Consider the following 115,343-nt stretch of genomic DNA (forward strand, 5'->3'; position numbering starts at 1 on the left):
CTGATGCTCGGTACACTGCGCGCGACGGTGGCCGCTTGCGCCAGCGGCTGACGCAAGCGTTGCAGCAGGTGCAATTGACCGAGCACGAACGAGCCGAGCTGGCCGAGGGAATCAGCAAAGCCTTGCAGGTCGGTGCGACGACGGCTGGCGCACAGCAGCAGACCTTCGACAGCCTTGTTTCGATTGACCAGCGGCACGCACAGCAATGACTGCCACGGCGACGCCGCTGCCGGCAGGAAACTGGTTTCGTGCAAGCTGCCACTCAAGTCGTCGAGGCACACCACGCGGTTCTGGCACAGGGCGAATTGCAGCAGTTGTTCACCGTTGTAATCCGCCGGCAGGCTCGCCGCCTCGCGCGGTTGCAGGGCGCCGTCGAGGCATTCGGCGTTCATCCCCAGGCAGGTGTGGGTGGCGTCGAGCAGATACAGCTGCGTGAGTTCGCAACCGCTCAGCTCGGCCAGCCCGCGCACGAAGTCACCCAGCAACGCAGCACCGTCCGCCGCCCGCGACAGACTGGCGAACTGCGCCAGCAACGCTTCGGCATAGACCAGCGGCTGCGGCACCTGAGTGAACATCACGCCCACCTCAGGCGAACTCGCACGTCACGCTGGCTTCACCGTCGAGCGTGGCATGCACACGCTTGAGGCTTTCACCGGTGGCCATGGCATCGAGCAGACGATCCGCCACCAGCGGCAGCACGTGCTGGTCGAGCAGATGGTCGATCAGGCGCGCACCGCTTTCGCTTTGCGTGCAACGCTCGGACAGATGATCGACGAGGTTCTGGCACCAGCTGAAATCCAGCTGACGACGGTTGAGACGCTCGCCGAGACGACCGAGTTTGATCTCGATCAGCTCGCGCAGCACCGGGCCACCGACCGGGTAGTACGGCACCACTTTCATCCGCGCCAGCAGCGCTGGTTTGAAGTGTTTGCTGAGTACCGGGCGAATGGTTTCTTCGAGGACTTCAGCGGTCGGGCGTGCGCCGTTTTCGCAGAGGTCGCTGATCTTGTCGCTACCGAGGTTCGAGGTCATCAGGATCAACGTGTTGCGGAAGTCGATCTCGCGACCTTCGCCATCGTTGGCCACACCTTTGTCGAAGATTTGGTAGAACAGGTTGAGCACGTCCGGGTCGGCCTTCTCGACTTCATCGAGCAGCACCACCGAATACGGTTTCTGCCGCACGGCTTCGGTAAGCATGCCGCCCTCGCCGTAACCGACGTAGCCCGGTGGCGCGCCAATCAGACGGGAGACGGTGTGCTTCTCCTGAAATTCGGACATGTTGATGGTGGTGATGAAACGATCACCGCCGTACAGCAAGTCAGCCAAGGCCAATGCGGTTTCGGTTTTACCCACACCACTCGGGCCGACCAGCAGGAACACGCCAACCGGTGCGTCAGGCTTGTTCAGGCCAGCAGCGGTGGCGCGCATCGAGCGATCCAGGGCGTGCACAGCTTGTTCCTGACCACGGATCCGCGTGCGCAGGTCGGTGGCGAAGCTGGCGACTTTGGCGTTGTGTTCGCGGGCCAGTTGCGCCAATGGCACACCGGTCCAGGCGCTGATCACTTCGGCGACCAGACGCGGGCACACTTCGAAACTGACCAGACGTTCTTTGACTTGGGCCGCAGTCAGGGCGCTGTGGGTTTCGTTGAGTTGGGCTTCCAGCGCTTCGACGCTCTGGCCTTCTTCCACTTCGGCAGCGATGGTTTCGATCACCGTGCCTTCGGCGTCTTCTTCAACGCTGACGGTCGGCTCGACCGCTGCGGCTTCGCGAGCCTTGGCCAGTTGTTGACGCAATTCCAGCAGGCGCTCGGCCAGTTGCTTCTGTTCAGTCCACAGGGTTTCCAGCGCGACCATTTCGTCTTCGGCTTCGTCGAGACGGGCTTCCAATGCGCCCAGCGCTTCGTGGTCGATCAACAAACCCGCCTCGGCATCGCGACGCAGAGCCTGACGCTGACGGCCACCTTCAGCCAGTTCGCCACGCAGACGCTCAAGGCTTTCCGGGGCGGCGGCGAGGCTGATGCGCACGCGGGCGCACGCGGTGTCGAGAACGTCGACGGCTTTGTCCGGCAGTTGCCGACCGGCCAGGTAACGTGCGGACAATTCAGCTGCCGAGACCACCGCGTCATCACGCAGGTAGATGCCGTGGCTCTTCTCGTAAACCTGCGCCAGACCACGAAGGATGGTCACCGCTTCGCTGACGGTCGGTTCGTGCAGTTGCACCGGTTGGAAACGACGGGCCAGCGCCGGGTCTTTCTCGAAGTATTTCTTGTACTCGGCCCAGGTGGTCGCGGCGATGGTGCGTAGTTCGCCACGGGCCAGTGCCGGTTTCAGCAGGTTGGCCGCATCGGAGCCGCCAGCGTTGCCGCCCGCACCGATCAGGGTGTGGGCTTCGTCGATGAACAGAATGATCGGTTTCGGCGAGGCTTTGACTTCGTCGATCACGCCTTTGAGGCGACGCTCGAACTCACCTTTGACGCTGGCGCCGGCCTGCAACAAACCCATGTCCAGCGACAGCAGCTCAACACCTTTAAGCACTTGGGGCACTTCACCGGCAGCGATGCGCGAGGCCAGACCTTCGACGATGGCGGTCTTGCCGACACCGGCCTCACCGACGACGATCGGGTTGTTCTTGCGGCGACGGGCGAGGATGTCGACCATCTGGCGGATCGCGCCGTCACGGCACAGTACCGGATCGAGTTTGCCGTCGCGGGCCTGTTGGGTCAGGTTGTGGGTGAAGCGCTGCAACAGCGATTCGCCCTGCGCCGCTGGTTTGCCATTGGCCGCCGGTTGCTCCTGTTGCGACAGGGCGAACTCCTTCAGGCGATCGATATTTAGCTTGGCGAGCAGCGGCTGATAACGGCTGCCGGCGTAACGCATCGGGTTGCGCAGCAGCGCAAGGATCAGTGCGGCATCTTCAACCTGGGTCTGGCCCAGTTCGAGGTTGGCCACCAGCAGTGCGTCTTGCAGCCACTGCACCAGCTCCGGGGCGAACACCGGGTTGCGCGAGGCGCTGTGTTCAACCCGCGATTGCAGCGCGGCACTCAGTTCGCCGGCATCGACGTCGGCATCTTGCAGCGCGCGTGTGAGCAAACCGTTCGGGCGCTCCAGCAGGCCGAGCAGCAAGTCTTCGACGAGGATCTTGCTGCCGCCACGGGCCACGCAACGCTCGGCCGAACGTTCCAGATCACGACGGGTTTCGGCGTCCAGCGCCTGGATGAGTTGTTGCAGGTCTACGTTGATCATGGCTCACGTCCTTAATGAATTTTGCTGCCCAGGGTCACCACGCCGTCCGCTTTTTCGCGGCCCAGCCAACTGGTCCAACCGAGGCGACAGGCGTTCTGCTCACCGATGCGCAGTTCGCGGATTTCTTCCTGGCGCAAGACCAGGCGGATGTCGTAATCGAGCGGGTCACGCAAGGTGAACCGCACCAACGCGCAGAGCGGCTGGTAACCGAAACCGATCGGCAGGAATTCATGGAATCGCTGCCAGTCGAGTTCGGTGATGTGAATGCGGAATTTGCCGCTGCGGTCGCGCACGTGCTCGCCGAGCACCAGGTCTTCACCGAGCATGCTGTTGGCGCGGCCCAAACGATTGCGCTGCTCTTCGAGAATTTCCACGCGGCGCTCGATGCACTGCTCGATGACCAGGTCTTCGTGCTTGAAGTAGTAACGCAGCACGGCTTCGATCAACGCTGCCGAGTGCGCCCGCAAGCTGAGCAAACCGAGGTACGGCAGCAGGCGTTTCCAGTTGAGTTCCTTGGCCTTGCGAATCTCGTCGCCGCCCAGACCGATCAGGGCAAACAGTTGCGAGGAAAACGGGTCAATCGCGCCGCTCTGGAAGCTCGCGCGGTAACGATACTTGCGCCAGATCGGCAGCATCAGCCGTTGCAGGCGATGGTGGAACAGGTCGAGGAAGTTACGCGTCGGGTTGCCGTCTTCACTGTCGCCCAAGGCTTGTTCGCCATAGAACGCCGGCAACGGCGAGCCGGAACCGACCAGGCCGATCAGGTTGAAACGCATGCGCGCGCGCATCTGCCCGTGCTCTTCGAAGAACTCCACGCGATCGACGTCGCTGCGCGGAAAACCGAGGCTCGGGTTGGCCTGGAACTCGACCTGATCGTACAGATCGTCTTCGCTCAGATGCGGGTGTGCCTCGCGCAGCCGGTCGATCACCAGCAGCACGGCCTGAAACAGCGAGTACTCGCGTATTACCTTGGTCAGCCCGCTTAAAGCAGGGGCTGCAGGCCCATACGTGGTGTCCATTGGTACACCTCTCCCTGTGTGCTTTTTACCCGCAGCTCATGGAATGAATTGAGACTGGCGTAAAGCGCGAAAAACTCGTTAAGAACCGAGGCGAAAACGAACAGGTCGCCTTCGCCGATATACCCTTCCGGGTCGATGGTCAGTTCGGTGCGCAAACCGCGCACCGGCAAACCACGGTGCAAGCGGTCGACGTGGTGATGCTTGATGTGCTTGAGGCCGCCGAGCAGGCGTTTGCTGACCTTCTCCGCGTGCTGGTCGTAGTAGCGCGGCAAGTCGTAGGTTTCGAGAATCACCTTCAACGCATTGACGTCCGCCAGCGACAGATAGTTAAGCGACATGTTGCTGATCAGCTTCCACAGGAAGTCACGGTTCAGCGGCGGCGCGAAACTGGAAGTCGCTGGGGTGATGTTGCGGAAACTGAGGAACTCCGGCGTCTCTTCGCAGGCCATGCAGATGTCGCCGAGCTTGAGCTTGCGCGGCAGGTTCTGGTTGGTGCACATCAACTCAATCGACAGGGTTTCGTGGGCTTCGGTGTGGCGGATGCCAAAGCTCAGGTAGGTGTCGAGGCCGTCGTGCAACAGCGAAGAGCGCTGGCGAATGCTGTAGTGCGGACGGCTGTTGGGCACGTCGAAACTCGGGTCGTGCTCGAAGGATTCGAACGGCACGTATTCCTGATAACCGAGACCGCCGGGCTTCCAGCCAGTGACGGTTTCCACCGAGAACACGCCGCAGTTTTCCAGATCGAATTCCGCCGGCAGCAGCAGGTATTCGTCCTGCTTGCCATCGAGGCGAATCGGCAGTGCATCGTGGGCGAACAGGTTGGCAATCGGCGTGCAAAACAGCTTCACGTTATCCAGCGTCGGACGCATGCGCATGATGCCGCTCTTGCGAATATCGAAGCGCAATTCGAGGCCGCGCATCTGCTTGAGCGTGTCTTCCGGCAGCGCATTGATGATGTCCAGACCGTTGACGTCGACGAACAGGAATTTGTCCTGGAAGGCGAAGTATTCCTGCAGGTAGCGATAGCCACGGAAGGTGTTCAGCGGATACGGGATCAACGCTTCTTCTTCGGCAAAGCCCACCGGTTTGACCCGATCACCGGGAATCTTGAACGCCATCGGCTTGCCGCTAACGCCATCAATCGGTTTGCCGGCACCGTCGAGCGGGATCAGCTCGATACCTTCGAGGTTGCGCAGCAGGCTCAGGTAAAGCATCTGGCTGATGTAGCGCTCGCCGGCAAAGTGCAGGCGCAGCTTGCTCAGTTCCAGCTCACCGAGGTGGCCGTCGGCGCTCATTTCCAGACGCAGGCTGAGCAGCGAACCGTCGCCCTTCACCGAGTAATTCAGCGCGGCCAGATCCAGCGGCAGCACTTCAGTTGGATAGCAGGTGCGGAAGCGGCAACGAACGTCTTCGATCGGCTTGCTTTCAATCGGCGTATCACGCTCGACGCGCAGCGCCGGCCCGGAACGCTTGAGCGGATCGAACTGCAAGATGCTGAACGCCGGCAGCGGGCGCATGTAGTTCGGCCACAGCAATTGCATCAACGAATGGCTGAGTTCCGGCAGCTCGTCATCGAGCTTCTGGCGCAGACGCCCGGTCAGAAACGCAAAGCCTTCGAGCAACCGCTCCACATCCGGATCCCGCCCGGCCTGCCCCAGATACGGTGCCAGCGCCGGACTACGCTCGGCGAAACGGCGACCGAGTTGGCGCAGTGCGGTGAGTTCGCTTTGGTAGTAGTGGTTAAAGGACACGGGTTACCTGCCTGGTAGTGGAGCTCATTTAAAAAAACAGCAGAACGGTTCATGCGGGCTAGGAACTCCCCGCGGGCAACGTCGGCAATGACGCCCGACAGTCATGCTTCAACTTTTCTTTTTGAAAAAAAAAGGCGATCCATTAACTGGCCAGCGAATATCGCCGCAAAAGTCAGAACGCCACCCATCAATGTGTAAGCCATCGCGCGGACGGGGTAGTGAGGCAAAAAATAGTACAAAATAAGCGCAAGCATAAATGAGACAAAGAGGACTTTTAATTTCAGCTTGGGGATAAAAAAAGTTATAGCGTTCATCACCACGAAATACTGAACCATTAGATCTGGCGTCATACCGATGCCGATACCTCTCGATGTCAATCCCCCATAAATTTCGATATATACGTCGACACCGTAGTTATGCAGCGGAATATACAGAGCACACACTATCAGATGCGGAATACAGCCAATTAAGCGACGAGCTTTCATTTATTCCAAGTCCCGTACTGATCCATATCGCCTTGCGAAATGGGATTTATCAACTTCGCATTTGATACAGGCACATAAGGTGCGTCAGTAAGTTCAATTGTGTGCGGGATACCTTTATCGTATACCGTGTCTTTTTTCACAACTAACTTGCAGTTTTCTTTTGCCCACAATATCCCTCGTAAAATGATGAAGTTATCGTAAACGTCTTTCGGTCCTCGCTCTGCTCCGGTATAGGCTTTGCCGTCGCCCCAGGTCACACCCGTTTCACCAGCCAGCTTTATTGCGAGTTCTACCTGCTTTGTTTCTCGCAGATACTTTCTATAGGTGTTAACCGCAAACGGCACTTGGCCAATGCCATCAGTCCAATAGGGTTTATCCTCCATGAACACCATCAAAAACTCAGCGCCGCCCACTGCGCGGAATTTCCAGTCACCCGGCATTCCGGAGTGAAAAGTGAAGGAAAACCGGTCAACGATTGCAAAGTCGATCAACTCCTGCCAAGTAACATGTTTATAAGCCGCATTCGACTCTGTTCCGGCCTGCGTTGTCTCTGGGTTGATCCAGACAAGCTCTCTGTAATATCGGGCCAACGGTTCGAACCACTGGCCCTTTTCTGCGTACAGTTTCTCCGCGGTGATGATTCTGAATGGAGAGTCATCCTTACCCGGTTTCAAGGCGAAGAGAGGCACACCACTTTTTCGCGTAATAATCCAGGCCACCGGAAGATCAACTGCCTTAGGCTTTGTATCCTTGCTCTCAGTTGTTTCGGCAAGAACTTTTAGTGTAGTCACCTGATCCTGAGTCACAAAGGTGTAAGCGACACCATCAATGTTGATTATGGTCTCCATACTTACTAGTCCGCCGAAATGTATATAGTTACAGGTTCTGCCGTCTTTCCAGTTGAAAAACCACCTGACATGCCTGTTGACGTTGAGCCTGTTTTCTCAATCCCGCTATCAGATCGCATGGTGTAGTTTAAATTTTCAACCGTTCTTCCATCTGCGGTTTTGAATTCAAAGACACGATTGAATATTCCAGGAATGATGATCGGCTCCGGCGGCACAAATGGCGCCGGCGAATGCGAATTGCCAATAATCACCGTCCCTGATCCAGCCGTAACCTTGTTGCCATGCGTACCCACCGAATCAACCGTCGCAGCAGGTTTGCCGTTGATCAACACAGTGGTCGCCAAGCCGCCGGACATCGCACCACCACACGCCGAGGCATCGCCTTGGCGGGCGGCCGCGAGGCCGTCGAAGAACACGTCGCCGGAACCGGCGGCGATCGGGTTGGTGCCGTGGCCTGGTAGTGGGCAAGCGGTGGGGTCGGATACACGTGCCGCGGGTTTGCCAGACATCGGGGTTCTCCTTAGTTGACCTTGGCTTGATGACTGTTCATTTCTTGAGCACACACCGGAATATTCCAGCCCTCGTAACCCGTCGCTGTCGGGTAGATCGCGTGACCGTATACCCACTGCGAGCGTTCATCGGTGGTGAACTCGTTCTGCCAGAGCAGCCATTCGGATGACTTCAGCAATGTGCCGTCTTTTGCATAAACGCGGAAAAATGCTTCGCTGGCAAACAGCTTGAAAATCATTCCCGGTATGCCGACGGCCGAATACTGCGGAATGTAGGAGCGGATGAAGCACGTACCCGCATCGTTCCAGTCAGTGGAATACTCGTGAGCCAGCCGTGCCGCCGTCGTTTTCACGTAACAGGCAGCTGAAACCAGGGCAGCAGCCGTCAGGGCGAGAAATAGCAACACGCCACGCCCCCACTTCGCCAACGCACCCGGATTCACGGCGCTCCCTCGCATGGTCCTAATTCACCTTCACTTGTCCGCTGCCATCCAGGCGCGCGGAAAAACTGACCTGACGCTTGAACCCTTCAACTTCCAGCAAGCCTTCAATGCTGAAGGCCAGGCGAAGCTGATCGTGGTCACGCGGCAGGGAAATGACACGCACGTTGCTCAGGCGCGGTTCGTAGGCTTCGATGAAGCTTTCGATGGCCAGGCGGGCCTGACTCAGGGAATCGTGCAGGCTCAGGCGCATGTCATTGAGATCGGGCAACCCGTAGTCGGACAGCGTTTGCACGCTGCCGGCCCGGGTGCTGAGCATTTTGGCCAGATGGGCAGCCACAGACGCCATGGCTGAAGCCTCGAGGCTCCTGCCTTTGCGCTGTTCCGCATCGCCGTTGAGGCGTTCGAAAAGACTGCCGTATCCGTCCATGAGTCGCTCTTACTCTTTGTCCAGCTTGCCAACCAGCGACAGGGTGAAATCGGCACCCATGTACTTGAAGTGCGGACGCACGTTCAAGCTCACGCGGTACCAGCCCGGCTCGCCTTCAACGTCGCTGACGATCACTTGCGCAGCGCGCAGCGGACGACGGCCACGCACTTCGGCGCTCGGGTTTTCCTGGTCGGCAACGTACTGGCGGATCCACTTGTTCAGTTCCAGCTCGAGGTCGGTACGTTCTTTCCACGAACCGAGTTGCTCGCGCTGCAGCACTTTCAAGTAGTGAGCCAAGCGGTTGACGATCATCATGTACGGCAGTTGGGTGCCGAGCTTGTAGTTCAGCTCTGCAGCCTTGCCTTCAGCGCTGATGCCGAAGAACTTCGGCTTCTGCACCGAGCTGGCGGAGAAGAACGCCGCGTTGTCGGAGCCTTTACGCATGGTCAGGGAGATGAAGCCTTCCTCGGCCAGTTCGTATTCACGACGGTCGGAAACCAGAACTTCAGTAGGAATCTTGGTTTCGATTTCGCCCATGCTTTCGAAATGGTGCAGAGGCAGATCTTCAACCGCGCCACCGCTCTGTGGGCCGATGATGTTCGGGCACCAGCGGAATTTGGCGAAGCTGTCGGTCAGCTTGGTGCCGAACGCGTAAGCGGTATTGCCCCACAGGTAGTGCTCGTGGCTGTTGGCAACGGTTTCCTTGTACACGAACGATTTGACCGGGTTTTCTTCCGGATCGTACGGGTTACGCAGCAGGAAACGCGGCACGGTCAGGCCAACGTAGCGGGAGTCTTCCGAAGTACGGAAGCTCTGCCATTTGGCGAATTGCGGGCCTTCGAAGTGGTCTTTCAGATCTTTCAGATCCGGCAGGCCGGTGAAGCTTTCCAGACCGAAGAACTTCGGACCGGCAGCAGCGATGAACGGCGCGTGGGACATGCACGAAACGCTGGCCACGTACTGCATCAGCTTGACGTCTGGCGAGCTTGGAGACATGTAGTAGTTAGCGATGATCGCGCCCACAGGCTGACCACCAAACTGGCCGTATTCAGCGGTGTAAATGTGCTTGTAAAGGCCCGACTGCATGACTTCCGGCGAATCTTCGAAATCGTCCAGCAGGTCTTCTTTCGAGACGTTGAGGATTTCGATCTTGATGTTTTCGCGGAAGTTGGTGCGGTCGACCAGCAACTGCAGACCACGCCACGACGATTCCAGGGCCTGGAAATCCGGGTGGTGCAGGATCTCGTCCATCTGACGGCTGAGCTTGGCATCGATCTCGGCGATCATGCGGTCAACCATGGCTTTCTTGACCGGCTCACCGTTGTTCTGCGGTTTGAGCAGTTCTTCGATGAACGCCGACACACCGCGCTTGGCGATGTCGTAGGCTTCGTCGTCCGGAGTCAGACGGGTTTCGGCGATGATGCTGTCGAGAATGCTGTATTCGCCGCCGGCGGCGCTCTTCTCTTGTGCTGCGCTAGTGCTCATTGTGTTGGCTTCCTTGGCTGGAGTCTCAGGCGTCCGGGGCTGCGGCGTTCAGGCCCAGCTCACCGAGTACGCGACCGCGGGATTCGTCGTCGGCGAGCACGCCTTCGATCGCTTTACGGAACGCAGGTGCGTTACCCAGCGGGCCTTTGAGGGCCACCAGCGCATCGCGCAGTTCCATCAGTTTTTTCAGCTCAGGCACTTGCTCGACCAGGCTGGCCGGGTTGAAGTCCTTCATCGAATTGACGCGCAGTTGCACAGCCAGCTCGTCGGCCTCGCCATCTTCCTGCAGACGGTTCGGCACGCTCAGCGTCAGACCCAGTTCTTGCTTGGCCAACACTTCGTCGAAGGTCATCTTGTCGATGCTGATCGGCTTGCGATCTTCGATTTTGCGATCGTCCTTGCGGTGGGTGTAGTCACCGATTGCCAGCAGCTTCAGCGGCAGTTCAATCTCTTCCTGAGCACCGCCGGTGGCGGGTTTGAAGGTGACGTTGATGCGTTCCTTGGGGGCTACCGAGCCTTCTTTGGCCATGGCTTTTCTCCTTGCGGTTGTGGCCCTGGGGCCTATTCGAGTACCACTTCGAGATCGAGGTGGCACAGCCTGCGATAAATCTCTTCCTTGCGTTCACGTACGGCATGGTTCTGCGGCAACAACTCGCAGCAGCTATGCAGTAAATGCAGCACTTCCAATGCAAGATCGGGCTCCCAGGCGTGCAGGCCTGAGTCCTGTAATGTCTGATCGAGGGTTTCCAGTTGGTTCTTGGCCAGTTCGTATTTCTTGGCCATGAAGCACAGGCGCGCGAGGGCGAACTGCCAAAAGAAGCGTTCGCGACCGCCGTGGGCCGACTGCAAGCCTTGCTTGAGCGTCTGCACGGCAGGCTTCAGGCCTTCCTTGCGCAGCAGCGGCAGGACTTCTTCGAGGGCCTTTTCCCAGGCCGGCTGGGTTTCGACGTTTTCGCTTTCGACCTTGCGCGGCGCGCTGGCGCTTTGCAGATGCGGCATGACGTTGGCGGCGATCCACGCCCGGGTGGACGGATCGGCAAACGGCGCGCCGTCATGGAAGCGCAACTCGACGATGCCGGGCAGCCGTTGAACCAAAAGCGCGAAGTGGATTTCCACTTCGCGCATTGCCAACTCGGCGTTGAGGTTCTGGAGACATTCCCAGACCATCCTCTGGCCATCGAACCAGAACGGCGCCTTCGCCAGGCTCGCCTCCAGTTCCACCAGCAGGTCGGCGTATTTGCCCTGATCGAAACGGTCCTGATAAAGCTTGAGTTTTTCCAGCGGCAAGCCGCGCAGCACGGTGATCTGCTCGGCGTTGCGCTCGGGTACGGCGTCGATGGTCATCCACAGCAGCGTGCGGTTCAGGCGCAGGGCACGCAGGTCGGTGGCTTTCTGTTTGAGCCACCACGCACAAAGTGGACGAGCGCTTTCCTGTTGGGCGCGCAGGGCCTTATGCGCTTCTCGTTCGTTGTCGATCGGCGCGCCAGGAGTGAGCAACTGGCTCGCGGCCTGTTTGACTTGCGCCACCGCCGCACCGACCACACCGGGAGCCGGCTGATTGTCGGCAGCGCGCTGGATCATGGTCTTCAGGCGACGGGAGATCGGCAGCAGCAGCGGCGAGTCATCGCCCAAATGCTCAGCACACGCCGCTTCGAGACCGGACAGGTGCTCGGACAGCTGCCGGAACATCGGCAACTGCTCTTTGATCGCAATATTTTCGGTAATGACCTGCTCGAGACGTGGCACCAGCCAGCCAATGGCGGCGGCTCGGGTGCGGGATTTGAGCGGGTGAACGTCGGCCCAGTTGTGTTCCGACAGGTGGTGTAGCAACCCGAGGCCGGCAAGGAGGCCGGGGAAGGATTCGCGCTGGTACAGCGACCACGTCAGCCAGGCGCCGACACGCAGATCCTTGGATTGGGTACGCAGAAGATTTTCGCTGTTTTCGCGAATTTTCAGCCAGTCGATCTGCCCGCTTTCGTGCATCGACGAGGCTTTGGCCAGCTCGCTTTCCAGCGCCTCGAATTCGCTCGAGAAACGAACGTCTTCGCCCGCGAAATTCTCTTTGGAAACAGAGACTTTAGCGAGTTCGAGGTAATGGGCGGAAAGTTTGCTTGAGTAGGACATCCATGGCCTTTATTAAGGATTACAGTCAGGCGCCTATTGGAGTTGCGGCGGCGCGGGACAGTATCAAAGAGCGGTGCAACGGACTCATCCAATTGAGTTGTGCTCTTTCAAGTGGGCGCATCGTAATCACTATGATGGCCACTAGCAAGCATCTGATTAAACAACAAGACGAAGTGTTCATTGGGGTCTGTAGGAGATTGCCCTATATGCCGCAAGGGAATCCCTGAGAGTCATTTATATTCACCGCATTTCCCTGCCTCCTGCCAAAACCCTGAGCTAGAGCGCTCCGACCCACCTATTGGGCATCCTGCCTTACGCCCGTCTCTATACACGGCGGCAAGCATGACAACTCTTGAAAAAAATAGAAGTAGGAATGTTCCGAAAACTCACGGGCTTATTTGAACAATTCCGCGAAGACAATGGCGAAGCAAAAAAGTGCCATCAATTTGATGGCAAAGAATTGTATGAAACTATCAAATTACCGGAAATACTGCACATTGGTGCTAACTCAATAGTTATCGAATCAGCCACCAGCGGGCATTTCCGCCCGTTTACACAACACCTTACAATGCGGATCTTTCTGACACCTGTCGCAAACACTTCTTACATCAGCCGCAAGAAAGCTTTTATACATCTGCCGCTGGAGCCAAAGCCCACATCGAAAATACCGCGCCCTTTCTGGAGCCGGAAGGAGACTCAACACATGGAATTGAAAACGCTTTTTCTTGCCACGCTGATTTGGCTTCCCGCCACCCAAGCATCCGCGGACACCCCCTCACTGGACGGCCATTACTACCTGGTCGGCGCCATGGAAATGGGCGCTGAATTGCTGCTGCGCAAGGACGGCACCTTTGACGCGGGCGTGGCGTATGGGAGTGCCGACGGTTTTGCCAAAGGCACCTGGCAGGTGGACAAGGAAATACTGACGCTGAAAAGCGCAACGAAGCCTGCTTCCGATAACGATCTGTCTGTCCTGTTTCAGGATCTGCAATTAGCCATCGAACCCAACTGCCTGGCCGTAGACTTCGGCAATGGCAAAGCCTGCTTCCGCCGCCAATAACCAGGCTTGCAGCCACAAAAAATGGGCACCCGACCGCAATCGGTGTGCCCATTTTTTATGACGGTGTTCCCCCCGCTATCCAGGGGATCCGCCGCACTTATGGATTGACGCTGTCTTTCAACGATTTGCCTGGCTTGAACGCAACGGTGTTGCTGGCCTTGATTTTCACCGGCTCGCCGGTTTGCGGGTTTTTGCCGGTGCGAGCGCCGCGGTGGCGTTGCAGGAAGGTGCCGAAGCCTACCAGCGTCACGCTGTCCTTGCGGTGCAGAGCGCCGGTGATTTCTTCGAGAACGGCGTTGAGTACGCGGTTGGCCTGTTCTTTGGTCAGGTCTGCTTTTTCAGCGATTGCAGCGGCGAGTTCTGGTTTACGCATTAGTGAAGCCCCTTTGACGGTTTTTTGTTGTTATGTCCGTGCTGTTCTCGTTGGAACAGCGCCCAAGGCGCCGCAGGCTCTACTCTGCGGCAGACGGGAGTGAGAATGGCACGCGGACAAGGCCTGCGCCAGTCTCACTACGACCTTTGTGGGGGCAAACGCGGGGTGATTCCGACAGAACGACCGGTATTTACGCCAGCAGGGCCGGAAGCTGTTTGTTCAGCGCGAGTTTTTCCATGACGGCGGCACCGGTCAGCGCATAGCCGAGCAACTGACCGTCGGCGCTGTGGCACAGGGCCTTGATGTTGGCGCCTTGCCCTTCAACGCTCCAAACGCCTTCGCTACCGCGTGGCGGCGGCGAAACCACCAACGGGCAAACCGGGGTTTTCACGGTGATCGGCATCGGGCCGTAGCTAACGGCAGTAGGGTTTCCGGCGAGGGTTTGTGCCAGCGCTCGCGCACAGCTCATGAGGGGCATCACGTACAGCAGATTCAGCCCATCGACTTCGGCGCAGTCACCCAAGGCATAGATATTGGCGTGGGAAGTCTTCAGATGGCGATCCACCACGACGCCGCGATTGACCTGCACGCCCGCAGCGGCCGCCAGATCGATGCGTGGGCGCAGGCCAATCGCCGACACCACCACGTCGCACGGGATGACCTGACCGTCGGACAGGTGCGCTTCCAGACCGTCAGCGACTTTCTGCAGGCGGGTCAGCACCGGACCGAGGTGGAATTTCGCACCGAGACTCTCCAGCCCGGCCTGCACGGCTGCGGCAGCCGCCGGGTGCAGCAGGGTCGGCATGACTTGTTCGCACGGCGCCACCAGTTGCACTTCGTAGCCACCGAGGATGAGGTCGTTGGCGAATTCGCAGCCGATCAGGCCGGCGCCCAGCAACAGCACGCGGCGTTTGCCGGCCGCTGCCGCACGGAAACGCGCGTAGTCTTCGAGATCGTTGATCGGGAACACCAGATCGGCGCCATCGCCTTCGATCGGCACGCGTACGGTTTCCGCGCCCCAGGCGAGAATCAGGTCGCGATAGCTCACAGCTTCTTCACCGATCCACAGACGCTTGTGGCCCGCGTCGATGCCGCTGATGCGTGTGTGCGTGCGCACTTCGGCCTTCAATTGCTCGGCCATGGCGCCGGGTTCGGCCATGCTCAGGCCGTCGGCGTCCTTGTTCTTGCCGAATCCGGTGGAGAGCATCGGCTTGGAGTAAGAGCGCCCGTCATCGGCGGTGATCAACAGCAGCGGGGTTTCGCTGTCGAGTTTGCGAAACTCACGGGCCAGGTTATAGCCCGCCAGGCCAGTGCCTACGATGACGACAGGTGCGCTCATGCTTACTCCCAGAATTTGCTTAGTTGATTTCGATCATTTCGAAGTCCATCTTGCCGACGCCGCAGTCCGGGCACAGCCAGTCTTCCGGCACGTCCTGCCACAGGGTGCCCGGCGCAATGCCGTCATCCGGCCAGCCGTCGGCTTCGTTGTAGATCAGGCCGCAGACCACACATTGCCACTTTTTCATTCAGGTACTTCCTCAGGGTTCAGGCTTATTGCCGGCGCGGATGGTCGATGGGTGTTGCGCTGCCATCCGGCTCAGGGCGTTTTGTACTGATGGAGCCGGGCAGATGCAAGCCTGTTCGGCGCAATGGCGACCCGGAGCAATCAATACCGGCGCCCGCCATGTTAAGCTCGCCGCCTCATTTGCGGCCAATAATGACTCATTGTGCAACAGACAAATTCCTCCCCGGCCCCGCTCTGGCTGCCCCAAAGCCAACTGACGCCCCTCCCCGATTCGTTGACGCTGGACTGGCTGTTCGACGAAGGCTCCCTGACCCGCCGACTCACCCGTTTATCCAACGATGGCTTCAGCGTGACACCGTTGTTCGAAGGTTGGGACACCTTGCGCGCCGACGAATGCGCCGCGCTGGATCTGGCCGAAGGCAGCGAAGGCTGGGTGCGCGAAGTGTATTTGCACGGCCACGGTGAAGCTTGGGTCTTCGCCCGCAGCGTGGCCTCGCGCGCCGCCCTGCAGGGCGACGGTTTGCACATGGACGAATTGGGCAGTCGCTCGCTGGGGGAATTGCTGTTTTGCGATCAGGCGTTCCAGCGCCGCGCCATCGAAGTCTGCCACTACCCTGAAGCATGGCTGCCGCAAGCCGCCAAAGCGTCGAAACTGTGGGGACGTCGCTCCCGTTTCGACCGTGGTGCGTTGAGCGTACTGGTCGCGGAAATCTTCCTGCCGAGCCTGTGGAGCGCCGCCCGCGCCCATCCGGAGAATTGCTGATGTATCAGAGCCTGCTCAAGTCCCTGAACCGATTGAACCCGCGCGCGTGGGACTTCATTCAGTTGACCCGGATGGACAAGCCCATCGGCATCTATCTGCTGCTGTGGCCGACGCTGTGGGCGTTGTGGATTGCCGGCAAGGGCTCGCCGTCGCTGGCCAACGTGGTGATTTTCGTCCTCGGCGTGATCCTCACCCGTGCTGGTGGTTGCGTGATCAACGACTGGGCGGATCGCAAAGTTGATGGCCACGTCAAACGCACCGCGCAACGGCCATTGGCTGCCGGCAGAATCAGTTCGAAAGAAGCGCTGGTGTTCTTCGCGCTGTTGATGGGCGTGAGTTTTGTGCTGGTGCTGTGCACCAACGCGCCGACCATTTGGCTGTCGTTGGGCGGTCTGGCGCTGGCGTTCACGTATCCGTTCATGAAGCGCTACACCTATTACCCGCAAGTGGTGCTGGGTGCGGCGTTCTCGTGGGGCATGCCGATGGCGTTCACCGCCGAGACTGGCGAGCTGCCGGCGGCGGCGTGGTTGCTGTGGATCGCCAACCTGTTGTGGACGGTGGGTTACGACACGTACTACGCGATGACCGATCGCGATGACGATCTGAAGATTGGCGTGAAGTCGACGGCGATTCTGTTTGGCGAGGCAGACCGGGTGATCATCCTGAGTTTGCAGGCGCTGTCATTGGGCTGTCTGTTGCTGGCGGGGTCGAAGTTCGAGTTGGGGACGTGGTTCCATCTTGGCTTGCTGGTGGCTGCCGGGTGTTATGCGTGGCAGTTCTGGTACACGCGAGATCGCGACCGGATGCGCTGCTTCAAGGCGTTTTTGCACAATCACTGGGCCGGATTGGCGATTTTCGCCGGGATCGTGCTGGATTACGCATTGCGCTGACTGAAAAGATCGCAGCCTGCGGCAGCTCCTACAGGGCGTACACATTCCAATGTAGGAGCTGCCGCAGGCTGCGATCTTTTGCGGTTACTTGGCTTTGGCGACTTTCCAGGCGCCGTCCATTTTGCCTTCACCAGTCATGTCACCAGCCTTCTTGTCCATCACGAAGGTGTACAGCGGCATGCCTTGGTAGGCCCACTGCATCTTGCCATCGTCGCGTTTGATAACAGTCCAGTCACCCATCGACTTGTCACCCGCCGTCGCCATCAACGGCGGCCAGTTGGTAGCGCATTTGTCGTTGCACATCGACTTGCCACCTGAGTCCTTGGCGAAGGTGTACAGGGTCATGCCGTGGTGGTCAGTAAACATCCCGTCTTTTTCCATCGCAGGATCAGCAGCCAGTGCAAATCCAGGCAGAGTCAGGGCGGCAGCCATCAGCAGTGCTTTAAAGGAAACAGTCATTTGAGTCATGGAAACCTTCTTTTGTGGTTGTCAGGATTCGGACTTAGAGCTTAGTTCAGGATTTGCACAATCGCTGCCGGACGAAAATACTGTCACACGACTGCAATAATTCCGTTATCTAATGCGGCGCAAGACAGTTAAATGACAAGAGGATTAAGGCATGGTTGGCAGGAGCATTCTGATCGTCGACGACGAAGCGCCCATTCGCGAAATGATCGCCGTTGCGTTGGAAATGGCCGGCTATGACTGCCTCGAGGCAGAGAACTCGCAGCAGGCACACGCCATCATCGTCGACCGCAAGCCGGACCTGATCTTGCTCGACTGGATGCTGCCCGGCACCTCCGGTATCGAACTGGCGCGGCGTCTCAAGCGTGACGAGCTGACCGGAGACATCCCGATCATCATGCTCACCGCCAAGGGCGAAGAGGACAACAAGATCCAGGGTCTTGAAGTCGGCGCCGACGACTACATCACCAAACCGTTTTCCCCACGCGAACTGGTCGCCCGCCTCAAAGCCGTGCTGCGCCGCGCCGGTCCGACCGATGGCGAAGCGCCAATCGAAGTCGGTGGCCTGCTGCTCGACCCGATCAGCCACCGCGTGACCATCGACGGCAAACCTGCCGAGATGGGCCCGACCGAATACCGTCTGCTGCAATTCTTCATGACCCACCAGGAACGCGCCTACACCCGTGGCCAGTTGCTGGATCAGGTCTGGGGCGGCAACGTCTACGTTGAAGAGCGCACCGTCGACGTGCACATCCGCCGCCTGCGCAAGGCCCTCGGCGACGCCTACGAAAATCTGGTACAAACCGTGCGCGGCACCGGCTATCGGTTTTCCACCAAGGCATAAAACAGCAGCTGCAAGCGTCTAGCTACAGGCGGCAAGTTGAAGCCGATCCGCTTTAACTTGAAGCTTGTGGCTTGAAACTCGAAGCTGCGTTAAGGACGCCCCCGTGAATCAAAACTGGCATGGCACCCTGATTCGCCACATGCTGTTGCTGGTCACCGCTTGCCTGGTGATCGGCCTGATCACCGGCTATTACGGCTGGAGCCTTGCGGCGGGTCTGGGGATTTATCTGGCCTGGACACTGAAGCAATTGCTGCGCCTGCACGAATGGTTGCGCCAGCACCAACCCGACGAAGCGCCGCCCGATGGCTATGGCTTGTGGGGCGAAGTGTTCGACAGCATCTACCACCTGCAACGCCGCGACCAACGCGTGCGCGGACGCCTGCAAGCGGTGATTGACCGGGTGCAGGAGTCCACCGCTGCGCTGAAAGACGCGGTGATCATGCTCGACAGCGACGGCAACCTGGAATGGTGGAACCGCGCCGCTGAAACCCTGCTCGGCCTCAAGACCCCGCAGGACAGCGGCCAACCGGTGACCAACCTGGTGCGGCATCCGCGCTTCAAGGAATACTTCGAGCAGGACAGCTACGCCGAGCCGCTGGAAATCCCTTCGCCAACCAACGATCGCGTGCGCATTCAGCTGTACCTGACCCGCTACGGCAACAATGAACACTTGATGCTGGTGCGCGACGTCACACGCATCCATCAGCTGGAACAGATGCGCAAAGACTTCATCGCCAACGTCTCCCACGAATTGCGCACGCCGCTGACGGTGATCTGCGGCTATCTGGAAACCCTGCTCGACAACGTCGAAGAGGTTAATCCGCGCTGGAGCCGTGCCCTGCAACAGATGCAACAACAGGGCGGGCGCATGCAGACGCTGCTCAACGACTTGTTGTTGCTGGCCAAGCTGGAAGCCACCGATTACCCGTCGGACAACCAGCCCGTGCAGGTCGACACGCTGCTGCAATCGATCAAAAGCGATGCGCAGCAATTGTCCGGCACGAAGAACCAACGCATCACCCTCGAAGCCGACGCCGGTCTGCTGCTCAAGGGCAGCGAGGCGGAATTGCGCAGCGCGTTTTCCAATCTGGTGTTCAACGCGGTGAAGTACACCCCGGCCGAGGGCAACATCCGCATTCGCTGGTGGGGCGACGATCAGGGCGCGCACCTGAGCGTGCAGGATTCCGGGATCGGCATCGACAGCAAACACCTGCCGCGCCTGACCGAACGCTTCTACCGCGTCGACTCCAGCCGCAACTCCAACACCGGCGGCACCGGCCTTGGCCTGGCCATCGTCAAACACGTATTGCTGCGCCATCGCGCACGCATGGAGATCAGCAGTGTGCCCGGCCATGGCAGCACCTTCACCTGCCATTTCGCTCCGGCACAAGTGGCCAGCGCACGGACGATCAGCACCGCTGAGTAATCTCGCACTAGGCAATCGTCAGGTCAGCCGCTACATTGGCTGACTTGTGCCTGCCTTTCAGGCGCGACTTTTACCTCTCTTGAATCACACGGAACCCGCAAAACTCCATCATGGACCCTTCCCCTGGCTTGTCCCTCGCAACAATATTCGCCGATTTCGGCATGATCCTTTTTGCTCTGATCCTGGTTTTGCTCAACGGCTTTTTCGTTGCGGCAGAGTTCGCCATGGTCAAACTGCGCTCGACCCGGGTCGAGGCCATCGCTGAACAGAACGGCTGGCGCGGACACATCCTGCGCACCGTACACAGTCAGCTCGATGCGTACCTCTCGGCGTGTCAGCTCGGTATCACCCTCGCCTCTCTTGGCCTCGGCTGGGTCGGTGAGCCGGCCTTCGCGCACATTCTCGAGCCGCTGCTGAGCGCGGTCGGCGTGCAGTCGCCTGAGATCGTCAAAGGCGTGTCGTTCTTCACCGCGTTCTTCATCATTTCCTACCTGCACATCGTGGTCGGCGAACTGGCCCCGAAATCCTGGGCGATCCGCAAACCCGAGCTGCTGTCGCTGTGGACGGCGGTGCCGCTGTACCTGTTCTACTGGGCGATGTACCCGGCGATCTACCTGCTCAACGCCAGCGCCAACGCGATTCTGCGGATCGCCGGCCAGGGCGAACCCGGCCCGCACCACGAACACCATTACAGCCGCGAAGAACTGAAACTGATCCTGCACTCCAGCCGTGGCCAGGATCCGAGCGATCAGGGCATGCGTGTGCTGGCCTCGGCGGTGGAAATGGGCGAGCTGGAAGTGGTCGACTGGGCCAACTCCCGCGAAGACCTGATCACCTTGGAATTCAATGCGCCGCTGAAAGAAATCCTGGCGATGTTCCGTCGCCACAAGTTCAGCCGCTATCCGGTGTACGACAGCGAGCGCCAGGAGTTCGTCGGCCTGCTGCACATCAAGGATCTGCTGCTGGAACTGGCGGCGCTGGACCACATTCCCGAGTCGTTCAACCTGGCTGAACTGACCCGTCCGCTGGAGCGCGTGTCGCGCCATATGCCGCTGTCGCAGCTGCTGGAGCAGTTCCGCAAGGGCGGCTCGCACTTCGCGGTGGTCGAGGAGGCTGACGGCAACATCATCGGCTACCTGACCATGGAAGACGTACTGGAAGTGCTGGTCGGCGATATTCAGGACGAACACCGCAAGGCTGAGCGCGGGATCCTCGCTTATCAGCCGGGCAAACTGCTGGTGCGTGGTGACACGCCGCTGTTCAAGGTTGAACGCCTGCTGGGCATCGACCTCGACCACATCGAAGCGGAAACCCTCGCCGGGCTGATCTACGAAACCCTGAAACGGGTGCCGGAAGAGGAAGAAGTGCTGGAAGTCGAAGGTCTGCGCATCATCATCAAGAAGATGAAAGGGCCGAAGATTGTGCTGGCCAAGGTGTTGATGCTGGATTGAGTGTAATGCGGGAAACCGTGTTGCCTGCTAAGAGATCGTCCGATCGCGGCCCGAACCTTCGGCAGCTCCTACAGGGGATCGCATTCCAAATGTAGGAGCTGCCGAAGGTTCGGGCCGCGATCGGACGATCTTTTGCTTTTTACTGTTTGCCCAACGCAAAGTTGGGCAATGCCCCCAGCGGCTGCACGAACTGATACGGGATCGACACCAGCCCCTCCCCCGTATTGCGCTGCACCACAAAGTGCAGGTGCGGACCGCTGCTGTTGCCGGTATTACCGGACAGCGCCAACGGACTGCCCACCGCTACCCTTTGCCCTTCGCGCACGCTCACCGAGCCTTGCTTAAGGTGCAGATATACGCCCATGGTGCCGTCGTCATGCAGCACCCGCACAAAATTGCCGGACGCATCCGAACCGCGCCCGCTCTGTGAATTCTCGGTTTTCACCACCACTCCCGCCCGCGCGGCAATGATCGGCGTGCCTACCGGCATGGCGATGTCCATCGCATAACGATTCTTCGGCCCATAGTGGCTGTATTGGCCGTTGGCGCCCTGACTCAGACGGAACGGCCCGCCACGCCACGGCAGCGGATAGCGATAGCCCTGCGCGATGCCAGCGGGATCGCCGAGGGAATAGTGAAATTGCGGCGTGTAAACCAGCGGCTGCTTGCCAGACACCGCAGTCAGTAGCGCCAACCGTGTATTGCTGCGCGCGGGCAACACGCGATGGATGGTTTGCGCCGGCGCGCCGCGTACGTTGCTCAGGCCGGTGAATGCCAGAGCAATTTTGACCGGCGCATACAGATCGTTGCGCACGAACACCACGTCGGTGCCCTTCTGCTTTTTGATATCAAGGTACACCTGGCGCTCGAGGCGTTCGACCATGCGGTCCTGAAAGACGAACACCTGCGCGCCTTTGCTCGGACGGTCGCTGTAGGAAACCACTCCGTTGGCATCGGTGGATTTGTAGATGGTCATGGCCACAGCCGAGGTGCAGGCCATGAACAGACCACAGAAAAACAGCAGGCGCGCGAGCATGGGCAAGAGTCTGTCGAAAGGGAGGCCTGGAAAAGAGCCTAGCAGGTGAAGCAGACCAGGCTAGTCGACAGATGTTTCAAATTGGCAGGTGCAGGAGATGGGTGGTGCTTTTGATGGCCCCTTCGCCAGCAGGGCTGGCTCCCACATTGGAATGCATTTCAAATGTGGGAGCCAGCCCTGCTGGCGATAGCGGTCTGTCAGGCGACGAAGATCAAGCGCCCGGAACGAAGTGCTTCTGCGCCGTGCCGCGAGCGATCAGGCGGGAGATGTAGTCGAGCTTCTGCGCGTCCTGGTCGACAAAGCGGAAGGTCAGTTGCAGCCAGTCGCTGTCGGCTTTCTGCTCATGCGCGACGATGGCGTGCAGGTAGCCGTTGAGACGGGCGATTTCGGCGTTGTCGCCCTGCTCCAGATCGAGCACGGCGCTGTCGAGGATCTGCGGCAGGGTCTCGGTGCGTTTGATCACCAGCAGCGCTTCCTTGATGCTCAGGGCCTTGATCACGCATTGCTGGGTACCGCTCGGCAGACGCAATTGACCCTGACCACGACCACCGGCCGGCGCTTTCGACGCGGCTGGGGCCTGAACCGGTGGGCTGTTGAGCAAACCACGGGACGGCGCAGCGGCTGGCGCAGGTGCGGCAGCGGCGGGTTTGGCAAACGGGTTCACCGCCGCAGCAGGGGCGCCACCCACGACGGCGGGCTTGCCACCCGTCAACGCGCTGAGGGAATCGTTGCCGAACGCCGAGTTCATTTTGGTCGGCGCGCTGTTCATCAGGGTGTCGAGCTTGCCGACCTTGTTCAGCGCCTGCTTGACCTTGGTCAGCAGTTGCTCGTTGGTGAACGGCTTGCTGACGTAGCCGGAAACGCCGGCCTGAATCGCCTGTACGACGTTTTCCTTGTCGCCACGGCTGGTCACCATGACGAATGGCATGGTCTTGAGATTGTCTTGCTCGCGGCACCAGGTCAGCAGTTCAAGACCGGACATTTCCGGCATTTCCCAATCGCACAGGACCAGGTCGAACGCCTCTCTGGCCAGCATGGCCTGGGCCTTTTTGCCGTTGATGGCATCCTCGGTGCGGATCCCCGGGAAGTAATTACGCAGGCACTTTTTAACCAGGTCACGAATGAACGAAGCATCGTCCACGACCAACACACTGATCTTGCTCATCCAACACCCCTATTAAAATCCCGGCAAGCATAACGCTGGCTGATGGCACATTGCCAAAACTCTTCAGTCACGCCGGGACTTTTCGTTCGCGGGTGCTGCTTTTTAATTCGATCTGCCTTGTGAAAAGCAGAAACAAAAACGCCCGGCCAAAGGGCCGGGCGCTTTTCTCAGGCAATCTTACTTATCGTCAGCATCGCCCGGAACATTAGCGGTTTCGCCGCTTGTGCCTTCAACTTCTTCTTTCATGCGCTTGAGGCCCATGTGGCGCACGTCGGTGCCGCGCACCAGATAGATGACCAATTCGGAAATGTTGCGCGCGTGGTCACCAATCCGCTCCAGCGAACGCAGCACCCAGATGATGCTCAAGACGCGCGAGATAGAGCGCGGATCTTCCATCATGTAGGTCGCCAGTTCACGCAGCGCGGTCTTGTACTCGCGGTCGATGATCTTGTCGTACTGCGCCACCGACAACGCCAGGTCGGCGTCGAAACGGGCAAACGCGTCCAGCGCATCGCGAACCATGTTGCGCACCTGGTCGCCAATGTGACGAACCTCGACGTAACCGCGCGGAGCCTCGCCTTCTTCGCACAGCTGAATGGCGCGGCGGGCGATCTTGGTCGCTTCGTCGCCAATACGCTCCAGGTCGATCACCGACTTGGAGATGCTGATGATCAGGCGCAGGTCGGACGCTGCGGGCTGACGACGGGCGAGAATGCGCAGGCATTCTTCGTCGATGTTGCGTTCCATCTGGTTGATCTGGTCGTCGATCTCACGCACCTGCTGAGCCAGGCCGGAGTCGGCCTCGATCAGCGCGGTCACCGCGTCGTTGACCTGCTTCTCCACCAGTCCGCCCATGGCCAGGAGGTGGCTGCGCACTTCCTCAAGCTCGGCGTTGAACTGCGCAGAGATGTGATGAGTGAGGCCTTCTTTGGAAATCATGCATTCGCTCCGAAAAAGCGTTTAACCAAGAGCTGCAAGCTACACGCTGCAAGCTGAAATTTGTCTTTACGCTGAACCGCTTTGACTTGCCGCTCATAGCTTGAAGCTCGCGGCTGCTTCAATCAGCCATAACGACCGGTGATGTAGTCTTCGGTCTGCTTCTTCGCCGGATTGGTGAACAGGGTATCGGTGTCGCCGAATTCCACCAGTTTGCCCATGTACATGAACGCCGTGTAGTCGGACACCCGCGCGGCCTGCTGCATGTTGTGCGTAACGATGACGATGGTGAACTTGGACTTCAACTCGTAGATCAGCTCTTCGACTTTCAGCGTCGAGATCGGGTCGAGGGCCGAGCACGGTTCGTCGAGCAGCAGCACTTCCGGCTCAACCGCGATGGTGCGAGCGATGACCAGACGCTGTTGCTGACCACCGGACAGGCCGAGAGCCGACTCATGCAGGCGATCTTTGACTTCGTCCCACAGCGCCGCACCTTTCAACGCCCACTCGACCGCTTCGTCGAGGATGCGCTTCTTGTTGATGCCCTGGATGCGCAGGCCGTAAACGACGTTTTCGTAGATGGTCTTCGGGAACGGGTTGGGCTTCTGGAACACCATGCCGACACGACGACGCAGTTCGGCGACGTCTTCGCCCTTGCGATAGATGTTGTTGCCGTACAGGTTGATCGCGCCTTCGACGCGGCAGCCGTCAACCAGGTCGTTCATGCGGTTGAAAGTGCGCAGCAGCGTGGACTTACCGCAACCGGACGGGCCGATGAAGGCGGTCACGCGCTGTTTCGGGATGTTCATGCTGACGTCGAACAGCGCTTGTTTCTCGCCGTAGTACAGGCTCAGGCCCGGTACTTCGATGGCCACGGTTTCCTGCTCGAGATTCAGGCTCTGCTTGTCGCGGCCCAGGGCGGACATGTTGATGCCGTGGGTATGTGTTTCGTGCTGCATGGGAGGCTCCCTGTGCTAACAAAATTCGGTTTGTTGAACCGCTGGCCAAACCAACGGGTAACGCAAATTCAGTTTTCGTCGCGGTCCCTGTGGGAGCTGGCTTGCCAGCGATGGCATCACTGCGGTGTAACTGAAACACCGCGTCGTCTGCATCGCTGGCAAGCCAGCTCCCACTGGATTTGTGTTAACTGTCCAAAGCTTTGTATTTTTCACGCAGGTGGTTGCGGATATACACCGCCGACAGGTTCAACGTGGCGATCACCAGCACCAGCAACAGCGCCGTGGCGTACACCAGCGGGCGGGCCGCTTCGACGTTCGGGCTCTGGAAGCCGACGTCATAAATGTGGAAGCCCAAGTGCATGATCTTCTGGTCCAGGTGCAGGTACGGGTAGTTGCCGTCCACCGGCAGCGACGGCGCCAGTTTCACCACACCCACCAGCATCAGCGGCGCTACTTCACCGGCGGCGCGAGCCACGGCGAGGATCATGCCGGTCATCATCGCCGGGCTGGCCATCGGGATGACAATCTTCCACAAGGTTTCAGCCTTGGTCGCGCCGAGGGCCAACGAGCCTTCACGCACCGTACGCGGGATACGCGCCAGACCTTCCTCGGTCGCCACAATCACCACCGGCACCGCCAGCAGCGCCAGGGTCAGCGACGCCCAGAGCAGACCCGGTGTACCGAAAGTTGGTGCCGGCAGCGCTTCCGGGAAGAACAGACGATCGACCGAACCACCGAGCACGTAAACGAAGAAACCCAGACCGAACACGCCGTAAACGATCGCCGGCACGCCAGCGAGGTTGTTCACCGCGATACGGATGATCCGCGTCAGGGTGTTCTGTTTGGCGTATTCACGCAGGTACACCGCCGCCAGCACGCCGAACGGGGTGACGATCATCGCCATGATCAACGTCATCATCACGGTGCCGAAGATCGCCGGGAAAATCCCGCCTTCGGTGTTCGCTTCACGCGGGTCATCCGAAAGGAATTCCCAGATCTTGCCGAAGTAGAAACCAACTTTGGTGAAGGTGCTCATCGCGTTCGGCTGGTAGGCGTGAACGACTTTGCCCAGACCGATTTCGATCTCTTTGCCGTTGGCATCGCGAGCGGTCAGCGCGTCGCGGTTGAACTGCGCATGCAGATCGGCCAGACGTGCTTCGATGTCCTGATAACGCGCGTTCAGCTCGGCGCGCTCGGATTCCATGTCCGCTTGCGCAGTGGCGTCGAGCTTGCCTTCCAGTTCCAGCTTGCGACTGTGCAGACGGATGCGCTCCAGGCCTGCGTTGATCGCACCGATGTCAGTCTTTTCCAGCGACTTCAGTTGTGCCGCCAAACCGTTCACACGGTTGATCCGCGCCTGCAGCTCAGGCCAGGCAGCTTCGCCCTCGGCGATGACTTTGCCGTCCTGTTTGACGTTGACCAGGTAGCCGTAGAAGTTGCCCCACTCGCGACGCTCGATCGCCATCAATTCTGGCGGCGTGGTCTGGTTGGTCAGCCACTCGCCGACGATCCAGGTGAAGTCGTTGCCGTTCAAATCGCGGTTGCCGACCTTGATCAGCTCGCGGGTCATGAATTCCGGGCCGACGTCAGGCACCGGCAAACCGGCGCTCTTCAGACGGGCACGGGGCACTTCTTCCTTCTGTACCACTTCACCGATGACCAGGTGATTGGCCTGACCCGGTACGTCGTAGTTGGCGTGGACCAGGTCCGCCGGCCAGAAGTGACCCAGACCGCGCACGGCAATCACGGCCAGCAGGCCAATGGTCATGATGACCGCGATGGACACCGCGCCACCGCTGATCCAGACGCCCGGGGCGCCGCTCTTGAACCATCCTTTCAGGGAGTTCTGTTTCACAGACTTCTACCTTTGCTTAAAGCGACGAGTATTTCTTGCGCAGACGCTGACGAATCAGTTCTGCCAGGGTGTTCATGACGAAGGTGAACAACAGCAGCACCAGCGCCGAGAGGAACAGCACGCGGTAGTGGCTGCCGCCGACTTCCGACTCGGGCATCTCCACCGCGACGTTGGCGGCCAGGGTGCGCAGGCCTTCGAACAGGTTCATTTCCATGACCGGGGTGTTACCGGTGGCCATCAGCACGATCATGGTTTCGCCGACCGCACGGCCCATGCCGATCATCAGCGCCGAGAAGATCCCCGGGCTGGCAGTCAGGATGACCACCCGAGTCATGGTCTGCCACGGTGTGGCACCGAGCGCCAGCGAGCCGAGGGTCAGGCCACGCGGCACGCTGAACACTGCGTCTTCAGCGATCGAGTAGATGTTCGGGATGACCGCGAAGCCCATAGCCAGACCGACCACCAGTGCGTTGCGCTGGTCGTAGGTGATGCCCAGGTCGTGGGAGATCCACATGCGCATGTCGCCGCCGAAGAACCAGTTCTCCATGAACGGGCTCATGTACAGCGACAGCCAGCCCACGAACAGAATCACCGGAATCAGCAGCGCACTTTCCCAACCGTCCGGGACTTTCAGGCGGATCGATTCAGGCAGACGGCTGAAGGTGAAACCGGCGACCAGAATGCCGATCGGCAATAACATCAGCAGGCTGAAAATGCCCGGCAAATGCCCTTCTACATAAGGTGCGAGGAACAGGCCGGCGAAGAAACCGAGGATCACCGTCGGCATCGCTTCCATCAGCTCGATCACCGGTTTGACCTTGCGGCGCATGCCCGGGGCCATGAAATACGCGGTGTAGATCGCAGCGGCGACAGCCAGTGGCGCGGCCAGCAGCATCGCGTAGAAGGCGGCTTTCAGGGTGCCGAAGGTCAGCGGCGAGAGGCTCAGTTTCGGTTCGAAATCGGTGTTGGCCGCAGTCGATTGCCAGACGTATTTAGGCTCGTCGTAGTTCTCGTACCAGACCTTGCTCCACAGCGCGCTCCAGGAAACTTCCGGGTGCGGGTTGTCGAGCAGCAGCGGTTGCAGCTTGCCGCCGGCTTCGACGATCACACGGTTGGCGCGTGGCGACAGACCGAACAGGCCCTGGCCTTCAACAACCTGATCGACCAGCAAGGTGCGGTGCGCGGTGCTGTGGAACACGCCGAGCTTGCCGCTGGCATCCAGCGCGAGGAAGCCTTTGCGACGTTCTTCAGCGGTGATTTCAACGATTGGCGCGGTGCCCATCTGGAAGGTGCGGATCTGCTTCAGACGCTGCTCGCCATCGGTGTCGCGGGCCATGAACCACTGGGCCAGACCACCCTTGGAGTCACCGACGATCAGCGAGATACCGCCGACCAGTTGCGTGGTGGCAGTGACTTCGGCGTCAGCGTTTTCCAGCAGTTTGTAGCGACCATTGAGGCTCTTGTCGCGCAGGCTGAACACATCGGCCTGGGCACGACCGTTGACCACGTACAGCCACTGCTGACGCGGGTCGACGAAGATGTTTTTTACCGACTCGGTCATCTGCGGCAGATCGATACGCTTCTGCTCGTTGGTGACTTCGCCGGTCATCATGTTTTCTTCGCTGGTCAGCGACAGCACATTGAGTTGCGAACCGGTCGAACCCACCAGCATCAACGTGGTGTCGGTGGCGTTCAGGCTGACGTGTTCCAGCGCACCGCCGGCTTCGTTAAGCGCGATCGGCGCCTCGCCATACGGATACTCAATGGCCGGGCTGATGGTTTTCTTGCCATCGGGGTAGCTGACTTTATAGGTGTGACGGAACACCAGCGCCTGACCGTTGGACAGGCCCACGGCCACCAGTGGTTGGCCCGGCTGGTCTTCACCAATCGAGGTCACGGTTGTACCGGCAGGCACCGGCAGATCGACGCGCTTCAGTTCAGCGCCACTGTCGATGTCAAAGAACAATGCCTGGCCCTTGTCGGAAACGCGCATCGCCACCTGATTCTGCTCTTCGAGCGAAATCATCAGCGGCTTGCCGGCGTCCTGCATCCAGGCTGGGGTGATCGAGTCTTTCGCGGTCAGGTCGGCGCCCTGGAACAGCGGCGCAACCACGTAGGCGAGGAAGAAGAAGATCAAGGTGATGGCTGCCAGCACCGCGAGACCGCCAACGAGGACGTACCAGCGGGTGAAGCGATCCTTGAGCGCGCGAATACGGCGCTTGCGTTGCAACTCAGGCGTATTGAAATCAATGCGCTTGGGAGGATTAGTAGTCATGTGGGAATTGGCCAGATCATTCATGCGCTCACCCTAGCGATCCTGTATGACAGAAAGATGACAATGCAGTGACGCAGCAAATCCACCGCCAGCAGGGCTGGCAGAGGATCAAAAATTTGAGGTGTGGAAAAGGCCGGCCTGCAAGCAGATCCGGCCTTTTACCTGAGTCCGGCGGGGTTCACCCCGGACTCAATTTGTTACTTCTTTGCGACTTCAGCGCCGCCTTCTTGCAGACCCAGGTCAGCCAGTGCTTTTGCAGCAACCTTGGCTGGCAGTGGGATGTAGCCGTCTTTCACCACAACTTCCTGGCCCTGTTTCGACAGCACCAGTTTCACGAACTCAGCTTCCAGCGGAGCCAGAGGCTTGTTCGGAGCTTTGTTGACGTAAACGTAGAGGAAGCGCGACAGCGGGTACTTGCCGTTCAGGGCGTTTTCTTCGGTGTCTTCGATGAAGTCAGTGCCGCCCTTCTTGGCCAGAGCCACGGTTTTCACGCTAGCGGTCTTGTAACCGATGCCCGAGTAACCGATGCCGTTCAGCGAGGAGCTGATCGACTGCACAACCGACGCCGAACCTGGTTGTTCGTTGACGTTTGGCTTGTAGTCGCCTTTGCACAGGGCTTCTTCTTTGAAGTAGCCGTAGGTGCCGGATACCGAGTTACGACCAAACAGCTGAACCGGCTTGTTGGCCAGGTCACCGGTCACGCCCAGGTCGCCCCAGGTTTTAACGTCGGCTTTGGCGCCGCACAGACGGGTCGACGAGAAGATCGCATCAACCTGTTCCATGGTCAGGTGCTGGATCGGGTTGTCCTTGTGCACGAACACCGCCAGGGCGTCCACGGCAACCGGGATAGCGGTTGGCTTGTAGCCGTACTTCTGCTCGAAAGCAGCCAGTTCGGTGTCCTTCATCTTGCGGCTCATCGGGCCCAGGTTGGAGGTGCCTTCAGTCAGCGCAGGTGGCGCAGTGGCGGAGCCAGCGGCCTGAATCTGGATGTTTACGTTCGGGTATTCTTTTTTGTAGTTCTCAGCCCAGAGGGTCATGAGGTTGGCCAGGGTATCGGAGCCGACGCTGGACAGGTTGCCCGACACACCAGTGGTCTTGGTGTAGCTCGGGATAGCAGGGTCAACAGCGGCAACCGCGTTGGCAGTCGCAACGCCAGCAGCGACAAAAGTCATTGCCGCCATCAAACGCTTCAGTTTCATGCCTTACTCCTAGCAGATAGGGTGTGTTAAGTCGGGGCCAAGTATCAGCAGGCCGTGTGAACACTCTATGGCTGAAATATGACAATTGGATGAAAGGCCAGCATGTCGCGACAGATCGTTCCCACGCTCTGCGTGGGAACGCCGCCATGGACGCTCTGCGTCCGCATTTGAGAGGTGACGCGGAGCGTCACAGGATGCATTCCCACGCGGAGCGTGGGAACGATCAGGCGAAAGAGAAAATCAGCGCCCCTTCTTCCAAAGCCACGCCCCCACCAGAATTCCCATCGCGCACAGCACCGCCACATAGTAGGCAGGCCCCATCGCGCTTTCTTTCAGCAACAGGCTGACCACCATCGGCGTCAGGCCACCGAAGATCGCGTACGCCACGTTGTACGAGAACGACAGCCCGCTAAACCGCACCACCGGCGGGAACGCCTTAACCATCACATACGGCACCGCACCGATGGTGCCGACCAGAAAACCGGTTAACGCGTACAGCGGGAACAGCCAGTTCGGGTGATCGGCGAGGCTGTGATAGAAGGTCCAAGAGCTGATGAGCAAGCCCAGGCAACCGAACACAAACACGCGCCCGGCGCCAAAGCGATCCGCCAGTGCGCCGGAGATGATGCAGCCGATGCTCAGGAACACGATCGCCAGACTGTTCGACTGCAGCGACTCCGTCGGCGTGAAGTGATAGACCGTTTGCAGCACGGTCGGCGTCATCAGGATGACCACGACGATGCCAGCGGAAAGCAGCCAGGTCAGCAGCATCGAGATCGCAATCGCCCCGCGATGATCACGCAGCACGGCGCGCAGCGGGACTTCTTCAGCCAAGGCTTTACGCAGTTGCAGCTCGGCGAACACCGGGGTCTCGTGCAGCCAGCGGCGCAGGTAGACCGAGAACAGACCGAACACACCACCGAGCAGGAACGGGATCCGCCAGGCGTAATCGGAAACTTCGGCAGGCGTATAAATGCTGTTGATCGCGGTGGCGACCAGCGAACCGAGCAGAATGCCGGCGGTCAGGCCACTGGTGAGGGTGCCGCAGGCGTAACCCATATGCTTTTGCGGGACGTGTTCGGAAACGAAGACCCACGCACCCGGCACTTCCCCGCCAATCGCTGCGCCCTGGATGACGCGCATCAGTAGCAGCAGGATCGGCGCCCACATGCCGATCTGCGCGTACGTTGGTAGCAGGCCCATGATCAGGGTCGGCACGGCCATCATGAAAATGCTCAGGGTGAACATCTTCTTGCGCCCCAGCAGATCGCCGAAGTGCGCCATGACGATGCCGCCCAACGGCCGCGCAAGATAGCCGGCGGCAAAGATGCCGAAGGTCTGCATCAGGCGCAGCCACTCGGGCATGTCGGCCGGGAAGAACAACTTGCCGACCACGGTAGCGAAGAAGACGAAGATGATGAAATCGTAGAATTCCAGCGCGCCGCCAAGGGCGGACAGCGACAGAGTCTTGTAGTCATTGCGGGTCAACGGTCGTGCGGGTTGCTCGGGCTGCGCGAGGCTCGAAGGCGCTGTGGTCATGGCAAGGGCTTCTCTTATAGTCGGATCTGCCGCCACAACAACGCTGGCGGTGGCTTGGGCAGGTTCGGCACCATAGCAAATTGTTCGAAAAAGCACATAGAGGCGCGTATTTGACGGTCGAAATGAGAACCGGATGGTCGTCGCGGAGTCTACCGACCGATATACTCGCAACCTGCTCCGGTTTGTAGGGGGTTGCTGTGCGAAAACGTCGTTGGCCCGGCCTTTGCTCGGGATTAGCCGGTTTCGCAGAGTTTCTCCTTTAGTTGCCTTATGGAAAACGTGACGAACGTAGTATGTTCGGTGCTGAATCGTTTTTCCTGAAGACGGCTACCACCAGCAATACCAACAAGAGTCACGGGTCAGAGGCACCCCCGGCATGATAGAGCTCGAACAAGAAGATCCGATCCCGCAAGGCGACCTGGCCCTGCAAATCACCGCACTCCCACGCGAAACCAACGGCTTTGGCGATATTTTCGGCGGCTGGCTGGTGGCGCAGATGGATTTGGCCGGCACCGCAATGGCCAGCCGCGTGGCCGGTGGCCGTGTCGCGACCGTGGCCATCGACCGCATGGCGTTCCTCGTCCCTGTCGCTGTCGGCGCGCAATTGTCCTTTTATACCCAGACCCTGGAAATCGGCCGCAGCTCGATCCAGATGATGGTCGAAGTGTGGAGCGACGATCCGCTGTCCAGCGAGTGGCGTAAAGTGACCGAAGCGGTTTTTGTCTTCGTCGCCATCGACGGCAGCGGCCGCACTCGCTCGGTTCCGCCACGCGCGCGTTAAACCTCGCGGCCGTTTTGCGGTCGATAATCGTCCCAAGTGTCTGATCGAGAGCTGTCCCATGAACACGCCCAACGTTGAAGCAGTGAAACTGGACGAACTGAACTGCTGGCGCATCCGCCACGGTCAGGCCGAAGTGCTGGTGGCCCAGCAAGGCGCGCACATCCTCAGTTATCAGATCGATGGCCAGCCGCCGATCATCTGGCTCAACGACAAGGCCGATTTCAAGACAGGCAAGAGCATCCGCGCCGGCGTGCCGGTGTGCTGGCCGTGGTTCGGCAAGTTCGAACGCAACCCGCAGAGCGTGCAGGCCATGTACACCGGTGAGCAACCGGCACCCGCGCACGGTCTGGTGCGGGCGATGGATTGGGAGCTGGGCGGCATCGAATCAGAGGCTGACGGCATCAAGGTCGAGTTCAAACTGCCCTACCCCGAAGGTGGCTTGCCGGGCTGGCCGCATCAGGTCGATCTGACCCTGACCCTTCATTTGTCCGAGCAACTGAGCTTCAGCCTGACCAGCCATAACCGTGGCAGTTACACCGTCAGCCTGAGCCAGGCACTGCACACCTATTTCGCGGTCAGTGATGTGCGTAATGTGCACGTCGATGGCGTGGATGGCTTGAATTACATCGAGACGCTCGATGACTGGAAAACCAACAGTCAGCAAGGTGATCTGCAGTTTGCCGGTGAGACTGACCGCATCTACCTCGACGCTCCGCCGCAGCTGAGCATTGTCGATCCGGCGTGGGAGCGGCGCATCGTGCTGACCGCCACCGGCTCGCGCACGGCGGTGATCTGGAATCCGTGGATTGACCGCGCCGCTGCATTGGCCGACATGGACAACGATGGCTGGCAACGCATGCTGTGCATCGAGACGGCGAACGTGATGGATGACGTGGTCAATCTCGCACCGGGTGCTAGCCACACCATGGGCGTCAGTGTCGCCAGCAAACCGCTCTAAGCAACACCGCAAAACCAATTGTAGGAGTGAGCCTGCTCGCGATAGCGGTTTGTCAGATCCATTAAATTGGCTGACACGACGCTATCGCGAGCAGGCTCACTCCTACAGTAGTTTTGTGGCGGCCATTAGAGATCAGATTCCTGCACCACCCGCACTTTGTCCGCTTCCAGCGCATACGCCGCATCAGCCAGATCATTGCTGACCTTCTCGACCTTCAGCGTGCCGGTCACCCACAGCGGCGTGTAAATATCATCCAGCTTCAAACCCTTCGGATAACGCACCAGCACCAGTTGATTCGGCGGCGGTGGCGGTACGTGGATGCACGCGCCCGGATACGGTACGAGGAAGAACAGCGTGCTGCGGCCCTTGGCGTCGGACTCCAGCGGCACTGGATAACCACCAATGCGAATGTGCTTGTCGTTCATCGATGCCACGGTTTTGGTCGAATACATCACCGCTGGCAGACCTTTGGCCTGCTTCATCCCGCCCTTCTCGGTGAAGGTGCCGGTGGCTTCCGGGGAGTTGTGGTCGATTTCAGGCATGGCCTCGAGGGCCTTTTGATCCGACTTGGGCATCAGTTCGAGCCAGTCGGTTTCCGGCAGTTCGCCGGCGTGGGCCAAACCGCTGCCCAGGAAAAGGAGAGTCAACAGAAGACGGCGCATGAAGGTGCTCGGTATAAAAAGGAAGGAACATTGAATCGCCGAGCATTCTAGCCCTCCCGACCACTTTGGCAGAGAGGGCTTTGTCGCTTTGGATCAGTTCTTTTTGATCAGGCCGTAGATCACCAGCAACACGATTGCGCCAACCAGTGCGCCGATGAAACCTGCGCCCTCGCCCGCGTGATAGATGCCCAGAGCTTGGCCGCCGTAAGTGGCCGCCAGCGAACCGCCGATACCGAGCAGGATGGTCATGATCCAGCCCATGCTGTCATCGCCCGGTTTCAGGAACCGAGCCAGCAGGCCGACGATCAAGCCGATAAAGATGGTTCCGATAATTCCCATGGCATTTCCCTCTGAATAGTAGATATGCGAAAGCCTAGTCAGACTTTGGCATCCTGCCATGAGAGAACGGCGGCCCCTGAATGGTTCCGCCGCTGCCACATGAAACTGTTTTACTCGGCGATCAGCGCTTCGACCTTGACGATCTGCGCCTGCAGCGTGGCCATGTCGGCGCAGCGCAGGTTGGCGTGGCCGACCTTGCGCCCGGCCTTGAAGGCTTTGCCGTAGTGATGCAGATGGCAATCTTCGATGGCGATGACCTTCTCAACCGGCGGCACAACGCCGATGAAGTTGAGCATCGCGCTCTCGCCGACCTTGGCCGTCGAACCCAGCGGCAGGCCGGCAACGGCGCGCAGATGGTTTTCGAACTGGCTGCACTCGGCGCCTTCGGTGGTCCAGTGCCCGGAGTTGTGTACGCGCGGGGCGATTTCGTTGGCTTTCAAGCCACCGTCGACTTCAAAGAACTCGAACGCCATCACGCCGACATAGTCGAGCTGCTTGAGCACACGGCTCGAGTAGTCTTCGGCCAACGCCTGCAACGGGTGATCGGTGCTGGCCACCGACAGCTTGAGAATGCCGCTGTCGTGGGTGTTGTGCACCAGCGGATAGAACTTGGTTTCACCATCGCGAGCACGCACGGCGATCAGCGAGACTTCACCGGTGAACGGCACAAAGCCTTCCAGCAGGCAGGACACGCTGCCCAGTTCGGCGAAGGTATCGACAACGTCTTCCGGTTTGCGCAGGACTTTCTGGCCCTTGCCGTCGTAACCCAAGGTGCGGGTTTTCAGCACGGCCGGCAGACCGATCGAAGCCACGGCAGCATCCAGATCGGCTTGCGATTGAATGTCGGCGAAGGCCGGAGTCGGGATGCCCAGATCCTTGAACATGCTCTTTTCGAACCAGCGGTCGCGAGCGATGCGCAGGGCTTCGGCGCTCGGATAGACCGGGACGAATTGCGACAGGAATGCCACGGTTTCGGCCGGGACGCTTTCGAATTCGAAGGTCACCAGATCGACTTCATCGGCGAGTTGGCGCAGATGATCCTGATCGCCGTAATCGGCCCGCAGGTGTTCGCCGAGCGCGGCCGCACAGGCGTCCGGCGCAGGGTCGAGGAAAGCGAAGTTCATGCCCAGCGGAGTGCCCGCCAAGGCCAACATGCGACCCAACTGGCCGCCACCGATTACACCGATCTTCATCTCAACAACCTCAGGCAATACGTGGATCTGGATTGTCCAGGACGCTGTCTGTCTGCTCGGCACGGAAGGTTTTCAGTACCGCATGGAACTGTGGATGCTTGGCGCCGAGGATGCTCGCCGAGAGCAGCGCGGCGTTGATCGCGCCGGTCTTGCCGATGGCCAGGGTGGCGACCGGAATGCCGGCGGGCATCTGCACGATCGACAGCAGCGAGTCGACGCCCGAGAGCATGGCCGACTGCACCGGCACGCCCAGCACCGGCAGGTGGGTCTTGGCCGCACACATGCCTGGCAAGTGGGCTGCGCCACCGGCACCGGCGATAATCACCTCGATGCCGCGGCTTTCAGCCTCTTCGGCGTACTGGAACAGCAGATCCGGGGTGCGGTGGGCAGAAACCACCTTGACCTCGTACGGGATGCCGAGCTTTTCCAGCATATCGGCGGTGTGGCTAAGGGTGGACCAATCGGACTTGGAGCCCATGATCACGCCAACCAGTGCACTCATCGTCGCGCCTCTTCTCTCTGGAGCGCCCGCAGGCGCGTCATAAAACAACAAGCCACGCAGGTTGCGTGGCTTGATTGTACGAAAAATGGCCGGACGTGCCGGCCGAAGGCCGCGCAGTATACCGCAAAGAAAGCAATAAACAGCCCCCCGCGCGACCATCTGTCATCTGCTGCAAATGCCCGGTTTTATTGACTTGAAGGTCAGCGCAGAGACACCCCCCGATCCCTGTGGGAGCTGGCTTGCCAGCGATGGCGTTGCATCAGTAAAAAGAGAGGGTGACTGACCCTCCGCAATCGCTGGCAAGCCAGCTCCCACAGGGTTTTTCATCAACCTCAGGTTCCGGTTGTACCTTGTGCAGCACCACCTTCGAGCTTGCGCCACAACAGACGCACGTTGGCCTTGCGCACCAGCGCGCAGCGGTAGAGGCGAATCTCCAGCGGCACATGCCATTGCGGGCCACCGCACACCACCAGCTCGCCGCGAGCCAGCTCGGCGCGCACACTCAACTGCGGCACCCAGGCAATGCCGAGGCCTTCCAGCGCCATGCTCTTCAGGCTGTCGGCCATCGCGGTTTCGTAAATAGTGGTGAAGCGCAACTGACGCTGGCGCAGCAAGCCATTCACCGAACGCCCAAGAAATGCGCCTGCGCTATACGCCAGCAACGGCACACTCGCCTCGCCTTCCAGATCGAACAGCGGCTTGCCCTCGGCATCCGCCGCGCACACCGGCAGCATCTCGGTCTGACCCAAATGCAACGACGGGAAAATCTCCGGGTCCATCTGCATCGCCGCGTCCGGGTCATAGAACGCCAGCATCAGGTCGCAGCCGCCTTCACGCAGTGCATGCACCGCATCGCCGACGTTGGTTGCGACCAAGCGGGTGGCGATGTTCAATCCTTCATTACGCAACTGCGCGATCCAGCGGGGGAAGAAACCCAGTGCCAGCGAGTGAGCGGCAGCGACTTGCATCACTTCGCCCTGCCCGCCTTCCAGATGATGCAAATGACGCAGCACTTCACCGAGCTGTTCGACCACGGTGCGCGCGGTGACCAGAAACAGTTGCCCCGCCGCGGTCAGTTCGATCGGCGTGCGTGAGCGATTGACCAAGGTCAGCCCCAATGCGGCTTCCAGACTGCGGATCCGCCGACTGAAGGCAGGCTGAGTCACGAAGCGCCGTTCGGCAGCCTGCGAGAAGCTGCGGGTGGCGGCCAGAGCACTGAAGTCCTCGAGCCATTTGCTTTCCAGATTCATCACGTCCTCCCGGACACGCACCAAAACAGGTCACACGTCTGCCGCACACGCGGCGTCACACGGGCATTATGCCGAATGTGCATAGGGCAGTGCTTAACAGCATTGGCCCAAAATTTCCCACAAGCCTAGCATTCGCAGCGTTCCGGCATAGACCGGGTCCATATCGAGATGATTTCTATCATGTCCTCCGCTGCATCTTTCCGCACAGAAAACGACCTGCTTGGCGCCCTCGAAGTACCGGCTCAAGCGTATTACGGCATCCAGACCCTGCGAGCGGTGAATAACTTCCGTCTCTCCGGCGTTCCGATTTCGCATTACCCGAAACTGGTTGTCGGCCTGGCAATGGTCAAACAGGCCGCTGCTGACGCCAACCGCGAGTTGGGTCACCTGAGCGAAGCCAAGCACGCTGCCATCAGCGAAGCCTGTGCCCGATTGATCCGCGGTGATTTCCACGAAGAGTTCGTGGTCGACATGATTCAAGGTGGCGCGGGTACTTCCACCAACATGAACGCCAACGAAGTGATCGCCAACATTGCGCTCGAAGCAATGGGTCACCAGAAAGGCGAGTACCAGTTCCTGCACCCGAACGACGACGTCAACATGGCGCAGTCGACCAACGACGCTTACCCAACGGCAATCCGCCTGGGTCTGCTGCTCGGCCACGACACCCTGCTGGCCAGCCTCGACAGCCTGATTCAGGCGTTCGCGGCCAAGGGCAAAGAATTCGATCACGTCCTGAAAATGGGCCGTACCCAGCTGCAAGACGCCGTGCCGATGACCCTCGGCCAGGAATTCCGTGCATTCGCCACCACCATGGGCGAAGACCTGGCCCGTCTGAAGACGCTGGCCCCGGAACTGCTGACTGAAGTGAACCTGGGCGGCACCGCGATCGGTACCGGCATCAACGCCGACCCGCGTTATCAAGCGCTGGCTGTTCAGCGTCTGGCCCTGATCAGCGGTCAACCGCTGGTTCCAGCCGCCGACCTGATCGAAGCGACTTCCGACATGGGCGCCTTCGTGCTGTTCTCCGGCATGCTCAAGCGCACTGCGGTCAAGCTGTCGAAGATCTGCAACGACCTGCGCCTGCTGTCCAGCGGCCCACGTACCGGCATCAACGAAATCAACCTGCCAGCGCGTCAGCCAGGCAGCTCGATCATGCCCGGCAAGGTCAACCCGGTAATCCCGGAAGCCGTTAACCAGGTGGCATTCCAGGTGATCGGTAACGACCTGGCGCTGACCATGGCAGCCGAAGGCGGCCAACTGCAGCTGAACGTGATGGAGCCGCTGATCGCCTTCAAGATCTTCGACTCGATCCGCCTGCTGCAACGCGCCATGGACATGCTGCGCGAGCACTGCATCGTCGGCATCACCGCCAACGAAGCGCGCTGCCGTGAGCTGGTCGAGCACTCGATCGGTCTGGTCACCGCACTGAACCCGTACATCGGCTACAAAAACGCCACCCGTATCGCCGGCCTCGCCCTTGAAAGCGGCCGCGGCGTACTGGAACTGGTGCGCGAAGAAGGTCTGCTCGACGAAGCCATGCTCGCCGACATCCTGCGCCCGGAAAACATGATTGCTCCGCGTCTGGTTCCGCTGAAAGCCTGAACTGACACGTTACTTGTAGCACCGCTCACCAGGTCGAGGGACTAGACACCTCTCACCTTTTGAGGGCTTGGGGATTTAGTCCCCAGGCCCTTTTTTTTAACTGTTTGAAAGGACAAACGTCTTCTGTAGGAGTGAGCCTGCTCGCGATGAACGATGACGCGGTAGACCTGTTAAACCGCAGCGCCTGCATCGCGAGCAGGCTCACTCCTACAAAAGCCCGGCGCCGGTAACGTCGGGTGTTTCAAAGCCTCGTTTCGTCGCTTGCACCACTACCGTGCAGACGGGCGCGCCACTGATCGGTATAGTGCCGCCCCTCTTCGCGTGAGCGGTCGTCGGTAACGAGGCCATAACCCATGCGAAACCCGAACTAATAACAAACCCGCGAAATGGACCGGGACGAAACCTTCGCCTCACCTGTCGTGCCGCGCGCACACCGGTGTAACACGATGTTTCTTCCATCCAGCATTTGCTTACACAATAAACAGCGAGGAAAAATCCATGCTCGAAGTCATTAACGACTTCCTCTCAGGGAAAGTACTGATCGTGCTCATTGTCGGGCTCGGTAGCTACTTCACGATTCGCTCGCGTTTCGTTCAACTGCGTCATTTCTTCCACATGTTCGCGGTGTTCCGCGACAGCCTCAAAGGCAGCGCCGGGCAACTCAGCTCGTTTCAGGCCCTGATGCTCAGCCTCGCCGGCCGTGTCGGTGCAGGCAACATCGCCGGTGTCGGCATCGCTGTAACCCTCGGTGGTCCGGGTGCAGTGTTCTGGATGTGGGTGACCGCACTGGTCGGCATGTCCAGCAGCTTCTTCGAATGTACTCTGGCCCAAGTCTATAAGCGCGCCGATGGCGACGGTCTGTACCGTGGTGGCCCGGCCTACTACATCCAGCATGGCCTTAAGAAGAAAGGCATGGCGGTGGTGTTCTCGGTTCTGTTGCTGGTCACCTACGGCTTCGCCTTCATTGGTCTGCAGTCCTACACCGTGACCCACTCGCTGCAGAACGCCTTTGCCTTCGACCCACAACACACCGGGATCATCCTGGCGGTGCTGCTGGCCATCACCTTCCTCGGCGGCATCAAGCGCATCGCTTCGGTGTCCGACCTGCTGGTACCGGTCAAGACCCTGGCCTATATCGGCGTGACCCTGTACGTGATCGGCACTCAGATCGAACACGTGCCAGCCATGCTGGAAACCATCTTCAAGAGCGCCTTCGGCCTCGATCCGGCCTTTGGCGGCCTGCTCGGCAGCGCCATCGTCATGGGCGTGAAGCGTGGCGTGTTCGCCAACGAAGCGGGCCTGGGCAGTGCGCCGAACGTTGCCGCCGTGGCTGCCGTGAAGCACCCGGGCGCGCAAGGCGTGGTTCAGGCCTTCAGCGTGTTCCTCGACACCTTCGTGATCTGCACCTGCACCGCGCTGCTGATCCTGCTGTCGGGTTTCTACACGCCGGGCTTCGAAGGTGACGGCATCGTCCTCACCCAGAACTCGCTGGCCGCTGTTGTGGGTGACTGGGGCCGCATGTTCGTCAGCGTCGCGCTGTCGCTGTTCGTCTTCACCTGCATCCTCTACAACTACTACCTGGGCGAAAACAGCCTGCAGTTCCTTACCCGTAACCGCGCTGCGCTGATGGTTTTCCGTGGTTTGGTACTGGCGCTGGTGGTCTGGGGTTCGATGCAGGATCTGTCGACGGTGTTCGCCTTCGCCGACATCACCATGACCTGCCTGGCCTTCGTTAACCTGGTGGCCCTGGCCATGCTGTTCAAGGTCGGCATGCGCGTAATGCGCGACTACGACGGGCAGCGCCGCGCCGGCGTCAAACAGCCTGTGTTCGATTCGAGCAAATTTGCTGATCTGGACCTCGACCTGAAGGCCTGGCCGACCAACCCGTCTGCTGCTGCCGGCAAGACCGAAGCCGAGCCGCAAGGCGTACCTGCAGCGCAACGCTGACAGGTGAATGACGGGCGCATCCCCTGCGCCCGTCAGTTATTGTGATGCAATAACCTGTAGGAGTGAGCCTGCTCGCGATGGCGGTTCATCATTCAACATTTATGTTGGCTGAAAGACCGCTATCGCGAGCAGGCTCACTCCTACAATGTCATCTCTTGTGGAGACCTCAGATGATTGCCAATTCCTACCCCGCCGCCCAACACGTCATGGTGCTCTACACCGGTGGCACCATCGGCATGCAGGCCAGCGCCAACGGTCTGGCCCCGGCGTCCGGTTTCGAAGCGCGGATGCGCGACTATCTGCACAGCCAGCCTGAACTCGTCGTGCCGCAGTGGCGCTTCCGTGAAATGTCGCCGCTGATCGACAGCGCCAACATGACCCCGGCCTATTGGCAGCAACTGCGTGAAGCGGTGGTCGATGCCGTGGATGTGCAAGGTTGCGACAGTGTGTTGATCCTGCACGGCACCGATACGCTGGCCTACAGCGCGGCCGCCATGAGCTTCCAGTTACTCGGCCTGCACGCTCGCGTGTGCTTCACCGGCTCGATGTTGCCGGCGGGCGTCACCGACAGCGATGCCTGGAAAAACCTCAGTGGCGCGCTGGTCGCCCTCGGCCAAGGCCTGGCGCCGGGCGTGCACCTGTATTTCCACGGCGAACTGCTGGCGCCGACCCGTTGCGCGAAAGTGCGCAGCTTCGGCCGTCATCCGTTCAAGCGTCTGGAGCGTCAGGGCGGCGGTGTGAAAGCGCCTTCGATTCCAGCGTCGCTGAACTACAACCAGTCGAAGCAACTGGCCAACGTTGCCGTGCTACCGCTGTTTCCCGGCATTAGCGCTGGAGTCCTTGATGGTCTGCTCGACAGCGGCATTCAGGGTCTGGTGCTGGAGTGCTACGGCAGTGGCACCGGGCCGAGCGACAACCCTGAGTTTCTCGCCAGCCTCGGTCGCGCGCGCGATAACGGCGTAGTCGTGGTTGCGGTCACGCAGTGCCATGAAGGTGGCGTTGAGCTGGATGTGTATGAAGCGGGCAGCCGTTTGCGCGGTGTCGGCGTGTTGTCCGGTGGCGGCATGACCCGTGAAGCGGCGTTCGGCAAGTTGCATGGGTTGCTGGGGGCAGGGTTGGAAACTGCTGAAGTGCGGGGGCTGATCGAACTCGACCTCTGCGGCGAATTGATCTGAAACAACGCAATACCCTGTAGGAGTGAGCCTGCTCGCGATAGCGTTCTGTCAGGCGCCATAGAGTTTACTGACAGTCCGCTATCGCGAGCAGGCTCACTCCTACATTTTGATCTTCATACGGCATGCAACTTGCTGCGTTCCAGCCATCTCAAGGCTGGAAGATCCCATGCTCCACTCCCACCTCACCACCCTCAACGCGGTCTCGCTGATCCTCAATACCTTCAAGGCCGAGGGCCTGTCGAGCGAGGCGCTGCTGGCCGGCAGCGGCATCAGTGCGGCGGATCTGAACCGCGCCGACACGCGCATCACCACCAATCAGGAGATGCAGGTCTGCGCCAATGCGGTCGCGCTCAAGCACGATATCGGCCTGGAACTGGGCCGACGCATGCACGTGTCCTGCTACGGCATCCTCGGTTACGCCCTGCTGACCTGTGCCACCTTCGGTGACGCTTTGCGCTTGGCGATCCGTTATCCGGCGCTGTTGGGAACACTTTTCGAACTGAATCTGGAAGACGATGGCGAGCGCGTCTGGTTCGTCGCGGCGGATTATCGCGAGAGCCCGGCGATGGCGGTGTTCAATGCCGAGTTCTGCCTGGTCTCGCTGAAAGTCATTTGCGATGACCTGCTCGGCCATGCGCTGCCGCTGCTTGCCACACGCTTCGAACACGCCGCGCCGGAGTATCGCGACAGCTATGCCGAACACTTCAGCTCACCGCTGCACTTCGTCGCCAAGGACAACGCGTTCGCCTTCGCCCGCCGCTGGCTCGATCAGCCGCTGCCGTTGGCGGATGCCATTACCCACCAAGCCATGGCCGAGCGCTGCCGCAAGCAGAATCTGGAGTTCACCGGGCGTCAGGCCTGGCTCGGGCGAATCCGCCAATTGCTCAGCGCTCAGCTCAACGCCGCTCCGGGGCTGGAGGGACTGGCACAGCAGATGAACTGCTCGCCGCGCACCTTGCGCCGACACCTGAAGGACATGGGCAGCAGCTATCAGGAACTGCTCGACGAACTGCGCTTTGATCGGGCCAAGCAGATGTTGTGTGAGGATCAGTTGCCGATCTACCGCATCGCGGAAACGCTGGGTTTTAGCGAGACCGCGAGTTTTCGTCATGCTTTCGTGCGCTGGAGCGGCGTCGCCCCCAGTCAATTCCGCCCACACTAAAAGATCCTTTGTGGGAGCTGGCTTGCCAGCGATGGCGTCGGCATAGCTGCTATTGATGTCTTCTGATACTCCGCTATCGCTGGCAAGCCAGCTCCCACAGGATTTGTATTCCACGCCAAGACCTGCGCCAGCAAGGGGCGATTTGCGGTCAGAGGTTTTGGCCATATCGATCCCCTTTTGGCCTCTCCTGCCGTTTTCCAATTTGCTGCGCGCCGCAACACTGGGGGCAACCGAATCAGCCCTGCGGAGAACAACAAATGCTGACGATCTACTCAGACGATCACCACCTGCACCATGGCCGTTGCGAACTTATCGATGGCCAGCTCAAGCCGTGCTTCGAGATGCCGTCGCGCGCCGACCACGTCTTGCAACGCGTGAAGAACCAGAACCTCGGCGCGGTCGAGGAGCCGAAAGATTTCGGCCTGGAGCCCATCGCCCGCATCCACAGCCGCGATTATCTCGACTTCTTCAAAGGCGCATGGGCGCGCTGGACTGAGTTCAACACCGACGGCGATCTGCTGCCCTACACCTGGCCGGCGCGCACCTTGCGCGCAATCAAACCGACCAGCCTGCATGGTCAGCTCGGCTATTACAGCTTCGACGGCGGCGCACCGATCACCGCCGGCACCTGGCAAGCGGCGTACAGCGCAGCGCAAGTGGCCCTCACCGCCCAGGCGGAAATCCAGCGCGGCGCCCGCAGCGCCTTCGCCCTGTGCCGTCCACCGGGACACCACGCCGCCAGCGACTTGATGGGCGGCTATTGCTACCTCAACAACGCTGCCATTGCCGCGCAAGCCTTCCTCGATCAGGGTCACAAGAAGGTCGCGATCCTCGACGTCGACTATCACCACGGCAACGGCACGCAGTCGATTTTCTACGAGCGCAGTGATGTGCTGTTCACTTCGATCCACGGCCACCCGGAAGCGGAATTCCCGTTCTTCCTCGGCTACGACGATGAGCACGGCGAAGGTGCCGGTGAAGGTTTCAACTTCAACTACCCGCTGCCGGCCGGTTCCGGTTGGGACGTGTGGAGCGCGGCGCTGGATCAGGCCTGCGACGAGATCGACCGCTATGGCGCCGACATCATTGTCGTGTCGCTCGGTGTCGACACCTTCAAGGACGATCCGATCTCGCAATTCAAGCTCGACAGCCCGGATTACCTGGCGATGGGCAAGCGTATTGCCGCCCTCGGCAAGCCGACCCTGTTCGTCATGGAAGGGGGTTACGCCGTGGAAGAAATCGGCATCAACGCGGTGAACGTGCTGGAAGGTTTCGAGCAATGAAAACCCTCACGCACGTCATCGCGCCAGCCTTGTGCGCTGCACTGCTGAGCACCGCCGCCCACGCGCAAGAACGCACCCTGCGCGTCTACAACTGGTTCGACTACATCACGCCCAAGGCCCTCGAAGACTTCAAGGCGCAGAACACCCAGACCAAACTGGTCTACGACATCTTCGACACCAACGAAGCGCTGGAGGCCAAGCTGCTCACCGGCAACTCGGGTTACGACGTGGTGGTGCCGTCCAACGTGTTCCTCGCCAAGCAGATCGAGGCCGGGGTATTCCAGCCGCTGGATCGCAGCAAGCTGCCGAACTGGAATCACCTCGATCCGAAACTGATGAAGCTGATCGAAGCCAACGACCCCGGTAACAAGTTCGCCGTGCCCTACATGTACGGCACCATCCTGGTCGGCTTCAACCCGGCCAAAGTCAAAGCGGCGCTGGGCGACAATGCGCCGGTCGATAGTTGGGATCTGATCTTCAAGGAAGAAAATATCAGCAAGCTCAAGCAGTGCGGCGTCGCCCTGCTCGACTCACCATCGGAGATTCTGCCGCTGGCCCTGCAGCACCTCGGTCTCGATCCGAACAGCAAGAACCCGGCGGATTACGCCAAGGCTGAAGCGCTGTTGATGAAGATCCGCCCCTACGTGACCTACTTCCATTCGTCCAAGTACATGGCCGACATCGCCAACGGCGACATTTGCGTGGCGGTCGGTTATTCCGGCAGTTTCTCGCAAGCCGCCAACCGGGCGAAAGAAGCCAAGAACGGCGTGGTGGTCGACATGCGTCTGCCAAAAGAAGGCGCGCCGATCTGGTTCGACATGCTGGCGATTCCGAAGGGCGCGAAAAACACCGAGGACGCCTACACCTTCATCAACTACCTGCTGCAACCGCAAGTGATCGCTCCGGTCAGCGATTTTGTCGGTTACCCGAACCCGAACAAGGACGCTACCGAACTGGTCGATCCGGCGATCCGCAACAACCCCAATCTATATCCGACCGATGCGGCAATGGGCACGCTCTACACCCTGCAACCGCTGCCCCGTGATGCCGAACGGGCGCGCACCCGCGCCTGGACCAAGATCAAGTCCGGCACCTGAAGCCTCGTCTGTCAGCCAAAGGCCCGTACGCGTACGGGCCTTTTTTCATGGCATAAATAGTTACCGCCAAGCGCGGTGCGCGTCTCGATAACGTCGGTGTGGCGACTTCTTCTCCTTCACACCGAGGTATCTATCATGAGCATCAAACCGTCTTCGAATGCCCCTCCGGTCTCGACTGCGCTGGTGGAAAAAAGCGATCTGGTCAGTCAGACCAGCCATGGCCCGACCCTCAACGGCGTGGCCGCGCTGTTGCTGCAGCAAGCGCTCGAAAAACATTATCCGCAGCTGCACATCGACCCGGACAAAGCCTTTGTCGGCACGCCGCAATGGCAGGTCGCCGAGGATGACGTACAGGCAGGACCGATCACCTACGAATCCTTGACGGTCGTCCTGCTGCGACAGAGTCTGGAGGGCGGTATCGCCGATTATTTTCCCGGCGAACACTTCCTGACCCTGGAGCCGGACGCCATCGAGCCCGTGCATCTGGCCGTTGATATCGAGCGGATCGCCGAAATGCTCAATGACGGCGCGGCGCGCCTGTTCATCGAAATGCAGAAATACCAGCTGCAGTTCTGGAATGAACAGGGCCAGACATTGCCGCGCTGGCAGGAGCTGTCCAGCGCCTTGCAGAAAGCTGTGAACATCACCGCCATGCAAGGTCTGGATGACGACGAATGCGCGATGGCCCGTGAAGTCTTCACCTACCCGGATAAAACCGACCGCGAGAACTCGACCAGTCATCTGACGGATATCCACGCCGGCCTGATCGATATCGACACCGTGGAAAATGAAGTCGCCACGCATCTCGTGCTCGGTGGCGCGCTGGTTCTCCAGGCCAAGGTCGAGAAACGCGAGCTGCTGGTGATGTACACCATCGAACGGGGTTTCGAGTCATTCAGCTCGCTGCAGCAACTCGGTGACTCGCTGCCGGCCAGCCTGGAAGAACTGCTGGTCGGGCGCGACATGACCTGGCGGCTGTATCAGCCCGAGGGCAATATTTTTGATCACATGGCCTGCGCGCTGGTGAACTCGCAACTGGATGTGATCGGTGCGATGCGATCATTGCAGGCGCCCCAATGGAGCGATGAACCGCCGCCGGACGAAATCGATACCACCGACGCCACCCAACAACTGGAAGCCGCCGTTCCGCAATGGCTGCGCCAAGCCTCGGGCGCGGAGCTGCAGGACTACAGCCGTTACATCACCGGACTGGGCAAGCTCTATCGCGACCCCGAACGCCACAAGACCCGCAACGCCATCCCGGCCATCAACGTCTACGCCCAGCGCCAGATGAGCGCCGCCATCATCGCCGACAGCAGCGCCGTTGCCGCAGCGGATCTGCCTCTGGATCAGCTGCGCATCAACATCACTAACAGCTTTACCGCCGGCAACTTCACCCTGCCCAACCCGCTCGATCATCGGGTCGTTAACCTGGCCGAATTCGCCTTGGAGAACGCGGTGCCCTATCAGGCGACGATTTCGTTCGTCACCGATACCAAGGTCCCGGCCTGGCTGACCCCGGCGTTTCTCAGCCGCATCGCCGCCGAGGTCGACATTGGTCAGGCGTATCCCGCGCTGATCAAAAAACAACTGATCGATGATGCCGTGCAGGCCCAGCGGCAGAAAATCTTCTACGGCGAACAGTTGCGCTGGCTGCTGCCGCTGCTCGCACTGGAGTGCAAGGTCCGCCACTCGGGCGGTGTCGATGAACGTGGCTACCGCTATGTCTGCGACCTGCTCAGCCAGGATGCCGCCAAGCGGCAGGCCATGGTCATCTGCCCGCTCACCCTGACGCCGCAGCACCGAGTGATCAGCAGCAGCGACACCGTCAGCAATATGTTCATCATCCACTCACGTCAGGCGCCCGACGGGGTCTGCGTGCTGTACCGACCGATGATGGATCAGGCCTTGATGCAATTTCCTTCGCCGCAAAACCTGCTGTACGCGATGCATCAACCCGGCGAACTGCGTGACTCGGTGCTCGCCTGGCTGCCCGACAAAACCCTGAGTTTCGAGTACGCCCAATACGTTTTCCCGGTGGGGATTCCGTCGCCGTGGCTGGTCGCCGAGCAACTGGTCAACCCGACGCTGCGCGCAGAAAACCTCGGCGAAGTGGTCATTGAGCAGGACGCTATCAGCGATGATCTTCTGGCCGCTCTGTTCAGCTACAACGCGCAGGCCATGGCCGAACTGGCCGACCGGGAGTCACAGTCCAATGCCGAGCGGCGCTGGACGTTGCTCAAGGACAGCGGCGAGGCATTGCTGGCCGTCGCATCAAACTTTCTCAGTGGCTCAGTGGGCGCCGCGGTGTGGGTCTGGCAGACCATCGATCAGCTTCAGCAGGCGCTCGATGCCCGTGAACGCAAAGACAGCTTCAGCGAATGGACGGCCGCGTCGGATATCCTGCTGACCCTTGGCATCCTCCTCAGTCATCGCGCGGTCCAGCGCAACCGCACCCTGTCGGCCAAGCCACCGCTGAAGCGATCGCTGCCCAAAAAACCAGCAGTCCATCGCGAAGTCATCACCACCTTCGATACCGGGGCAGTGACCTCTGCATTGTCCAGCGAACACCTGTCTTCGCTGGACTCCGTCGGTGTGCTGCCACGCCGAACGCCGAGCGCACTGGGCATGTATCTGGACACCTTCAAAGTGCCTGCGCTTGATCTGCAGGACAAAGACGTGACCCAGGTCGGGGTTCAGCCTCCCTATCTCTATCACGCCAACGAAAAGAGTTACGCCAAGGTCGGTGAACGCTGGTTTCGTGTCCTTGAAACCTATCAGGGCGATGTACGAATCGTTGCCGCCGACGACATCACCAAGACCGGTCCGATGCTGACGCATAACCAGAAAGGTCAATGGTTCGTCGACTTGCGCCTGCGTCTGCGCGGCGGCGGTGGCAATGCCTTGAGCAAGATTGCGCTGGATCCCAAGGAGCTGCGCTTCAATCGACTCGACGATGCCCTGCGCTATTTCAAAAGTCAGGAGACGACCAGACAGGCGCAACTGCGCACGCGCCAAATCGCCCTGAACGAACTGCCCCAGCAAGACTTTGCCAAGGAGTCGAACGTCTACGCGGATGAGCTGGCGGTTTCGATCAAGGAGTACCGGCAGGCGCTGGAGCAGTTGCGCGAATGGCGCACCTTGGGCGGCAAGGAAAACTACCGCGAGGATTTGCTGCGCATGACCACCACGCAAGCATTGAATGTGGCGCAGTGGCTGATCATCAAGCAATCGCAATACGCCGCAGCGATCACCCTGATTCTCAACGAACATGAGACCCAGCTGTCGCGAGAGGTTTTTGTCTCGAACATCCAGGAGGCCTGCGACCTGTCGCGGGACATGGCCGACAAGCTGACCCTGGCGAACACCACCCTGAATGACCTGCAGGCCACCGGCAAAGTGGGCGTGCAAAAGCTCCTCGACATTCGCGCGCGCCTGCCAACGTTCACCGTGCTGGAGCTCAAGGCTAACGAAATCGGGCTGTCCGCCGAGCTGTGTCTGCAAAATGTCGCCGAACCCTTGTTGAGCCAGTTGCATGATCGTCTCGGCCGGGTGGGCATACGGGCAGCCATCGCCGCGCGGGGGGCGCTGGAAATGATCCACGTCAGCGGGCCGCAAAGCCTGACGCCGGCGCACATTGAAGGCTTGAGCAATCTGCTGGACACCTTCGCCGATGCCAATCAGCGCCTGCGCGAGCTGGGGCAAACCTATTCCGAACAGCTGGAAGAGGAGCCGATGACCCACTTGCAGGACCTGATCGGCGAATTCATTCAACTGACCGAGGCGCGCACCCTGGAGCTGTTGGCAGAAGTCCAAGCAGACAATGCCCGGCAGGGAACCAGTCGCGAACGCAACCTCTCAGGTTCCAGCCGCGCCACGGTGAAGGTGCGCAAAAGTCGGCCGCGCGACGCCACGAGTGCCGAGCCGGCCGCTGCCAGAGAGCTGCCGCTGACCCCGTTCACGCCGGTAATTCCCTCCCCCGCACCGCCGGCGCCTCGGCTCAAGGATCTGGAAATCATCAATGAAGCGCTGGACCTGAACATCGATGCCGACGATTTCATTGAACGCACGCGCAAGGACGCGCTGCGCCCGCGGCGACTGGCCAGTGAAATGCAGGACGTGTTCGACCAACAAGCCCTCAAACTTGGGCAATGTGCCGACAACGTCGATCAGGCCCTGCAGCGCATCAAGGACGCCAAAGGCGATGTACCGCCCGTGTCCAAACTGAGCCAAGAGCTGCGCGCCGCCGCCGTAAAAACCCGCAATCAGGGTTTGAGCACTCGCACGGCGCTGTACAAATTGCGCAAGCCAACGCAAAGCGCCTTCAAGTGGTTGAGTGAAAACGCGCGCATCGATATCCGCCGCGATGAGCGTGGACGCATACAGACCAAAGGTTTGGGCGACTACTTTCAGGAGTACCGGATCTTCGACAAATTCAATAAGGACACGCCGATGTGGGTGGCTCACTTTCATTACGAGCGCGCCACGAGCCCGACTGACGAGCCGACCGCGGCGCATTTGAAAGTCGCCGATGACTATCTGACAACGCTCACCGCGCCGCAGAAACAGGCGCTCACTGCTTTCGAACCGATTGACGGCGTCCTGCGCAAAATCACTGATCCGGCCCTGCGCCAGCTATTTCTGACCCTGGAACCCAAGTCTCCCCGCTGATCAACAGCACCAGGCTTTTTTCAGCTTCCCGAGCGCGGCGTGGATCGCCGCCTCGGGCACTGCCGCAAAGCCCAGCACCAGGCCGGCACGCTGATCCATAGATGTGGTGGAGTCCGGCAGCCAGTAACTGCTCAGCGCGTTGATTTCCACGTCCACGCTGTGCGCCTGTTCAATCAATTGCTGCTCGCGGGCCACGCTGTCCACTTTCACCGTCAGGTGCAGACCGGCGGAGACGGCGGGCAAGCTACCGACGCCGGGCAATCCCGCAGGCCAACCCTCCATCAAGGTATTGCGCCGACTGAGTGCCGCGCGACGCATACGGCGGATATGCCGCTGAAAATGCCCAGCCGCCATGAACTCCGCCATCACCGCTTGCGTACTGACTTCGGAATGCCGGACGTCGACGGCACGCCGTTGCGCAAAGGCATCGACCAACCCCGGCGGCAACACCAGGTAGCCAAGGCGCAACGCCGGGAAGGCAATCTTGCCGAAGGTGCCGACGTACAGCACCCGCCCCTGCCGATCGAGCGCCGCCAATGGCGCCAAGGGTGCGCCGCTGTAGCGGTACTCGCCGTCGTAATCGTCTTCGACGATCCAGCCTTGGGTGCGCTCGGCCCAGGCGAGCAATTCCAGACGCCGGGCCAGGCTCATCACCACCCCGGTGGGGTATTGATGAGACGGCGTGACGTACGCCACTCGACAATCGCTGAGCGCGGCCATTTCGGCGCAATCGATCCCTTCGCTGTCGACCGCGACCCCGTGCAACCGCGCACCGGCCACGGCAAACGCATGACCGGCCGCGCGATACCCCGGATTCTCGATTGCCACCCCGTCACCCGGCGCCACCAGCAGCTGTGCACAAAGGCTGATGCCCTGCTGTGCGCCACTGGTGATCACAATTTGTTCAGCGGAGCACTGCATGCCACGCGAACTGCGCAAATACGCCGCGATCATGCCGCGCAATCGGGCATCGCCCGCCGGATCGCCGTAGCACAATTGCTGAAGATCCGGTTTGCGCCAGAAAGCCGCATTCAGCTTGGCCCAAACCTCAAAAGGAAACAGATCAAACGCCGGAACGCCCACCCGAAAAGCGCGCGGCGGACCACTCGGTGGCGTGGCCAAATGATTGTTTTTGATCCGCTCGAAAGTACCGCTGTGGATAACTTTACTGGATGGAATCACAGGTAAATCCAGCCAATTTGTGGATAAGGCTGTGGGTAAGCCTGTTGACAAGCCTGTGGATACTTTTGTGGATAATTTTTTCTTCGGTGTCAGCGCCTGAGCCAATTGCGCGACATAGGTGCCATCGCCGACTTTGCCTTCGATAAACCCTTCGGCATACAACTGATCGTAGGCGCGCACTACGCTGTTGCGGGAAATGCCCAGCGCCGTAGCCAGGTCGCGGCTGGCCGGCAAACGCGTGCCACTGGCCAGACGCCCGTCGAGCACGCGCAGGCGCAACGCCTGATAAAGCTGACGGCTCAAGCCCTGGCGGCGATCAAGTTCGATCCCGGCAGGGTTGAATGGCATGGACAGCGGCGATGAATCAGGCATGACAATGGACCTATGAAATTGGTCATCAATGGCTCTTACAACAGTCCAATAGCCTGCCTACGATGCAGGCATTCGCCAAGGAAAATCTGTCCATGTACACGCCCCGCGCCTTTGCCATCGAAGAACTGTCCCAACTGCACGAACTGATCCTCGCCACCCGCCTCGCCATTCTTGTGACCCACGGCGAAAACGGTCTGCAAGCCAGCCATGTGCCAGTGCTGCTGCATTGTGAACAAGGCGAATACGGCACGCTGTACGGACACCTGGCCCGGGCCAATCCACAGTGGAAAGACCTGCGCGACGGCGCCGAAGCCATGCTGATTTTTGCCGGCGCCGACGCCTACGTCAGTCCAGGCTTTTACCCGAGCAAAGCCGAACACGGCAAAGTCGTGCCGACCTGGAACTACATCGCCGTGCACGCCTATGGCCACGCCGAAACCTTCAGCGATGGCGGGCGCCTGCTCGACATCGTCAGCACCCTCACTGACCGTCATGAAACCGGGCGCCCCCAGCCGTGGGCAGTCGCCGACGCACCCGCCGATTACATCGACGGCATGCTCAAAGCCATCGTCGGATTCGCCATTCCCATCGACCGTCTCGAAGGCAAGCGCAAACTCAGCCAGAACCGCAGCGCCGAAGACATTGCCGGCGTGCGCGAGGGCTTGGCGGCCAGCCCCGAGATCAACGACCAGACCCTCGCCCAATTGATGCGCTAAGGAAATCACCATGAGTCAGATCGACATTCGCCAGGTCAGCCCCGACGACCGCGCCGCGTGGCTGCCGCTGTGGCAGGCCTACCTGCGGTTCTACAACACCGAACTGCCGGACGCCGTGACCGACAGCACCTGGCAGCGTTTTCTCGACCCGAGCGAACCGACTCACGCCGCACTGGCGTGGGCCGACGGTAAAGCGGTGGGCATGGTGCATTACATCTATCACCGCTCGAACTGGAGCATCGAAAACTCCTGCTACCTGCAAGATTTGCTGGTCGCTCCAGAGACTCGCGGCACCGGCGTCGGCCGCCTGCTGATCGAACACGTTTACGCCACGGCCAAGGCTGACGGTTGCTGCAAAGTGCACTGGCTGACCCACGAAACCAACGCCACCGCGATCCAGCTCTACGAGCGCATCGCCGAACGCCCGGGCTTCATCCAGTTTCGCAAAGCCATTTAAGGAGACGCGTACATGACCGCTTCACTCGCTGACTGGAAAGGCGTCCCCGCCCCTACCGCTACCCTGATCGAAGGCCGCTTCATTCGCCTGGAACGTCTCGATCCGGCGCGTCACGGCGACCAGCTGTTTGCCGCCCTCGAAGGCCCCGGCGCCGACCCGAAACTCTGGGATTATTTGCCCTACGGTCCGTTCCCGGAACGCAACGTTTTCGACGCTTGGCTGAGCAACCACGCGGCCGCCAGCGACCCGTATTTCTTCAGCGTCATCGATCGCGCGACCAATCAGGTGCAAGGCATCCTCAGCCTGATGTCTATCGTCCCGGCCCAGGGCCGCATCGAAATCGGCCACGTCACCTTCGGCGCGCCGATGCAACGCTCGCCGAGAAGCACTGAAGCGGTGTACCTGCTGGCCAAGCATTCCTTCGACCTCGGCTATCGCCGCCTCGAATGGAAATGCAACAACGGCAACGCCCGCTCCAAATACGCTGCCGAACGTCTGGGCTTCAGCTTTGAAGGCGTGTTCCGCCAGCACATGGTGGTCAAAGGGCAAAATCGTGATACCGCGTGGTACTCGATTCTGGACTCGGAATGGCCAGCGATTGGTGCCGGGTTCGAGCAATGGTTGTCCGATGAGAATCAGACGCCCGACGGGCAGGTGAAAGGGTTGGTTGAGTGCCGTTCCTGATTATCTGAAAAGCAAAAGACAGTCCGAAGGCTCGGGCTGCGTTCGGACGATCTTTTGCTCTGTTTTTCACCCCAGCTTCTGCGCCAGCACCGCAATGTGTTCCGGCCCGATCCCGCAGCAACCACCCAAATGGCTGGCGCCGCGCTGCCGCCAATCAATCGCCCAGTGCAAGTAACCCGGTGGATCAAGATCCTCGCGCAAAGGATCGAGGCCATCATTGGCGGTAGCCTCTTTTGGCTGAGGCGGAAACGCATTGGCGTAAGCGCCAATATGAATCTTCGTCCCCAGACGCTCGAAGGTTTCACGTGCAGCGTCAATCGCCGCACCGATCACTTCCGGCTGACTGCAATTGAACAGCAAGGTCTCGACGCCCAACTCAGCCGCAACGGCAGCCGCTTCGGCGACTGGCTCACCGGAACGCAAACGCGGCACTTCATCGGTGTCTTCGTCCTTCAAGGTGAACGACAACCAGAACGGTTTGCCATCCTTCGGCAAACCGGCGTGGATGGCTCGCGCTTCGATGGTCGAACTCTGGGTTTCCGCCAGCCACAGATCGACGTGGGGCGCCAGACCGGTGACCAGAGGTGTCAGCAACTCGGTGACCCGTGCGGCCTCGAACAGATCCGGACGGTACGAGCCAAACAGCGGCGGCAATGACCCGGCGACACGCACTGATTTCCCCGAAGCCTGCACCGCGCGCCGCGCCAGCTCGCCGGCCAACGCCGCCAACGCCTGCCCTTCAGCGGCGAAGCGTTCCTCGCCGATGTGAAAAGGTACGACCGCGTAACTGTTGCTGGTGATTACGTTTGCACCACTGTTGATGTACGCGGCGTGCACCGCCTCAACCGCTTGCGGCGCTTCGCTCAGCGCCAGTGCCGACCATTCAGGCTGGCGAAAAGGCGCCCCGGCACGTTGCAACTCACGGCCCATGCCGCCATCAAGAATTACCGTGTTTGCTGTGCCCATATGCGTTTCACTCATATGCTTATGAAAATAACTCACTATCAGAGTCGTTCTTATAACTATTTAATACGCACCAATCGGTTAATCACAACCTATTTTTTTCAGGAAACGACTGTGAAACTGCAACCGCTACTGGCCTTGGGCCTGACGATTCTGGCTGCCTCCACCCAAGCCTTCGGCGGCGCGACGCTGGATCGCGTCGAGCAGAAAAAGGAACTGGTCGGCGTGCTGATGGAAAGCTATCCACCGTTTTCGTTTCTCAACGATCAGAACCAGCTCGACGGCTTCGACGTCGATGTCGCCAAAGCCGTGGCCGACAAACTCGGCGTCAGATTGCGCCTCGAAACGCCGTCCTGGGATGTCATCGCTGCCGGTCGCTGGAGCGGTCGCTACGACATCTGCATCTGCTCGATGACGCCGAGCAAGGCGCGCGCCGAAGTGTTCGATTTCCCGGTGGAGTATTACGCCTCGCCAGCCGTGATCGTGGTCAACGCCAAGGATGACCGGATCCACGACGCCAAGGACCTGAGCGGCAAGAAAGTCGGCCTCACCAGCGCCTCCAGTTACGAAAGTTATCTGAACAAGAACCTAGTGATCGAAGGCGCTGAAGACACGCAGTTGCACTACCCGTTCGAAGATGTGCAGATCGCGCCGTACGATACCGACAACGTCGCCTTTCAGGATTTAGGTCTGGGAGCCGGTGTGCGCCTGGATGCAATCCTCACCAACCTCGTCACCGCGCAGCCACGCCTGAATCAGGACAAACGCTTCAAGCTTGCCGGCGAGCCGTTGTATTCAGAACCGAACTCGGTGGCCATCGAAAAGGGTGACGCGCAATGGGACGCCAAGGTGCGTGAAGTATTTGCGCAACTGAAGCAGGACGGCACCCTCAGCAAGCTGTCGCAAAAATGGATCGGCGCCGATATCAGCCAATGACTTCTTTCCCGACACCTCCACAGCCACCGCAACCAGTGGCTGAATCACGCCTGCAACGGATGTTCGGTTTTCGTACGCGGCTGTACCTGACCTGGGCAGCACTGTTCTGTCTGTTCGCCGGGTTCTTTCTGAGCTTCGACCTGAAGTTCTCGATCATCCTCGACAAACTGCCCAATCTGGTCGGCCTGCACCTGGCGCCCAACGGTTTTCTGCAAGGTGCGGCGCTGACACTTTTTCTCTGTGTGTGCTCGATTGTCGCCTCGTCGCTGCTGGGCTTCATCACGGCATTGGCTCGCCTGTCGAAAAGCGCCGTGGCGTTCGGCATCGCCAGTTTTTACACCTCGTTTTTTCGCGGTACGCCACTGCTTATCCAGATCCTGCTGATCTACCTGGGCTTACCGCAACTGGGCATCGTGCCGGGTGCCATCGTCGCAGGCATCATCGCCTTGTCGTTGAACTACGGCGCCTATCTTAGCGAGATTTTTCGCGCCGGCATTCTCGGGGTCGACTATGGCCAACGCGAAGCATCGCTGGCATTGGGCATGCGCGAGACCGTGATTTTCTGGCGCATCACCCTGCCGCAAGCCATGCGCACGATCATCCCGCCGACGACCAACCAATTCATCTCGATGCTCAAGGACTCGTCACTGATTTCGGTGATGGGTGTCTGGGAAGTGATGTTTCTCGCGCAGTCATATGGGCGATCGAGCTATCGCTACATCGAAATGCTGACGACGGCTGCGATCATTTACTGGCTGATGTCGATCGGGCTGGAGTTGATTCAGGCGCGGATGGAGCGGCATTACGGCAAGGCTTATGTGCGGCGTAGCTAGGGTCATCGGTACGTTAAACGAGACATTGGGTTTTAAGTGACCTCTCGACGGACCCGCACCACGCCCATTTTCAGTCCAAACGGACGAAACACCGCATTCAACGATTTGAGCGTCTGATTGCCTTCGCCATGTTCGATATGCACCAGTGTGCGCACCGAGATTTTGCACATCTTCGCAAACTGCGTCTGGTGCAAACCGGTCACCTCCACGCGTAGGCGGCGTACGGCTTCACCGATCTCCAGTGTCCCTTGGGCCAGTGCCTCTTGAATGTTCTCGATGAGCACCGTGCGCTCGGCTACCGTCATGCTCATTGCAGATCCCACTCTTTCAAGCGTTGCTCCAGATTTTTCAGATGAATGCCTGGGTGGTTCATTGTTCTGTCTGGCAAGCCACTCGCCGTCAATATGTCGGGCAGCGCTGCCAGATGCTGGGCATCTTCACGCATGCGTTCGAATGGATCTGATGCGTCAGCCAAGCCTGCCAAAGGGTCTTTCGGATCGGCGATATCAGCCAATGTGCGGCACACGCCCCGCCAATCGACTTCTCCCGCCCTTTCCAGATCTTTTGGCCATTTGGTTGTACGGGTGACACCCTCGTCATCCATGACCATCGGGGCCAGGTCATAGATCGGTGCCAGACGAAACGAGCTTTCCTGGCGAATGATCGCGATGTTCCGACCATGGTTATCCGAATTACCGAGGATCTTGTTGATCAGATCACGACGTAAGTAATCCCTCACAAGTTCGGGAATCTGACTGGCCTGTCCTGCTTTTCGCCAGAGCCCGGCGAGCATGCGGATGACATCCATATGGTCCATCGCACTTCCCGGCGCCGTTACTTCAGCCAGCGAGTAAATCGACTCGACTGCAAAACGATTCACTTCACCGTTCGCTACTTGTCGGTCAAAGCGCTGCATCCACAAGCTCGGTTTACTCGCTTCTTCAAGTGCCAAACCTTCTACCGCGATTGTTTCAATGCCGAGTTTTTGCAGCGCCTTGTAGTAATGGAACTCGCTGCGCAGGATATCTTGATCAACCAGACTTCCTTTGTTTCTGGCGAATTTTATAAACCAATGTTGCCTGACCTCTTCATCGGCCAATACCGCATCGGGGTACAAAAGACCGGCCTTGTTTTCAGCCAACAACAGCTTTGGTGCCTCACCGCCTGCCCCTGTCGCGCCACCAATCGCCGCGCCTTGCTCATAGGCATACTCCAGAAAACGACTGTCGCGGTGAACGACATCCTCACGCTTGAATCCGATTGGCTCACGCTCATCGACCGCCTCGGCAGACTCTTTTATACGCATATTGCCAATGGGAGCTGGACTGCTCCGGCCGAGCAAATACAGATCAGCACCGATGTGCGCCGGTTTCTCCTGCCCCAGACGCGCAAGCAGAAATCTTTTGGCCGCGCCTGCGGGAGCAATGTCATAGATAAATGCGGGCGTACTGGAGCGTCGCCCTTCCCAATCCAATGGATACAATGCACTGACGGCCTTGGAAAACGGAGAACCTGTGTCTTCAATATTTTCGACTAGGTAGGACGTCTCGTAACCGAAACTGCAGCGACTTGCGAACCCTTGCTCAGGATTGTCGAACCGCAGAATCATCGCGTCGTGCCATTTTCCAGCAGTGAATATCTGTAATGTCAGGTTGTACATGTCTTAAGACCTGCATTTAAATGCATTTAAACAGGGACTTTACTACCCATAGATGCAATATAGTGCATTTCTGCTAAGGATGGAGTGGTGCAATATGCAACAAAATGCAGATAAGCCTGCATTTGGGATCCTCTGAATGCAAAATAATGCAATTCATCTTCCGACATCATTCTGTAAAAACCCCCCGCTATACAGGACGGCCCGCTTATAACAAAAAGGCCGTCCACTCATGCCCTTCTCGCCCCAGCGTCTGTCCCTCACCATTGCTTTGCTGATCTCGGCAACCGCCGCCCATGGCAAAACCGTGCAGATCGACACCGCCACCACCGCCTCGCAAACCCTTGGCGGCAGTGACACGTTGACGATTTCGGCGCCGGGCAGCATTACCAACAGCGGCAAGACAGTGAGCCTGAAAGACAGCACCAGCGGCGCCGGTGTGGTGATCGACAACGCCGGGAAAATCATTTCCAGCGGTGGCCGGGCCATCGACAGCAGTGGCGACCTGACCCAGGCACGCAACTACAAGATCTACAACCGCAGTGGCGGGCAGATTCTTGGCTCCAACGATGCGCTGCGCATCGACAGCAATTTCGTCAGCGGCACTCTGCTGATCGACAACAGCGGCATCATTCGCTCGACCACCGGCCAAGGGCTGGATCTGGATGCCCTGCGCAGCGACGGGGTGAAAACCACGATCATCAACCGCACGGGCGGGCTGATTCGCGGCGACGCCAGCGACGGTATGAAGACCGGGGCCAACGCGAGCATTACCAACTACGGCGAGATCTCCACTGGCGACTCGCACAACGCCGACGAAAAATTCGACGGCATCGATATCGACTCGGCCACTGGCGTCAGCGTGACCAACTACGGGACGATTTCCGGCGGCCGCCACGGCATCACCACCGACCTCGGCGCGAAACTGGTCAACTACGGGCAAATCACCGGGCGCAACGGTTCGGGTTTCGGCTCTGATGGCGACGGCACGGTGATCAACCACGGCACCATCACCGGCGCCTATTCCGGCTTGCAAGCGAACGGTGACGGCGATGGCGTGGACATCGACAAAATCGCCCACATCGAAAACTACGGCACCATTCAAGGCGTCGGCGCCGGTGGCGTGGACAAGGGTGGTTTTGCCAACGGCAGTGAAGGCATCGCCCTCGGCGGTGGTTATATTCTCAACGCCAATGGCGCACTGATCAGCGGCGCCGACAGCGCGATTCTGGTCGACGATGGCAGCGGCGGCTCGGGACTGGCGGCGACCACCCTGGAGAACTTCGGCACCATTCAAGGCCTCAACGGTTTCGGCGTGAAACTCGTCGGCGAGTTCGCTGACAGCGTGATCAACGGCGGTACCATCAGCGGCAGCAACGGTCTGGCGCTGGACCTGGGCGGCGGCAACGACAGCCTGACCCTGCGCCATGGCAGCCGCTTCGTTGGCATGGTCGATGGCGGCAACGGTTACGATCGTGTGGTCATGGACGATGTGGCCGGCGGCAGCTTCGGCGCCAGTCGCAACTTCGAATGGCTGGAAGTCAAACAAGGCGCATGGACGCTGACCGGCAGCGGCGATTTCAGCGACGGCGGCGCGGTGCGCAACGGCGCGACACTGATCAACCAGGGTGGCATCGCCGGCAGCCTGACCGTCGACGCGGGCGGGGTGTATGCCGGTGGCGGTTCGGTGGGCAGCCTCAACGTCAACGGCACCTTGCGCACAGACACCGGCCTTGGCCGCGCGAGTATCGTTCACGACCTGAACATGAGCAGCGCATCCACCCTCGCCTACGGCGTCAATGCCGATGGCAGCAGCGCGCCGCTGCAGGTCGGCGGCATCGCCAATCTGAACGGCGCGACCCTCGCGGTGAATCCCGGCGCCGGTACTTATCCGTGGCAGAGCCAATACACCGTGTTGCAGGCCGCGCAGGTCAACGGCACGTTCGGCAAGGTCACCAGCGATTACGCGTTTCTCACGCCGACGCTTGCCTACACGCCGACCCAGGTCGATCTCACGTATACCCGCAACGACGTCGCCTTCAATCAATTCGCGGTTACCGGCAACGGCAGCAACGCCGCCAACAGCCTCGCCGCCATGGGCAAGAACAACGCGCTGTACAACGCGTTGCTCAACACCACGCAAAGCAGCGCCGGCGCAGCGATCGAGCAACTGGCCGGCGCCAGCAACGCCAACCTGACCAGCGCCACCCTCGGCGCCAGCAGCCAGGTCGGCAGCAGCATGCTTTCGGCCATGCAACAAATGGGCGGCAGCCCGGGCCTGATGGTCGGCCTCGATCAACGCGAGACCCCGGTGCTGGCAGCCAATGGCGTGCCCTCGCAAGCGCGCAACCTGAACGACCCGAATGCTCGCGGTCGCCTCTGGCTGCAAGGCATCGGCGGCTACGGCAAGCTGGATGGCGAACACGGCAGCAGCGGTCTCGAACAACGCACCAAAGGCAGCGTGCTCGGCGCTGACTGGTCGCTGGGTTCAGCATGGCGTCTGGGCGTGCTCGGCGGCTATTCGAAAACCGATCTGGACGCGACCGGCGTCGATGGCAATGTCGAGAGCTGGCACGCCGGCGTCTACGCACTGCATCAGAATGGCCCGATCTCTCTGCGCCTCGGCGCGGCGTATAGCGGTCATCAGGGCGAAAGCAAACGCACCATCGCCTTCAATGGTTTCAGCGACCGGCCCAAAGGCGACTACGACGCCGACAGCCAGCAAGCCTTCGCCGAACTCGGTTACGCCATGGGCAGCGGCCGCCTCAGCGCCGAGCCGTTTGCCAGCCTCGGTTACCAGCGCTACCACCGCGACAGCTATAAGGAAAAGGGAGGCGCCGCCGCCCTGCAAGTCGACAGCCAGACTCAGGACAACTTCAGCAGCACCTTCGGCCTGCGCCTCGCTCACCTGAGCAGCCTCGACAACGGCATGAGCCTGACCCCGCGCATGGCCGCCGGGTGGAAACACACCTATGGCGACGTCAGCAGTTCGACGCGACAGGCGTTTGTAGTGGGTGGCACGGCGTTCAGTGTCGATGGCAGCTCGCTGGATCGTGACAGTCTGGTGCTCGAGGCTGGACTGGACGTGGGCATTTCCGCACGGCATACGCTGGGGCTCGGGTACAGCGGCGAGATCGGCAGCAATAGCCGCAATCACGGGTTGATCGGGCAGTGGCAGATGAGTTTTTGAGGATTGAACAGCCGGTCGATTCCGGGTTAGTTGTAGGAAATCACGCCGCTTGCGACGACCAAAAGACTCCCTTGCGCGTCTGAGGCGAGATTTCTACCGTACGATCCGACATCGCCTGCAACAGTGCGGGAAGCAGCCGACATCGGTTTTTTCCGCGCATCAATAGAGTCAGGGCTTCTTCCAACAGAGGCCCTGCTAAATGTCTGATCAACACAAATACCCACCCAAAAAACTCGCGCTAGCGATTGCGCTGACATTCAGTTGCGCTCCGCTCGCTTTCGCCCAGCAAGCTTCTGATCCGGCGCCTTCCGCCGAAGGGGTGGTCGTGATGCTGAGTAATTTCGTCGACGATCCCGACACTATAAAGACTCCCGCAAAAACCAAAGACATGGCCCTTCAACTCGGTGATGGAAACGACCTGGTCATTGTGTCGGGCCGGGGAAGCCTCGCTGAAGGACTGGATGGCGCGGGCGGCACCAACGTTATTCAACTCGACGCGGCGAAGAAAGGAACACTGCGGGCAACGCAGAATTTTTCCGGGCTGGAGGTCAAGCAAGGCGAATGGACACGCAGCGGCGATCGCGATTTCGAATTAGGCGTGCTGGTTCGGGCGAAAGCGTCCCTGACCAATGAGGGACACATTCAGGGGCACGCGTTGACCCAAGGAATCTTGATCAACAAGAACGCAATCGGCGGTGATGCCATTGTGTTTGCCGGCGGCGACCTCACCAACATGGGATTGATCGGCGGCAACGTCACCGTGCACGAGAACGGACATTTCGCCGGTCAGGGCGCGGTGGGAGATTTGACGGTTCACGGAAGGCTTTCGGTCGATCAGGTCTACGGCGCACCTGTGGTGAACGGCGACCTCAGCCTGTCTCGAACGGCTGTGCTGGCCTACGCGCTCGATGCTGGCGGCAAGAGTCCGACAATTGTCGTCAAGGGAACTGCGCAACTGGGCGATTCGACGCTGACCCTGGTGACCGCTGGCGAATATCCGCAAAGCAGTCGACACACGCTACTGACCGCAGAAAAGGTCGTGGGGGAATTTGGCACTGTAGAAAACAAACTCGCCTTCATGACCCCCGAGTTGCATTACGAAGAACAACAGGTCGGACTGACCTATACGCGCAACGAGGTAGGACTGGAGGACGTCGCCACGAACGATAACGCGCGCGAGATTGCGCAAAGCATTATTGATCCACTTGCCAGCCCTTCAGCACCCGTATCAAAACCCACACCGGAAGCAACAATCGCGAAACCGGAAAAAGCGGTCGCCGCCAACGCCAGCAACGCCGCGAGAGCGCCCACTCCTCAACCGCAGAAACCCGCGAACGCCGCTGTCGCAGCACTGCTCGCCAGCGACAAGAGCACAGCCCCGATCGCCCTCGACCAACTCGCCGCCGGCAGCAACGCCAACCTCGCCAAAGCTACGTTGAGCAGCGTCACACCGGTAAGCGCGAGCATGTTGTCGGCCATGCGCCAACTGGATAATCGTTCGGGTGCAGGCCATGGCGCCGGCAACTCGCCTCGCCGCGCCGCTGGCGGTGCAGATTCCGGACGAGTGTGGGTTCAGGGACTCGGTCATGGCGGCAAGGTTGATCGTGATTTCGACAGCACGTTGAAACACGCCACCCAAGGTCTGGTCATGGGCGCCGACTGGCGCTTGAACGAGCAATGGCATGTCGGCTTGCTGGGCGGTAAATCCCAGACCAGCCTCGACGCTCGTCAATACGACGGCGATCTCGACAGCTGGCACCTCGGCGCCTACGCCGTACGTCAGGACGGGCCGCTCGCCTTGCGCCTCGGTGCCACTTACGCCAGTCACGACGGCAGCGGCAAACGTCGCGTCGCCTTCAACAGCTTCAGTGATCGCCTCAAAGGTAGCTACGACGCCAATACCCAGCAGGCCTTCGCCGAACTGGGCTTCAACCTCGGTCGCAACAATGTCACGCTCGAACCGTTCGCAAGCCTTGGCTATCAACGTTATCAGCGCGACAGCTACACGGAGAAAGGCGGCGATGCGGCGCTGAAAGTCTTCGGGCAAACCCGTGACAACCTCAGCACCACGCTGGGCTTTCGCGCGGCGAAAACCGGCCACTTGAACAACGGCATGAGCCTGACACCGCGATTCAGCGCTGGCTGGAAACACCTGTACGGCGAACTCGATGGCGACACCAGTCAGCAACTGGTCAAGGGTGGGAAACGCTTCGCGGTGACGGGTGCGGAACTGGATCGAAACAGTCTGGCCGTAGACGCTGGCCTGGATCTGGGCTTATCGGCCAACCACACCCTCGGCGTAGGCCTTACCGGCGAATTCGGCACCGAGAGCCGCACCCACGGCGTGATGGGTCAATGGCGCATGGCGTTCTAACTGACACAACGCTCACTGTAGGGGCTGCCGAAGGCTGCGATCTTTTGATGTTGTTCTGGATTAATAAAAACCCAGATCAAGAGATCGCAGCCTGTGGCAGCTCCCATAGGGCAAAAATCCAGGCAAAAAAAAGGGGAGCACATGCCCCCCCGAGGTTTAAAGCGTTGGATCGCGGCCGTTATCTCAGCCTTCGATCTCGATCAGAATTTCGCCCGGATTGACTCGATCACCCTTGGCCACATGAATCGCGGTGACCTTGCCGGCAATCGCAGCCTGGACTTCGGTTTCCATCTTCATCGCTTCGGTGATCAGCACAGCCTGACCGGCCTTGACGGTGTCGCCTTCCTTGACCAGCACATCAACGATGTTGCCCGGCATGGTGGTGCTGACGTGGCCCGGTGCCGACGCTTGCTTGCGCTTGCTGCTGCCACCGCCGACGAATTCGTTGAGTGGCTCGAACACCACTTCTTCCGGCATGCCGTCGATGGACAGGTAGAAGTGACGCTTGCCTTCAGCCTTGACGCCGACACCCGTGATGTCGACGCGGTAGGTTTCACCGTGGACGTCGATGACGAACTCGGTTGGCACGCCTTCGCCACCCGCCGACGCAACGCTGCCAGCCTCTGGGATCGGCAGCAGCACTTCCGGCGTCAGGGTGCCGGCGGCACGCTCTTCGAGGAACTTGCGGCCGATGTCCGGGAACATGGCGAAGGTCAGTACATCTTCTTCCGACTCGGCCAGTGCGCCGATGTCCGCGCGCAGCTTGGTCATTTCCGGCTTGAGCAGATCGGCCGGACGCACGTCGATGACTTCTTCGCTGCCGATGGCCTGACGACGCAGTTTTTCATTCACCACGCCCGGCGCCTTGCCGTAGCCGCCTTGCAGATACAGCTTCACTTCGTTGGTGATGGTCTTGTAACGCTCGCCGGCCAGCACGTTGAAGAACGCCTGGGTGCCGACGATCTGCGACGTCGGGGTCACCAGCGGCGGGAAGCCGAGGTCTTCACGCACACGAGGGATTTCCGCGAGCACTTCGGCCATGCGGTTCAAGGCGCCCTGCTCTTTCAGCTGGTTGGCGAGGTTGGAGATCATCCCGCCCGGCACCTGGTTGACTTGTACACGCGTATCGACGGCGGTGAATTCGCTTTCGAACTGGTGGTACTTCTTGCGCACGGCGTAGAAGTACAGGCCGATCTCTTGCAGCAGTTCGAGGTTCAGGCCGGTGTCGAACTCGGTGCCCTTGAGCGCCGCGACCATCGACTCTGTGCCTGGGTGACTGGTGCCCGACGCGAAGCTGGAGATCGCGGTGTCGATGTGGTCGGCGCCGTTCTCGATGGCCTTGAGCTGGCACATGGTCGCCAGACCAGCCGTGTCGTGGGAGTGGATGAACACCGGCAACGACTGCTCGGCTTTCAGTGCACGAACCAGTTCACCGGTCGCGTACGGAGTCAGCAGACCGGCCATGTCCTTGATCGCCACCGAGTCGCAACCCATGGCCTCCATCTGTTTGGCTTGCGCCACGAACGCATCGATGGTGTGCACCGGGCTGGTGGTGTAAGCGATGGTGCCTTGGGCATGTTTGCCGGCAGCCTTCACCGCTTCGATGGCCACACGCAGGTTACGCACGTCGTTCATCGCGTCGAAGATGCGGAACACGTCAATACCATTGACGGCAGCTTTGGCAACGAAGGCTTTGACCACGTCATCGCTGTAGTGGCGATAGCCGAGCAGGTTCTGCCCACGCAGAAGCATTTGCAGACGCGTGTTAGGCAGCGCTGCACGCAGTTGGCGCAGACGCTCCCACGGGTCTTCTTTCAGAAAGCGTACGCAGGCGTCGAACGTCGCGCCGCCCCAGCATTCCAGCGACCAGTAGCCGACTTTGTCGAGCTTGTCGCAGATCGGCAGCATGTCTTCGGTGCGCATGCGGGTGGCGAGCAGCGATTGGTGAGCGTCGCGCAGGATGGTGTCAGTTACGAAGATCTTCTTAGTCATTGGTATCTCCTCATAGCGGCAAGCTTCAAGCTACGAGCTGCAAGAAAAAGCCAATCTGCTTTTACTTGCCGCTTGCAGCTAAAAGCTCGCAGCTGTTTCATTCATAGGCCTGCGTGGGCGGCGATGGCGGCGGCGATGGCCAGGGCCAGCTCTTCGGGTTTGCGCTTGATCGAGTAGTTGGTCAGTTCAGGATGGCTTTCAACGAAGCTGGTATTGAACTGGCCGCTACGGAATTCCGGGTTGCGCAGGATTTCCTGGTAGTACGCGGCGGTGGTCTTCACACCCTGCAGACGCATGTCGTCCAACGCGCGCAGGCCACGGTCCATCGCCTCTTCCCAGGTCAGCGCCCAGACCACCAGTTTCAGGCACATCGAGTCGTAGAACGGCGGAATGGTGTAGCCGGTGTAGATCGCCGTGTCGGTGCGCACGCCCGGGCCACCGGGGGCGTAATAACGGGTGATCTTGCCGAAACTCGGCAGAAAGTTGTTCTTCGGGTCTTCGGCGTTGATGCGGAACTGCAACGCGAAACCACGGTGCTGAATGTCTTCCTGTTTCACCGACAGCGGCAGGCCGGAGGCGATGCGAATCTGTTCGCGGACGATGTCGATCCCGGTGATTTCTTCGGTGATGGTGTGTTCCACCTGCACCCGGGTGTTCATCTCCATGAAGTACACCTCGCCCTCGGCGAGCAGGAACTCCACGGTGCCGGCGTTCTCGTAACCGACAGCCTTCGCCGCACGCACCGACAGGTCGCCGATGTAGGCACGCTGTTCCGGGGTCAGTTGCGGGCTCGGGGCGATTTCGATGAGCTTCTGGTTGCGACGCTGGATCGAGCAGTCACGCTCGAACAGGTGCACGACGTTGCCGAAGCTGTCGCCGAGGATCTGCGCTTCGATGTGCTTGGGATTGACGATGCATTTTTCCAGGAACACTTCGGCAGAACCGAACGCCTTGGTGGCTTCGGAAATCACCCGAGGGAAATTCTGTTCGAGTTCTTCGCGGCTGTTGCAGCGACGGATGCCGCGCCCGCCACCACCGGAGGTGGCTTTGAGCATGACCGGGTAACCAATGCGGTCGCCCTCGGCCAAGGCTTCTTCGATATCGGCGACGTTGCCTTCGGTGCCCGGCGTGACCGGCACACCGGCCTTGATCATGCTGCGGCGCGCTTCGGTCTTGTCGCCCATGCGGCGAATGACTTCTGCCGACGGGCCGATGAATTTGATTCCGCGTTCGGCGCAGATGTCTGCCAGTTCGGCGTTTTCCGAGAGGAAACCGTAACCGGGGTGCAGTGCATCACAGCCGGTTTCAACCGCCAGGTTCACCAGCTTGCGCGGGTTCAGGTAACCGGCCAGTGGCTCGGCACCGATGCTGTGGGCCTCGTCCGCACGCTTCACATGCAAGGCATGACGGTCGGCGTCGGAAAAAATCGCAACCGAGCGAATGCCCATTTCGGCGCAGGCTCGCACGATTCGTACGGCAATCTCACCACGGTTGGCGATCAGGATCTTTGTTATCACTTGGAGGTTCCCTTGAGCCGGTGGCACCACGACCTGCTAGACCCAGGTCGACGCGTGACCAAATGTTTCAATTTAGTCGCAGGTCCACACTAGCGCTCATGAGGGATTAACAAAAATGAATAAAAATTGGGTCAGCCATAAGCAAACACTTATAGTTAAACGACAAGCCCGCCGTCAGAGCCGATAAAAATGCGTAAGTCCTTGATGCGTATGACATTGCGTCAATTGCAGATTTTCAACGAAGTGTGTGATTTACGCTCTTACAGCCGTGCAGCCGAAGAAATGTCGCTGACACAACCGGCCGTCAGCCTACAGATTCGTCAGCTCGAAGAGCTGATCGGCCAGCCATTATTCGATTACGTCGGCAAAAAACTCTACATGACCGAAGCCGCTGAAGCACTTCAGCGCGCCAGTCGGGACATTTTCGGACGCCTGGAAAACCTCGATATGCAGCTCTCGGACATGCAAGGTTCGCTGCAGGGTCAGCTGAAACTGGCGGTGGAATCCAGCGCCAAATATTTCGTCCCGCACCTGTTCGCCGCGTTCAAACGTCAGCATCCGGAAGTGAATCTGCAACTGACCGTGGTCAACCGTGGCCAAGTGATCCGCCGGCTTTCCGACAACCGCGATGATCTAGTGATCATGTCGATGGTGCCGCAGGACATGGGCCTGGAATTCCTGCCGTTCCTCAACAATCCGATTGTTGCCGTGGCACGCCCGGATCACCCTTTGGCGCACATGGGCCCGCTGCGCTTGCAGGATCTTGAACCCTACACGCTGCTGATCCGCGAACCCGGGTCGGGTACGCGACTGGCTTGCGAAGAGTATTTCAAAGAGAAACGCGTGCACTTCACTCAGACCCAGGAAGTCGCCTCGGCCGAAGCGCAGCGCGAATGCGTGCAAGCGGGTCTGGGCTTGGCGCTGTTGACACGCCATGCCCTGAACCTGGAGCTGGCGACCGGTGGGCTCGTCGAGCTTCCGGTCGAGGAGTTGCCGCTGTTCCGTAGCTGGTGCCTGGTGCAAGCCAAAGCCAAACGCCTGTCACCGGTGGCCCACGCCTTCCTGGCGTTTATCCGCAGTGAGCGCGTGCAGATCAGCGCGCTAGTTGAGCGTTTCGACGGGAAGCTGCGGGTGCTGCCTGCCAATGAGTGATGTCGGGAAAGTCGCCGATCTCGGCTTGAAGCTGGCGAAGTTCGAAGCGATCTTCGATAGCGCGGCGAAACTCCATGCGGCGCTGGTCTTCTTGCTGACGGCGGGTTTTCGCTGCGCTGTTGCGTTCTTCGTAGGGCTGAGCCATTTCGAGTCTCCCAAGGCGATGACGGGAGTTTCACGATAGGCGTGGGGGATGACGGTTTGGCTGCGCGAGGATGACAGTGTGATGAAACTTGCGGTGTTTGTGAGGACGCCATCGCGGGCAAGCCCGCTCCCACAGGGTTTTCTGTCGAACACAGAATTTGTGAACACTACCTACTACTGTGGGAGCGGGCTTGTCCGCGATTAAGGTCGGAACGACCTTGCTTCAATCATCCAGCGCTTTGGCAGCTTTCGGCGACAGGCGCAAGCTACGCAGACTGCGCTTCACGCTCTTGAGGTGATTGACCAGGCTCGGCCCACGCGCCATGGCCACGCCCATCGCCAACACATCAATCACCACCAGATGCGCGATACGCGAAGTCAGCGGCGTATAGATTTCGGTGTCTTCATGCACATCGATCGCCAGATTCACGGTCGACAATTCAGCCAACGGCGTCTGGCTCGGACACAGGGTGATCAGCGACGCACCGCTCTCTCGAACAAGGTTGGCGGTGATCAGCAAATCCTTGGAACGCCCGGATTGCGAAATACAAATCGCCACATCGGTCGGTTTCAACGTCACCGCCGACATCGCCTGCATGTGCGGATCGGAATACGCCGCTGCAGTCAGCAGCAAACGGAAGAATTTGTGTTGGGCATCGGCCGCGACCGCACCCGAGGCACCGAAGCCATAGAACTCGACCCGTTGTGCCTGCGACATCAACGTCACCGCGCGCTGCAACTCAATCGGATCGAGCTTCTCGCGAACCTCCATCAACGTGTGCAACGTGGTGTCGAAAATCTTCAGGCTGTAATCGGCAACCGAGTCGTCTTCATGGATCGCGAACTGACCGAAGCTGGCACCGGCGGCCAGGCTTTGCGCCAGTTTGAGTTTGAGATCCTGAAAACCGGAGCAACCGATGGCGCGACAGAAGCGCACGATGGTCGGCTCGCTGATGCCGACGCTGTGGGCCAGGTCGGCCATGGAACTGTGCATCACGGCCGCAGGGTCAAGCAGCACGTGGTCGGCGACCTTGAGCTCCGACTTGCGTAACAGGTGACGTGACTGGGCGATGTGTTGCAGCAGATTCAAGGGGCTGGACTCTTCTTATGGGCAAGGATGTAGCACGCTTGTAGTTATACTACATGAATTGGCTTTTTGCCTGCTCAATGCGTAACTCCATGTCCCCATATCAGGCGCGATGAGCTGCATGTAGCCCTTAAAACGGTTTTTCCTGTTCGCGCAAAAGCCCGGCCAGCGTGGCAGCCTCCACCGGACGGCTGATCAGATAGCCTTGCACTTCATCGCAACGCTCGACGCGTAAAAATTCCAGCTGATCCTCACGCTCAACCCCTTCAGCCACCACCTTCAGCGACAAGCCGTGAGCCATGGCGATGATCGCGCGGGTAATTGCTGCATCCTCGCTGCCCTCGCCCAATCCGCGAATGAACGCCTGATCGATCTTCACGTAATCCACCGGAATGCGCTTGAGATAACTCAGCGACGAATAGCCGGTGCCGAAATCGTCGATGGCCAGTTTCACCCCCAGATCACGCAACTGCTGGAATGTCGCGATGATGTGTTCGACGCTGTCGAGCAACTGGCTTTCGGTCAGTTCCAGCTCAAGGTAGTGCGGCGCCAGTCCGGTTTCCTCCAGCACTTGGCGCACCAGACTGACCAGTTTGCCCTGACGCAGCTGATGCACTGAGAGATTCACCGAAACGCGGATCGGCTCCAGCCCCTGACGCTGCCATTCGCACGCCTGCCAACACGCCTGACGCAGGACGAATTCGCCGATTGGCCCGATCAACCCGGTCTCTTCGGCCAGGCCGATAAAGTCGCCCGGCGGCACCCGGCCCATGGTCGGATGATCCCAGCGCACCAGGGCTTCCGCCGCATTCAAACGCCCCGATTCCAGGCACAGCTTGGGCTGATAGAACACCTTCAGCTGTTTTTCCTCGATGGCTTTGCGCAACTGGTTTTCCAGCTGCAAGCGCTCAAGGGTGCTGGCCTGCAGACTCTCGGTGTAGAACTGGAAGTTGTTGCCGCCGAGGTGCTTGGCATGTTGCATGGCCATGTTCGATTGACTGACCAATGCGGAAATTTCCCGGGCGTTATCCGGCAGCATGCTGATGCCCATAGAGGCGCTGACCACCAATTCATGCCCTTCCACGGTGAGCGGCAAACGCAGTTTGCTCGACAGCCGCGTGGCAACACGGGCCAAGCTCGACAAGTTGCCATAGGCATCGAACAGCACCGCAAACTCATCGCCGGACAACCGCGCAATGGTGTCGGCCTCCGGTAAAGCGTTAACCAACCGGCGCGCCATTTTCTGTAGCAATTGATCCGCGACTTCATGCCCGAGGCTGTCGTTGAGCAATTTGAACCGATCGAGATTGATGTGCAGCAGCGCCAGACTGCGTCGCCCGCCCTGCCGCACCCGTTGATGCGCTTCGTGCAGACGCTCGCGGAACAGCGAGCGGTTGGCCAGCCCGGTGAGCTCGTCGTAATGCGTCAGATAACGCATGCGCTCTTCGGACTCGCGCCGCGCCGAGAGATCAGCGAAGAAGCCGACGATATGACTGACATTTCCCCGACTATCGCGCACCGCATTCAATTGCAGCCACTGCGGATACAGCTCGCCATTCTTGCGCGTCTCTACCAGTTCGCCCTGCCAACTGCCGTGCTGCTCCAGCGCGTGGCGGATCGCCACGTAATGACGGCGGGCATCACGGCTGCAAGGCAGTTCAACGACGTTGCGCCCGAGCATGTCGTCGATGTCGTAACCGGTGACACGGCTGAACGCCTGATTGATCGCGATCAGCGCATAGTCCGGGTCGAGAATCACAATGCCTTCGCTGGCCGCTTCAAACACCGTCGCCGCCAGTCGTTGCTGTTCTTCGAGGCTTTTGCTGGCACTGATGTCACGGCGAGTACCGACCATGCGGATCACACGCCCGCTGTCGCTGCGCTCTACCGCGCGGCCCCGATCCTCGATCCAGACCCAATGGCCATCGCCGTGGCGCACGCGGTATTCGATCTGGTAGTCCTCGGTGCGCCCCTTCAAATGCTCGATCAACGCGTATTTCAGCGACGGCACGTCGTCGGGATGCAGCCGTGGTTTGAGGTCACGCAGGATCGCCGTGACGTATTCCGGGGCGAGGCCGAACAGTTCCTGAATCTGCGTGTGGTGGACTTCGTCGGTTTGCAGGTTCCAGTCCCACAACCCCAACTCACTGGCCTTCAATGCCAGCGCCAGCCGCGCTTCGCTTTTGCTCAGGGCCTGATTGGCCGCGTCCAGTTCTCGGCTGCGCTGGGCGACGCGGTCTTCGAGTTCGACCTGGGCTTGACGCAATTTGCCCTCGGCACAGCGCCGGTGTTCGATTTCCTTGGCCAGTTCCTGATTGAGCTGCTCGCTGCGTGACTGGGTCTGCCGCAAGTGTTCGATCAGGTGCTGATTCTGGAAACGTCGCAGCAAGCCGCGATCGATCAGCCGATTGACCTGCCACGCGACCACGCTCAGCGAGCCGAGCAGGATCAAGCCGAGCCAGCCCCAACCGCGCGCCTGCTCGTCACCGCCCCAGAACAGATAGCCGATCGCCGGCAACAGACACGGCAAGGTAAACGACAGAAATGCCGGCAAGCTCACCGCATAGGCGACGCTGGCCGACAGGGTCGCGGCGCCGATCAGGCCGAACACCCAGGCTTGCTGCATGAAATTATCGGCGGGCACTAGCGCGATGCCGGCGCCGGCCAGGGTCAGGCCGGTCATGGTCGAGCCGAGCAGAAACATGCGGAACCAGATGGGGTGGGCCTGCCGGTCTGGGATGGCGGAGTCGAATGCCGCCACCTGAATCACCCGTAACGCCACCAGCGACAATAGCCACACCAGCCAGATGCTGACCACGAAGTAACGCTGCGGGCTCCAGAGCAGACCGGCGCAGACCAGACCGTTGATCAACATGAACAGGGTGGGCAGTAAAGAACCCTGATACAGCAGGCGCGTGCGCTCGACCGCCATTTCGGTGGTGTAGTGCTTGCGGATAACCCGGGGTTCCACAGAGGGGCCCGACAGTTCGGCGCTGAGGGTCATGGGCAACGTTCTTGTTCTTATAAGGAGGGCGTGCGCCCGAAACGTGGACGGAGCATACACAAGCCGATCCCGTTGCCAAACTGCTCCTGATCATAATTTCAGCGAAACTTTTCCGCCCTTTGCCACCTGCGAAACCCTTGGAGCGCGGCGGGCCGATGCCTGTAGCCAGTGACCGACCGGTCGTCATCGGCAGCACTTTCATCGGCTAATGCAAAGCTCGGTTTGCCCGGGCCTGCGGCGCACCCTAGAATGCCCCGATGCGCGATGATCTCTCCCTTCTGCTGAACTCCCTCAACGATGCCCAACGCCAGGCCGTAGCAGCCCCCGTTGGCCGTCAGTTGGTCCTGGCCGGTGCTGGCTCCGGTAAAACCCGAGTGCTGGTGCACCGTATCGCCTGGTTGATCCAGGTCGAAAACGCCTCGCCCCACTCCATCCTGTCGGTGACCTTCACCAACAAGGCCGCTGCCGAGATGCGTCACCGCATCGAGCAGTTGCTGGGTATCAACCCGGCCGGCATGTGGGTCGGCACCTTCCACGGCCTGGCGCACCGCTTGCTGCGGGCGCACTGGCAGGAAGCGGGCCTGAGCCAGACCTTCCAGATTCTCGACAGCGACGACCAGCAACGGCTGGTCAAGCGGGTGATCCGCGAGCTGGGTCTCGATGAGCAGCGCTGGCCGGCGCGTCAGGCGCAGTGGTTTATCAACGGGCAGAAAGACGAAGGTCTGCGTCCGCAACATATTCAGGCCAGCGGCGATCTGTATCTGGCAACCATGCGCGGCATCTACGAAGCCTACGAGGCCGCGTGTCTGCGAGCCGGCGTGATCGATTTCTCCGAACTGCTGCTGCGCGCCCTCGACTTGTGGCGCGACCATCCGGGCCTGCTGGCGCATTATCAAAAGCGCTTCCGCCATATTCTGGTGGACGAGTTCCAGGACACCAACGCTGTGCAGTACGCCTGGTTGCGCCTGCTCGGCAAGGGCGGCGACAGCCTGATGGTGGTCGGCGACGACGACCAGTCGATTTACGGCTGGCGCGGCGCGAAGATCGAAAACATTCATCAGTACTCCTCCGACTTCGCCGACTCGGTGACCATTCGTCTGGAGCAGAACTACCGCTCCACCGCCGGCATCCTCAAGGCTGCCAACGCCCTGATCGCCAACAACACCGGGCGCCTCGGCAAAGAGCTGTGGACCGATGGCGGCGACGGCGAAGCGATTAATCTGTACGCCGCGTTCAACGAACACGACGAAGCACGCTACGTTGTCGAAACCATCGAAAGCGCGCTGAAAACCGGCTTGGCGCGCAGCGATATCGCGATTCTTTACCGCTCCAACGCCCAATCGCGGGTTTTGGAAGAAGCCCTGCTGCGTGAGCGCATTCCGTACCGCATCTATGGTGGCCAGCGCTTCTTCGAACGTGCGGAAATCAAGAACGCCATGGCCTACCTGCGCTTGCTCGAAGGTCGCGGCAATGACGCGGCGCTGGAGCGGGTGATCAACGTGCCAGCTCGTGGCATCGGTGAGAAAACCGTCGAGGCGATCCGCGAGCACGCACGCCACAGCGATGTGTCGATGTGGGAAGCGATGCGCCAACTGGTCGCCAACAAAGGCCTGACCGGTCGCGCTGCCGGTGCGCTGGGCGCGTTCATCGAGCTGATCGAGAACCTCGCCGCCAAGTGCATGGAAATGCCGTTGTACCTGATGACGCAAACCGTCATCGAGCAGTCCGGCCTCATTGCCTACCACGAAGCGGAAAAAGGCGAGAAAGGCCAGGCCCGGGTAGAAAACCTTGAGGAACTGGTCAGCGCCGCACGCAACTTCGAGAACACCGAAGAAGACGAAGAACTGACGCCACTGGCGGCGTTCCTCGGCCACGCTTCGCTGGAGGCTGGTGACACTCAGGCCGACGAGCACGAAGACAGCATTCAGCTGATGACCCTGCACAGCGCCAAAGGCCTGGAATTCCCCTACGTGTTCCTCGTGGGCATGGAAGAAGGCCTGTTCCCGCACAAGATGAGCCTGGAAGAACCGGGGCGTCTTGAGGAAGAACGGCGCCTGGCCTACGTCGGCATCACCCGGGCGATGCAGAATCTGGTGATGACCTATGCGGAAACCCGACGCCTGTACGGCAGCGAAACCTACAACAAGGTTTCGCGTTTCGTACGCGAGGTGCCGAAAGGTCTGATTCAGGAAGTGCGTTTGTCGAACAGCGTCAGCCGACCATTTGGCGGCAACCAGTCGATGAGCGGCAGCAACCTGTTCAGCGGCAGCGAAATTCCGGAAACGGGTTTCAGCCTCGGTCAGACGGTTCGCCATTCGATCTTTGGCGACGGCGTGATCCTCAACTTCGAGGGCGCCGGCGCGCAGGCACGGGTGCAGGTGAATTTCAGCGAAGGCAGCAAGTGGTTGATGCTGGGTTACGCCAAGCTGGAAGCTATTTAAAGCCTGTCTTGCTTTTCTGTAGGAGTGAGCCTGCTCGCGATATCGGTTGGTCATTCACTAGATTTGTTGACTGACACTCCGTCATCGCGAGCAGGCTCACTCCTACAGGGTTCGTGGCTCTGAGCTACGAATCTCTCTGAACCAATCCCCTTTTCCTACAGCCAAAAGTACATCCGCTGATTGCCTCGCGAAGCTGAACGCAACCTGTCAGGCAAAAGCCCGAAACACTCTCTCGCTAGCCAGTAACACTTCAGCTGTGCAACATGGCGCGCGTGTCTCCACAAAACGGGAATTCCCTTTATGAAACGTTTTCTTAGCATCGCCATGGCGTTGTGCATCGGCCTGACGATGAGCCTCGACGCCAATGCCAAGCGCTTTGGTGGCGGCAAAAGCGCCGGCGCTGCGCCGTCGCACCAGACCAGCCAGATGGCTCCTTCTTCTCCAGGCGTGGGCGGTGCTGCTGCAACCGCGGGTGCTGCCGGTGCCGCAGGCGCTGCGGCCAAGGCCGGCGGTGCTTCGAAATGGCTCGGCCCTCTGGCCGGTATCGCCGCCGGTGGCCTGCTCGCGTCCATGTTCATGGGCGGCGGCTTCCAGGGCATGCAGATCTTCGACATCCTGATCATGGCCGTGATCGCGTTCGTGATCTTCCGCTTCATCGCCGCACGTCGACGCAAGCAGCAGGAGCAGTTCGCTCCGGCCGGCGCGCCGATGCAGCGTGAAGTGTTCGAGCAGAAGCCTGCTGCCATGGGTTCGATCTTCGGTGGTTCGGCTGCACCTGCTGCCGCTCGTCCGGTGATCAACGCGCCAGCCTGGTTCAACGAGCAGAGCTTCCTTGAAGCTGCACGCAGTCACTTCCAGTCGCTGCAGCAGCACTGGGATGCCAACGAAATGGACAAGATCGCCGAGTTCGTGACCCCGCAAATGCTTGAGTTCCTCAAGCGTGAACGTGCGGATCTGGGCGACGCATTCCAGTCGACCTACATCGATAACCTCCAGGTTCAACTGGATGGCGTGGATGACCGTGCCGACAAGACCATCGCCACCCTGACCTTCAACGGTGTGTCGAAGTCTTCGCGTTTCGACCAGGGCGAAGTGTTCAGCGAAAGCTGGAACATGGAACGTCCGCAGGGCGAGAACCAGCCTTGGCTGGTCGCCGGTATCCGCCAGAACGGCTGATCCCTTCGCACGTTTCACTTGCTGTAATAAAAACCCCAGCCTCGGCTGGGGTTTTCTATTTCGCGGTTGCATCTATAGCGAGCTACTGTATAAACCGGCCCATATAAACCGCGCCATTCAAGCAAGAGGATCCCGGACGTGGAAGAAATCATCGAACAACTGCGTGAAGCCAACGAACCCGTACCGGTTCCTTTGGAATTGCCTGACGAAGACCAATTGGTGGAAGTCGAAGAAGAACTCTTCATCAACATCCCGTTCGTCTTCAAAGAATTTTTGCTGACCGTCAGCGACGTGGTGTACGGCAGCCTGGAGCCGGTGACCGTCACCGACCCGCAATCGCACACCTATCTGCCGGATGTTGCGGCCAATGCCTGGGACATCGGCGTGCCGCGTGACCTGATCCCGATCTGCCAGGACGGTGAAAACTACTACTGCGTCGAAGAAGACGGCACCGTGGTGCTGTGGTCCGGCGAAGAAGAGCTGATCACCGAAGAATCCTGGGAATCGGTGTGGCACTGGGCGCGGGACGTCTGGCTGGAAAGCTGATCGGCCACACGCCCCGGCAGGTCAATGCCCCGACGACTCCTTGTGGTTGTCGAGGGTTTCCAGCAGCGCCACCTGCATCCGCGTGTGCACGCGGATGAACCAGCGCCAAAGCAGCGCCGCTACGGCGGCAGCGACCACGGCGATCAGCACCAGCAACTTGTTGGTCGGAAGAATACTGGCCGACAAGGCTGCCAACAGCAGGAAAATCACCAGCAGCGAGAGAATCGGGATCACCTCGGAGATCACCCGGCGCACTCGCTGCGTGTGCCGCCCGGCCATTTCCGGCTTCACGCCCATCTCTGCCAGCAGCATCGACAGCGCCTTGAGCTTGCGATAGGCCGCGATCAAGAACGGCAACGACACCAGCAGCGCCCCGCCCCAGATCAACGCCTTCTGCCAACTCGGATCGCTGATCCAGTCCTGCAGCCACATCGAGATGCGCTCGGCGAAATACGCGCCAGCAAAGAAGATCGCAATCACCAACGCCAGATTGACGCCGACCTGCAACAGGATCTTGCGGATGATCGACGCCAGCATCGCACCCTCGCCTTGCGGCTGAATGCTGCGCAGCCATTCGCCATACATGCCCAGCACGCGACCGAGAGGCTTGGGCACCGCCGCAGACAATTTGATCGACAGCGGGTCTGCCGCACGAATCAGATAGGGCGTCAGCAGCGTGGTAATCACCGACACGGCCACGGCGACCGGATAAAGGAAGTTACTGGTGACCTGCAAGGTCATGCCCAGCGCGGCGATGATGAAGGAAAATTCGCCAATCTGTGACAGCCCCATCCCCACGCGCAGTGAGGTGCGTCCGTCATTACCGGCGATAAACGCCCCGAGGCCGCAGGACAACATCTTGCCGAGTACCACGGCGACGGTGATCACCGCGATCGGCCACGCGTATTCGAGAAGGATCAGCGGGTCGAGCATCAGGCCGATGGCGACGAAGAAAATCGCGCTGAACAGGTCGCGAACCGGCTCGATCAGCCGTTCGATCTTTAGCAGTTGCCGCGACTCGGCCATGATTGCGCCGATCAGGAACGCGCCGAGCACCATGCTGTATTCAAGCTTGACCACCAGCAGGCAGAAGCCGAAACACAGGCCCAGCACGGTGATCAACAGCATCTCGTTGCTTTCGAATTTGGCGACGTAAGCCAGTAGACGCGGCACCAGCAGAATGCCGATGACCAGCGCGACGATCATGAACAGCGAGAGTTTGCCGACCGTGGAAAACACTTCGCCTGAGCTGACAGTGCCGCTGACGGCGATGCTCGATAGCAGCGCGATGATGCCGATGCCGAGGATGTCTTCGACGATCAGCACGCCGAAGATCAACTGCGCAAAGCGCTCGTTCTTCATCTTCAGGTCATTGAGCGCCTTGACGATAATGGTGGTCGAGGAGATCGCCAGAATCGCGCCGAGGAACAGCGAGTCCATGGTGTTCCAGTCGAACCAGCGGCCGATTTCGTAACCGATCCAGATCATCAGGACGATCTCGAGGAACGCCGCGATAAACGCTGTCGCGCCGACCTTGAACAGCTTGCGCAGGCTGAACTCCAGCCCGAGGCAGAACATCAGGAAAATCACTCCAAGCTCGGCGAGGGTCTTGATGGTTTCTTCGTCGTGAATCAGGCCGAACGGTGGCGTGTGCGGGCCGATGATGAAGCCGGCAACAATGTATCCCAGCACCACCGGTTGCTTGAAACGGTGGAACAACACGGTCACCACACCTGCGACCAACATGATCACTGCCAGGTCCTGAATAAAACTGATGGCATGCATGGCGTGGGCTCCTTGAATGACGAGGCTCGCGAGCAGACGTCTGAAAAGTCTGAGCGAGCGAAGTAAAAATCCGCTTTTCGTGTGGGAATTGCCCTTGGCGAGGGCTTTTGCAGGTTAACACCGCGACTTCCGCCTGAAAGGCGGTGCAATATATGGAAACAGATCGATCCCAGCGTGACGGCGGCCAGTCGCCCGGCGTCCCGATAACGGTGCTTTTGAAAAGCGACCAGGCACCCGCAGAGGTGCCTCCAGAAATCAGCCTTGATCCGTGAGAACGTTATGGAACCCGGAAACGCCCAGCTGTCGATGACGGTACTGATGACCCCCGACATGGCCAACTTCTCTGGCAATGTCCACGGCGGCACCCTGCTCAAATACCTCGACGAAGTGGCTTACGCCTGCGCAAGCCGTTATGCCGGCCGCTACGTGGTGACCCTGTCGGTGGATCAGGTGATTTTCCGCGAGCCGATTCATGTCGGCGAACTGGTGACTTTCCTCGCCTCGGTCAACTACACCGGCAACACCTCGATGGAAGTCGGCATCAAAGTGGTGACCGAAAACATCCGCGAACGCTCGGTGCGCCACACCAACAGCTGCTTCTTCACCATGGTCGCGGTGGATGACCAGCGCAAACCGGCCCCAGTGCCGCCGCTGCAACCGCAGAACAGCGAAGACAAACGCCGTTATATGCAGGCGCAGCAGCGCCGGCAGATTCGCCAGGAGCTGGAGAAGCGCTATCAGGAGATCAAGGGCGACGCCTGAGATCAAAAGCAAAAGATCGCAGCCTGCGGCAGCTCCTACAGGGTTTGATATTCCCATGTAGGAGCTGCCGCAGGCTGCGATCTTTTTTGAACGATAACGCGATTACAGACTGATCGACGTCGCCTCGAACTTCACCCGCGGATGCGCAATCCGATCCTGTGCCCGCACCAGCTGCAGCTCATAACTGGCGCACGCCTGAGTCTCCAGCAGCACTTCATGCACCGCCGCCGCCGTGAATTCGAAGGCCGCCACCAGGCTGTCGCCCAATAGCACCCGCGCCAAGAACAGGCCGGACGTCAGATCGCCCACACCCACTGGCTGACGCGGAAACGCCAGCAACGGACGGCGCAGATGCCAGCTACCGTCGGCTGTCACCAGCAACATCTCGAAGCCATCGGCCGGTTTGCCCGGATAATCCAGATGTTTGACCAGCACGGCTTTCGGCCCGCGCGCCAGTAATGCCCGCGCCATCGCCAGGCAATCGAACAGCGACTGCGGCTTGCGCCCGGAGAAGCTGTCCAGCTCCAACTGGTTCGGGCACATGATGTCGGCCACTGCAGCCGCTTCTTCCAGCAGGAAATCGCTGACCTCGGTCGGGACGCTGCAGCCCTTCTCCGGGTGGCCCATCACCGGATCACACAGATACAAAGCCTTTGGGTTGGCCGACTTGATGCGCTCGACACCACTGAGAATTGCCCGGCCCTGCGCCGCGCTGCCGAGATAACCGGACAGCACCGCATCGCAGTTGCCCAGCTCGCCAATCGCCGCAATGCCTTCGACCAGTTCAGGAATCTGCTGCGGCGCCAGCACTTCGCCTGCCCACTGGCCATACTGGGTGTGGTTGGAAAACTGCACAGTGTTAAGCGGCCAGACATTGACCCCGACCCGCTGCATCGGAAAAACCGCCGCGCTGTTGCCGGCGTGGCCGAACACGACGTGGGACTGAATGGCGAGCAGATGAGGCGTACGTTTCATTCGGGTCATTCCGTAAAACGATTGAAATTCAAGCCGCGCAGTATGCGACGAAACGCAGCCTGTACGACAGACCGGCGACGCAGTTAAGCTGACGCTATCTTTTGGAGTTTGATGTTGATGCTGACCCTCGAAAACATCTTTGTGCTGATACTGTTCGCCGCTGCCGGCGCGTGGCTATGGCACAACCACGGCCTGCGCGAGCGGGCGCTGGAGCGGGTCAAACAGCATTGTCTGAACGTGCGGGTCGAGTTGCTCGACGGCAACGTTGCACTGAAGAAGATCGGTTTCATCAAAGACGCCAACGGCCGCCGGCGACTGGCGCGGGTGTACAACTTCGAATTCACTGTGACCGGCGAAACCCGGCATAACGGCACCATCACCCAGTTTGGCGCGCACAGTGCGCAGATCGAACTGGCGCCCTACCCGGCCCCGTTTGACGATACGCCGCCAGTGGTTGAAGTGCACAAGCCGCGCGCCGAAGTCATTGAGCTGAGTCAGTGGCGGCAGGAACACACGAAGTGGAAGCCTTGAAAGATCAAAAGATCGCAACCTCCCGACACCCCGACAAACCCCGCTGCAGCTCATCGATGTTTTGCGCCTCGCCGAAGATCAGCTCGATCCGCGAATCCCTTCGCCACTCACTTACCTGCCAAATCAGCTCGGCGTTATCCAAAGCATTCGCAGACACCCAGCCCTGCGCGCAGTGGATAACCAGTTTCGCCCGCTGCCAATTGAGGCTGGCGAGCCAGTCAGCAATGCGCTGCGTGTTGAATATCTGCCCCGAATGCCAACGCCAACCGATACTCCAACCGCCCTCCTGCGCCTGACTCAGACAGATTGGCAACGTCGGATCGCTCCAGACCGCGGGCAATTGTCCTAATCCCTTGGGCACAGCCAAGTTATCCACAGCGCTGAGCGCTTTTGCGGCCAGTCCCGGCAGTTCGCTCAAGGGCATTTGCGCTTGCTGCGTCCAGATCAACGGCACTGGCGGCAACTGGCCGGCGATTTTCGCCCGGGCTGCATCATCAAGGTTTTCGGCCTTGTTCAACAGTAGCAAGCCAGCGGTTTCCAAGGCTTCATGTTGCGCTACCGGCAACGCTTTCCCCGCCTGAAGCACCTGAGCATCCAGCACCAGCACACACGGCTGAACCGCCAACACACCCAGCCACGGCGCCTCATTCAACTGCTTGAGCAACTGCGCCGGATGCCCCAGCCCTGACGGTTCGATGAACAGCCGATCAGGTCTCGCCTTGCGCAACAAACGCCCGAGGCCGATCTGAAACGGCGCGCCATTGACGCAACACAGGCAGCCCCCGGCCACTTCGCCCAGTGCGATACCATCCGCATCGCTGGTCAACAGCGCGGCGTCGAGGCCAATCTGGCCGAATTCGTTGATCAGCACCGCCCAGCGCTCGCCCGCTGGCCGCTGCGCCATGAGCTGGCGAATCAGACTGGTCTTGCCAGCGCCCAAAGGGCCAGCAATGACATGGGTGGGAATGTTCTGCAACATGGCCGAGAGCTTTCTTGGGAGATTCAAAGATGCGTGGGTTGGGATGGTCGTTGCTGTTGACGCTGCTGTCGAGCGAAGTGTGGGCCCAGGCTTGCGTGGTGCACAGCCAGGGCGAGCGGCTCGACGTCAAAGTCTGTCAGCAGAACCGCAATATTCCGCAGAAACTGTTCAACGACGGCTTCTGCCAGCCAACCCTGGCCGGGCAGAAAGTCGAGGTGCAATACGTCGATGAGTGCCCCAGCGGTGCGTTTGGCGTTTGCAGCAACGCGCAAGTCGCCAATATGCCTTATCGCCAGGACATCCACTATTACGGCGTGGCCACCGACACGGCGTATTTGAAACCGTATTGCGAGGGCCAGAGTCAGGGTTCGTGGCTCAAGCCTTGAGGCATCTTGGGGCGCTAGCCGAGCCAGTCGAGGGTGAGTATCAATCGACGCTCGCCAGCAGCCGGTTGTGGCGAGCGGTGAATCAGGCCGAAACCCTCATTGCCGTGCCATTTCTCGCCTTTCAGTAGGGCGACGTCACCGCTGTTGAGTTGCTGGATTTTTGCTTGCGGCTCGGCATTGGCCTGTCCCAGTTGCGTCCTGTCCATTGCGCCTTCCCTGAGCCATTGGCTGCCGACTCCGGCGTAGGTGGTGATCAGCCGTACCGGCACGTGATCGACGTGGAAAAGCGGGCACATGGCTTTATCCAGAACCCGCAGGCGCAGGCCGATCCGCTTGGCGCCCAGCAAACAGGCGAAGGCGCTGACCAGCCATTTCAGGTCGGCGACAAAGCCTTCGTAACCCTCGAGGTCACGGAAGCCTGAAGCCAGGCCGGTGAGATCGGGCTCCGCATCTTCGTTCGGCAACTCCAGGCACAACGATTCCGCCAACGGCTCGTTGAGCGACAGAAGCAATTGGGCGAAATCACTGATGTGCAACGGAAGTTGCCGCTGCCAAACGGCAAGGTTGGTGTCGTCGTCGAGAATTCGCGTCAGCGCTTTCGGCGTAGGGCCTTGATGCTGATGACGCGTGCGGTTTTGCTGCAGTTTGAGTGCGAGCATCAGGCAGCCTCTTCGTGCCAAGGGCCAAATGGATCCGGCAGCGATCGCCAACCCTCGACACCGAGGGCCATTTCCTCATCGGTCAGCAGACAGGTATCAAGTTCGGCAGAAAGCTGTAGGAAATCGATGTTCTGACCGATGAAAACCAATTCCTGACGGCAATCTCCTACGCTGGGCGTCCAGTTTTCCATGATCGCGGCGGTGCTTTCCTGATCCTGCGGCCACTGGTTCTTCGCCACGAAACGCCACCAGCGCCCGGCGAAACCATGGCGCATCAACCCGCCGGCCTGCGACCAGCTGCCAGCGTCTGTGGGCTTGCTCGCCAGCCAGAAAAAACCTTTGGAGCGCAGCAATTTTCCATTCCGCCATGGACGATCAATGAAGCTGAAGAAGCGTTGCGGGTGAAAGGGGCGGCGCGCGCGGTAGGCCGTGGAAGCGATGCCGTACTCGTCGGTTTCCGACACGTGCTCACCGCGTAACTCTTGCAGCCAGCCCGGTGCCTGGGCGGCTTTGTCGAAGTCGAAACGTCCGGTGTTGAGGATCTTCTCCAGCGGCACCTCGCCCATCACCATCGGAATGATTTCGGCTTGGGCATTGAGGCGTTTGAGGATGGCGACCAACTCTTCCCGTTCGGACTGGCTGATAAGGTCGATTTTGCTGATCAACAGCACGTCGGCGAACTCGATTTGTTCGATCAATAGGTCGGTGATCGAACGTTCATCTTCCTCGCCAAGAATCTCGCCACGGGAAGCGAGGCTCTCTGCGGCCTGGTAGCCAGGCAGGAAATTCATGCCGTCGACGACTGTGACCATGGTGTCGAGACGGGCGATGTCGGAGAGGCTTTGACCGTTTTCATCGCGGAAGGTGAAGGTTTCCGCGACGGGCAGCGGTTCGGAAATCCCGGTGGATTCGATCAGCAAATAGTCGAATCGACCCTCACGGGCGAGTTTGCTGACTTCTTCGAGCAAGTCTTCGCGTAACGTACAACAGATACAGCCGTTGCTCATCTCGACGATTTTTTCTTCTGCACGGTTCAGGCTGACATCACGCTGAACTTCGCTGCCATCGATGTTGATCTCACTCATATCATTGACGATTACCGCTACACGGAGGCCTTTGCGGTTACGTAGTACGTAATTCAAAAGTGTACTTTTTCCGGCGCCCAAAAATCCTGAAAGTACGGTGACGGGCAATTCGGCTGACATTGGATAATCCTCGTTAAAAGCGGCCGATCGGCGCTTTTGCTAGCGCCTGACGTTTATGCGCTTCTGACGAGGGTTCGCTGAAGGAAAAACGCTAAGAATCGGCCCGCTCAGGCTTGGTTCGGATTTATGTTATAGTATAACAACATTAATAAACCAGCCCTTCTCTTGTTCCGAGCGATAAACCGCAGGAAGCTGAGCCAACTCCAACCCGGAAATCGTGATGAAAACTGCGCTGAAATGCTCCCTGTTGGGCCTCGGCATGTTGATGTTCGGCGATGCCATGGCACAACTTCCGGCACTCGCAACCTGCACGCGCAGCGCCAACCTGCTCGCGTGCGCCGATGCCGATGGCAACACCTACAGCGTCAATACCATCGGCAGCACCCTTTACTTGCGCGGATTTGAAAAGAACGGCCAACGCTACTGGGCGCAAACCAACAGCCGTTTCGGTCAACTGACGTTCTTTACGGGCATCGCTTCGGACGGTGAAGCGTGGGTTGGCTATACCCGACGCGTCGGTTGGACGACCATCAACCGCTTTTCGAGCTCGGGCGGCAGCAGCGCAAAGTTCACTTGTAGCCGCATGACCGGCTGCTAGACACGCGCTTTCTGTTGTTCCTGGAGCCAAGCCAGATAACTGTCGATCGGTGGATTTTTTTCGAAATAGCGCTGCAACCCTTCGAACAGACCATTGGCCACGGCTTGTTGATGTCGCGCGGTGACCAGTCGCTGACTGTCGCGTGCGTTGGAAATGAAGCCAGTTTCCACCAGAATCGACGGCACATCTGGCGACTTCAGCACTGCAAATCCAGCTTGTTCCACGCGTTTCTGGTGCAGAGTGGTAATGCCAGCCAGACTGCCGAGCACTGTGTTGCCCAGCTGCAAACTCGCAGCGATTGTCGCGTTCATCGACATATCGAGAATCACCCCGGCGAGCATCGGATCCTTATCCTTGAGATTGAGAAGACTGGTAGCGCCGAGCAGATCCGCGCCGTTTTCTCGCTGCGCCATAAAGCGCGCCGTCGCCGAGGTAGCACCACTTTCAGACAGGCAATACACCGAGGCTCCCGAAGCCGTCAGCCGTGGCGCCGCATCGGCATGCACCGAGATGAACATGTCCGCTTTATGCTGACGGGCAATCGCCACACGCTTGCGCAAAGGCACGAAAAAGTCGTCATTGCGCACCAGTTTTACGTCGAATCCTTTCTCCTTTTTCAAGCGTTTGGCGAGTAGCTGAGCAATGGAAAGCACCACATCTTTTTCGCGCTCACCCTTCGCACCTACTGCACCTGGATCCTTTCCGCCGTGCCCCGGATCGATGACCACGATGATGTCGCGCTTGGGATGAGCGCCGATCCTGGGTGTTTCACGTGGAACCATTGAGGTTACTGGCGACGTTTTCGCACTGACTAAATCCAGAACCAACCGATGACTTTGGCCATCCTGCGGCGCCAAAAGGAAGCTGTTCAGCAGCACCGGATTGCTCAGATCGAGAACAATTCGCGTGTCTCCCGGACCGAAGGGCCCGGATCGAATCGACCGAATCACCGTGCCACTCAGTGCCAATTGACTGAAATTACTGCTCAGATTGGCACCGGACACATCAATGATCAGCCGCTCTGGAGCGCTGAGGGTGAAGGTTTTGTAGCGTACCGGCCCACTCAAATCGAACACCAATCGCAACTTTTCATCTGAGCGCCAAAGTCGTGCGCTGCGGATTTGCGTGGAGGAAGCACTGAAGGGAAGAGCAAAAGCCGCGCTGGCGAGAATCAGATTGAGCAGATGACGTCTGTGCATATGAAAACCTCTTCATGAAAAAGGCATCGTGGTTTGAATTGTTATAATGTAACATTCAAATCAATTAACACGATCGCCCCGAACATGAATTCGCTGACACTCCCGGATATCGCCGCGCAGTCCGCTCGCCAAGCCCTCCCACTTGAATGGGTGGGCATGCATGGCATTGCATTGCCTGTTTTGTTGGAAGGCCAACGTTTGACCGCCAAAGCGGATGCGGGGGTAAGTCTTGATGACGGCGAGGCGCGCGGCATTCACATGTCGCGACTTTATCTGGCCTTGGGCGCGCTCGAACAGCAGAGCCTTTCCCCTACTCTACTGCACCAAGTACTCGAACATTTTCTGGATAGCCACGACGGTTTATCCAACTGTGCCTACCTGAATATCCACACCGATCTTCTGCTGAAAAGACCTGCGTTGATCAGTCCATTGGCGGGTTGGAAATCCTATCCCGCGACCATTTCAGCCAGCCTGAAAAACAAAATGTTCCACGTGGAACTCAAAATTGAAGTGCCCTATTCCTCTACTTGTCCATGTTCCGCTGCCTTGGCGCGACAGTTGATCCAGCAACAATTCGTCGACGACTTCGCAAACAAAGCCCTTATGCATGCAGATGTTCTCGCTTGGCTTGGCTCGACCCAAGGCATCCTGGCCACTCCTCACAGCCAACGCAGCACCGCTCAGCTGCATCTACACCTCGACGAGTTCGTTGATGAATTACCCCTGAGCGTAATCATTAATGACGCGGAAGCGGCCCTCGGCACTGCCGTTCAAACCGCCGTAAAACGTGCGGATGAGCAAGCCTTCGCCCTCGCCAACGGGCAGAATCTGATGTTCTGCGAAGACGCTGCACGCCGGTTGAATCTCGCACTTCGCAGAACGCCCGGCATTAATCAATTCCACCTACGCGTGATCCACGCCGAAAGCCTGCACGCCCATGACGCCGTCGCTGAAAGCCACTGGCAGCGTGAGCAAGCATGATTCGCTGCCAATCGCTGAGCTGGGGCGCGCCCGGCCAACCACTGACCACGCCGCTAGATCTGGAATTAGAAAGCGGAAGCATGACGGCCATCATCGGCGCCAACGGCTGCGGCAAGAGCAGCCTTTTGAAAGTCATTGCAGGGCTGCAAAAACCTCTGGCAGGCAGAGTCAGTCTGAGTGTTCCACGCCAAAGCGGATTGTCATTCCTCCCCCAGCAACAGCACCTCGACCGCCAGTTCCCCATCAGTCTCGGAGAGTTGATCGCCGCCGGGTTCTGGGGACGTCGACTCTCAACCCAACTGCGTGCGCAACGCCTGAAAGACGCTCTGGAAAACTGGCACCTGAGCGGACTCGAGCACCGCCCGCTCATGGCCTTGTCCGGCGGCGAATTACAACGCGCCATGCTCGCCCGCTTGAGTCTGACCGACGCCGCGGTTCTGCTCCTCGACGAACCCCATGCCGCCCTCGATGAACTTGGCCAGCAACTGCTCTGGCAACACATTCACGCCTGGCACAACGAAGGCCGAACACTTGTAATCGTTTGCCATGACCTCGCCGCCGTACGCCATCACATCCCGCAAACCTTGCTGATTAAAAACCGCGAATGCGTGTACGGCGCCAGCGTTGAACTGATCCAGCAAACCCCTCACACGCAGGTGGCCTGATGCTCGCCGTCACCCACTTGTGGCAGCCGTTCAACGAATTTGTGTTCATGCGCCGTGCCCTGCTGGGTGGTGTGGTGTTGGCCTGCAGCACCGCGCCTTTGGGGGTGTTTTTGATCCTGCGACGGATGAGCCTGATCGGTGACGCCGTCGCCCACGGCATCCTCCCGGGCGCCGCATTGGGATTCTGGTTCGCTGGCCTGAGTCTTCCCGCACTGACACTCGGCGGTCTCGGAGCCGGATTGAGCATGGCCGGTCTTGCTGCCTGGATTACCCGCCGCACCGGTCTGCGCGAAGACGCTAGCCTTGCCGCGATCTACCCGATCTCCCTCGCTAGTGGTGTGCTGATTCTCGGTATCGCCGGCAAACGCCTCGACCTCCTTCACCTGCTGTTCGGCTCGGCATTGGCTGTCGACGGCCCGACGCTCACCGGCATGTTGTGGGTCTCGGGATTCAGCCTGATGGCCATGGCGCTGATCTACAAACCACTGCTGCTGGACACCCTCGACCCACTGTTCCTGCGAACCGTCAGCCGACTCGGCCCACTTGCCCACGGCGTATTCCTGACTTTGGTGGTGCTCAATCTGGTGATCGGTTTCCAGGCGATCGGCGCGCTGATGGTCGTCGGCCTGATGATGCTCCCCGCCGCAGCTTCGCGATTCTGGAGCCGCCGCCTGCCAATCCTGATTGGCATCGCCGCGGTCATCGGTTGCCTCTCGGTATGGTTCGGCTTGTTGCTGTCGTTCTACTACTCGCTGCCCAGCGGCCCAGCCATCGTGCTGGTCGCCGGCGTCGGCTATCTGCTGTCGGTGGTGTTCGGGCCGGTTCACGGTTTGTTACGCCGCCCGCCTTTGCTCACATCCCAATGAGGTGTTTCCCGATGCGCGCTCTACTCGTGCTGTTCAGCTTATTGCTCTCGATGTCATTGTCGGCGGCGGAAAAATTACCGGTGGTGACCAGCTTCAGCATCCTCGCCGACATGGTGCAACAGGTCGGCGGTGAGCATATCCAGATCACCAACATGGTCGGCCCCGACGCTGACGCACACACCTACGAGCCGACACCGGACGATGCCAAAGCCTTGCTTGGCGCAAAGTTGATCATCAAGAACGGTCTCGGATTCGAGCCGTGGCTGGATCGGCTGGTGACCAGCACCGAGACCAAAGCCACCGTCATCAGTGCCAGCCATGGCGTGATTCCCCGCTCGCTGGATGAGGACGGTGAGACCGTTCCCGACCCGCACGCCTGGCACAATCTGGCGAACGCCGAGTTGTACGTGGCGAACATCACCAAGGCACTGGTCGCCGCCGACCCGGCAAACAAAGCCGACTACGAGCGCAACAGCAAAACCTATCTGAAGCAGATCTACGCCCTGCTCGCCGAAGCCAAAACCAAACTCGGTTCGTTGCCACCGGGCAACCGCAAGATCGTTACCAGCCACGATGCGTTTGGTTACCTCGGTCAGGCCTACGGCATTGACTTCATGGCGCCCCAAGGTTTGTCCACCGAGCGCGAACCTTCGGCCGCGGAAGTCGCTGCGCTGATCACACAAATTCGCCAGGCCAAGGTCAAAGCGGTGTTCATGGAAAACATCAAGGACGCGCGCCTGCTCAAGCAGATTGCCGATGAAAGCGGCGCGCACATCGGCGGCACGCTGTACTCGGATGCGCTCGCCACGAATGGTCCGGCCAGCACTTTCACCGGCCTGTTCGAATACAACCTCAACACCCTTTATGACGCGCTGAGCCGACCATGATCCGCAAGAATCCTTCAGGTGATTTGCCACAGATCGCCGAGTCGGCCTACGTCGATAAAACCGCAATCATCTGCGGCAAAGTGGTGATTGGCGAGAACGTCTTCGTCGGCCCCTACGCAGTCATCCGCGCCGACGAAGTGGATGGCTCGGGCGAAATGGAACCGATCACCATCGGCGCCAATTCGAACATCCAGGACGGCGTGGTGATTCACTCCAAATCCGGCGCGGCAGTCACCATTGGCGAATTCACGTCCATCGCGCACCGCTCGATCGTGCATGGCCCGTGCGTGGTCGGCGACCGCGTGTTCATCGGTTTCAACAGCGTGTTGTTCAACTGCGTGGTCGGTGACGGCTGTGTAGTGCGGCACAACTCGGTGGTCGATGGCCGGGATTTGCCCGACGCGTTTTACGTGCCCTCCACCACCCGCATCGGCCCGAACACTGACCTCTCGCAATTCCCGCCGGTGAGTGTCAGCGCCTCGGAGTTTTCCGAAGACGTGGCGCGTACCAATGTCGATCTGGTGCGTGGCTACAAAGCCTTGCAGAACGAGTTCTGAACCATGAGCAGCGTGCTGATTCGCAACGCCAGACTGGTTAACGAGGGACGCGAGTTCGACGGCGATCTGTTGGTCAGCAACGGTCGCATCGTCAAAATTGCGCGAAGCATTGAAGGTGAAAACGCCACGGTAGAAATCGACGCCAACGGCCAATGGTTGCTGCCGGGGATGATCGATGACCAGGTGCATTTTCGTGAGCCGGGTGCGCCGGCCAAGGGCAGCATTCACACCGAGTCGCGCGCGGCAGTTGCCGGCGGCATCACCAGCTTCATGGACATGCCCAACACCAATCCCGCCACGCTGACCCTCGAAGCGCTGGCCGATAAAAAACGTCGGGCGGCGATCAACTCAGTGGCCAATTACGGCTTTCACTTTGGCGTAAGTCGGGACAACCTCGACACGGTGGCCGCGCTCAATCCGTGCGAAGTGGCTGGGGTGAAAGTGTTCATGGGCGCGTCGACCGGCAATATGTTGGTGGATGATCCGCAGATCCTCGAGCGACTGTTTGCCGAGGTGCCGACAATCCTGTTGGCCCACTGCGAACACACGCCGAGCATCGACGCCAACGCCGCCAATCTGCGCGAGCTGTTCCGTGAACGCATCCCGCCCGCCGCTCACCCACTGATTCGCAATGCCGAGGCATGTTATCGCTCCTCTTCATTGGCCGTGGAGCTCGCCAAACGTCACGGCACGCGCCTGCACGTTTTGCACCTCACCACTGCTCAAGAGCTGGCATTGTTCGAGGACAAACCGCTGGCGCAGAAACGCATCACCGCTGAAGTCTGCCTGCACCACTTGTTGTTCGATGATCGTGATTACCCAAGCCTCGGCAACCTGATCAAATGCAACCCGGCGATCAAGACTCAGAACGATCGCGATGCCCTGCGTGAAGCATTGAACAGCAATCGGCTGGATGTCATTGGCAGCGATCACGCCCCGCATACCTGGGAAGAAAAGCAGGGTCCCTATCCGCATGCACCTTCTGGGTTGCCTTTGGTGCAGCATGCGTTGCCGGCGCTGATGGAGCTGGTTGCAGACGGTGTTCTACCGATCACGACGCTGGTGGCAAAGACGAGCCATCGCGTCGCGGATCTGTTTGCGATTCCGGATCGGGGTTATTTACGTGAAGGGTATTGGGCGGATCTGGTGTTGGTGGAGCCGCAGACAATGGAAGTTGATCGGCAACCGATTCTGTCGCAGTGCGGATGGACGCCGTTTGCCGGGCGTAGCTTTCGGCATCGGGTGAGCACGACGGTTGTGTCGGGGCAGATTGCCTGGCGCGAGGGTCGGGTGAATGAGGGTTGTCGCGGGTTGGCGCTGAGGTTTATGCGCTGAATTCGAGGACGCCATCGCTAGCAGGGCTAGCTCCCACATTGGACGTTTTCCTGTGGGAGCCAGCCCTGCTGGCGAGGCATTTTAGGCGCGGGGTTTAACCGCGCCGCAATCCTGGCCGAGCCACACCGCGCGCGTCTCTAGGCTGCCCTTCTGGTTAATCCCGATGGCGTTGAACGTGCCGTTGGCCACGGTGGTGAACTCGCGGTCACTGAGGAAAGTCGCCACCCCGGTGCCCTGCGCTTTCGGGCAACTGAAGCGGAATTTCCACTGGTTGCCGGTGCGCTCGGTGATCTGCTGTTTGCAGCCCGATTGCGGATCGGCCAGCGGGATATCGTTGGTCGCCACTTGTTCAGGCGTCAGGCAGGCACGGATGCCCTTGCCGCCGATATTGATGCCGTTCTTCTCCAACGCTGCGCGCTGTTGCGGGGTCATCTGCCCTTGCAACTGACCGAGGATCGATTGCACATCCATCGGCTGGTCATCGACCTTGACGTTGCTCGATGTCATTTCCCACAGCCCCGGCTGCAGCATCTGCGCTTGCGCAATCACCGGCAATGCCAAACCCAGGCCCAGCGCCAAACTCAGCAGACGAACGTTCATCGAAAAACTCCTGATCAGTAGTGGCCGTTAGACGTCGGCCGGTTGCTTCGGTTCATGCGCCAATTAAATAGCGACATTCGCGACAGAACATGGTCTGTTAAGCATTGAATCTTCCGGAGCAAGGCTGCCCCATGGATTATTTTGGACCGCATATTTTCGGTTATCTGATTGCCCTGATACACACCCTCGGCTTGATCGCCGCCGTGCATGCGGTGCTCACCGTACGCACGGCACAAGGCTCGATCGCCTGGGCATTGTCGCTGATCTTCATTCCTTACCTCACGCTAATTCCGTACCTGGTGTTTGGCCGCAGTACCTTCGATGGTTATATCAAGTCGCGCCGCCAGGCCAACGAACAAATGCGCCAGGCCATCTCTGAACTGAACTGGCGCCCCTGGGTAGAAGAAGCCTTGGCCGCGCGGGCCTCGAACGCTTATGCGTCGTTGCGGGCCATGCCCAAACTGGGCCGCATGCCCTGCCTGGCCAACAACGAAGTGCAACTGCTGGTGAACGGCACCGCCACATTCGAGGCGATTTTCCATGCCATCGATCAGGCGAAACAAGCGGTGTTGATCCAGTTCTTCATCATCCACGATGACCGGCTCGGCCAGCGTCTGCGCGATCTGCTGCTGAAGAAAGCCGCCGAAGGCGTGACCATTCACCTGCTCTACGATCGCATTGGCAGTCATGCCCTGCCCCACAGCTACGTGCAGGCGCTGCGTGATGGCGGTATCGAGGTCAAAGCTTTTGCCACCCGCAGCGGCTGGCTCAACCGCTTTCAGGTCAACTTCCGCAACCATCGCAAGATCGTCGTGGTTGATGGCGTGGTCGGTTTTGTCGGCGGGCACAACGTCGGCGACGAATACATGGGCGAGAAACCACCGCTGGCACCGTGGCGCGATACTCACATCAAGGTGCGCGGCCCGGTCGTAGCGTGCATGCAGGAATCCTTTGCCGAAGACTGGTTCTGGGTGGCGCGCACGCTGCCGCCATTGATTCTGCCGGACGAGTACCCGGAAGACGGCGTGCTCTGCCAGTTGCTCGCCAGTGGCCCGGCAGACGCCTACGAAACCTGTTCGCTGTTTTTCGTCGAAGCGATCCATGCGGCCACCGAACGCGTGTGGATCACCAGCCCCTATTTCATCCCCGATGAAGCTGTGTTCGCCGCACTGCGACTGGCCGTGCTGCGCGGCGTGGATGTCCGTCTACTGCTGCCCTCGCGACCCGATCACCGCATCGTCTATGCCGCTTCCAGTCTTTACGCGTTTGAAGCGGTGCGCGCAGGCGTGCGGGTGTTCCGCTATGAACCCGGTTTCCTGCATCAGAAGGTGGTGTTGATCGACAGCGAAATCAGCGCGATCGGCAGCGCCAATCTGGACAACCGTTCATTCCGCTTGAATTTCGAAGTGATGCTGCTGACCGTCGACAGCGACTTTGCTGCCAGTGTGGAACAGATGCTCAATCAGGATTTCGAGCACGCCTATGAAGTGGCCAAAGAAGAAAGCCGGGAGATCCACCGCCTGCAACAAGTCGGCATGCGGATCGCCCGGCTGATTTCTCCGATTCTCTGAAGCCCTCCCGCGATTGGTGGCTTCAGCACGAATCAAGGGTTATAGATATCGTCGCGAGTCCACGGCAGTTCATGGCTGCCGTCCGGATGCGCTTTCACCGCCAGGATCTGATGCAGGTTGATCCAGCCGCGTGCAAAGGCGTAAGCACAACCGGCCAGGTACAAACGCCAGATGCGCAGCGCCTGATCCGGAACCAGTTTGCCAGCGGCTTCAAGGTTGTCCTCCAGTCGCTCGCTCCAGTGATCCAGCGTGCGTGCGTAGTGCAGGCGCAGGCTTTCGACGTCGACAATCTCCAGCCCAGCTTCGCTGATCTCTGCTGAAATCATCGACAGGTGCGGTAACTCGCCGTTGGGGAACACGTACTTCTCGATGAAATCCCCGGCACCGCGTCCTACTGGACGGCCATCGGTGTGCTTGGCGGTGATGCCGTGGTTCATCACCAGACCGCCCTCCTTCACCGCGCCGAACAGGGTTTTACAGTACTCGGCCAGATTGGCGTGGCCGACGTGTTCGAACATGCCGACGCTGACCACCTTGTCGAAGCGCCCGTCCTGGGGCAGATCACGGTAGTCGAGCAGTTGCAGTTCGATTTGGTCTTCCAGGCCCTCGGCTTTGACTCGCTCGCGCGCCAGTTCCAGTTGTTCCTTGCTCAGGGTGATACCGAAGACTTTCGCGCCGAACTCTCGCGCGGCATACCGCGCCAGACCGCCCCAACCACAACCGACATCCAGCAGATAGTCGCCCGGCTGCAAACGCAGCTTGCGGCACAAATGACGGAACTTGGCTTGTTGCGCCTGCTCCAGGGTTTCGCTGCCCGTTTCGAAATACGCGCAGGAATACGCCATGTCGCTGTCCAGCCAGAGCTGGTAGAACGCATTGGAAAGGTCGTAATGGTAGGAGATGGCTTTGGCGTCGGTTTCCTTGTCGTGCAAGGCCCTCACCGGCTGATTGTCGTCATCGTCACCGAGCAACGCGTTGCTCAATTCGTCGCAAACCCGGATGACCTCGCTGATCGAGCCCTCCAGTTCCAGCTTGCCTTCAACGAATGCCGCTCCGAGCGCATCGAGGCTTGGATGGGTGAACTGGGTGACCATCTGCGGGTCCTTGACCACGATGGTGACGCTGGGCGTCGGCCCCAGATTGAACTCATGGCCGTCCCAGAGTCGCAGGCGAAGCGGAAGCTGCAGATTCTGTAAGGCCGGTGGAAGTTGCGCGAGCATGGAAAATCCCCCTTGTTTCAGACGTCAGATCTGAGGGTAGACCATCCTAGAAAAATAGCAGGCTATCGATTTGATTAGCCGCATCTATCGTTGCAGACGCTCCAACAAGCCTTCCTGAACCCACTGTTTCAACCACGTAACAGCCTGCAGTGGCGCGTCCTCACCATAAATGACTGCTAACTCAGCACACAGTTCGGAGAAATTCCAGCCATCATTCAACAACCCATTCAACGCATTCGCCTCAGCGCTTTCCAGACTGCGGTAGTTGCACACCAACTCGTTACGCGAGATCACCCAGACCTGGGATGTTTCGAGTGCCACGCTGTGCGGGAAATCCGCTTCGTCCTTTACCGCGCGCCAGATCGCGACGCTGTTGAATTCGCACGCCAGCCATTGCAGCGAAGGCGTCGGTTTGAACTGCAAAGTCGGCCACTCTTCCGGCGCCAGTGTCGCCATCGCATTGATCGTCAGCGGCGCGCCGGCCGGGGAATCGAACGCCAGGGTGAATGCCCACTCCAGCGCTGCCAGTTCAGCCAACGGCGCACTTTGCTCGGGCACCAGATGCTCGCGGATAAATGCTTCAAAACCTTTGCCCAGCCAACGCAGGCTGTAATGCGCCGACGGGTATTGGCGGATATACGCGGTGGCGAGCAGATCGAATTCTTCATCGCCCATCCAATAATGAATGGCCGGGAAATCGTGGCTCAGCACTTCCAGCAAACGCGCCGTGTAAGCGTTGTGATAAATCGCCAAGCCCGTACCGACGTCGAGCGTCGGCCCACCGATCAGGCTGTCGGCCAAGGCGCTATCCGCCGGCGCGGCATCCAGCAGAAACGTTTCGAACGCCAGTTGCCATTCCTTCAAGCGCATTGCTGTCTCCCGGCCAGAACCGTGTCACCCAACTCGCGGGCCTTGTGCAGTTCGGCGAGCAGTTCTTCGAACGGCGGGAAGTGATCATCGCGTTCCAGCAACGTCGCCACCGGGCCGATGTGTTCCAGCGTGCGCTGGTACAGCGCCCAGACCGGATCGCTCACCGGATGGTCGTGGGTGTCGATGACGTAATCGCCGTAATCGTTGTGTCCGGCCAGATGCAGTTGACGCACTTTTTCTGTCGGCAATCCTTGAATGAACGCCCACGGATCGAAGCCGTGATTGCGCGAACTGACGTAGACATTATTAACGTCGAGCAACAACTCGCAGCCGCTCTCCCGGCTCAGGGTCGCGAGAAATTCCCATTCGGTGAACTCGTCCGACGCGGCGCGCACATAGCTGGAGACATTCTCCAACACCAGCGGCCGCTGCAACACATCCTGAACCTGGGCCACACGGCCGGCGATGTATTCGAGGCTTTCTGCGGTATAGGGCAGCGGCAACAAGTCGTGCAACTGATGGGCGTTGCCACGGCTCCAGCACAGGTGATCGGAGACCCATGCCGGTTTGACCCGATCGGCCAGTTGCTTGAGTTGTTTGAGATAGTCCGGATCGAGGGCATGCGGCCCGCCGATGGACAAGGACACGCCGTGCATTACCAGCGGATAGCGTTCGGCGATGGCATCCAGGTAATACAGAGCCTTGCCGCCCTGCACCATGAAATTTTCCGAGACCACTTCGAACCAGTCCACATCGGGCGACTGTTCGAGGATCTGCTGATAATAAGCGCTGCGCAGTCCCAGGCCGTAGCCGAGGAAAGCATGAGAAACAGGCATAAGCGACCTCCTGATAAAAAGTGGCCGCAGTGGCGTCAACCACTGCGGCGGCACTTGCCGGTCAGTTACTCGCCGACCTTGCCACCTGCTTTTTCGCAAGCCGCTTGAGTCATCGCCTTGAAGCCCTGGCCTTTGCAGGAGCCCATGCCTTTGCAGGCGTGGTCTTTGGTTTTGCAGTCGTTCTGGCCTTTGCAGCCATTCACGCCATAACAGTGAACATTGGCATCGGCAGCCATCGCGTTGGTGGCAACACCGGCAAACATCGTGGCGGCGGCCAACGCGAGAGCGGCACCAGCAGCAGCGGATTTAATGGTCATTTTTCTTATCCTCGGTAATCGTCAGGGGTGTCGGCTGGAAGGTTGTTCAGTCCCGACATAGCACTAGAGAGCGCGACCCTGACGGCGTTACACAGAGGTCAGAAATATTGCTAAATATCTTCCTTGAGCTTCAACAGCGGCTCCTGAAAGCGCAGCAGTCTCCCGGCGTTACCCAGCACCAACAACGTGCTGAGGTTGTGCAGCAGCGCGGCGATCATCGCCCCGGCGGCACCGAGCCAACCGAAGGCGGCGAACACCACGATCGCCAGCGTCCAGCCCAGACCGATGATCACGTTGACCTGCAACGTCCGGCGGCACTGACGACTGAGCCGCACACAAGTACCGAGACGGCGCAGGTCACTGCCGATCAACACGATGTCCGCCGAAGCCAGCGCGATATCGGCGCCGCCCGCGCCCATGGCCACACCGACGACGCCGGCCTTGAGTGCCAGCGAATCGTTGATGCCATCGCCCACCACCATCGGCCGGAAGCCGTTGTCGATTTCCTTGAGCACGCGATTGAGTTTGTCCTCAGGCAACGCCTGGGCTTCGACCTCGTGCAGGCCGACGTCTTTGGCCAAGGCCTGAGCGACGCTGTTGCGGTCACCGGTCAGCAGCAGTTGCCGCCCAAGACCCAGTTCACGCAACTCGCCAAGCGCGAAACGCGCCTCCGGTTTGACTGTGTCGGCCAGCAACAACCAGGCGAGAAATTCTCCCTGCAACGCCAGGCCGGCAATCGGCCCGTCGTGCTCCGGAACGGTTGTGGTGGTAATCCCGAGCTGCGTGAACAACTCAGGTCGACCCAGCGCGGCTTCGCCCTGCCCGGTCATGGCCACCACACCGAGGCCTTGGCGCTCGCGAATATCGCTGAGCGGCAGAATTTCTTCCTGACTGACCAGCCCCGCCAACGCCCGACTGACCGGGTGACTGCTCGCAGCGCCCAAGCTGGCGGCGAGTGCGATGACGGTTGATGAATTCGCGCGCGGGCTGTTGATCGACTGCAACCGCAATGTGCCGAATGTCAGGGTGCCGGTCTTGTCGACCACCAGCGACGTGAGGTCAGCCAGTTCCTCAAGAAACGCCGAGCTGCGGATCAGAATCCCGTGGCGCGCCGCCACCGCCACGCCGGCAATCGCCGTGGCCGGTGCCGACAACACCAGCGCACACGGGCACGCCGCGACCAACACCGCGAGCATCGCTTGCGCATCGTTGGTGACGAACCAGGTCACCGCCGCCAGCAACAACACCAGCACCATGTAGCTGCCAGCGTAACGCTCGAGCAAACGAGTGATCGGTGGTTTCGAACGCTCGGCGTTCTGCATCAGCGCGATGACTTTGCCGAGGGTCGACTCATCACCGGTGCGGGTCACTTCGATGCGCAGCAGGCCATCAAGGTTGATCGCGCCGCCAAACACCGTCATGCCGCCGCCCGCTTCGACGGGCACTGACTCACCGGTAATCGAAGCCGTGTCGAGACTCGCCTGACCGGACAACACCCGCCCATCTGCCGGCACCCGATCACCTGCGCGTACCTCGACGATATCGCCGGATTTCAACGTGCCGTTGTCCACTTCGATGATCGAGCCATCGGCCTGAACCTTGCGAGCGTGGCTGCGGGTCAGTTGGCCGAGCGCATGAATTGCTTCCTGCGAACCGATGACGCTGCGCTCCTCCAGCACGTGGCCGAAGATCATGATGATCGGCAGCAGCGCCGCCGTCAGCAGATCGCCGGTTGCCCAGGCACCAAGCATGGCCAAGGCAATCAGTTGGTCGGTGATGCCGTGCAGGCTCGGATAGCGCAGGCTGTACCACGCCGAGCGCATCACCGGAACGGCGACTAATAAAGAAGCAAAACCGAGCAGCAACTGACTCACACCGGTTTGTTCCGGCACCAGCCAACGCCAGATCAACCCCAGACCCAACAGGCCGAGCGCAAGCATGGCGAGTGTCAGTTGCCGAGCGGCGCGGCGTTGTTCAGCCGAGGACAACAGGCTCGGTGCGGCGGTCGTCGCAGTCATTGACTGGCTCCCTGAATGATCAGACGGGAATCGTCTTTCGGATCGACAGTGGTCACAGATCCAGCCTGCCCGAGAATCTTCGGCATGCGCTCGCGATAAAGGCGCAGGAGCATTTGTGGATCGGTGCTGCTGGCCAGACTCGACACCGTGGCGGTATCGGCCGAGGCTTTGGCCAAGCGTTCACCGGCTTGCGCGTGAGCCACCTGAATTGCACGGTCGGCTTGTTCGTTGGCAGTCTGAGTGAGTTTCTCGGCATCAGTGCGCGCGTTGGCCACGGCTTTATCGGCCTGCTGACTCGCGGTCAGTACTGCGTTGAACGCGCTGACCGCTGGATCTGGCAGGCTCGATTGCACATCGACCCGCGCCACTTCGATGCCGATGCCCTGCCCGCTCGCCTTCAACTCGGCCAAGCGTTTGTTAATGCCTTGCACCAAATCCCCGCGCAACCTTTCACGGCGTTCCGCCGCTTGATTGTCGGCGCCGATCAATTCCGGGCGAGCGACCAGAATGGTGTCCAGATCCCGTGCAGCCGTCAGTGCCACGGCGCTGCGGGTGACCAATCGATCCAGTGCTGGCAGCACATGATCGGCCTGCAGAACGAAGTCGTGAGGGTCGGTGACTTTGTAGAACACCCGCACATCCAGTTGCACCACGCCGGCGTCACCGGTCAATAAATAACCAGAACCGGCCAGCGCGTCGCTCAACGGTGTGGCGAACGAAGCGACGCGATCAGCCTTCAACGCTTCATCGCTGCGCAACAGGTTTTCCACTCGGCGTTCGATCACTCGATCCGCTGCTGGCAGCAAAACCACCCGTTCAAATGGCTGCGGCCACGCCAACAGCAGACCGGCGTTTTGCACGCGACCCAAAGCGCCGAAGTGCAAAACCACGGCGCGATTCTGCGGGTCGATCTGTCGGACGTTGGAGAACGCCCACGCCAGCGCGGCCAACACCGTTACTGCGTACAGGGCAAAAAAGGCCAAACGACCGGCTTGAACCCACGGACTGTTCAGCGCACGTGTTCCACGTGGAACTTCTTCACTCATGGCTGCGATCCGGATTTGCTGTCGAGTGTCGGCGGTCCGTCGACCAGCACGCGGAATGGTGCGGCGTCGGTGCGCAGAATCAGTTTGGTGTCCGGGGTGACGATGGTGCCGAGGGTATCCAACGAACGCAGCAAGTTATACAACTGCGGCGAACTGGCGTAGGCACGACCGTAAATCTGCGCGGCTTCAACGCGGGACTGTGCTTCGATTTCTGCGGCTTTCACCGTGGCATCGGCTTGCACAATTCGCGCATCGCGTTCGGCAGCGGAACGAATTTGCGCCGCTTCGCGTTTGCCGATCGCCGTGCGTTCGGTGGCAATTGTTTCACGCTCGGCGCGCATGCGATCGACCGTGGCAGTCAGCGTCACGGACGGCAAGGTCAAACGCTCGATGCCGACTTGCACGACGCGCACGCCATAAGTCGCGAGCAATTGCTGATCAATCTGTTGGCGCAACTGCGCTTCGAAATCGGTGATGCGCACTTGGCTGGCATCGGTATTCACCAGGTTCGCCAGATCGAAACTGCTCGCCGTGGTTTCCAGTGCCGAGCCGACAAAGGTACGAATCTGCCGCGCCGCTTCGTCTGGCTGGTTCTGCACCGCGCGCATGAAACGCTGCACGTTGTCCGGGTCACCCTGCACCTGCCACGCCACATAGGCCTGCACGATGATGCGCAAACCGTCGCGGGTGCCGACATCCTGCAAACCGCTGGACGTCGTCCGCAAACGCAAATCCACCGGGATCGCCGCTTCGAATGGCGCCGGCCAGCGCCAGCTCAAACCTGGCTCAAGCAATACCCGCGATGGATTGCCGAAACGGGTAATCACCGTGGCTTCCCCGGAGCGCACTTGCACCAGGCTCGCCGCTGCGATGGCGAACGCCACCAGCAACGCCGCCCATCCCATCCGCCGCCACGGGAAAGGCCCCGCCTCTTCCGGCGCACCGTGGTGATGATGCCCATGATGGGGATGATGTCCGCCGTGGCCGTGATCGTGGCCGCTGTGATCATGCGGTTCGTGAGTGTGCGACTGGCTCAATGGGCGACTCCTGGTTGAGCGGTGGTGCGCGCGGGCGTCGGGTCAGCCGGCAGCGTGAAGGTACGCAAGTCGATGGTCGGCGCATTGCTGCTGCCACCGAGGCGATGATCGAGTACCAGCAACTTGGCTTTGCTCAGGCCTTGGCTGAGTTGACCGAGGTATTGCTCCAGCACGAAGGCCTGACCGGCACTGGCGTAGGCTTTCTGTTCGGCGCTGAATTTCAGGTCTGCCGCTTGTGCGGTGGCACTGGTTTCGCGGGCGTTGGCGCTGGCCTGATCGCGGGCAAGGCTGGCCTGCAATTGCGCCTGATTACTGGCTTCGGCTGCTGCGCCACGCTCACGGGAGATCAACGCCTGCGCGCCGATCTGCGCAGCTTGAACACTGTGATAAGCGTTGGCGGCACCGGCCGGCGGGTGAATGGCTTCAACCACCGTGGCGAGAATTTCCACACCACTGTTGAGCTGTTGCAGATCGCCTTGCACCGCACGACCAATCTCCTCGCCCAGCCCTACCCGGTCTTCACCGAGCAAACCGTCGAGGGTGCGCGAGGCAAAGTCGTGCACCAGAATCCGGCTGGCGGTGCTACGAATCAGCGTCGGCACATCGGCACTGTTGTAGGTGGCCGCCAGCGCAGCTTGATCCGTCAGGCCAATGCGATAGACGAAGCGCACGTCCATGTTGACGATCTGAAAGCTCTGCTGATCGCCACGGCTGCTGGCGATGACTTGCGACTTGTCATTGACGTGACTGGCGTCCCACAGGCGATTGGCGGTGAATGGCGCAGGGCCTTCAGCGGGATCGGCTTGAGGTGGCGCGGGATTCTCGCCAACGCTGGTTGCCAGTTCATGCACCACACCGTTTTCGACGATCAACACGCGGCCCAGCGGCCAAGGCAAACCTGCGTGCAAACCAGGGCCGAACACCTGCACCGGTTTGCCGAAACGCTCATAAATGCCCCGGCCCTGCAGCGGAATTTCATGGATGCCGGTGAGCAACCATCCCACAGCAGCGACGAATGCCAGCACTGGTAGAAACGCGCGACGCATGTAGCTGAACGCCCAGATCTGCCGCAGATCGATGCCAAAGCGGTTGTGCAATTCATGCTGCAACGCGAGCAACGGTTGTGGCGGCCAGCGCAACATGTCGGCGACAAAACTGCGCGCCAGCAGCGTCGGTTCAAGCTGCTCGCGGCGGGGACTGAAGGTAGAAATAACGGCGCGCAATAGCAGCTCGATCGCCGCCAATCCCGGCAAGATGCCGATGAGTACCGCCACTCGGATCGGCCAAACCGCGTTTTCGCCAGCAAACAACAAACACAGCGCACCAAGCACCAGGCTGATGATCGCCACGCGAGTAAGTTGCGCCAGTGATCCCGCTTCTGGCCATTGCGCCGGGTTTTCCTGAGCGAGTTGGCGCTCCAGCACCAGCAAGCCGAACGCCAGCAGTAATGCCAACGCGGCACCCACCGTGGCGGACAATCCAACGGCAGCGGCAGGCAATGACAGGTTCCACACCTGTTCAATGCTCAGCGACACCAGCACGGCCCAACCGCCCAACCACAGCGTCGCAGCACCGATCTGGCCGAGCACGTGCAAACCGCGCTGACTGAGTCGATCCAGGAGCCGCTCGTACCAACCTTCAGGCGCAGGCTGCTCATCTTCGGCAACCATTGTCAGCGCGACAGGATTTATCGCCCGCGCCCGCCACTGCGTGACCCACCATGCCGATTGCAGCCCGGCGACCAGCACCAACAGCGCCGCGCTCAGATTGATCAGCAACGGCAACCACAACGACTGCGGCGCGAACAACCCGACAAAAAACGCCGACACCCAACCGGCACTCGCCAATCCGCCAAGGCCATAGGCCCAGCGCCGCAGCCGCCTGCCCTGCGTGGCCGCCTGTTGAAAGCGCGGCAGTCCGGTCACTTGCGCGCCCTCTACCTCCAGATCAACTTGCATATCACCCCAATGTCTTCAGCTCGCTGTGCATAGCGTTACGATATAACGAAAAGCGTGAAATATTCGTACACAATCATGGGTATTCAAAGACGCTCAACCTGTCGCTTGCCTGAAGCCTTGACCGAAATGTCCGGGAACGCACATATTACGTTCGTAATTTTTATCGACAGCTACTTTTAGCGATCCGCATCCATCAATCAGGAGCAAGCGCATGAGCAACTATGACGTAGTGATTCTGGGCGGCGGTCCCGGTGGTTATAACGCGGCGATCCGCGCCGGCCAATTGGGCCTCAAGGCCGCTTGCGTGGAGGGCCGGGCGACCCTCGGCGGCACCTGCCTGAACGTCGGTTGCATGCCGTCCAAAGCGTTGCTGCATGCCTCGGAGCTGTACGACGCGGCGATGGGTGCGGAATTCGCCAACCTCGGCATCGAGGTCAAACCGACGCTGAACCTCGCGCAAATGATGAAACAGAAAGACGAAAGCGTGACCGGCCTGACCAAAGGCATTGAGTTTCTCTTTCGCAAGAACAAGGTCGACTGGATCAAGGGCTGGGGCCACATTGATGGACCGGGCAAGGTCACGGTGACCGACGCTCAAGGCAGCAAAGTCGAGCTGACCGCCAAGGACATCATCATCGCCACCGGCTCCGAGCCCACTCCCCTGCCCGGCGTGGAGATCGACAACAAGCGCATTCTGGATTCAACCGGCGCGCTGTCGCTGAGCGAAGTGCCCAAGCATCTGGTGGTCATTGGTGCCGGCGTCATTGGCCTCGAATTAGGCTCGGTGTGGCGGCGACTGGGCGCGCAAGTGACGGTGGTGGAATACCTCGACCGCATCTGTCCCGGTGTCGATGGCGAGGCTGGCAAAACCCTGCAACGCTCGCTGAGCAAACAGGGGATCGCCTTCAAGTTGAGTTCGAAAGTCACCAGCGCAACGACTTCGGCCAACGTCGTGCAACTGAGTGTCGAGCCCGCAGCCGGTGGAACCGCTGAATTGCTCGAAGCCGATTACGTGCTGGTGGCCATCGGTCGTCGCCCTTACACCCAAGGCTTGGGCCTGGAGAACGTCGGCCTGAGCACCGACAAGCGCGGCATGCTTGCCAACAAGCAGCATCGCACCGAAGCCGCTGGCGTCTGGGTGATCGGCGACGTGACGTCCGGGCCGATGCTCGCGCACAAGGCTGAAGATGAAGCGATGGCCTGCGTCGAGCAGATCCACGGCAAGGCCGGTGAGGTCAATTACGACCTGATCCCCAACGTCATCTACACCAAACCGGAGCTGGCCAGCGTCGGCAAAACCGAAGAGCAGCTCAAGGCCGAGGGTCGCGCCTACAAGGTCGGTAAATTTCCGTTCACCGCCAACAGTCGGGCGAAGATCAACCATGAGACCGAAGGCTTTGCCAAAGTCCTAGCGGATGAGCGCACGGATGAAGTGCTCGGCGTGCATCTGGTCGGCCCGAGCGTGAGCGAGATGATTGGCGAATATTGTGTGGCGATGGAGTTCAGTGCGTCGGCGGAAGACATTGCGTTGACCTGTCACCCACATCCGACGCGCTCGGAAGCGTTGCGGCAGGCGGCGATGAATGTCGAGGGGATGGCGACGCAGATGTAGAAAATCAAAAGATCGCAGCCTTCGGCAGCTCCTACACGCAATGCGCGCCCCATGTAGGAGCTGCCGAAGGCTGCGATCTTTGCTTGTCAGGCCGGAAGATGTCCTAGAGGCAACGCCCCCGGCGTCTTCACCGTATGAATCGCGAAGTTGCTGCGAATGTCGCTCACCCCCGGCAACTTCAACAGACAGCCGCTTAGAAAACGGTCATACGCGCGCAGATCCGGCACCACCACTTGCAGCAGAAAGTCCGATTCACCCGACACCAGAAACGCTGAAATCACTTCCGGCAATGCCGTCACCGCTGTGTAAAACGCTTCGGCCTGTGCATCGTTGTGGCGCTCGACCTTGACCCCGACAAACACCGTCAGTCCCAAGCCGACTTCGTCGCGATCCAGATTGGCCTGATAGCCGCGAATCACCCCGGCCTCCTCCAGCATTCGCACGCGGCGCAAGCACGGCGACGCCGACAGGCCGATTTCATCCGCCAACTCGACGTTGCTCAACCGTCCATTGCGTTGCAGGGCGGCGAGGATTTTGCGGTCGAACGCATCCAGTTTCATATTTGGCAGATTCCGATTGTCAAAGCCATAGACAGCGCAGGTTATGCCAAATCTACCGGGTTTTGAAGCTGACTACGCAAGCACCTGCGGCCCACTCCGGCCCTAGACTGAGCGCACCGAATCGACAACGAAAGGAGCGCAATGTGGCAAGTCTCTGGCTGTTTTTTCTGGCGCTGGCGGTGGTGTTTCTGTTGCCCGGCCCAGACATGATCCTGTTGCTGCAAACCGGTGCCCGGCAGGGACGAAGCGCCGCGCTGGCGACGGCCATCGGCCTCGGGATTGCCCGGGGCTGTCATGTGGCGTTAGCGGCGTTGGGGTTGGCGGCGCTGTTCAAGGCTGCACCGTGGACGTTCGACGTGGTCAGGCTGGCCGGCGCGGCCTATCTGCTGTGGATCGGCATTCAATGCCTGCGCAGCACACTGTTGCCAGATCTGCAGGCCGGCGAAATGGCCGACAGCCACGGACAATGGCGCGAAGCGGTGCGCCGGGGTCTGTTGACCAATCTGCTCAATCCCAAAGCGTTGCTGTTCTGCTCGGTATTGCTGCCGCAATTCATCGTCAATGACGGCGCGCCGGTCCTGAGCCAATTTGCCCTGCTCGGCGCGCTGCTGGTCGGTATCGGCCTGTTGTTCGATTGCGCCTACGCCTTGACCGGCGCCGCGCTGGGCCGTTGGCTGCAACACAGTCCAACGGCGCAACGGGTGCAGCAATGGCTGTTCGGCAGCCTGTTGATCGGCTTCGCGGTGCGCCTGACCTTCGTCCAGCAGGCTTAGCCTTTGCGGGCCTTGCGTTGGCGACGGGTGATCAACAACAACGCCGCAGCGCTGACCAGCACAATCGCGCCGATCTGCACTGGCCACTTGTACGGCCGTAGCGAGGAGCGCACGGCATCGGTGACCTGGGTGACGTAGCGCTTGTCGGCGTTGGCGAAATCCGGGAACGGACATTGATGGCCAAAGTCTCCCGCCCACAATACGTAAGGCCCTTCTTTGACGTAGCGCTGATACAGCGCGCTCTGTTCTTCGAGACTGCTGTTCCAACCGACGGCATTGCACAGCACAGCGGCAAATGCCTGACTGGTATGCGGCAGATTGTCGGCGGCTCGATTGGCCAGTGCAGTGGCGACAAAGCGGTAGTGGTAACGCTGAACGGGCTGAGCCGCACTGGCCTGCTGGCGTTTGACTTCCGCTTCGGACACCAGTGGCCCGACTTTCAGCTCCGTAGCTTCCAGACTGAAATTGCCCTCGAACGTGGCGTAATCCGGAGCCATCTCGTAGCCAAGGATTTCCATGCCCCAATCACGGGCAGCCTGTGCAGCCATGAACAGAGCGCTGGCGCGTTTGGTCGGCCACCAGGCAGATTCAGCGGCCAGACGTTGCTCGCCGTAGTGTCGGGCCTTGGCTTGTAAATCAGGGTTGTCAAAGTAACCGTAGGCCTGTTCATAACGCCCCCCCCGCAGCAAACGCCGACCAAGCAGATTACGCAGGCTGGCGGCGACCGGCAGCGGCACGTAATTGTCGCGTTCCTGCTGAGTCAGCGCGGGCGGAGCCGGCACATTGTCGTCGACGTATTGCTTGAGTTCGTCGACGGTCAACACGCGCTCGGCAACCGTCGCCGCGTCGAACCAGTAAGTGCTGTTGCTGCGATACAACTGCACGAACGCTTGCAGGTATTCGCCGCGCTGCAGGGCGAGAATCGCGCTTTCACCCTCGACCCGGCATTTCGGCTGCAGGCTTTCGTAAGCCCAGTCCGGTGTACGGCGATAACCCCAATCTTCTTTCTGCGGGAAGGCTTGCGCAGCTTTCGAGTAGGCAGCGGCGGCGGCATTTTTATCGCCGTCACGCACCGCCAGTTTGGCCCGCAGCCACCACGCCAGTCCGCCGTCGCCAGCGTTTTCGAGGAAGGCCTTGGCGCTGGCGTAATCGCCCTGTTGATAACTCATCGCTGCCAGACGATCAGCGTTTTCCAGGCTGCCACGGGTGCTGTTTTGCAGCAGCTTCACCAGTTTCTTTTCGTTCGGCGGCTCGTCACCAAACGACCAGCCCTGGCGGCTGACCAAGGATGCCGTGACCAGTTGCTGCACCGATTTATGCTGGAGCAACTCGGCCAGTTCGGCCTCGGGCAACTCCGCCAGTTCATTCATCAACTGCTTGAGCGAGGTGTAACCGACCGCTGAGCCGTGCAGATTCTGCGCTTCGTACAACTCGATGGCGCCGTTCCAGTCGCCCGCCGTACGCAGCACCCGCGCCTCTTCGCCGAGACTGGCGACACCCAGTTCCAGCGGATCGCTGAAACCGTCGATGCTGAGCTGCCGGGCCTGACGGAACGCGTCACGGGACTGTTCCAGCGCCGTCACCGCAGCGCCAGCCTCGCTGCTCATGGCAAACCAGGTGCGCCCCAGCGAATACGCCGCCCAGGTGCTGCGCAACGGACGCTGATCCGCCGGCAGCGCCAGCAGCTTGTTGAAATATTCCACGGCCAGTTGATGTTCGCCGGTGGCAAACGCCACCGCACCGGCCACGTACAAGCGGATTTCCGTCGGCAGACTGGCGCCCTGCACCTCGACCTGATGCGCATCGCTCAACCCGCGCAGCTGCTTGACCAGCGCCTGTTGTTCGGCGCTCAAACCCAACTGTTCGGCCTGCTCTCGCGCCTCGGCGGCAGCGTTTTCTTCGCCATACAGATCGTTGGGATTGTGCGTCGCTGCCGTGACGTTCTTCAGTCCGACGATGGCTTTGCCGAGGCGGCTCAGTTCGAAGTTGAAGTTACCCTCCGGCAGATCGGCCAGGGTCTGCGCACGGTCATCGAGCAGGCGCATCGGGAAGTCCGGGCCGCAGGCCAGCGCCGACCCCAGCGGCAAGCAGAGGCTCAGACAGAGCAGATGGCGGGGCCAGTTACGGGTCAACATGCGAACCTCCTTGATCAATATGTGCACAGCGCGCCCAACCGATGGCGCGTTGTCCGTTCGCCGGCATTCGGCCGTCACGCAGGCGGGTGAAGGTAAGCAGATCCGGGCCTTGTTGCAATGCATAACCGGCGAGCGCGTCGGCGCCTTCACAGCCTCGCGTCTTCAAGGTGATGCGCGTTGGCCAGGCATGGTCGAGGTTGCCGGGGTTGTCGAGCTTGATGTCGTAGAGACCGTTGTGTTCGCTGAATGTCACGCCGAGCCGACTGACCAATTGTTCGCCCCGTGCCACGGCGCGCAACGTGGTCAGGCTCCAGGCGCGACGGTCATTGGCCAGCGGCAAGCGAAACCAGATCAACCCGGCCAGATGCGCCGGCGGCTCGTCTCGCAAGGTCTTGCCGAGTTGGCTCAATTGCAGCGGATCGGCGAGCAGCTCCCGACGCGCGCCGCCCCGCTCAATTTGCACTTCGCTTTCTACCAGCGGCGCCCCGCCGTCATCCGGCAATAGCGCGACGCCGTAGGCTGGCAGCGCGAGATAAAAAGGTTTATCGGTGATTCGCGCCCAGGCCTTGGCCCACTTCAACGCCTGATCAGCATCGAACAGGCCCCGGCGCGGATCGCTGACGGCGTGGACTTGCAGCACGCTGCTGTCGACGGTTTGCAGAAGTGCAGGCAGTTGCGCACTGTCGAGCCAGGCCGGCAGTGCAGTGATGCTCAGCGGAATGTTGTCTGTCAATGCCGAGCGCAGATGTTTGAGGAACTCAGCGTAGGCCGGCAGACGCGCATTGCCGGCATCGTGATCGATTTCGACGCCACTCAGCGTCAGGCCTTGCGCCTGCCAATCGGCGAGCAGCTGAAGGATTTGCGCGGTGACTTGATCCTGATCCAGCGACTTGAGCTGGCCGTCGAGACGGATCACCGCAATCAGCGGACGGCCATCGGCTTTCAATAGCGGTGCGTCTATCAGCGCCCTGCTCCATCCGGCATTCGGGAAGGCTTGCAGCGCGAGCACGCGCAGTGTCGAGAAGTCATCGTGGCTGTCGCGCAACGCCGCCTCATGGGCCGGCGTCCATTGGCGTTGCCAGATGTAGAGTTGTTGGTCGAGGGGTGGCGCGTCGTGCTGCTCGCAACCCGAGAGCAACAATCCCAAAAGCAGCCCGACAATAAAGCGCATACCTTCCCAATCCCTGACATTACAAGGCTGCAAGGTTACACAAAAACCCCGTAGGAGCTGTCGAGTGAAACGAGGCTGCGATCTTTTGATCTTGTTTTTAGAATCAAGATCAAAAGATCGCAGCGTGCCGCAGCTCCTACAGAGGTGTCGCGGGTTTACGGGCGATGATCACCTGGCTCTTCGCGACAACGGCATCCAGCGCCTGCTTGATCTGCGCGCCACGCGGCGAACTCAGCACCGCTTGCCAGGTATCGGCCCAGTGATTGAGCAAGGGGTGATCGGGGTTGCTGAAATCGACCTTGGCTTCCCAGAACAGCAGCATCCACATCGACCAATAAAACCCGTATTGACTGTGGCTGATGATCTCCAGCCCCGCGTCGCTGACCATCGCCTTGAACTGTTCTTCGCTGATGATGCGAATGTGGTTGGGCTTCTGGAAATACTCGGCGGCGGCGATGTCTTTTTGCAGATCTTCGGAGCTTGGGTGCGGCACGCTGAGCAAATACAGCGCGCCGGGTTTGCCCACGCGCACCAGCTCCGCGAGAAACTGTGCCGGATCGTCGACGTGCTCGATGACCTCGGTGGAGACCACACGCGTCGCCGTGGCATCGGCAATCGGCAGCGGATTGCAGTCGGTGACGTGGCATTCGACCTCCCGCGCCGGTGTGTCGCTGAGACGCTGGCGGGTTGCTTCGACCTTGGCGCCGTCGATGTCGGCGATGATGATCTTCGCCCCACGCATGCCGCAGAAATGCACATTGCCGCCGTCGCCGCAGCCGACATCGAGCAGCGTATCGTCGGCGCTCACCGGAAAGTCTTTGAATAGCTCGCCGGTTTCCTGATTGAACCAGCCACTGAGCATCGCATCGTGCAGGCCGAGCATGTATGGATCGGTCTTCTCGGCAGTCGCGACAGGCTGCGCGGGGGCCGGTGCAGGCGTGCCCGCCGTGAGTTTCTTCAAAAGGCTCAGCATGAGGTGGCTCCAGAGGATGGGACGGCGGTTCGCGAAGTACCGAGGCGTTTGACCAGCGCGGCACCGCGATTGCGCATGGGCATTTCGACGAAGCGGTAATTCAGTTCACTGAGCAGCACGATCAGACCGAACGCCAGCAACAGCGTGAGGATCGGGTGCCCGGCCGGGCTCGGCAGGCCGGCGGTTTGCAGGCGAAAGATCAGTTCGCGCACCAGTTGATAGGCCGGAATATGGATCAGGTAGATGCCGTAGGAGCGGCTGCCCACCCAGGCCAGCACACGCTGAACGCCACCGGCCGGCATCAGGTAATCGCGGTTGTACGAAGCAATCCACACCAGCAACGCGCTGAGCACGGCGATCACGCCGATGCGGTAATTGACGAAGGTAAAACGGTCGGTAGCCATGTAGCTCATGAGTACGCCGATCACCACCAGCGCCGCAATCCCCGCCCACGGTCGACGCAAGAACGTCGGTTGCCAGCGCTGATAGCTCGGCTGTGCGCTCCACATGGCGAGCAACACGCCGAGCGCCAGCGCATCGGTGCGCACCACCATCAGCAGCGGCGTGCGCAAGGTGAACAGTTGCACCGCGACCAGCGCCAGCAGCGCCCAGACCAGATGCTTGCGGCACAGCACAATCAGTAGCGGGAACAGCAGGTAAAACTGCTCCTCCAGCGACAGGCTCCAATAGACGAAACTGCTGCCGTATTCGTAATGAAAGAAACTGTCGGCAAAGCGGAAGTTGGCGTACTGAAAGACCCCCGCCAGTGTCGCTTGCAGGTTGGCGGACAGCGTACCGAACGCCCCGGAACGATTGACGAACAGACACGCCAGCAACATCAACGCCAGCCACAGCCACGCAGAAGGCAAGAGTCGAAAGGCCCGGCGCAGCCAGAAATTGCGCGTCTGCTGCCAGTATTCCTGGCGCGTGATGCAGCCTTGCAGCGCCGGGATCAGGCTGCGCGCAATCACAAACCCGGAGATGGCGAAGAATAGATCGACGCCCCACCAGGGCTGCGCCCAGGCATGGATTTTTTCCAGCAAGGGCACCGCGTCAGTGAACAGGCTGCCCTGCAGGTGATGGAACAGCACGCCCAGCACCGCAATGGCGCGCAGGACTTCAATGTCCATGATCCGTCTGCTGTTCATGCTTGAGGAGATTCCACGAGGGTCGCGTTGAGTTCGAGCAACTGCGCGAAGAACACCTGCAAACGCTGCTCGGCCACCGCTTGGCTGCAGAATCCTTGCAGGCTATGGACGGCTTGCGCTGACATCTGTGCGTAACGCTGCGGATGATTTTTCGCCACGTCGTAACTGGCTTGATAGGCCCGGCACAACGACGCCCAGTTGGTCACATAACGCAACGTTCGGAAGGCCTTGCGCGGGTCGTGCGGCCAGGCTGTGAGTTCGTCGGTGGACTCGATCAGGAACGCGTTTTCGGCGCTCAGGTAATCGATCATCGCCGTAGTACGTGGCGCCACCGCCGGTTTGCCGCAGGACATGAATTCCATCAGCGGCAGGCACTGGCCTTCGCCGTAGGAAGTGTTCACTACGTAGCGGGTCGCTTGCACCAGTCGCTCGTAATCGGGGTCGGCGAGATAGCCGTAGATCAACACGATGCGGCAGCGATAGGACTGGTTCTTGTACAAGTGATGGAGGATGTCGCCGAGGGCTTCCTCGGCATCGTGATGGGTGAGCTTGAGCACCAGCGTAGCGTCGTCGACGTCGCGAAAACTCACGCAGAAGGCACTGAGCATGTCTTCCCAATTCTTGCGCCCATCGCCGGGGTTGAACACCGAGGTGTACACCACGCCGTCGAGCAGCAGTTCCTGTTCGGTGATCGGTGCGGCGAAATCGATGCCTTTGCCACGGCGCAGATGTTCCGGGCCGAACGCATTCAGGTCGAGGGTTCGGCTGTCGGCGACCAGCCCCTTGATCTTCAGGCGGAACGACTGGCTCGGCATTTGCCCCTGCAACTGCGCGCCCCGTGCAGCGAAGCGATCCCACACCGGCGCAGGTACGGCGACAATCGGGTAGTCGGCGCCCATCGCCTCACGCACCGCGTTGACGGTGTAGCTGGAATGGGTGATCGCCGCGCCACAGGCCCGCAGCACGGTGCGCCAGTCGTTGCGCGGTTCACCGGCAAAGGCTTCGTTGGGGATGGTGCTGAATTCCCAGGCAAACACCGGCAACGTCGGACACGCCAGATGCACCGGGGTGCGATGCGGCGGCGAGAACGACAGAAACACACAAGGCTCGCCCCGGCTCAAACACTCCAGATACAGCGCATCGACCTCGCGCTGGGGATCAACGACTTCCACCACTCGCCCAAGACGTTCGAGCACCGGTCGGTATTCCTTGAGCACGAAGTAATAGCTGTACTCCGAACGCCCGAGATTCTGCGCGATGGTGTGCTGGTTGGTTTCCGAATGAATGATGATCAGCATGAGGCGTTGTCCGTCACTGGCGCGGCGTCGGTGGTGTTCGGTGCCAGCCCGAAAAAGTCCGCCATGCGCGTTTGCACCGGAGCAAAGGCGCAGTAATCGTGCATGCGCTGTACGGCGGCGGCCGACATCCGCTGGTAATCCTGCGGCTGTGCCTTGGCCACCCGATAGCTCTGCTCGTAGGCGTTTTTCAGCGAACCCCAGTCCGGGCGGTAACGCAGGGTGCGGTAGATGATCCGCGTGTCCTGCGGCCAGATCGTCAGCTCCTCGCTGGACTTGACCACGAACGCCACCGACTCATCAATGTAGTCTTCCATCGCCGTGTGATCCGGCGCGATCACCGGTTTGCCGCTGGACATGAATTCCATCAACGGCAGACACAACCCTTCACAGCGCGAAGCGTTGACATAGAAACTCGCGGCGTCATAGAGCTTCGCGTACTGCGCATCGTCGAGATAACCGTGCATCACCACTACCCGGCAGGCGAACGGGGTGAGTTGCGCGAGCAACGTCATCATTTCGCTGTAGTAGGACGCCAGATCGTTCTGGGTGATTTTCAATACCAGCGTCGCGTCGGGGGTTTCACGAAACGCCCAGCAGAATGCGGTGATCAGTTGATGCCAGTTCTTGCGGCCATCCTTGGGATTGAACACGGTGACGTAGATCACACCGTCGACGCGGGTTTGGACTACCGCGGTGGTGTCCGGCAGATCCAGCGGCGGTGGCTCGATGATTGGCAGCGGTTGTGGGCCACAAATGGTCGGCAGGCGTTGTTCGAGCCAGCCGTGCAGGTTCTCCGAAACCAGATCGCGCAGGCCTTCCCAATACCAGTTGTGCAGAAACTTCACGCGCGGCACTGGCTCTGCCTGCTTACGCCCCAAGTCCAGCGCCCACAGGCGCAGGTAATGCCGGGCAATCACCAGACGCCGCTTGAGCGTCAGCGGCGGCGGGCGGGCAGCTTCGAGTTCGGCAGCCAGCGCGGCCTCCTCTTCAGCCGTCAACGGCGGCGGGATCAAGGCATCGGCCGACAACCCCAGCGTGCGTGAATCGAAAATGCAGCCCTTGATCGCTAGCGTCGCGCCCGGGTTGACCGGCGCAGGTACATGCTGCTGACGAATGGCGGCGAAGTTTTCCCACAGCGGTGTCGGCAATACCAACACCGGAAAGTCTTCGCCCATGGCGCGGCGAATGGCGCGGGCGGTGTGGCTCGACAGGGTGATCACACGGCCCTGGCGGGCGAGCATCTGCGTCCAGTCCTGACGCGGATCGTTGTCCCACTGCTCATCGGGGATCGAATCGAACTCCCACGCCACCACGCAAATCGTCGGGCATTGCAGATCGACCGGGGTTTTCTGCGGTGGCGTGAAGGACAGGAACACACTGTCTTCGCCGGCGGCGAGCAGTTGTTGGTGAAGCGCATCGACTTCGGCGGTGGACGCCACCACATGCACGCGTCCAAGGCTTTCCAGCACCGGGCGATAAGCCTTGAGCACGAAGTAATAGCTGTATTCAGGACGCCCCAGGCTTTGGCTGATGGAGCTGTCGTTGACGTCCGAGTAGAGAATGAAATTCATGGCATCCCACGATGAAACTGCCGTCCTGGCAACTTCATGCTATGACGGCCAAGCCTCGGATCGAGTCGGCAATGCCGTTCTCGCCCTGGGTCCTGGAGCACGTCTTCGTTCTTGTTTTAGTGGTCGGTTTCACCCTGCGTCGCGCTCCCGAAATCAACGTCCGGGTTGCCGCGACGAGGGGCATTCTAAACACATCCGTTGAGCATTCGTGAACCGTCCGGCGAGAATAAATCGGGCTACGCTGACGAGAACTGACCGGTCACGGTTGGACCTGTTGAAATTGCCGCGCAATTGGCACAGATTGGCAACCAAACAACTACAACAATGACTTCGCCCCTCGTCCTGCCGGTTTTTTCTATCGGTCTGACAGACTTCCCCTCAAAGCCTGTGGGAAAGTGGCGCAAGTTCAAGACCAAGGGGTCGCTGTTTGAAAAAGCGTCTGTTCGTCACGGGTCTCAGTGGATTCGTGGGACAACATATTCAGTCTCGTCTGGCGTCGCCTGATTCGTCGTGGGAGCTGCTGCCTGCCGCGGCCTCCTACGACCTGACAGAGCCCGACAGCCTCATCGATGTGTGGCCACAATTGCCCGACGCCGTCATTCATCTGGCCGGGCAGACCTTCGTCCCCGAAGCCTTTCGCGATCCGGCGCGTACCCTCGAGATCAATCTGCTCGGCACCCTCAATCTGTTGCAAGCGCTCAAGGCCCGCGGCTTTCAGGGCACCTTCCTTTATGTCAGCTCGGGCGATGTCTACGGTCAGGTCGGCGAAAACGACTTGCCGATCACCGAACAACAACCGCCCTGCCCGCGCAACCCTTACGCGGTGAGCAAGCTGTCCGCCGAGTTTCTCAGCCTGCAATGGGGCCTGAGCGAAGGCTGGCCAGTGCTGGTGGCGCGGCCGTTCAATCACATCGGCACCGGGCAGAAAGACAGTTTCGTCATTGCCAGCGCTGCCCGCCAGATCAGCCGGATCAAGCAAGGTCTGCAAGCGCCGCAACTGGAGGTCGGCGACATCGACGTGACACGTGATTTTCTCGATGTCGGCGATGTCGTCTCGGCCTACTTCGCGCTGCTGGAAAAAGGCACGCCGGGGCAGGTCTACAACATTTGCTCGGG

The 115,343-nt window shown here is 59.9% G+C and carries 100 protein-coding genes (2 of these 100 only partly in view); 40 read left to right on the forward strand and 60 right to left on the reverse strand.

What is annotated here, in order from left to right; all coding sequences use genetic code 11:
* From AC3Y64_RS27650 to tssA, 12 genes are all read right to left on the reverse strand, one after another.
* Window positions 1-575 carry the 5' portion of a sigma-54 interaction domain-containing protein gene (locus AC3Y64_RS27650; protein WP_489985898.1) on the reverse strand. The gene continues 946 nt to the left of window position 1, outside the view, so only the first 575 of its 1,521 coding nucleotides appear in the window; the start codon lies at window positions 573-575; its stop codon lies beyond the left edge, outside the window.
* A gap of 10 nt (window positions 576-585) precedes the next feature.
* Window positions 586-3,243 carry a type VI secretion system ATPase TssH gene (tssH, locus tag AC3Y64_RS27655; protein WP_489985899.1) on the reverse strand — a complete coding sequence of 886 codons (2,658 nt, stop codon included), beginning with the start codon at window positions 3,241-3,243 and terminating at the stop codon, window positions 586-588.
* Between the two features lie 11 nt (window positions 3,244-3,254).
* On the reverse strand, window positions 3,255-4,262 hold the full coding sequence (gene tssG, locus AC3Y64_RS27660) for a type VI secretion system baseplate subunit TssG (protein ID WP_489985900.1): 1,008 nt from the start codon (window positions 4,260-4,262) through the stop codon (window positions 3,255-3,257).
* Window positions 4,226-6,013, reverse strand: coding sequence for a type VI secretion system baseplate subunit TssF (tssF, locus tag AC3Y64_RS27665; RefSeq protein ID WP_283438310.1), 1,788 nt, complete (start codon window positions 6,011-6,013; stop codon window positions 4,226-4,228). The genes tssG and tssF overlap by 37 nt, the downstream gene beginning before the upstream one ends.
* 101 nt (window positions 6,014-6,114) lie before the next feature.
* A complete protein-coding gene (locus tag AC3Y64_RS27670; RefSeq protein WP_489985901.1) occupies window positions 6,115-6,498 on the reverse strand; it encodes a hypothetical protein in 384 nt (127 codons plus the stop codon).
* Window positions 6,495-7,346, reverse strand: a complete 852-nt coding sequence (locus AC3Y64_RS27675; protein WP_489985902.1) for a hypothetical protein — start codon at window positions 7,344-7,346, stop codon at window positions 6,495-6,497. Before AC3Y64_RS27675 ends, AC3Y64_RS27670 begins: the two co-directional genes overlap by 4 nt.
* Window positions 7,347-7,351: 5 nt before the next feature.
* Window positions 7,352-7,855: a PAAR domain-containing protein gene (locus AC3Y64_RS27680; RefSeq protein ID WP_489985903.1), complete on the reverse strand. Its 504-nt coding sequence runs from the start codon at window positions 7,853-7,855 to the stop codon at window positions 7,352-7,354.
* Between the two features lie 11 nt (window positions 7,856-7,866).
* Window positions 7,867-8,313 (reverse strand): hypothetical protein, encoded by a 447-nt coding sequence (locus AC3Y64_RS27685; RefSeq protein WP_489985904.1) that lies wholly within the window; start codon window positions 8,311-8,313, stop codon window positions 7,867-7,869.
* A 4-nt stretch (window positions 8,314-8,317) separates the two neighbouring features.
* A complete protein-coding gene (gene tssE / locus AC3Y64_RS27690) occupies window positions 8,318-8,725 on the reverse strand; it encodes a type VI secretion system baseplate subunit TssE (RefSeq protein ID WP_187677142.1) in 408 nt (135 codons plus the stop codon).
* A 9-nt stretch (window positions 8,726-8,734) separates the two neighbouring features.
* Window positions 8,735-10,210 (reverse strand): type VI secretion system contractile sheath large subunit, encoded by a 1,476-nt coding sequence (gene tssC, locus AC3Y64_RS27695; protein ID WP_463398313.1) that lies wholly within the window; start codon window positions 10,208-10,210, stop codon window positions 8,735-8,737.
* A 25-nt stretch (window positions 10,211-10,235) separates the two neighbouring features.
* Complete coding sequence (gene tssB, locus AC3Y64_RS27700) at window positions 10,236-10,739, reverse strand: type VI secretion system contractile sheath small subunit (RefSeq protein WP_003229587.1); 504 nt, start codon at window positions 10,737-10,739, stop codon at window positions 10,236-10,238.
* A gap of 32 nt (window positions 10,740-10,771) precedes the next feature.
* Window positions 10,772-12,334 carry a type VI secretion system protein TssA gene (tssA, locus tag AC3Y64_RS27705; RefSeq protein ID WP_489985905.1) on the reverse strand — a complete coding sequence of 521 codons (1,563 nt, stop codon included), beginning with the start codon at window positions 12,332-12,334 and terminating at the stop codon, window positions 10,772-10,774.
* Window positions 12,335-12,707: 373 nt separating this feature from the next.
* Between tssA and AC3Y64_RS27710 the strand changes: the two genes are divergently transcribed.
* Window positions 12,708-13,394 carry a hypothetical protein gene (locus AC3Y64_RS27710; protein WP_489985906.1) on the forward strand — a complete coding sequence of 229 codons (687 nt, stop codon included), beginning with the start codon at window positions 12,708-12,710 and terminating at the stop codon, window positions 13,392-13,394.
* A gap of 97 nt (window positions 13,395-13,491) precedes the next feature.
* On the opposite strand, the gene AC3Y64_RS27715 is transcribed toward AC3Y64_RS27710, so the two are convergent.
* From AC3Y64_RS27715 to AC3Y64_RS27725, 3 genes are all read right to left on the reverse strand, one after another.
* Window positions 13,492-13,767: an HU family DNA-binding protein gene (locus tag AC3Y64_RS27715; RefSeq protein WP_003213368.1), complete on the reverse strand. Its 276-nt coding sequence runs from the start codon at window positions 13,765-13,767 to the stop codon at window positions 13,492-13,494.
* A gap of 190 nt (window positions 13,768-13,957) precedes the next feature.
* Window positions 13,958-15,106: an NAD(P)/FAD-dependent oxidoreductase gene (locus tag AC3Y64_RS27720; RefSeq protein ID WP_489985907.1), complete on the reverse strand. Its 1,149-nt coding sequence runs from the start codon at window positions 15,104-15,106 to the stop codon at window positions 13,958-13,960.
* Window positions 15,107-15,125: 19 nt separating this feature from the next.
* The gene (locus AC3Y64_RS27725; RefSeq protein WP_007954349.1) at window positions 15,126-15,293 is read right to left on the reverse strand and encodes a rubredoxin; all 168 of its coding nucleotides are present in this window, start codon (window positions 15,291-15,293) and stop codon (window positions 15,126-15,128) included.
* 201 nt (window positions 15,294-15,494) lie between these two features.
* Here AC3Y64_RS27725 and AC3Y64_RS27730 point away from each other — a divergent pair, with 201 nt between their 5' ends.
* Window positions 15,495-16,055 (forward strand): chorismate--pyruvate lyase family protein, encoded by a 561-nt coding sequence (locus AC3Y64_RS27730; protein WP_489985908.1) that lies wholly within the window; start codon window positions 15,495-15,497, stop codon window positions 16,053-16,055.
* Window positions 16,055-16,945 (forward strand): 4-hydroxybenzoate octaprenyltransferase, encoded by an 891-nt coding sequence (ubiA, locus tag AC3Y64_RS27735; RefSeq protein ID WP_489985909.1) that lies wholly within the window; start codon window positions 16,055-16,057, stop codon window positions 16,943-16,945. The genes AC3Y64_RS27730 and ubiA overlap by 1 nt, the downstream gene beginning before the upstream one ends.
* Window positions 16,946-17,029: 84 nt before the next feature.
* Here ubiA and AC3Y64_RS27740 read toward each other — a convergent pair whose 3' ends face one another.
* A complete protein-coding gene (locus AC3Y64_RS27740) occupies window positions 17,030-17,413 on the reverse strand; it encodes a COG4315 family predicted lipoprotein (RefSeq protein ID WP_489985910.1) in 384 nt (127 codons plus the stop codon).
* A gap of 151 nt (window positions 17,414-17,564) precedes the next feature.
* Here AC3Y64_RS27740 and phoB point away from each other — a divergent pair, with 151 nt between their 5' ends.
* The 3 genes from phoB to AC3Y64_RS27755 all read left to right on the forward strand — a co-directional run bounded on the left by phoB (window position 17,565) and on the right by AC3Y64_RS27755 (window position 21,131).
* Entirely contained in the window at window positions 17,565-18,254 is a 690-nt protein-coding gene (gene phoB / locus AC3Y64_RS27745) for a phosphate regulon transcriptional regulator PhoB (protein WP_007896474.1), read from the forward strand.
* 139 nt (window positions 18,255-18,393) lie between these two features.
* Window positions 18,394-19,680: a phosphate regulon sensor histidine kinase PhoR gene (phoR, locus tag AC3Y64_RS27750; protein WP_489988037.1), complete on the forward strand. Its 1,287-nt coding sequence runs from the start codon at window positions 18,394-18,396 to the stop codon at window positions 19,678-19,680.
* 110 nt (window positions 19,681-19,790) lie between these two features.
* Complete coding sequence (locus tag AC3Y64_RS27755) at window positions 19,791-21,131, forward strand: hemolysin family protein (RefSeq protein ID WP_158958406.1); 1,341 nt, start codon at window positions 19,791-19,793, stop codon at window positions 21,129-21,131.
* Window positions 21,132-21,270: 139 nt separating this feature from the next.
* On the opposite strand, the gene AC3Y64_RS27760 is transcribed toward AC3Y64_RS27755, so the two are convergent.
* From AC3Y64_RS27760 to AC3Y64_RS27795, 8 genes are all read right to left on the reverse strand, one after another.
* The gene (locus AC3Y64_RS27760; protein ID WP_158958408.1) at window positions 21,271-22,167 is read right to left on the reverse strand and encodes a peptidoglycan DD-metalloendopeptidase family protein; all 897 of its coding nucleotides are present in this window, start codon (window positions 22,165-22,167) and stop codon (window positions 21,271-21,273) included.
* A 211-nt stretch (window positions 22,168-22,378) separates the two neighbouring features.
* The gene (locus tag AC3Y64_RS27765; protein WP_489985911.1) at window positions 22,379-23,332 is read right to left on the reverse strand and encodes a response regulator; all 954 of its coding nucleotides are present in this window, start codon (window positions 23,330-23,332) and stop codon (window positions 22,379-22,381) included.
* A 177-nt stretch (window positions 23,333-23,509) separates the two neighbouring features.
* Entirely contained in the window at window positions 23,510-24,271 is a 762-nt protein-coding gene (gene phoU / locus AC3Y64_RS27770) for a phosphate signaling complex protein PhoU (RefSeq protein WP_007954334.1), read from the reverse strand.
* 122 nt (window positions 24,272-24,393) lie between these two features.
* The gene (pstB, locus tag AC3Y64_RS27775; protein ID WP_042561817.1) at window positions 24,394-25,227 is read right to left on the reverse strand and encodes a phosphate ABC transporter ATP-binding protein PstB; all 834 of its coding nucleotides are present in this window, start codon (window positions 25,225-25,227) and stop codon (window positions 24,394-24,396) included.
* Window positions 25,228-25,411: 184 nt separating this feature from the next.
* Window positions 25,412-27,082, reverse strand: coding sequence for a phosphate ABC transporter permease PstA (pstA, locus tag AC3Y64_RS27780; RefSeq protein ID WP_489985912.1), 1,671 nt, complete (start codon window positions 27,080-27,082; stop codon window positions 25,412-25,414).
* Window positions 27,083-27,098: 16 nt separating this feature from the next.
* The gene (locus tag AC3Y64_RS27785; RefSeq protein WP_463558843.1) at window positions 27,099-29,132 is read right to left on the reverse strand and encodes an ABC transporter permease subunit; all 2,034 of its coding nucleotides are present in this window, start codon (window positions 29,130-29,132) and stop codon (window positions 27,099-27,101) included.
* Between the two features lie 422 nt (window positions 29,133-29,554).
* Window positions 29,555-30,556 carry a phosphate ABC transporter substrate-binding protein PstS gene (locus AC3Y64_RS27790; RefSeq protein ID WP_123454734.1) on the reverse strand — a complete coding sequence of 334 codons (1,002 nt, stop codon included), beginning with the start codon at window positions 30,554-30,556 and terminating at the stop codon, window positions 29,555-29,557.
* 240 nt (window positions 30,557-30,796) lie between these two features.
* Window positions 30,797-32,095: an MFS transporter gene (locus tag AC3Y64_RS27795; RefSeq protein WP_007920239.1), complete on the reverse strand. Its 1,299-nt coding sequence runs from the start codon at window positions 32,093-32,095 to the stop codon at window positions 30,797-30,799.
* A gap of 376 nt (window positions 32,096-32,471) precedes the next feature.
* On the opposite strand from AC3Y64_RS27795, the gene AC3Y64_RS27800 reads away from it, so the two are divergent.
* Both AC3Y64_RS27800 and AC3Y64_RS27805 read left to right on the forward strand, forming a co-directional pair.
* Entirely contained in the window at window positions 32,472-32,876 is a 405-nt protein-coding gene (locus AC3Y64_RS27800) for an acyl-CoA thioesterase (protein ID WP_003229628.1), read from the forward strand.
* A gap of 58 nt (window positions 32,877-32,934) precedes the next feature.
* Window positions 32,935-33,834: a D-hexose-6-phosphate mutarotase gene (locus tag AC3Y64_RS27805; protein ID WP_489985913.1), complete on the forward strand. Its 900-nt coding sequence runs from the start codon at window positions 32,935-32,937 to the stop codon at window positions 33,832-33,834.
* Window positions 33,835-33,959: 125 nt separating this feature from the next.
* Here the strand turns inward: AC3Y64_RS27805 and AC3Y64_RS27810 are convergent, their stop codons facing one another.
* The 5 genes from AC3Y64_RS27810 to AC3Y64_RS27830 all read right to left on the reverse strand — a co-directional run bounded on the left by AC3Y64_RS27810 (window position 33,960) and on the right by AC3Y64_RS27830 (window position 37,780).
* The gene (locus tag AC3Y64_RS27810) at window positions 33,960-34,496 is read right to left on the reverse strand and encodes a DUF3299 domain-containing protein (protein WP_007920225.1); all 537 of its coding nucleotides are present in this window, start codon (window positions 34,494-34,496) and stop codon (window positions 33,960-33,962) included.
* A gap of 93 nt (window positions 34,497-34,589) precedes the next feature.
* Window positions 34,590-34,835 (reverse strand): GlsB/YeaQ/YmgE family stress response membrane protein, encoded by a 246-nt coding sequence (locus AC3Y64_RS27815; protein WP_007920223.1) that lies wholly within the window; start codon window positions 34,833-34,835, stop codon window positions 34,590-34,592.
* A 110-nt stretch (window positions 34,836-34,945) separates the two neighbouring features.
* Entirely contained in the window at window positions 34,946-36,028 is a 1,083-nt protein-coding gene (locus AC3Y64_RS27820) for a 5-(carboxyamino)imidazole ribonucleotide synthase (protein ID WP_489985914.1), read from the reverse strand.
* A 10-nt stretch (window positions 36,029-36,038) separates the two neighbouring features.
* On the reverse strand, window positions 36,039-36,530 hold the full coding sequence (gene purE / locus AC3Y64_RS27825; protein ID WP_489985915.1) for a 5-(carboxyamino)imidazole ribonucleotide mutase: 492 nt from the start codon (window positions 36,528-36,530) through the stop codon (window positions 36,039-36,041).
* A 332-nt stretch (window positions 36,531-36,862) separates the two neighbouring features.
* Complete coding sequence (locus tag AC3Y64_RS27830) at window positions 36,863-37,780, reverse strand: LysR substrate-binding domain-containing protein (protein ID WP_158958423.1); 918 nt, start codon at window positions 37,778-37,780, stop codon at window positions 36,863-36,865.
* Between the two features lie 180 nt (window positions 37,781-37,960).
* Between AC3Y64_RS27830 and aspA the strand changes: the two genes are divergently transcribed.
* From aspA to AC3Y64_RS27865, 7 genes are all read left to right on the forward strand, one after another.
* The gene (gene aspA / locus AC3Y64_RS27835; protein ID WP_122592899.1) at window positions 37,961-39,385 is read left to right on the forward strand and encodes an aspartate ammonia-lyase; all 1,425 of its coding nucleotides are present in this window, start codon (window positions 37,961-37,963) and stop codon (window positions 39,383-39,385) included.
* A gap of 498 nt (window positions 39,386-39,883) precedes the next feature.
* Complete coding sequence (locus tag AC3Y64_RS27840; protein ID WP_489985916.1) at window positions 39,884-41,332, forward strand: alanine/glycine:cation symporter family protein; 1,449 nt, start codon at window positions 39,884-39,886, stop codon at window positions 41,330-41,332.
* A gap of 170 nt (window positions 41,333-41,502) precedes the next feature.
* Window positions 41,503-42,507, forward strand: coding sequence for an asparaginase (locus AC3Y64_RS27845; RefSeq protein WP_489985917.1), 1,005 nt, complete (start codon window positions 41,503-41,505; stop codon window positions 42,505-42,507).
* A 166-nt stretch (window positions 42,508-42,673) separates the two neighbouring features.
* A complete protein-coding gene (locus AC3Y64_RS27850; RefSeq protein WP_489985918.1) occupies window positions 42,674-43,669 on the forward strand; it encodes an AraC family transcriptional regulator in 996 nt (331 codons plus the stop codon).
* A 257-nt stretch (window positions 43,670-43,926) separates the two neighbouring features.
* A complete protein-coding gene (locus AC3Y64_RS27855; RefSeq protein WP_489985919.1) occupies window positions 43,927-44,952 on the forward strand; it encodes a histone deacetylase family protein in 1,026 nt (341 codons plus the stop codon).
* A complete protein-coding gene (locus tag AC3Y64_RS27860; RefSeq protein WP_489985920.1) occupies window positions 44,949-46,049 on the forward strand; it encodes a polyamine ABC transporter substrate-binding protein in 1,101 nt (366 codons plus the stop codon). The genes AC3Y64_RS27855 and AC3Y64_RS27860 overlap by 4 nt, the downstream gene beginning before the upstream one ends.
* Window positions 46,050-46,184: 135 nt before the next feature.
* On the forward strand, window positions 46,185-50,720 hold the full coding sequence (locus tag AC3Y64_RS27865; protein ID WP_489985921.1) for a dermonecrotic toxin domain-containing protein: 4,536 nt from the start codon (window positions 46,185-46,187) through the stop codon (window positions 50,718-50,720).
* Here the strand turns inward: AC3Y64_RS27865 and pdxR are convergent, their stop codons facing one another.
* Window positions 50,721-52,274 (reverse strand): MocR-like pyridoxine biosynthesis transcription factor PdxR, encoded by a 1,554-nt coding sequence (gene pdxR, locus AC3Y64_RS27870; RefSeq protein ID WP_489985922.1) that lies wholly within the window; start codon window positions 52,272-52,274, stop codon window positions 50,721-50,723.
* 92 nt (window positions 52,275-52,366) lie between these two features.
* On the opposite strand from pdxR, the gene AC3Y64_RS27875 reads away from it, so the two are divergent.
* The 3 genes from AC3Y64_RS27875 to AC3Y64_RS27885 are packed head-to-tail and all read left to right on the forward strand — an operon-like array spanning window position 52,367 to window position 54,131.
* The gene (locus AC3Y64_RS27875; protein WP_489985923.1) at window positions 52,367-52,990 is read left to right on the forward strand and encodes an FMN-binding negative transcriptional regulator; all 624 of its coding nucleotides are present in this window, start codon (window positions 52,367-52,369) and stop codon (window positions 52,988-52,990) included.
* A 10-nt stretch (window positions 52,991-53,000) separates the two neighbouring features.
* Window positions 53,001-53,447 (forward strand): GNAT family N-acetyltransferase, encoded by a 447-nt coding sequence (locus AC3Y64_RS27880; protein ID WP_489985924.1) that lies wholly within the window; start codon window positions 53,001-53,003, stop codon window positions 53,445-53,447.
* A 12-nt stretch (window positions 53,448-53,459) separates the two neighbouring features.
* A complete protein-coding gene (locus AC3Y64_RS27885) occupies window positions 53,460-54,131 on the forward strand; it encodes a GNAT family N-acetyltransferase (protein ID WP_489985925.1) in 672 nt (223 codons plus the stop codon).
* 66 nt (window positions 54,132-54,197) lie between these two features.
* On the opposite strand, the gene AC3Y64_RS27890 is transcribed toward AC3Y64_RS27885, so the two are convergent.
* On the reverse strand, window positions 54,198-55,097 hold the full coding sequence (locus AC3Y64_RS27890) for a homocysteine S-methyltransferase family protein (protein WP_489985926.1): 900 nt from the start codon (window positions 55,095-55,097) through the stop codon (window positions 54,198-54,200).
* A gap of 111 nt (window positions 55,098-55,208) precedes the next feature.
* Between AC3Y64_RS27890 and AC3Y64_RS27895 the strand changes: the two genes are divergently transcribed.
* Both AC3Y64_RS27895 and AC3Y64_RS27900 read left to right on the forward strand, forming a co-directional pair.
* Entirely contained in the window at window positions 55,209-56,030 is an 822-nt protein-coding gene (locus AC3Y64_RS27895) for an ABC transporter substrate-binding protein (RefSeq protein ID WP_489985927.1), read from the forward strand.
* Window positions 56,027-56,863: an amino acid ABC transporter permease gene (locus AC3Y64_RS27900; protein ID WP_122592922.1), complete on the forward strand. Its 837-nt coding sequence runs from the start codon at window positions 56,027-56,029 to the stop codon at window positions 56,861-56,863. The genes AC3Y64_RS27895 and AC3Y64_RS27900 overlap by 4 nt, the downstream gene beginning before the upstream one ends.
* 32 nt (window positions 56,864-56,895) lie before the next feature.
* Here the strand turns inward: AC3Y64_RS27900 and AC3Y64_RS27905 are convergent, their stop codons facing one another.
* The gene (locus tag AC3Y64_RS27905) at window positions 56,896-57,174 is read right to left on the reverse strand and encodes a helix-turn-helix domain-containing protein (protein WP_489985928.1); all 279 of its coding nucleotides are present in this window, start codon (window positions 57,172-57,174) and stop codon (window positions 56,896-56,898) included.
* Window positions 57,171-58,523 (reverse strand): HipA domain-containing protein, encoded by a 1,353-nt coding sequence (locus AC3Y64_RS27910; RefSeq protein ID WP_489985929.1) that lies wholly within the window; start codon window positions 58,521-58,523, stop codon window positions 57,171-57,173. The genes AC3Y64_RS27905 and AC3Y64_RS27910 overlap by 4 nt, the downstream gene beginning before the upstream one ends.
* Before the next feature lie 229 nt (window positions 58,524-58,752).
* Between AC3Y64_RS27910 and AC3Y64_RS27915 the strand changes: the two genes are divergently transcribed.
* A complete protein-coding gene (locus AC3Y64_RS27915; protein ID WP_489985930.1) occupies window positions 58,753-61,710 on the forward strand; it encodes an autotransporter outer membrane beta-barrel domain-containing protein in 2,958 nt (985 codons plus the stop codon).
* 199 nt (window positions 61,711-61,909) lie between these two features.
* Window positions 61,910-64,084, forward strand: a complete 2,175-nt coding sequence (locus AC3Y64_RS27920; protein ID WP_489985931.1) for an autotransporter outer membrane beta-barrel domain-containing protein — start codon at window positions 61,910-61,912, stop codon at window positions 64,082-64,084.
* Window positions 64,085-64,267: 183 nt separating this feature from the next.
* Here AC3Y64_RS27920 and oadA read toward each other — a convergent pair whose 3' ends face one another.
* Both oadA and AC3Y64_RS27930 read right to left on the reverse strand, forming a co-directional pair.
* Window positions 64,268-66,076 (reverse strand): sodium-extruding oxaloacetate decarboxylase subunit alpha, encoded by a 1,809-nt coding sequence (oadA, locus tag AC3Y64_RS27925; protein ID WP_489985932.1) that lies wholly within the window; start codon window positions 66,074-66,076, stop codon window positions 64,268-64,270.
* 101 nt (window positions 66,077-66,177) lie between these two features.
* Window positions 66,178-67,593: an acetyl-CoA carboxylase biotin carboxylase subunit gene (locus tag AC3Y64_RS27930; protein ID WP_025112637.1), complete on the reverse strand. Its 1,416-nt coding sequence runs from the start codon at window positions 67,591-67,593 to the stop codon at window positions 66,178-66,180.
* Window positions 67,594-67,782: 189 nt separating this feature from the next.
* Here AC3Y64_RS27930 and AC3Y64_RS27935 point away from each other — a divergent pair, with 189 nt between their 5' ends.
* Window positions 67,783-68,745: a LysR family transcriptional regulator gene (locus tag AC3Y64_RS27935; protein WP_489985933.1), complete on the forward strand. Its 963-nt coding sequence runs from the start codon at window positions 67,783-67,785 to the stop codon at window positions 68,743-68,745.
* Here the strand turns inward: AC3Y64_RS27935 and AC3Y64_RS27940 are convergent.
* The 3 genes from AC3Y64_RS27940 to AC3Y64_RS27950 form a co-directional block, all read right to left on the reverse strand.
* Window positions 68,687-68,890, reverse strand: coding sequence for a PA3496 family putative envelope integrity protein (locus AC3Y64_RS27940; RefSeq protein WP_489985934.1), 204 nt, complete (start codon window positions 68,888-68,890; stop codon window positions 68,687-68,689). The genes AC3Y64_RS27935 and AC3Y64_RS27940 overlap by 59 nt on opposite strands.
* 222 nt (window positions 68,891-69,112) lie before the next feature.
* On the reverse strand, window positions 69,113-69,979 hold the full coding sequence (hexR, locus tag AC3Y64_RS27945; protein WP_008078846.1) for a transcriptional regulator HexR: 867 nt from the start codon (window positions 69,977-69,979) through the stop codon (window positions 69,113-69,115).
* Between the two features lie 127 nt (window positions 69,980-70,106).
* Complete coding sequence (locus AC3Y64_RS27950) at window positions 70,107-72,980, reverse strand: putative bifunctional diguanylate cyclase/phosphodiesterase (protein WP_489985935.1); 2,874 nt, start codon at window positions 72,978-72,980, stop codon at window positions 70,107-70,109.
* Between the two features lie 257 nt (window positions 72,981-73,237).
* Here AC3Y64_RS27950 and uvrD point away from each other — a divergent pair, with 257 nt between their 5' ends.
* From uvrD to AC3Y64_RS27965, 3 genes are all read left to right on the forward strand, one after another.
* A complete protein-coding gene (uvrD, locus tag AC3Y64_RS27955) occupies window positions 73,238-75,421 on the forward strand; it encodes a DNA helicase II (RefSeq protein ID WP_489985936.1) in 2,184 nt (727 codons plus the stop codon).
* 300 nt (window positions 75,422-75,721) lie between these two features.
* On the forward strand, window positions 75,722-76,597 hold the full coding sequence (locus AC3Y64_RS27960) for a Tim44 domain-containing protein (RefSeq protein ID WP_489985937.1): 876 nt from the start codon (window positions 75,722-75,724) through the stop codon (window positions 76,595-76,597).
* Window positions 76,598-76,735: 138 nt separating this feature from the next.
* On the forward strand, window positions 76,736-77,143 hold the full coding sequence (locus AC3Y64_RS27965) for an SMI1/KNR4 family protein (RefSeq protein ID WP_008078852.1): 408 nt from the start codon (window positions 76,736-76,738) through the stop codon (window positions 77,141-77,143).
* A 21-nt stretch (window positions 77,144-77,164) separates the two neighbouring features.
* Here the strand turns inward: AC3Y64_RS27965 and AC3Y64_RS27970 are convergent, their stop codons facing one another.
* Complete coding sequence (locus AC3Y64_RS27970) at window positions 77,165-78,928, reverse strand: cation:proton antiporter (RefSeq protein WP_489985938.1); 1,764 nt, start codon at window positions 78,926-78,928, stop codon at window positions 77,165-77,167.
* A 279-nt stretch (window positions 78,929-79,207) separates the two neighbouring features.
* Between AC3Y64_RS27970 and AC3Y64_RS27975 the strand changes: the two genes are divergently transcribed.
* Window positions 79,208-79,690, forward strand: a complete 483-nt coding sequence (locus AC3Y64_RS27975; protein WP_041073853.1) for an acyl-CoA thioesterase — start codon at window positions 79,208-79,210, stop codon at window positions 79,688-79,690.
* 102 nt (window positions 79,691-79,792) lie between these two features.
* On the opposite strand, the gene pdxY is transcribed toward AC3Y64_RS27975, so the two are convergent.
* Complete coding sequence (pdxY, locus tag AC3Y64_RS27980) at window positions 79,793-80,665, reverse strand: pyridoxal kinase PdxY (RefSeq protein WP_489985939.1); 873 nt, start codon at window positions 80,663-80,665, stop codon at window positions 79,793-79,795.
* A 117-nt stretch (window positions 80,666-80,782) separates the two neighbouring features.
* On the opposite strand from pdxY, the gene AC3Y64_RS27985 reads away from it, so the two are divergent.
* The gene (locus tag AC3Y64_RS27985; protein ID WP_026000521.1) at window positions 80,783-81,196 is read left to right on the forward strand and encodes a DUF3301 domain-containing protein; all 414 of its coding nucleotides are present in this window, start codon (window positions 80,783-80,785) and stop codon (window positions 81,194-81,196) included.
* Between the two features lie 4 nt (window positions 81,197-81,200).
* On the opposite strand, the gene AC3Y64_RS27990 is transcribed toward AC3Y64_RS27985, so the two are convergent.
* Window positions 81,201-82,175, reverse strand: a complete 975-nt coding sequence (locus AC3Y64_RS27990; RefSeq protein WP_489985940.1) for a CobW family GTP-binding protein — start codon at window positions 82,173-82,175, stop codon at window positions 81,201-81,203.
* Window positions 82,176-82,204: 29 nt separating this feature from the next.
* Here AC3Y64_RS27990 and AC3Y64_RS27995 point away from each other — a divergent pair, with 29 nt between their 5' ends.
* Window positions 82,205-82,561, forward strand: coding sequence for an NADH:ubiquinone oxidoreductase (locus AC3Y64_RS27995; RefSeq protein ID WP_489985941.1), 357 nt, complete (start codon window positions 82,205-82,207; stop codon window positions 82,559-82,561).
* A 14-nt stretch (window positions 82,562-82,575) separates the two neighbouring features.
* On the opposite strand, the gene AC3Y64_RS28000 is transcribed toward AC3Y64_RS27995, so the two are convergent.
* Together AC3Y64_RS28000 and zigA are read right to left on the reverse strand one after the other, a co-directional pair.
* Entirely contained in the window at window positions 82,576-83,220 is a 645-nt protein-coding gene (locus tag AC3Y64_RS28000) for a DUF1826 domain-containing protein (protein ID WP_489985942.1), read from the reverse strand.
* A complete protein-coding gene (gene zigA, locus AC3Y64_RS28005) occupies window positions 83,220-84,425 on the reverse strand; it encodes a zinc metallochaperone GTPase ZigA (RefSeq protein ID WP_489985943.1) in 1,206 nt (401 codons plus the stop codon). Before zigA ends, AC3Y64_RS28000 begins: the two co-directional genes overlap by 1 nt.
* A 220-nt stretch (window positions 84,426-84,645) precedes the next feature.
* Between zigA and AC3Y64_RS28010 the strand changes: the two genes are divergently transcribed.
* Window positions 84,646-85,023 (forward strand): glutamine synthetase, encoded by a 378-nt coding sequence (locus AC3Y64_RS28010; protein ID WP_489985944.1) that lies wholly within the window; start codon window positions 84,646-84,648, stop codon window positions 85,021-85,023.
* Here AC3Y64_RS28010 and AC3Y64_RS28015 read toward each other — a convergent pair.
* The gene (locus AC3Y64_RS28015) at window positions 85,020-86,222 is read right to left on the reverse strand and encodes an N-acetylmuramoyl-L-alanine amidase (protein ID WP_489985945.1); all 1,203 of its coding nucleotides are present in this window, start codon (window positions 86,220-86,222) and stop codon (window positions 85,020-85,022) included. The two genes, AC3Y64_RS28010 and AC3Y64_RS28015, sit on opposite strands and share 4 nt — an antisense overlap.
* Window positions 86,223-86,306: 84 nt before the next feature.
* Here AC3Y64_RS28015 and folE2 point away from each other — a divergent pair, with 84 nt between their 5' ends.
* From folE2 to AC3Y64_RS28045, 6 genes are read left to right on the forward strand one after another with little or no spacing between them, the layout of a single operon-like run.
* Window positions 86,307-87,203: a GTP cyclohydrolase FolE2 gene (gene folE2 / locus AC3Y64_RS28020; RefSeq protein WP_489985946.1), complete on the forward strand. Its 897-nt coding sequence runs from the start codon at window positions 86,307-86,309 to the stop codon at window positions 87,201-87,203.
* A complete protein-coding gene (locus AC3Y64_RS28025; protein WP_489985947.1) occupies window positions 87,200-87,868 on the forward strand; it encodes a metal ABC transporter ATP-binding protein in 669 nt (222 codons plus the stop codon). The genes folE2 and AC3Y64_RS28025 overlap by 4 nt, the downstream gene beginning before the upstream one ends.
* Window positions 87,868-88,734, forward strand: a complete 867-nt coding sequence (locus tag AC3Y64_RS28030; RefSeq protein ID WP_489985948.1) for a metal ABC transporter permease — start codon at window positions 87,868-87,870, stop codon at window positions 88,732-88,734. Before AC3Y64_RS28025 ends, AC3Y64_RS28030 begins: the two co-directional genes overlap by 1 nt.
* 11 nt (window positions 88,735-88,745) lie before the next feature.
* Entirely contained in the window at window positions 88,746-89,621 is an 876-nt protein-coding gene (locus AC3Y64_RS28035; protein WP_489985949.1) for a metal ABC transporter substrate-binding protein, read from the forward strand.
* Window positions 89,618-90,178: a gamma carbonic anhydrase family protein gene (locus AC3Y64_RS28040; protein ID WP_489985950.1), complete on the forward strand. Its 561-nt coding sequence runs from the start codon at window positions 89,618-89,620 to the stop codon at window positions 90,176-90,178. The genes AC3Y64_RS28035 and AC3Y64_RS28040 overlap by 4 nt, the downstream gene beginning before the upstream one ends.
* Window positions 90,179-90,181: 3 nt before the next feature.
* Entirely contained in the window at window positions 90,182-91,513 is a 1,332-nt protein-coding gene (locus AC3Y64_RS28045) for a dihydroorotase (protein WP_489985951.1), read from the forward strand.
* Between the two features lie 81 nt (window positions 91,514-91,594).
* Here the strand turns inward: AC3Y64_RS28045 and AC3Y64_RS28050 are convergent, their stop codons facing one another.
* Complete coding sequence (locus AC3Y64_RS28050; protein WP_158955422.1) at window positions 91,595-92,113, reverse strand: DUF3617 domain-containing protein; 519 nt, start codon at window positions 92,111-92,113, stop codon at window positions 91,595-91,597.
* A 131-nt stretch (window positions 92,114-92,244) separates the two neighbouring features.
* On the opposite strand from AC3Y64_RS28050, the gene cls reads away from it, so the two are divergent.
* Window positions 92,245-93,684, forward strand: a complete 1,440-nt coding sequence (gene cls, locus AC3Y64_RS28055; RefSeq protein WP_489985952.1) for a cardiolipin synthase — start codon at window positions 92,245-92,247, stop codon at window positions 93,682-93,684.
* Between the two features lie 32 nt (window positions 93,685-93,716).
* Here the strand turns inward: cls and cfaB are convergent, their stop codons facing one another.
* From cfaB to hflK (AC3Y64_RS28095), 8 genes are all read right to left on the reverse strand, one after another.
* The gene (gene cfaB / locus AC3Y64_RS28060; RefSeq protein WP_158955426.1) at window positions 93,717-94,904 is read right to left on the reverse strand and encodes a C17 cyclopropane fatty acid synthase CfaB; all 1,188 of its coding nucleotides are present in this window, start codon (window positions 94,902-94,904) and stop codon (window positions 93,717-93,719) included.
* Window positions 94,905-94,988: 84 nt separating this feature from the next.
* On the reverse strand, window positions 94,989-95,774 hold the full coding sequence (locus AC3Y64_RS28065; RefSeq protein ID WP_489985953.1) for an HvfC/BufC family peptide modification chaperone: 786 nt from the start codon (window positions 95,772-95,774) through the stop codon (window positions 94,989-94,991).
* Complete coding sequence (gene bufB / locus AC3Y64_RS28070) at window positions 95,765-96,610, reverse strand: MNIO family bufferin maturase (protein WP_489985954.1); 846 nt, start codon at window positions 96,608-96,610, stop codon at window positions 95,765-95,767. Before bufB ends, AC3Y64_RS28065 begins: the two co-directional genes overlap by 10 nt.
* 65 nt (window positions 96,611-96,675) lie before the next feature.
* Window positions 96,676-96,927: a BufA2 family periplasmic bufferin-type metallophore gene (gene bufA2 / locus AC3Y64_RS28075; protein WP_158955432.1), complete on the reverse strand. Its 252-nt coding sequence runs from the start codon at window positions 96,925-96,927 to the stop codon at window positions 96,676-96,678.
* 110 nt (window positions 96,928-97,037) lie between these two features.
* Entirely contained in the window at window positions 97,038-98,945 is a 1,908-nt protein-coding gene (locus AC3Y64_RS28080; protein WP_489985955.1) for a heavy metal translocating P-type ATPase, read from the reverse strand.
* A complete protein-coding gene (gene hflK, locus AC3Y64_RS28085) occupies window positions 98,942-99,991 on the reverse strand; it encodes a protease modulator HflK (protein WP_489985956.1) in 1,050 nt (349 codons plus the stop codon). The genes AC3Y64_RS28080 and hflK (AC3Y64_RS28085) overlap by 4 nt, the downstream gene beginning before the upstream one ends.
* Window positions 99,988-101,028: a protease modulator HflC gene (gene hflC, locus AC3Y64_RS28090; protein WP_489985957.1), complete on the reverse strand. Its 1,041-nt coding sequence runs from the start codon at window positions 101,026-101,028 to the stop codon at window positions 99,988-99,990. Before hflC ends, hflK (AC3Y64_RS28085) begins: the two co-directional genes overlap by 4 nt.
* Window positions 101,025-102,986, reverse strand: coding sequence for a protease modulator HflK (hflK, locus tag AC3Y64_RS28095; RefSeq protein WP_489985958.1), 1,962 nt, complete (start codon window positions 102,984-102,986; stop codon window positions 101,025-101,027). The genes hflC and hflK (AC3Y64_RS28095) overlap by 4 nt, the downstream gene beginning before the upstream one ends.
* Before the next feature lie 211 nt (window positions 102,987-103,197).
* On the opposite strand from hflK (AC3Y64_RS28095), the gene lpdA reads away from it, so the two are divergent.
* Complete coding sequence (gene lpdA, locus AC3Y64_RS28100) at window positions 103,198-104,598, forward strand: dihydrolipoyl dehydrogenase (protein WP_489985959.1); 1,401 nt, start codon at window positions 103,198-103,200, stop codon at window positions 104,596-104,598.
* Window positions 104,599-104,684: 86 nt separating this feature from the next.
* On the opposite strand, the gene AC3Y64_RS28105 is transcribed toward lpdA, so the two are convergent.
* The gene (locus AC3Y64_RS28105) at window positions 104,685-105,158 is read right to left on the reverse strand and encodes an Lrp/AsnC family transcriptional regulator (protein ID WP_095119717.1); all 474 of its coding nucleotides are present in this window, start codon (window positions 105,156-105,158) and stop codon (window positions 104,685-104,687) included.
* A gap of 143 nt (window positions 105,159-105,301) precedes the next feature.
* On the opposite strand from AC3Y64_RS28105, the gene AC3Y64_RS28110 reads away from it, so the two are divergent.
* Window positions 105,302-105,931 (forward strand): LysE family translocator, encoded by a 630-nt coding sequence (locus AC3Y64_RS28110; protein ID WP_489985960.1) that lies wholly within the window; start codon window positions 105,302-105,304, stop codon window positions 105,929-105,931.
* Here the strand turns inward: AC3Y64_RS28110 and AC3Y64_RS28115 are convergent.
* The 6 genes from AC3Y64_RS28115 to AC3Y64_RS28140 form a co-directional block, all read right to left on the reverse strand.
* Window positions 105,928-108,066 (reverse strand): hypothetical protein, encoded by a 2,139-nt coding sequence (locus AC3Y64_RS28115; protein ID WP_489985961.1) that lies wholly within the window; start codon window positions 108,064-108,066, stop codon window positions 105,928-105,930. The genes AC3Y64_RS28110 and AC3Y64_RS28115 overlap by 4 nt on opposite strands.
* Window positions 108,053-109,237 (reverse strand): DUF3142 domain-containing protein, encoded by a 1,185-nt coding sequence (locus AC3Y64_RS28120; RefSeq protein ID WP_489985962.1) that lies wholly within the window; start codon window positions 109,235-109,237, stop codon window positions 108,053-108,055. Before AC3Y64_RS28120 ends, AC3Y64_RS28115 begins: the two co-directional genes overlap by 14 nt.
* Window positions 109,238-109,373: 136 nt before the next feature.
* Window positions 109,374-110,210 carry a class I SAM-dependent methyltransferase gene (locus AC3Y64_RS28125; RefSeq protein ID WP_489985963.1) on the reverse strand — a complete coding sequence of 279 codons (837 nt, stop codon included), beginning with the start codon at window positions 110,208-110,210 and terminating at the stop codon, window positions 109,374-109,376.
* On the reverse strand, window positions 110,204-111,358 hold the full coding sequence (locus AC3Y64_RS28130) for an acyltransferase family protein (RefSeq protein WP_489985964.1): 1,155 nt from the start codon (window positions 111,356-111,358) through the stop codon (window positions 110,204-110,206). The genes AC3Y64_RS28125 and AC3Y64_RS28130 overlap by 7 nt, the downstream gene beginning before the upstream one ends.
* Entirely contained in the window at window positions 111,355-112,656 is a 1,302-nt protein-coding gene (locus tag AC3Y64_RS28135; protein ID WP_489985965.1) for a glycosyltransferase, read from the reverse strand. Before AC3Y64_RS28135 ends, AC3Y64_RS28130 begins: the two co-directional genes overlap by 4 nt.
* Window positions 112,650-114,227: a glycosyltransferase gene (locus AC3Y64_RS28140; protein WP_489985966.1), complete on the reverse strand. Its 1,578-nt coding sequence runs from the start codon at window positions 114,225-114,227 to the stop codon at window positions 112,650-112,652. The genes AC3Y64_RS28135 and AC3Y64_RS28140 overlap by 7 nt, the downstream gene beginning before the upstream one ends.
* A gap of 427 nt (window positions 114,228-114,654) precedes the next feature.
* Here AC3Y64_RS28140 and AC3Y64_RS28145 point away from each other — a divergent pair, with 427 nt between their 5' ends.
* On the forward strand, window positions 114,655-115,343 hold the 5' portion of the coding sequence (locus AC3Y64_RS28145) for a GDP-mannose 4,6-dehydratase (protein WP_489985967.1). 226 nt of this gene lie beyond the right edge of the window; the window shows 689 of its 915 coding nt (coding positions 1-689); the start codon lies at window positions 114,655-114,657; the stop codon falls past the right edge of the window.

This window comes from Pseudomonas sp. 4CAES_32.4 (genome assembly GCF_058136335.1).

Excerpts from the sequence above, each read along its gene's own strand:
- AC3Y64_RS27720 (WP_489985907.1), bottom strand. The coding sequence starts at position 15,106 with ATGAGCGCACCTGTCGTCATCGTAGGCACTGGCCTGGCGGGCTATAAC.
- aspA (WP_122592899.1), top strand. The coding sequence starts at position 37,961 with ATGTCCTCCGCTGCATCTTTCCGCACAGAAAACGACCTGCTTGGCGCC.
- AC3Y64_RS27715 (WP_003213368.1), bottom strand. The coding sequence starts at position 13,767 with ATGCGTAAACCAGAACTCGCCGCTGCAATCGCTGAAAAAGCAGACCTG.
- AC3Y64_RS27805 (WP_489985913.1), top strand. The coding sequence starts at position 32,935 with ATGAACACGCCCAACGTTGAAGCAGTGAAACTGGACGAACTGAACTGC.
- AC3Y64_RS28065 (WP_489985953.1), bottom strand. The coding sequence starts at position 95,774 with ATGCGCTTGAAGGAATGGCAACTGGCGTTCGAAACGTTTCTGCTGGAT.
- AC3Y64_RS27725 (WP_007954349.1), bottom strand. The coding sequence starts at position 15,293 with ATGAAAAAGTGGCAATGTGTGGTCTGCGGCCTGATCTACAACGAAGCC.
- AC3Y64_RS28130 (WP_489985964.1), bottom strand. The coding sequence starts at position 111,358 with ATGAACAGCAGACGGATCATGGACATTGAAGTCCTGCGCGCCATTGCG.
- AC3Y64_RS27755 (WP_158958406.1), top strand. The coding sequence starts at position 19,791 with ATGGACCCTTCCCCTGGCTTGTCCCTCGCAACAATATTCGCCGATTTC.
- AC3Y64_RS27820 (WP_489985914.1), bottom strand. The coding sequence starts at position 36,028 with ATGAAGATCGGTGTAATCGGTGGCGGCCAGTTGGGTCGCATGTTGGCC.
- tssB (WP_003229587.1), bottom strand. The coding sequence starts at position 10,739 with ATGGCCAAAGAAGGCTCGGTAGCCCCCAAGGAACGCATCAACGTCACC.
- AC3Y64_RS27950 (WP_489985935.1), bottom strand. The coding sequence starts at position 72,980 with ATGACCCTCAGCGCCGAACTGTCGGGCCCCTCTGTGGAACCCCGGGTT.
- AC3Y64_RS28000 (WP_489985942.1), bottom strand. The coding sequence starts at position 83,220 with ATGCTCGCACTCAAACTGCAGCAAAACCGCACGCGTCATCAGCATCAA.
- AC3Y64_RS27815 (WP_007920223.1), bottom strand. The coding sequence starts at position 34,835 with ATGGGAATTATCGGAACCATCTTTATCGGCTTGATCGTCGGCCTGCTG.
- AC3Y64_RS27990 (WP_489985940.1), bottom strand. The coding sequence starts at position 82,175 with ATGTTGCAGAACATTCCCACCCATGTCATTGCTGGCCCTTTGGGCGCT.
- AC3Y64_RS27975 (WP_041073853.1), top strand. The coding sequence starts at position 79,208 with ATGGAACCCGGAAACGCCCAGCTGTCGATGACGGTACTGATGACCCCC.
- AC3Y64_RS27920 (WP_489985931.1), top strand. The coding sequence starts at position 61,910 with ATGTCTGATCAACACAAATACCCACCCAAAAAACTCGCGCTAGCGATT.
- uvrD (WP_489985936.1), top strand. The coding sequence starts at position 73,238 with ATGCGCGATGATCTCTCCCTTCTGCTGAACTCCCTCAACGATGCCCAA.
- pdxY (WP_489985939.1), bottom strand. The coding sequence starts at position 80,665 with ATGAAACGTACGCCTCATCTGCTCGCCATTCAGTCCCACGTCGTGTTC.
- AC3Y64_RS27890 (WP_489985926.1), bottom strand. The coding sequence starts at position 55,097 with ATGGGCACAGCAAACACGGTAATTCTTGATGGCGGCATGGGCCGTGAG.
- AC3Y64_RS27910 (WP_489985929.1), bottom strand. The coding sequence starts at position 58,523 with ATGTACAACCTGACATTACAGATATTCACTGCTGGAAAATGGCACGAC.
- AC3Y64_RS27970 (WP_489985938.1), bottom strand. The coding sequence starts at position 78,928 with ATGCATGCCATCAGTTTTATTCAGGACCTGGCAGTGATCATGTTGGTC.
- AC3Y64_RS27885 (WP_489985925.1), top strand. The coding sequence starts at position 53,460 with ATGACCGCTTCACTCGCTGACTGGAAAGGCGTCCCCGCCCCTACCGCT.
- folE2 (WP_489985946.1), top strand. The coding sequence starts at position 86,307 with ATGAATTCGCTGACACTCCCGGATATCGCCGCGCAGTCCGCTCGCCAA.
- AC3Y64_RS27900 (WP_122592922.1), top strand. The coding sequence starts at position 56,027 with ATGACTTCTTTCCCGACACCTCCACAGCCACCGCAACCAGTGGCTGAA.
- tssE (WP_187677142.1), bottom strand. The coding sequence starts at position 8,725 with ATGGACGGATACGGCAGTCTTTTCGAACGCCTCAACGGCGATGCGGAA.
- cls (WP_489985952.1), top strand. The coding sequence starts at position 92,245 with ATGGATTATTTTGGACCGCATATTTTCGGTTATCTGATTGCCCTGATA.
- AC3Y64_RS28015 (WP_489985945.1), bottom strand. The coding sequence starts at position 86,222 with ATGCACAGACGTCATCTGCTCAATCTGATTCTCGCCAGCGCGGCTTTT.
- AC3Y64_RS27810 (WP_007920225.1), bottom strand. The coding sequence starts at position 34,496 with ATGCGCCGTCTTCTGTTGACTCTCCTTTTCCTGGGCAGCGGTTTGGCC.
- tssG (WP_489985900.1), bottom strand. The coding sequence starts at position 4,262 with ATGGACACCACGTATGGGCCTGCAGCCCCTGCTTTAAGCGGGCTGACC.
- AC3Y64_RS27785 (WP_463558843.1), bottom strand. The coding sequence starts at position 29,132 with ATGCAGGACGCCGGCAAGCCGCTGATGATTTCGCTCGAAGAGCAGAAT.
- purE (WP_489985915.1), bottom strand. The coding sequence starts at position 36,530 with ATGAGTGCACTGGTTGGCGTGATCATGGGCTCCAAGTCCGATTGGTCC.
- oadA (WP_489985932.1), bottom strand. The coding sequence starts at position 66,076 with ATGACTAAGAAGATCTTCGTAACTGACACCATCCTGCGCGACGCTCAC.
- AC3Y64_RS27830 (WP_158958423.1), bottom strand. The coding sequence starts at position 37,780 with ATGAATCTGGAAAGCAAATGGCTCGAGGACTTCAGTGCTCTGGCCGCC.
- AC3Y64_RS28030 (WP_489985948.1), top strand. The coding sequence starts at position 87,868 with ATGCTCGCCGTCACCCACTTGTGGCAGCCGTTCAACGAATTTGTGTTC.
- cfaB (WP_158955426.1), bottom strand. The coding sequence starts at position 94,904 with ATGCTCGCGCAACTTCCACCGGCCTTACAGAATCTGCAGCTTCCGCTT.
- AC3Y64_RS28120 (WP_489985962.1), bottom strand. The coding sequence starts at position 109,237 with ATGCGCTTTATTGTCGGGCTGCTTTTGGGATTGTTGCTCTCGGGTTGC.
- tssC (WP_463398313.1), bottom strand. The coding sequence starts at position 10,210 with ATGAGCACTAGCGCAGCACAAGAGAAGAGCGCCGCCGGCGGCGAATAC.
- AC3Y64_RS27905 (WP_489985928.1), bottom strand. The coding sequence starts at position 57,174 with ATGAGCATGACGGTAGCCGAGCGCACGGTGCTCATCGAGAACATTCAA.
- phoB (WP_007896474.1), top strand. The coding sequence starts at position 17,565 with ATGGTTGGCAGGAGCATTCTGATCGTCGACGACGAAGCGCCCATTCGC.
- AC3Y64_RS27675 (WP_489985902.1), bottom strand. The coding sequence starts at position 7,346 with ATGGAGACCATAATCAACATTGATGGTGTCGCTTACACCTTTGTGACT.
- AC3Y64_RS28035 (WP_489985949.1), top strand. The coding sequence starts at position 88,746 with ATGCGCGCTCTACTCGTGCTGTTCAGCTTATTGCTCTCGATGTCATTG.
- AC3Y64_RS27760 (WP_158958408.1), bottom strand. The coding sequence starts at position 22,167 with ATGCTCGCGCGCCTGCTGTTTTTCTGTGGTCTGTTCATGGCCTGCACC.
- AC3Y64_RS27880 (WP_489985924.1), top strand. The coding sequence starts at position 53,001 with ATGAGTCAGATCGACATTCGCCAGGTCAGCCCCGACGACCGCGCCGCG.
- AC3Y64_RS28045 (WP_489985951.1), top strand. The coding sequence starts at position 90,182 with ATGAGCAGCGTGCTGATTCGCAACGCCAGACTGGTTAACGAGGGACGC.
- AC3Y64_RS27670 (WP_489985901.1), bottom strand. The coding sequence starts at position 6,498 with ATGAAAGCTCGTCGCTTAATTGGCTGTATTCCGCATCTGATAGTGTGT.
- bufB (WP_489985954.1), bottom strand. The coding sequence starts at position 96,610 with ATGCCTGTTTCTCATGCTTTCCTCGGCTACGGCCTGGGACTGCGCAGC.
- AC3Y64_RS27935 (WP_489985933.1), top strand. The coding sequence starts at position 67,783 with ATGCGTAAGTCCTTGATGCGTATGACATTGCGTCAATTGCAGATTTTC.
- AC3Y64_RS27765 (WP_489985911.1), bottom strand. The coding sequence starts at position 23,332 with ATGAGCAAGATCAGTGTGTTGGTCGTGGACGATGCTTCGTTCATTCGT.
- AC3Y64_RS27790 (WP_123454734.1), bottom strand. The coding sequence starts at position 30,556 with ATGAAACTGAAGCGTTTGATGGCGGCAATGACTTTTGTCGCTGCTGGC.
- AC3Y64_RS28125 (WP_489985963.1), bottom strand. The coding sequence starts at position 110,210 with ATGCTGAGCCTTTTGAAGAAACTCACGGCGGGCACGCCTGCACCGGCC.
- AC3Y64_RS27985 (WP_026000521.1), top strand. The coding sequence starts at position 80,783 with ATGCTGACCCTCGAAAACATCTTTGTGCTGATACTGTTCGCCGCTGCC.
- AC3Y64_RS28080 (WP_489985955.1), bottom strand. The coding sequence starts at position 98,945 with ATGACTGCGACGACCGCCGCACCGAGCCTGTTGTCCTCGGCTGAACAA.
- AC3Y64_RS27940 (WP_489985934.1), bottom strand. The coding sequence starts at position 68,890 with ATGGCTCAGCCCTACGAAGAACGCAACAGCGCAGCGAAAACCCGCCGT.
- AC3Y64_RS27960 (WP_489985937.1), top strand. The coding sequence starts at position 75,722 with ATGAAACGTTTTCTTAGCATCGCCATGGCGTTGTGCATCGGCCTGACG.
- AC3Y64_RS27685 (WP_489985904.1), bottom strand. The coding sequence starts at position 8,313 with ATGCGAGGGAGCGCCGTGAATCCGGGTGCGTTGGCGAAGTGGGGGCGT.
- hflK (WP_489985956.1), bottom strand. The coding sequence starts at position 99,991 with ATGAGTGAAGAAGTTCCACGTGGAACACGTGCGCTGAACAGTCCGTGG.
- hflK (WP_489985958.1), bottom strand. The coding sequence starts at position 102,986 with ATGCAAGTTGATCTGGAGGTAGAGGGCGCGCAAGTGACCGGACTGCCG.
- AC3Y64_RS27875 (WP_489985923.1), top strand. The coding sequence starts at position 52,367 with ATGTACACGCCCCGCGCCTTTGCCATCGAAGAACTGTCCCAACTGCAC.
- tssH (WP_489985899.1), bottom strand. The coding sequence starts at position 3,243 with ATGATCAACGTAGACCTGCAACAACTCATCCAGGCGCTGGACGCCGAA.
- AC3Y64_RS27680 (WP_489985903.1), bottom strand. The coding sequence starts at position 7,855 with ATGTCTGGCAAACCCGCGGCACGTGTATCCGACCCCACCGCTTGCCCA.
- pstB (WP_042561817.1), bottom strand. The coding sequence starts at position 25,227 with ATGCAGCACGAAACACATACCCACGGCATCAACATGTCCGCCCTGGGC.
- AC3Y64_RS27845 (WP_489985917.1), top strand. The coding sequence starts at position 41,503 with ATGATTGCCAATTCCTACCCCGCCGCCCAACACGTCATGGTGCTCTAC.
- AC3Y64_RS28010 (WP_489985944.1), top strand. The coding sequence starts at position 84,646 with ATGAAAACTGCGCTGAAATGCTCCCTGTTGGGCCTCGGCATGTTGATG.
- AC3Y64_RS27850 (WP_489985918.1), top strand. The coding sequence starts at position 42,674 with ATGCTCCACTCCCACCTCACCACCCTCAACGCGGTCTCGCTGATCCTC.
- AC3Y64_RS27915 (WP_489985930.1), top strand. The coding sequence starts at position 58,753 with ATGCCCTTCTCGCCCCAGCGTCTGTCCCTCACCATTGCTTTGCTGATC.
- tssA (WP_489985905.1), bottom strand. The coding sequence starts at position 12,334 with ATGTCCTACTCAAGCAAACTTTCCGCCCATTACCTCGAACTCGCTAAA.
- zigA (WP_489985943.1), bottom strand. The coding sequence starts at position 84,425 with ATGTCAGCCGAATTGCCCGTCACCGTACTTTCAGGATTTTTGGGCGCC.
- phoU (WP_007954334.1), bottom strand. The coding sequence starts at position 24,271 with ATGATTTCCAAAGAAGGCCTCACTCATCACATCTCTGCGCAGTTCAAC.
- bufA2 (WP_158955432.1), bottom strand. The coding sequence starts at position 96,927 with ATGACCATTAAATCCGCTGCTGCTGGTGCCGCTCTCGCGTTGGCCGCC.
- AC3Y64_RS27860 (WP_489985920.1), top strand. The coding sequence starts at position 44,949 with ATGAAAACCCTCACGCACGTCATCGCGCCAGCCTTGTGCGCTGCACTG.
- pdxR (WP_489985922.1), bottom strand. The coding sequence starts at position 52,274 with ATGCCTGATTCATCGCCGCTGTCCATGCCATTCAACCCTGCCGGGATC.
- ubiA (WP_489985909.1), top strand. The coding sequence starts at position 16,055 with ATGTATCAGAGCCTGCTCAAGTCCCTGAACCGATTGAACCCGCGCGCG.
- phoR (WP_489988037.1), top strand. The coding sequence starts at position 18,394 with ATGCTGTTGCTGGTCACCGCTTGCCTGGTGATCGGCCTGATCACCGGC.
- lpdA (WP_489985959.1), top strand. The coding sequence starts at position 103,198 with ATGAGCAACTATGACGTAGTGATTCTGGGCGGCGGTCCCGGTGGTTAT.
- AC3Y64_RS28025 (WP_489985947.1), top strand. The coding sequence starts at position 87,200 with ATGATTCGCTGCCAATCGCTGAGCTGGGGCGCGCCCGGCCAACCACTG.
- AC3Y64_RS28135 (WP_489985965.1), bottom strand. The coding sequence starts at position 112,656 with ATGCTGATCATCATTCATTCGGAAACCAACCAGCACACCATCGCGCAG.
- AC3Y64_RS28050 (WP_158955422.1), bottom strand. The coding sequence starts at position 92,113 with ATGAACGTTCGTCTGCTGAGTTTGGCGCTGGGCCTGGGTTTGGCATTG.
- AC3Y64_RS27855 (WP_489985919.1), top strand. The coding sequence starts at position 43,927 with ATGCTGACGATCTACTCAGACGATCACCACCTGCACCATGGCCGTTGC.
- AC3Y64_RS28115 (WP_489985961.1), bottom strand. The coding sequence starts at position 108,066 with ATGTTGACCCGTAACTGGCCCCGCCATCTGCTCTGTCTGAGCCTCTGC.
- AC3Y64_RS27710 (WP_489985906.1), top strand. The coding sequence starts at position 12,708 with ATGTTCCGAAAACTCACGGGCTTATTTGAACAATTCCGCGAAGACAAT.
- AC3Y64_RS27795 (WP_007920239.1), bottom strand. The coding sequence starts at position 32,095 with ATGACCACAGCGCCTTCGAGCCTCGCGCAGCCCGAGCAACCCGCACGA.
- AC3Y64_RS27740 (WP_489985910.1), bottom strand. The coding sequence starts at position 17,413 with ATGACTCAAATGACTGTTTCCTTTAAAGCACTGCTGATGGCTGCCGCC.
- AC3Y64_RS27995 (WP_489985941.1), top strand. The coding sequence starts at position 82,205 with ATGCGTGGGTTGGGATGGTCGTTGCTGTTGACGCTGCTGTCGAGCGAA.
- AC3Y64_RS27800 (WP_003229628.1), top strand. The coding sequence starts at position 32,472 with ATGATAGAGCTCGAACAAGAAGATCCGATCCCGCAAGGCGACCTGGCC.
- AC3Y64_RS28140 (WP_489985966.1), bottom strand. The coding sequence starts at position 114,227 with ATGAATTTCATTCTCTACTCGGACGTCAACGACAGCTCCATCAGCCAA.
- AC3Y64_RS28040 (WP_489985950.1), top strand. The coding sequence starts at position 89,618 with ATGATCCGCAAGAATCCTTCAGGTGATTTGCCACAGATCGCCGAGTCG.
- AC3Y64_RS28105 (WP_095119717.1), bottom strand. The coding sequence starts at position 105,158 with ATGAAACTGGATGCGTTCGACCGCAAAATCCTCGCCGCCCTGCAACGC.
- AC3Y64_RS27840 (WP_489985916.1), top strand. The coding sequence starts at position 39,884 with ATGCTCGAAGTCATTAACGACTTCCTCTCAGGGAAAGTACTGATCGTG.
- AC3Y64_RS27865 (WP_489985921.1), top strand. The coding sequence starts at position 46,185 with ATGAGCATCAAACCGTCTTCGAATGCCCCTCCGGTCTCGACTGCGCTG.